The organism is Parabacteroides sp. D25, from assembly GCF_000307475.1.
Lineage (GTDB): Bacteria > Bacteroidota > Bacteroidia > Bacteroidales > Tannerellaceae > Parabacteroides > Parabacteroides distasonis.
In genome coordinates, this window is the sequence record NZ_JH976502.1 from 57,672 (window position 1) to 173,014 (window position 115,343).

The 115,343-nt window shown below is 43.7% G+C and carries 102 protein-coding genes, 1 tRNA gene and 1 pseudogene (2 of these 104 cut by a window edge); 78 read left to right on the top strand and 26 right to left on the bottom strand.

The features are described 5' to 3' along the window. On the bottom strand, positions 1-416 hold the 5' portion of the coding sequence (locus tag HMPREF0999_RS07075) for an MlaE family ABC transporter permease (RefSeq protein WP_008773770.1). Its footprint begins 331 nt before the window's first position; the window shows 416 of its 747 coding nt (coding positions 1-416); the start codon lies at positions 414-416; its stop codon lies beyond the left edge, outside the window. 175 nt (positions 417-591) lie between these two features. On the opposite strand from HMPREF0999_RS07075, the gene HMPREF0999_RS07080 reads away from it, so the two are divergent. Both HMPREF0999_RS07080 and lptB read left to right on the top strand, forming a co-directional pair. Then, complete coding sequence (locus HMPREF0999_RS07080) at positions 592-1,707, top strand: glycoside hydrolase family 43 protein (protein ID WP_008779930.1); 1,116 nt, start codon at positions 592-594, stop codon at positions 1,705-1,707. 84 nt (positions 1,708-1,791) lie between these two features. Beyond that, entirely contained in the window at positions 1,792-2,544 is a 753-nt protein-coding gene (lptB, locus tag HMPREF0999_RS07085; RefSeq protein WP_008779931.1) for an LPS export ABC transporter ATP-binding protein, read from the top strand. Here the strand turns inward: lptB and HMPREF0999_RS07090 are convergent. After that, on the bottom strand, positions 2,539-3,426 hold the full coding sequence (locus tag HMPREF0999_RS07090; RefSeq protein ID WP_009275560.1) for a CPBP family intramembrane glutamic endopeptidase: 888 nt from the start codon (positions 3,424-3,426) through the stop codon (positions 2,539-2,541). The genes lptB and HMPREF0999_RS07090 overlap by 6 nt on opposite strands. A 143-nt stretch (positions 3,427-3,569) precedes the next feature. Between HMPREF0999_RS07090 and tig the strand changes: the two genes are divergently transcribed. The 11 genes from tig (at position 3,570) to mutL (ending at position 18,661) form a co-directional block, all read left to right on the top strand. Then, a complete protein-coding gene (gene tig / locus HMPREF0999_RS07095) occupies positions 3,570-4,922 on the top strand; it encodes a trigger factor (protein ID WP_005853929.1) in 1,353 nt (450 codons plus the stop codon). Between the two features lie 189 nt (positions 4,923-5,111). After that, the gene (gene clpP / locus HMPREF0999_RS07100; protein WP_005853931.1) at positions 5,112-5,774 is read left to right on the top strand and encodes an ATP-dependent Clp endopeptidase proteolytic subunit ClpP; all 663 of its coding nucleotides are present in this window, start codon (positions 5,112-5,114) and stop codon (positions 5,772-5,774) included. 21 nt (positions 5,775-5,795) lie between these two features. After that, complete coding sequence (clpX, locus tag HMPREF0999_RS07105; RefSeq protein ID WP_008779933.1) at positions 5,796-7,028, top strand: ATP-dependent Clp protease ATP-binding subunit ClpX; 1,233 nt, start codon at positions 5,796-5,798, stop codon at positions 7,026-7,028. 32 nt (positions 7,029-7,060) lie between these two features. After that, entirely contained in the window at positions 7,061-9,241 is a 2,181-nt protein-coding gene (recQ, locus tag HMPREF0999_RS07110; protein WP_005853936.1) for a DNA helicase RecQ, read from the top strand. Between the two features lie 214 nt (positions 9,242-9,455). After that, the gene (gene guaB / locus HMPREF0999_RS07115; RefSeq protein WP_005853938.1) at positions 9,456-10,931 is read left to right on the top strand and encodes an IMP dehydrogenase; all 1,476 of its coding nucleotides are present in this window, start codon (positions 9,456-9,458) and stop codon (positions 10,929-10,931) included. Positions 10,932-11,039: 108 nt separating this feature from the next. Continuing rightward, positions 11,040-12,626: a peptidylprolyl isomerase gene (locus tag HMPREF0999_RS23215; protein ID WP_009275561.1), complete on the top strand. Its 1,587-nt coding sequence runs from the start codon at positions 11,040-11,042 to the stop codon at positions 12,624-12,626. Between the two features lie 13 nt (positions 12,627-12,639). Continuing rightward, positions 12,640-13,494 (top strand): hypothetical protein, encoded by an 855-nt coding sequence (locus HMPREF0999_RS07125; protein WP_009275562.1) that lies wholly within the window; start codon positions 12,640-12,642, stop codon positions 13,492-13,494. 25 nt (positions 13,495-13,519) lie between these two features. Next, complete coding sequence (locus tag HMPREF0999_RS07130) at positions 13,520-14,884, top strand: peptidylprolyl isomerase (RefSeq protein WP_010184197.1); 1,365 nt, start codon at positions 13,520-13,522, stop codon at positions 14,882-14,884. Further along, positions 14,881-16,482 carry an OstA-like protein gene (locus HMPREF0999_RS07135; protein ID WP_005867109.1) on the top strand — a complete coding sequence of 534 codons (1,602 nt, stop codon included), beginning with the start codon at positions 14,881-14,883 and terminating at the stop codon, positions 16,480-16,482. The genes HMPREF0999_RS07130 and HMPREF0999_RS07135 overlap by 4 nt, the downstream gene beginning before the upstream one ends. 29 nt (positions 16,483-16,511) lie before the next feature. Then, a complete protein-coding gene (locus HMPREF0999_RS07140; RefSeq protein WP_005853948.1) occupies positions 16,512-16,814 on the top strand; it encodes a hypothetical protein in 303 nt (100 codons plus the stop codon). Next, positions 16,814-18,661, top strand: coding sequence for a DNA mismatch repair endonuclease MutL (mutL, locus tag HMPREF0999_RS07145; RefSeq protein ID WP_009275564.1), 1,848 nt, complete (start codon positions 16,814-16,816; stop codon positions 18,659-18,661). Before HMPREF0999_RS07140 ends, mutL begins: the two co-directional genes overlap by 1 nt. Positions 18,662-18,829: 168 nt before the next feature. Here the strand turns inward: mutL and HMPREF0999_RS23150 are convergent. Together HMPREF0999_RS23150 and HMPREF0999_RS23155 are read right to left on the bottom strand one after the other, a co-directional pair. Further along, positions 18,830-18,937: pseudogene (locus HMPREF0999_RS23150) on the bottom strand (hypothetical protein); the annotation flags it as partial. Then, positions 18,891-19,781 carry a VapE domain-containing protein gene (locus tag HMPREF0999_RS23155; RefSeq protein WP_009275565.1) on the bottom strand — a complete coding sequence of 297 codons (891 nt, stop codon included), beginning with the start codon at positions 19,779-19,781 and terminating at the stop codon, positions 18,891-18,893. The pseudogene HMPREF0999_RS23150 and the gene HMPREF0999_RS23155, both read right to left, overlap by 47 nt. Before the next feature lie 314 nt (positions 19,782-20,095). On the opposite strand from HMPREF0999_RS23155, the gene HMPREF0999_RS07155 reads away from it, so the two are divergent. The 34 genes from HMPREF0999_RS07155 to rplQ all read left to right on the top strand — a co-directional run bounded on the left by HMPREF0999_RS07155 (position 20,096) and on the right by rplQ (position 38,907). Continuing rightward, positions 20,096-20,692 (top strand): HU family DNA-binding protein, encoded by a 597-nt coding sequence (locus HMPREF0999_RS07155; RefSeq protein WP_008779936.1) that lies wholly within the window; start codon positions 20,096-20,098, stop codon positions 20,690-20,692. Positions 20,693-20,911: 219 nt separating this feature from the next. Beyond that, positions 20,912-21,322, top strand: coding sequence for a 30S ribosomal protein S12 (gene rpsL / locus HMPREF0999_RS07160; RefSeq protein ID WP_005853956.1), 411 nt, complete (start codon positions 20,912-20,914; stop codon positions 21,320-21,322). A 153-nt stretch (positions 21,323-21,475) separates the two neighbouring features. Further along, positions 21,476-21,952 carry a 30S ribosomal protein S7 gene (gene rpsG / locus HMPREF0999_RS07165; RefSeq protein WP_005853957.1) on the top strand — a complete coding sequence of 159 codons (477 nt, stop codon included), beginning with the start codon at positions 21,476-21,478 and terminating at the stop codon, positions 21,950-21,952. A gap of 22 nt (positions 21,953-21,974) precedes the next feature. Continuing rightward, positions 21,975-24,101: an elongation factor G gene (gene fusA, locus HMPREF0999_RS07170; RefSeq protein WP_005853959.1), complete on the top strand. Its 2,127-nt coding sequence runs from the start codon at positions 21,975-21,977 to the stop codon at positions 24,099-24,101. Between the two features lie 22 nt (positions 24,102-24,123). Next, positions 24,124-24,429, top strand: a complete 306-nt coding sequence (gene rpsJ / locus HMPREF0999_RS07175; protein ID WP_005853961.1) for a 30S ribosomal protein S10 — start codon at positions 24,124-24,126, stop codon at positions 24,427-24,429. Positions 24,430-24,448: 19 nt separating this feature from the next. After that, positions 24,449-25,066: a 50S ribosomal protein L3 gene (gene rplC / locus HMPREF0999_RS07180; RefSeq protein ID WP_005853963.1), complete on the top strand. Its 618-nt coding sequence runs from the start codon at positions 24,449-24,451 to the stop codon at positions 25,064-25,066. After that, complete coding sequence (rplD, locus tag HMPREF0999_RS07185; protein WP_005853966.1) at positions 25,066-25,695, top strand: 50S ribosomal protein L4; 630 nt, start codon at positions 25,066-25,068, stop codon at positions 25,693-25,695. The genes rplC and rplD overlap by 1 nt, the downstream gene beginning before the upstream one ends. An 11-nt stretch (positions 25,696-25,706) precedes the next feature. Further along, a complete protein-coding gene (gene rplW / locus HMPREF0999_RS07190) occupies positions 25,707-26,000 on the top strand; it encodes a 50S ribosomal protein L23 (RefSeq protein ID WP_005853968.1) in 294 nt (97 codons plus the stop codon). Positions 26,001-26,008: 8 nt separating this feature from the next. Then, complete coding sequence (rplB, locus tag HMPREF0999_RS07195; RefSeq protein WP_005853970.1) at positions 26,009-26,833, top strand: 50S ribosomal protein L2; 825 nt, start codon at positions 26,009-26,011, stop codon at positions 26,831-26,833. 20 nt (positions 26,834-26,853) lie between these two features. Then, positions 26,854-27,123, top strand: a complete 270-nt coding sequence (gene rpsS, locus HMPREF0999_RS07200) for a 30S ribosomal protein S19 (protein WP_005634738.1) — start codon at positions 26,854-26,856, stop codon at positions 27,121-27,123. Positions 27,124-27,175: 52 nt separating this feature from the next. After that, complete coding sequence (gene rplV, locus HMPREF0999_RS07205; protein ID WP_005853972.1) at positions 27,176-27,586, top strand: 50S ribosomal protein L22; 411 nt, start codon at positions 27,176-27,178, stop codon at positions 27,584-27,586. Positions 27,587-27,593: 7 nt separating this feature from the next. Continuing rightward, the gene (gene rpsC / locus HMPREF0999_RS07210) at positions 27,594-28,328 is read left to right on the top strand and encodes a 30S ribosomal protein S3 (RefSeq protein ID WP_005853974.1); all 735 of its coding nucleotides are present in this window, start codon (positions 27,594-27,596) and stop codon (positions 28,326-28,328) included. A 20-nt stretch (positions 28,329-28,348) separates the two neighbouring features. Continuing rightward, positions 28,349-28,783: a 50S ribosomal protein L16 gene (gene rplP / locus HMPREF0999_RS07215; RefSeq protein ID WP_005853976.1), complete on the top strand. Its 435-nt coding sequence runs from the start codon at positions 28,349-28,351 to the stop codon at positions 28,781-28,783. Between the two features lie 5 nt (positions 28,784-28,788). After that, positions 28,789-28,986, top strand: a complete 198-nt coding sequence (gene rpmC / locus HMPREF0999_RS07220; RefSeq protein WP_005853979.1) for a 50S ribosomal protein L29 — start codon at positions 28,789-28,791, stop codon at positions 28,984-28,986. 9 nt (positions 28,987-28,995) lie between these two features. Further along, a complete protein-coding gene (gene rpsQ / locus HMPREF0999_RS07225; RefSeq protein ID WP_005853980.1) occupies positions 28,996-29,253 on the top strand; it encodes a 30S ribosomal protein S17 in 258 nt (85 codons plus the stop codon). A gap of 1 nt (position 29,254) precedes the next feature. Beyond that, the gene (gene rplN, locus HMPREF0999_RS07230) at positions 29,255-29,620 is read left to right on the top strand and encodes a 50S ribosomal protein L14 (protein ID WP_005853982.1); all 366 of its coding nucleotides are present in this window, start codon (positions 29,255-29,257) and stop codon (positions 29,618-29,620) included. Between the two features lie 19 nt (positions 29,621-29,639). After that, on the top strand, positions 29,640-29,960 hold the full coding sequence (gene rplX / locus HMPREF0999_RS07235; protein ID WP_005853984.1) for a 50S ribosomal protein L24: 321 nt from the start codon (positions 29,640-29,642) through the stop codon (positions 29,958-29,960). Then, on the top strand, positions 29,960-30,517 hold the full coding sequence (gene rplE / locus HMPREF0999_RS07240) for a 50S ribosomal protein L5 (protein ID WP_005853986.1): 558 nt from the start codon (positions 29,960-29,962) through the stop codon (positions 30,515-30,517). The genes rplX and rplE overlap by 1 nt, the downstream gene beginning before the upstream one ends. 6 nt (positions 30,518-30,523) lie before the next feature. Next, positions 30,524-30,793, top strand: coding sequence for a 30S ribosomal protein S14 (gene rpsN / locus HMPREF0999_RS07245; protein ID WP_005853988.1), 270 nt, complete (start codon positions 30,524-30,526; stop codon positions 30,791-30,793). A 58-nt stretch (positions 30,794-30,851) separates the two neighbouring features. Beyond that, the gene (rpsH, locus tag HMPREF0999_RS07250; RefSeq protein WP_005634758.1) at positions 30,852-31,247 is read left to right on the top strand and encodes a 30S ribosomal protein S8; all 396 of its coding nucleotides are present in this window, start codon (positions 30,852-30,854) and stop codon (positions 31,245-31,247) included. A gap of 16 nt (positions 31,248-31,263) precedes the next feature. Next, positions 31,264-31,815 carry a 50S ribosomal protein L6 gene (gene rplF, locus HMPREF0999_RS07255; protein ID WP_005853990.1) on the top strand — a complete coding sequence of 184 codons (552 nt, stop codon included), beginning with the start codon at positions 31,264-31,266 and terminating at the stop codon, positions 31,813-31,815. 21 nt (positions 31,816-31,836) lie between these two features. Then, the gene (gene rplR, locus HMPREF0999_RS07260; RefSeq protein ID WP_005853992.1) at positions 31,837-32,181 is read left to right on the top strand and encodes a 50S ribosomal protein L18; all 345 of its coding nucleotides are present in this window, start codon (positions 31,837-31,839) and stop codon (positions 32,179-32,181) included. Then, a complete protein-coding gene (rpsE, locus tag HMPREF0999_RS07265) occupies positions 32,181-32,699 on the top strand; it encodes a 30S ribosomal protein S5 (protein ID WP_008773758.1) in 519 nt (172 codons plus the stop codon). The genes rplR and rpsE overlap by 1 nt, the downstream gene beginning before the upstream one ends. An 18-nt stretch (positions 32,700-32,717) precedes the next feature. After that, positions 32,718-32,894, top strand: a complete 177-nt coding sequence (gene rpmD / locus HMPREF0999_RS07270; protein ID WP_005853996.1) for a 50S ribosomal protein L30 — start codon at positions 32,718-32,720, stop codon at positions 32,892-32,894. Positions 32,895-32,923: 29 nt separating this feature from the next. Continuing rightward, positions 32,924-33,370: a 50S ribosomal protein L15 gene (rplO, locus tag HMPREF0999_RS07275; RefSeq protein ID WP_005853999.1), complete on the top strand. Its 447-nt coding sequence runs from the start codon at positions 32,924-32,926 to the stop codon at positions 33,368-33,370. Positions 33,371-33,373: 3 nt separating this feature from the next. Next, positions 33,374-34,714 carry a preprotein translocase subunit SecY gene (gene secY, locus HMPREF0999_RS07280; protein ID WP_005854004.1) on the top strand — a complete coding sequence of 447 codons (1,341 nt, stop codon included), beginning with the start codon at positions 33,374-33,376 and terminating at the stop codon, positions 34,712-34,714. 4 nt (positions 34,715-34,718) lie between these two features. Next, the gene (gene map, locus HMPREF0999_RS07285; protein WP_005867121.1) at positions 34,719-35,504 is read left to right on the top strand and encodes a type I methionyl aminopeptidase; all 786 of its coding nucleotides are present in this window, start codon (positions 34,719-34,721) and stop codon (positions 35,502-35,504) included. 10 nt (positions 35,505-35,514) lie between these two features. Then, a complete protein-coding gene (gene infA, locus HMPREF0999_RS07290; protein WP_005854007.1) occupies positions 35,515-35,733 on the top strand; it encodes a translation initiation factor IF-1 in 219 nt (72 codons plus the stop codon). 13 nt (positions 35,734-35,746) lie between these two features. Beyond that, complete coding sequence (gene ykgO, locus HMPREF0999_RS21795) at positions 35,747-35,863, top strand: type B 50S ribosomal protein L36 (RefSeq protein ID WP_005645768.1); 117 nt, start codon at positions 35,747-35,749, stop codon at positions 35,861-35,863. 35 nt (positions 35,864-35,898) lie between these two features. Beyond that, positions 35,899-36,279: a 30S ribosomal protein S13 gene (gene rpsM / locus HMPREF0999_RS07295; protein WP_008779937.1), complete on the top strand. Its 381-nt coding sequence runs from the start codon at positions 35,899-35,901 to the stop codon at positions 36,277-36,279. 11 nt (positions 36,280-36,290) lie between these two features. Next, complete coding sequence (gene rpsK, locus HMPREF0999_RS07300) at positions 36,291-36,680, top strand: 30S ribosomal protein S11 (protein WP_005634781.1); 390 nt, start codon at positions 36,291-36,293, stop codon at positions 36,678-36,680. A gap of 123 nt (positions 36,681-36,803) precedes the next feature. Beyond that, positions 36,804-37,409, top strand: a complete 606-nt coding sequence (rpsD, locus tag HMPREF0999_RS07305; protein ID WP_005854012.1) for a 30S ribosomal protein S4 — start codon at positions 36,804-36,806, stop codon at positions 37,407-37,409. Positions 37,410-37,421: 12 nt separating this feature from the next. Further along, positions 37,422-38,414, top strand: coding sequence for a DNA-directed RNA polymerase subunit alpha (locus HMPREF0999_RS07310; protein ID WP_005854014.1), 993 nt, complete (start codon positions 37,422-37,424; stop codon positions 38,412-38,414). 7 nt (positions 38,415-38,421) lie between these two features. After that, positions 38,422-38,907, top strand: coding sequence for a 50S ribosomal protein L17 (gene rplQ / locus HMPREF0999_RS07315; RefSeq protein WP_005854016.1), 486 nt, complete (start codon positions 38,422-38,424; stop codon positions 38,905-38,907). A gap of 166 nt (positions 38,908-39,073) precedes the next feature. Here rplQ and HMPREF0999_RS07320 read toward each other — a convergent pair whose 3' ends face one another. After that, positions 39,074-39,556, bottom strand: coding sequence for a hypothetical protein (locus tag HMPREF0999_RS07320; protein WP_009275566.1), 483 nt, complete (start codon positions 39,554-39,556; stop codon positions 39,074-39,076). A gap of 215 nt (positions 39,557-39,771) precedes the next feature. Here HMPREF0999_RS07320 and eno point away from each other — a divergent pair, with 215 nt between their 5' ends. Beyond that, entirely contained in the window at positions 39,772-41,055 is a 1,284-nt protein-coding gene (gene eno, locus HMPREF0999_RS07325; protein WP_009275567.1) for a phosphopyruvate hydratase, read from the top strand. Between the two features lie 132 nt (positions 41,056-41,187). Here the strand turns inward: eno and HMPREF0999_RS07330 are convergent, their stop codons facing one another. Further along, the gene (locus HMPREF0999_RS07330; RefSeq protein WP_008779938.1) at positions 41,188-41,541 is read right to left on the bottom strand and encodes a DUF4907 domain-containing protein; all 354 of its coding nucleotides are present in this window, start codon (positions 41,539-41,541) and stop codon (positions 41,188-41,190) included. Next, a complete protein-coding gene (locus HMPREF0999_RS07335; RefSeq protein ID WP_005854023.1) occupies positions 41,528-42,529 on the bottom strand; it encodes a Kelch repeat-containing protein in 1,002 nt (333 codons plus the stop codon). The genes HMPREF0999_RS07330 and HMPREF0999_RS07335 overlap by 14 nt, the downstream gene beginning before the upstream one ends. Before the next feature lie 271 nt (positions 42,530-42,800). Here HMPREF0999_RS07335 and HMPREF0999_RS07340 point away from each other — a divergent pair, with 271 nt between their 5' ends. Continuing rightward, positions 42,801-44,117, top strand: a complete 1,317-nt coding sequence (locus HMPREF0999_RS07340; protein ID WP_009017973.1) for a DUF4270 family protein — start codon at positions 42,801-42,803, stop codon at positions 44,115-44,117. Further along, complete coding sequence (locus HMPREF0999_RS07345) at positions 44,104-45,309, top strand: hypothetical protein (protein WP_009275568.1); 1,206 nt, start codon at positions 44,104-44,106, stop codon at positions 45,307-45,309. The genes HMPREF0999_RS07340 and HMPREF0999_RS07345 overlap by 14 nt, the downstream gene beginning before the upstream one ends. An 89-nt stretch (positions 45,310-45,398) precedes the next feature. On the opposite strand, the gene HMPREF0999_RS07350 is transcribed toward HMPREF0999_RS07345, so the two are convergent. The 3 genes from HMPREF0999_RS07350 to HMPREF0999_RS07360 all read right to left on the bottom strand — a co-directional run bounded on the left by HMPREF0999_RS07350 (position 45,399) and on the right by HMPREF0999_RS07360 (position 47,899). Next, on the bottom strand, positions 45,399-45,836 hold the full coding sequence (locus HMPREF0999_RS07350; RefSeq protein ID WP_005854029.1) for a LytR/AlgR family response regulator transcription factor: 438 nt from the start codon (positions 45,834-45,836) through the stop codon (positions 45,399-45,401). A gap of 123 nt (positions 45,837-45,959) precedes the next feature. Continuing rightward, a complete protein-coding gene (locus HMPREF0999_RS07355; RefSeq protein ID WP_005854031.1) occupies positions 45,960-46,721 on the bottom strand; it encodes a LytR/AlgR family response regulator transcription factor in 762 nt (253 codons plus the stop codon). After that, on the bottom strand, positions 46,718-47,899 hold the full coding sequence (locus HMPREF0999_RS07360) for a sensor histidine kinase (RefSeq protein ID WP_009275569.1): 1,182 nt from the start codon (positions 47,897-47,899) through the stop codon (positions 46,718-46,720). Before HMPREF0999_RS07360 ends, HMPREF0999_RS07355 begins: the two co-directional genes overlap by 4 nt. A 117-nt stretch (positions 47,900-48,016) precedes the next feature. Here HMPREF0999_RS07360 and HMPREF0999_RS07365 point away from each other — a divergent pair, with 117 nt between their 5' ends. Both HMPREF0999_RS07365 and HMPREF0999_RS07370 read left to right on the top strand, forming a co-directional pair. Then, a complete protein-coding gene (locus HMPREF0999_RS07365) occupies positions 48,017-49,702 on the top strand; it encodes a helix-turn-helix transcriptional regulator (protein ID WP_226769887.1) in 1,686 nt (561 codons plus the stop codon). A gap of 125 nt (positions 49,703-49,827) precedes the next feature. Continuing rightward, positions 49,828-51,897: an outer membrane beta-barrel protein gene (locus HMPREF0999_RS07370; protein WP_009275571.1), complete on the top strand. Its 2,070-nt coding sequence runs from the start codon at positions 49,828-49,830 to the stop codon at positions 51,895-51,897. Here the strand turns inward: HMPREF0999_RS07370 and HMPREF0999_RS21800 are convergent. The 4 genes from HMPREF0999_RS21800 to HMPREF0999_RS07385 form a co-directional block, all read right to left on the bottom strand. After that, positions 51,804-52,163: a DUF3791 domain-containing protein gene (locus HMPREF0999_RS21800; RefSeq protein ID WP_310592744.1), complete on the bottom strand. Its 360-nt coding sequence runs from the start codon at positions 52,161-52,163 to the stop codon at positions 51,804-51,806. The two genes, HMPREF0999_RS07370 and HMPREF0999_RS21800, sit on opposite strands and share 94 nt — an antisense overlap. A 385-nt stretch (positions 52,164-52,548) precedes the next feature. Continuing rightward, entirely contained in the window at positions 52,549-52,896 is a 348-nt protein-coding gene (gene rplS, locus HMPREF0999_RS07375; RefSeq protein ID WP_005854040.1) for a 50S ribosomal protein L19, read from the bottom strand. A 137-nt stretch (positions 52,897-53,033) separates the two neighbouring features. Beyond that, the gene (locus tag HMPREF0999_RS07380) at positions 53,034-54,050 is read right to left on the bottom strand and encodes a DUF4249 domain-containing protein (RefSeq protein WP_009275572.1); all 1,017 of its coding nucleotides are present in this window, start codon (positions 54,048-54,050) and stop codon (positions 53,034-53,036) included. Between the two features lie 5 nt (positions 54,051-54,055). Further along, on the bottom strand, positions 54,056-56,692 hold the full coding sequence (locus HMPREF0999_RS07385; protein ID WP_009275573.1) for a TonB-dependent receptor domain-containing protein: 2,637 nt from the start codon (positions 56,690-56,692) through the stop codon (positions 54,056-54,058). A gap of 114 nt (positions 56,693-56,806) precedes the next feature. On the opposite strand from HMPREF0999_RS07385, the gene HMPREF0999_RS07390 reads away from it, so the two are divergent. After that, positions 56,807-59,806 (top strand): glycoside hydrolase family 3 N-terminal domain-containing protein, encoded by a 3,000-nt coding sequence (locus HMPREF0999_RS07390; protein ID WP_009275574.1) that lies wholly within the window; start codon positions 56,807-56,809, stop codon positions 59,804-59,806. Between the two features lie 46 nt (positions 59,807-59,852). Then, complete coding sequence (locus HMPREF0999_RS07395) at positions 59,853-60,881, top strand: pyridoxal phosphate-dependent aminotransferase (protein ID WP_008779949.1); 1,029 nt, start codon at positions 59,853-59,855, stop codon at positions 60,879-60,881. 51 nt (positions 60,882-60,932) lie between these two features. Here HMPREF0999_RS07395 and HMPREF0999_RS07400 read toward each other — a convergent pair whose 3' ends face one another. Continuing rightward, a complete protein-coding gene (locus HMPREF0999_RS07400; RefSeq protein ID WP_008779950.1) occupies positions 60,933-61,514 on the bottom strand; it encodes an RNA polymerase sigma-70 factor in 582 nt (193 codons plus the stop codon). Positions 61,515-61,750: 236 nt separating this feature from the next. On the opposite strand from HMPREF0999_RS07400, the gene HMPREF0999_RS07405 reads away from it, so the two are divergent. From HMPREF0999_RS07405 to HMPREF0999_RS07420, 4 genes are all read left to right on the top strand, one after another. Continuing rightward, the gene (locus HMPREF0999_RS07405) at positions 61,751-62,698 is read left to right on the top strand and encodes a FecR family protein (RefSeq protein WP_005854048.1); all 948 of its coding nucleotides are present in this window, start codon (positions 61,751-61,753) and stop codon (positions 62,696-62,698) included. Between the two features lie 42 nt (positions 62,699-62,740). Then, entirely contained in the window at positions 62,741-66,190 is a 3,450-nt protein-coding gene (locus tag HMPREF0999_RS07410) for a TonB-dependent receptor (RefSeq protein ID WP_010184122.1), read from the top strand. Positions 66,191-66,210: 20 nt separating this feature from the next. Next, positions 66,211-67,842, top strand: coding sequence for a RagB/SusD family nutrient uptake outer membrane protein (locus tag HMPREF0999_RS07415; protein WP_008779952.1), 1,632 nt, complete (start codon positions 66,211-66,213; stop codon positions 67,840-67,842). Positions 67,843-67,925: 83 nt separating this feature from the next. After that, positions 67,926-70,685 carry a GH92 family glycosyl hydrolase gene (locus tag HMPREF0999_RS07420; RefSeq protein ID WP_009275577.1) on the top strand — a complete coding sequence of 920 codons (2,760 nt, stop codon included), beginning with the start codon at positions 67,926-67,928 and terminating at the stop codon, positions 70,683-70,685. Positions 70,686-70,789: 104 nt separating this feature from the next. Here HMPREF0999_RS07420 and HMPREF0999_RS22655 read toward each other — a convergent pair whose 3' ends face one another. Beyond that, positions 70,790-70,960 (bottom strand): hypothetical protein, encoded by a 171-nt coding sequence (locus HMPREF0999_RS22655; protein ID WP_005854067.1) that lies wholly within the window; start codon positions 70,958-70,960, stop codon positions 70,790-70,792. 137 nt (positions 70,961-71,097) lie between these two features. Between HMPREF0999_RS22655 and HMPREF0999_RS07425 the strand changes: the two genes are divergently transcribed. After that, entirely contained in the window at positions 71,098-71,835 is a 738-nt protein-coding gene (locus tag HMPREF0999_RS07425) for a lysophospholipid acyltransferase family protein (protein WP_005854069.1), read from the top strand. Between the two features lie 9 nt (positions 71,836-71,844). Here HMPREF0999_RS07425 and HMPREF0999_RS07430 read toward each other — a convergent pair whose 3' ends face one another. Both HMPREF0999_RS07430 and HMPREF0999_RS07435 read right to left on the bottom strand, forming a co-directional pair. Then, entirely contained in the window at positions 71,845-73,332 is a 1,488-nt protein-coding gene (locus HMPREF0999_RS07430) for a capsule assembly Wzi family protein (protein WP_005854071.1), read from the bottom strand. 59 nt (positions 73,333-73,391) lie between these two features. Next, entirely contained in the window at positions 73,392-74,393 is a 1,002-nt protein-coding gene (locus tag HMPREF0999_RS07435) for an alpha/beta hydrolase (protein ID WP_005854073.1), read from the bottom strand. 222 nt (positions 74,394-74,615) lie between these two features. Here HMPREF0999_RS07435 and HMPREF0999_RS07440 point away from each other — a divergent pair, with 222 nt between their 5' ends. Further along, positions 74,616-75,377 (top strand): LytR/AlgR family response regulator transcription factor, encoded by a 762-nt coding sequence (locus HMPREF0999_RS07440; RefSeq protein ID WP_005854075.1) that lies wholly within the window; start codon positions 74,616-74,618, stop codon positions 75,375-75,377. A 253-nt stretch (positions 75,378-75,630) separates the two neighbouring features. Here the strand turns inward: HMPREF0999_RS07440 and HMPREF0999_RS07445 are convergent, their stop codons facing one another. Continuing rightward, entirely contained in the window at positions 75,631-76,770 is a 1,140-nt protein-coding gene (locus tag HMPREF0999_RS07445) for an AAA family ATPase (protein ID WP_005854078.1), read from the bottom strand. A 228-nt stretch (positions 76,771-76,998) separates the two neighbouring features. On the opposite strand from HMPREF0999_RS07445, the gene HMPREF0999_RS07450 reads away from it, so the two are divergent. From HMPREF0999_RS07450 to HMPREF0999_RS07510, 13 genes are all read left to right on the top strand, one after another. After that, a complete protein-coding gene (locus tag HMPREF0999_RS07450) occupies positions 76,999-77,643 on the top strand; it encodes an HD domain-containing protein (RefSeq protein ID WP_005854080.1) in 645 nt (214 codons plus the stop codon). A 9-nt stretch (positions 77,644-77,652) separates the two neighbouring features. Beyond that, positions 77,653-78,246 carry an RNA polymerase sigma factor gene (locus HMPREF0999_RS07455; RefSeq protein WP_005854082.1) on the top strand — a complete coding sequence of 198 codons (594 nt, stop codon included), beginning with the start codon at positions 77,653-77,655 and terminating at the stop codon, positions 78,244-78,246. A gap of 35 nt (positions 78,247-78,281) precedes the next feature. Beyond that, entirely contained in the window at positions 78,282-79,271 is a 990-nt protein-coding gene (locus HMPREF0999_RS07460; RefSeq protein WP_009275578.1) for a FecR family protein, read from the top strand. 213 nt (positions 79,272-79,484) lie between these two features. Then, positions 79,485-82,862 carry a TonB-dependent receptor gene (locus HMPREF0999_RS07465; RefSeq protein ID WP_009275579.1) on the top strand — a complete coding sequence of 1,126 codons (3,378 nt, stop codon included), beginning with the start codon at positions 79,485-79,487 and terminating at the stop codon, positions 82,860-82,862. 4 nt (positions 82,863-82,866) lie between these two features. Continuing rightward, a complete protein-coding gene (locus tag HMPREF0999_RS07470) occupies positions 82,867-84,426 on the top strand; it encodes a RagB/SusD family nutrient uptake outer membrane protein (RefSeq protein WP_009275580.1) in 1,560 nt (519 codons plus the stop codon). A gap of 23 nt (positions 84,427-84,449) precedes the next feature. After that, on the top strand, positions 84,450-85,856 hold the full coding sequence (locus tag HMPREF0999_RS07475) for a sulfatase (RefSeq protein WP_009275581.1): 1,407 nt from the start codon (positions 84,450-84,452) through the stop codon (positions 85,854-85,856). Positions 85,857-85,868: 12 nt separating this feature from the next. After that, positions 85,869-87,248 (top strand): sulfatase, encoded by a 1,380-nt coding sequence (locus tag HMPREF0999_RS07480; protein ID WP_009275582.1) that lies wholly within the window; start codon positions 85,869-85,871, stop codon positions 87,246-87,248. Between the two features lie 26 nt (positions 87,249-87,274). Then, the gene (locus HMPREF0999_RS07485) at positions 87,275-88,633 is read left to right on the top strand and encodes a sulfatase (protein WP_009275583.1); all 1,359 of its coding nucleotides are present in this window, start codon (positions 87,275-87,277) and stop codon (positions 88,631-88,633) included. Between the two features lie 150 nt (positions 88,634-88,783). Next, positions 88,784-89,332 carry an RNA polymerase sigma factor gene (locus HMPREF0999_RS07490; protein WP_034535561.1) on the top strand — a complete coding sequence of 183 codons (549 nt, stop codon included), beginning with the start codon at positions 88,784-88,786 and terminating at the stop codon, positions 89,330-89,332. 265 nt (positions 89,333-89,597) lie between these two features. After that, positions 89,598-90,677, top strand: coding sequence for a FecR family protein (locus tag HMPREF0999_RS07495; RefSeq protein WP_029257215.1), 1,080 nt, complete (start codon positions 89,598-89,600; stop codon positions 90,675-90,677). Between the two features lie 134 nt (positions 90,678-90,811). Beyond that, on the top strand, positions 90,812-94,189 hold the full coding sequence (locus HMPREF0999_RS07500; protein ID WP_009275586.1) for a SusC/RagA family TonB-linked outer membrane protein: 3,378 nt from the start codon (positions 90,812-90,814) through the stop codon (positions 94,187-94,189). 11 nt (positions 94,190-94,200) lie between these two features. Next, positions 94,201-95,733 carry a SusD/RagB family nutrient-binding outer membrane lipoprotein gene (locus HMPREF0999_RS07505; protein WP_009275587.1) on the top strand — a complete coding sequence of 511 codons (1,533 nt, stop codon included), beginning with the start codon at positions 94,201-94,203 and terminating at the stop codon, positions 95,731-95,733. A 90-nt stretch (positions 95,734-95,823) separates the two neighbouring features. Further along, positions 95,824-96,867 (top strand): SPOR domain-containing protein, encoded by a 1,044-nt coding sequence (locus HMPREF0999_RS07510; protein ID WP_009275588.1) that lies wholly within the window; start codon positions 95,824-95,826, stop codon positions 96,865-96,867. 32 nt (positions 96,868-96,899) lie between these two features. Here HMPREF0999_RS07510 and HMPREF0999_RS07515 read toward each other — a convergent pair whose 3' ends face one another. Together HMPREF0999_RS07515 and HMPREF0999_RS07520 are read right to left on the bottom strand one after the other, a co-directional pair. After that, positions 96,900-97,100 carry an Arc family DNA-binding protein gene (locus HMPREF0999_RS07515; protein ID WP_005854106.1) on the bottom strand — a complete coding sequence of 67 codons (201 nt, stop codon included), beginning with the start codon at positions 97,098-97,100 and terminating at the stop codon, positions 96,900-96,902. A gap of 28 nt (positions 97,101-97,128) precedes the next feature. Beyond that, positions 97,129-98,079: an SPFH domain-containing protein gene (locus tag HMPREF0999_RS07520; RefSeq protein ID WP_009275589.1), complete on the bottom strand. Its 951-nt coding sequence runs from the start codon at positions 98,077-98,079 to the stop codon at positions 97,129-97,131. A gap of 135 nt (positions 98,080-98,214) precedes the next feature. Here HMPREF0999_RS07520 and HMPREF0999_RS07525 point away from each other — a divergent pair, with 135 nt between their 5' ends. Continuing rightward, positions 98,215-100,218: a tetratricopeptide repeat protein gene (locus HMPREF0999_RS07525; protein WP_009275590.1), complete on the top strand. Its 2,004-nt coding sequence runs from the start codon at positions 98,215-98,217 to the stop codon at positions 100,216-100,218. A gap of 60 nt (positions 100,219-100,278) precedes the next feature. Here HMPREF0999_RS07525 and HMPREF0999_RS07530 read toward each other — a convergent pair whose 3' ends face one another. Continuing rightward, entirely contained in the window at positions 100,279-103,569 is a 3,291-nt protein-coding gene (locus tag HMPREF0999_RS07530) for a TonB-dependent receptor domain-containing protein (protein ID WP_009275591.1), read from the bottom strand. Between the two features lie 436 nt (positions 103,570-104,005). On the opposite strand from HMPREF0999_RS07530, the gene HMPREF0999_RS07535 reads away from it, so the two are divergent. Then, positions 104,006-107,359 carry a TonB-dependent receptor domain-containing protein gene (locus HMPREF0999_RS07535; protein WP_009275592.1) on the top strand — a complete coding sequence of 1,118 codons (3,354 nt, stop codon included), beginning with the start codon at positions 104,006-104,008 and terminating at the stop codon, positions 107,357-107,359. 81 nt (positions 107,360-107,440) lie between these two features. Then, complete coding sequence (locus HMPREF0999_RS07540; RefSeq protein WP_009018003.1) at positions 107,441-108,646, top strand: ectonucleotide pyrophosphatase/phosphodiesterase; 1,206 nt, start codon at positions 107,441-107,443, stop codon at positions 108,644-108,646. 85 nt (positions 108,647-108,731) lie between these two features. Here HMPREF0999_RS07540 and HMPREF0999_RS07545 read toward each other — a convergent pair whose 3' ends face one another. The 4 genes from HMPREF0999_RS07545 to HMPREF0999_RS07560 all read right to left on the bottom strand — a co-directional run bounded on the left by HMPREF0999_RS07545 (position 108,732) and on the right by HMPREF0999_RS07560 (position 111,687). Further along, positions 108,732-109,580 (bottom strand): sugar phosphate isomerase/epimerase family protein, encoded by an 849-nt coding sequence (locus tag HMPREF0999_RS07545; protein ID WP_009275593.1) that lies wholly within the window; start codon positions 109,578-109,580, stop codon positions 108,732-108,734. Between the two features lie 104 nt (positions 109,581-109,684). Beyond that, positions 109,685-109,900, bottom strand: a complete 216-nt coding sequence (locus tag HMPREF0999_RS07550; RefSeq protein WP_005854120.1) for a winged helix-turn-helix domain-containing protein — start codon at positions 109,898-109,900, stop codon at positions 109,685-109,687. A 126-nt stretch (positions 109,901-110,026) separates the two neighbouring features. Beyond that, complete coding sequence (locus tag HMPREF0999_RS07555; RefSeq protein WP_009275594.1) at positions 110,027-111,520, bottom strand: NAD-dependent epimerase/dehydratase family protein; 1,494 nt, start codon at positions 111,518-111,520, stop codon at positions 110,027-110,029. 95 nt (positions 111,521-111,615) lie between these two features. Continuing rightward, positions 111,616-111,687 (bottom strand) — tRNA-Glu (locus HMPREF0999_RS07560). Between the two features lie 271 nt (positions 111,688-111,958). Here HMPREF0999_RS07560 and mutA point away from each other — a divergent pair. Together mutA and scpA are read left to right on the top strand one after the other, a co-directional pair. Continuing rightward, complete coding sequence (gene mutA, locus HMPREF0999_RS07565) at positions 111,959-113,818, top strand: methylmalonyl-CoA mutase small subunit (RefSeq protein ID WP_009018005.1); 1,860 nt, start codon at positions 111,959-111,961, stop codon at positions 113,816-113,818. Positions 113,819-113,830: 12 nt separating this feature from the next. After that, positions 113,831-115,343, top strand: partial view of a methylmalonyl-CoA mutase gene (scpA, locus tag HMPREF0999_RS07570; RefSeq protein WP_005854126.1) — the 5' portion only. It continues 635 nt past the right edge of the window; 1,513 of the gene's 2,148 nt are visible here — the first part of the coding sequence; its start codon is at positions 113,831-113,833; its stop codon lies beyond the right edge, outside the window.

Genomic DNA, 115,343 nt, shown 5'->3' on the forward strand with positions numbered 1-115,343 from the left:
CCGAGCATTTTCGGAAGGATCAGGAAGTTGGCTGAATTAACACCCATGATTTCCATGGCGTCTATCTGCTCAGTGACTCGCATGGTTCCGATCTCGGAGGCGATATTACTGCCTACTTTACCCGCTAGGATTAGTGCCATGATAGAGGAAGAGAATTCCAGCAAGATAATCTCACGGGTGGTATAGCCGATCGTAAACTTAGGAATCAAGGGGGAACTGATATTCAAGGAGATCTGGATGGCGATAACCGTACCGATAAAGACCGAGATGATTATGACAATCCAAAGAGAATCCACGCCTAGCTTGTATATCTCTTTGATCAATTGCTTAAAGAACATACTCCACCGGTCTGGAAGTGTTATACTCTTCATCATCAGTAGGGTATACTCACCCATTCTGTGTAATGCTTTATTCATTTTTATCTTGATAAATTTCTGATTTCAATTTGCAAAGATAGCGTAAAATCCACTAATAACCATATAACATCTTAGAAACAAGATTGGTTTTATTTGTAAATCCTATGGTATTAAAGTTTGCCACATCCCTCTTTTTTAACTATGTTTGTTTTCTTAAATACTAAAAAATACTTTTATGAAGCGAATTCTTTTAGGAGTGATCGGCTTGCTGTGTTTATGTGTGGCTTGCCTGCGGAAGGATCTTTCTTTTAAGCCGGGGGAAGTTTGGCCGGATGATAAAGGGGTACATATAAACGCTCATGGTGGCGGTATTCTACGGGTTGGGGATACTTATTATTGGTTTGGTGAACATAAAACGGAGGGCTCGGCTGGAAATCTGGCTCAAGTAGGCGTTCATTGCTATTCGTCGAAAGATTTATATAATTGGAAAGACGAGGGAATCGCCTTATCGGTCGTGCCGGATGATACGACGAGCCATATTGTTAAGGGATGCGTGTTGGAGCGTCCGAAAGTGATTTATAATAAAAAGAATGATCAATATGTAATGTGGTTTCATTTAGAGCCGAGAGGTGCTGGCTATTCGGGAGCATTGAGTGGAGTGGCTGTCAGTAAAAACGTGGCGGGGCCTTACTCGTTCGTAAACGCTTTCCGTCCGAATGCCGGTTTTTGGCCGGTTAATGTACAGGAACTACATAAGCAACCTTGTACGCTTTCCGCAGATCTACGTTTTAGCGGTGGAGAGTTACCTGCCCATCCGGATAGCTTGAATTTATTGGGGCGTGACCAAATCTCCGGACAAATGGCTAGGGATATGAACCTTTTCGTGGATGACGATGGCATCGCTTATCATATTTATTCCTCGGAAGAGAATAGTACCTTGCATATATCGCAGCTGACCGATGATTATACGAGTTATTCCGGTAAGTACGCCCGTTTCTTCCCGGGGCGTTTCATGGAAGCTCCAGCCTTGTTCAAACAGAAGGGGAAATATTATTTGATTATGTCCGGCTGTACGGGCTGGGCTCCGAATGCGGGACGATCGGCGGTCGCTTCCTCGATTTGGGGACCTTGGAAGGAATTGGAAAATCCGTTTAGGGGAGAGAACTCGGAGGTGTCGTTTTATTCTCAGAGCACGTACGTATTGCCTGTACCCGGCCATGCGGATCGCTTTATTTATATGGGAGATCGTTGGACTCCGGAGAACGCTATAGACGGACGTTATATCTGGCTTCCTATCCGATTCGAGGGGGAGCAACCCGTGATCGAGTGGCGATCTGAGTGGAGTTATTAAATTCTCTTATCGCTTTTTTGCGAATGTATGTGATGTAGATCTGCGGATTATCACGTACATTCGCGTTAAATTTTTAAGTAGCTTATGTCAGACGAACAACGAATGGTGCTCCGTACGGAGGACTTGGTAAAGAAATATAGGACTCGTACGGTCGTGAATCATGTATCGATTAACGTGAAACAGGGGGAGATCGTTGGTTTGCTTGGTCCGAACGGAGCGGGAAAGACGACCACCTTTTATATGACAGTAGGTTTGGTCACTCCTAACGAGGGTAAGATCTTCTTGAATGACATGGAGATTACGAAATTCCCGGTCTATAAGCGGGCTCGCAACGGCATTGGCTATCTGGCGCAAGAGGCTTCGATTTTCCGGAAAATGACGGTGGAAGATAATATCCGCTCGGTCTTGGAGATGACGGGACGTAGCATTGAGTACCAAAAAGAGAAACTGGAAAGTTTGATTTCAGAGTTCGGTTTGAATAAGGTTCGTAAAAACTTGGGAGACCAGCTTTCGGGTGGAGAGCGGCGTCGTGCGGAGATTGCCCGCTGTCTGGCGATCGATCCGAAGTTCATTATGTTGGATGAGCCTTTCGCCGGTGTAGACCCGATCGCCGTACAAGATATCCAGACAATCGTGGCTCGCTTGAAACATAAGAATATCGGAATCTTGATTACCGACCACAATGTGTACGAGACATTGAGTATTTGTGACCGGGCCTATCTCCTGTTCGAGGGAAAAGTCCTTTTCCAAGGAACCGCCGAACAACTAGCCGAGAACGAGATCGTGCGCGAGAAATATTTGGGAAAAGACTTTGTGCTGCGTAAGAAAGACTTATAGCAGTCGTTTCAATCGCCTGTTTACCTGTATGAACAGCAGGAAAGATAAGGCGGCGATAAGACAAAAGTCCAAAAGATGCTCGGCGGGAATATCGCCTGTGATAAACTCGTTATCCTTGAGACGACTGTCCGACATCCCTATTACGGCGAAAGCATTATTGACAAAGTGGGCGAACACCGGTATCCAGATGCTCTTGCTCCAATAGAGTAGATAGCCGAAATAGGCTCCGAGTATCATCCGGGGCAAGAATCCGTAAAATTGTAAATGGAAGGCGCTAAATAGTATGGCGGCGACCCATATGATCGTATGAGGGTTGGAGGTCCATTTCCCGATCACTCGTTGCAAGGCTCCTCTGAACAGGAACTCCTCGGTTATCCCGGCCGTAACGGCGATAACGATAAGGTTGGCCAGGATTACCCAAACGCTATCGCTGGATAACAGGATCGTCGTCAGTTGTTCGGCGAGGGTTTCTTGCGCCCGCATCCATTCCTCGATAGGAGCCATAAACGCGGGTAACTCCATCTGCTTGTTGAGCAATCCTAGCAAATTGATAACCGGAGAAAATAAGAACACGCAAACTAAGGTGAGAATCCAGATCCTGCCGTCTGTGATTTTCTTGACTGATAGATAATGGCAGGGATTGTCACTACATATCCAAGCCATGGCGATAGATGGTAGCAAAAAGGTACAGATCGCCGAGATGAACTGAATGAGCCTCATTAAATTAGCGTCTTGGGTTATATCAGCCTGTAAACCGTGGGTCGCAAGTAATAAGCCCGTGGATATAATAGATGATAAAATGGCTCCAGCCAATAAGAATAGCAAGAGGATCAAAAGTTGGATTATCGCCGGACGGGTAGCATATATTCCTTTTATTCTCATAATGATTCATTCAAAGGGTAAATAATTGCCGCCAAATATAAACAAAAGAATAAAAACAGATCAAAATTTGCACGATTAAAAGAATAAGTCTAATTTTGCGACCTAAAATTCGATACGACTATTAATTAAATAAATCATTCAGAATGAACGTTTCGCTTAAAAACAATGATGCCGTAAGCGGTATCGTGAAATTAGAAATAGTGAAAGCTGACTATGCTGATCAGGTAGACAAGAGCCTGCGTAGCCTTCGTCAGAAAGCCAATGTACCGGGTTTCCGTAAGGGCATGGTTCCTATGGGCATGGTTAAAAAAATGTACGGAAAGCACGTGCTGGTAGAGGAGATAAACAAATTAGTTTCTGAGAATCTGTTCAAGTATATCCGTGAGAACGATTTGCATATCTTAGGCGAGCCGATGCCTAACGAGACTGAGCAAAAGCCGTTGGATTTCGATAAGGAAGAGGATTTCGAATTCTGTTTTGACGTGGCTTTGGCTCCGGAGATCAATATCGAGTTGAGCAAGAACGATAAACTTCCGTTCTATCAAGTCGCTATCGATGAAGAAATGCTAAATAACCAAGTAAACGCTTATCGCTCAAACTTCGGTTCTTACGACAAGGTAGACGAGGTTGAGGAAAAAGATATGGTAAAAGGTACGGTAGCCGAGCTTGAGAATGGTGCCCCGAAAGAAGGTGGTATCGTTGTTGAGGATGCTGTCTTGATGCCTATGTATATCAAGGATGAGGAAGAAAAAGCTAAATTTATCGGTGCTAAAGTAAATGCCGTAGTGGTATTCAACCCGAATAAGGCTTACGAGGGTGCTGAGGCAGAGATCGCTTCTTTCTTGAAGATCGATAAAGAGAAAGTGGCTGAGACTACAGGCGACTTTAGCTTTGAGATCAAGGAGATCACCCGTCATAAAGACGCAGAGATGAACCAAGAGTTGTTCGACAAGGTATTTGGCGAGAACGTGGTTACCAGCGAGGAAGAATTCAAGAACAAGATCAAGGAAGCTTTGGCAGAGCAATTCGCTCCTCAGAGTGACTTCAAGTTCTTGACGGATACTCGTGATATGTTGGTTGAGAGAGCTGGCGAGTTGAATTTCGCTGACGATTTATTGAAACGTTGGTTGCTTGCCGCTAACGAGAAGAATACGAAAGAGAAGATCGACGAGGACTTCCCTCAGATCCTTCAGGATTTGAAATATCAGTTGATCAAGGAGAACTTGGTTAAGAAGAACGGCTTGAAGGTTGAGGACGCTGACATCGAGAACTTCGCTAAACGTGTGGCTAAGGCTCAGTTCGCTCAATACGGCATGTTGTCTGTACCTGAGGACGTACTTGACAACTACGCTAAAGACATGTTGAAAAATAAGCAAACACTTCAGAACATCATCGACCGTGCGGTTGAGGAGAAATTGGCTGCTTGGTTGAAAGAGCAAGTGGAACTTGATGTTAAGGAGGTAACCGCTGACGAGTTCAACAAACTTTTTGAATAAAAAGATCTTTACTCGGCCTCTTAGGAGGTTGTTTTATATCAAAAAAGGGATTTCTCTCTAAAAATATCTTAGCGGATAGCGAAATAAATTGTTTCTTTCAGAAATTTATTTATAACTTTGTTTTTCCGTTAAGTCACAGAGGGAAATCCCTTTTTACGTCTTCTCGGTAAATAAAAGATAGGAGAAAATATGGAAGATTTTAGAAAGTATGCTACAAAGCATTTAGGTATGAGTGGTACGGCTCTGGATAGTTATATGAACATCTCCAGTAGCTATATCTCCCCGACAATTATAGAGGAACGACAGCTGAATGTCGCTCAAATGGATGTCTTCTCTCGGTTGATGATGGACCGTATTATTTTCTTGGGCACGCAAGTGGATGATTATACCGCTAACGTGATTCAAGCGCAGTTGTTGTATCTGGATTCCAGTGATCCCGGAAAGGATATCTCTATTTATATCAATTCGCCGGGTGGCTCTGTATATGCGGGCTACGGCATTTATGACACGATGCAGTTTATCTCCAGCGACGTATCTACGATTTGTACGGGTATGGCCGCCTCTATGGCGTCTGTCTTATTGGTGGCGGGAACCAAGGGAAAACGTTTCGGCTTGAAGCACTCCCGTGTAATGATCCATCAACCGCTTGGCGGCGTACAAGGACAGGCTTCAGACATCGAGATTACCGCTCGCGAGATCTTGAAGGTTAAGAAAGAACTGTACACCATAATCTCGGATCATTCAGGTAGACCCTATGAGGAGATCGAGCGCGATGGCGACCGTGATTTCTGGATGACCGCGGAGGAAGCGAAAAAGTATGGCATGATCGACGATGTTTTAACACGTAAATAACAAAAACAACAATAAGAAACTATGGCCAAAACAACAGGCGATACATGTACGTTTTGCGGCAGGAGTAGCCGTGATGTTAATTTGCTTATCAATGGGATCTCTGGTTGTATTTGCGATGATTGTGCCCGGCAGGCGTATGAGATCGTAAAGGAGCAGACAGGAGGTAAGAAAACTTCTTTTGGTTTGAAGCAGAAAGATCTGCCTAAACCGGAAGATATCAAGACTTTCTTGGATCAGTACGTGATCGGGCAGGATGACGCGAAGCGTTATCTGTCGGTATCGGTGTACAACCATTACAAGCGTTTACTTCAAAAGGTTACCGCCGATGATGTAGAGATTGAGAAATCTAATATTATCATGGTGGGCGCTACCGGTACGGGCAAGACTTTGTTAGCCCGTACGATCGCTAAGTTATTGCATGTCCCGTTCGCTATCGTGGACGCTACGGTACTTACCGAGGCAGGTTACGTGGGGGAGGATATTGAGAGTATCTTGACCCGGCTATTGCAAGCGGCGGATTATGATGTGGAGGCGGCCCAACGGGGTATCGTCTTCATCGATGAGATCGATAAGATCGCACGTAAGAGCGATAATCCGTCTATCACTCGGGATGTCAGCGGTGAGGGTGTACAGCAAGGTTTGCTGAAACTTCTAGAAGGATCGATCGTGAATGTGCCTCCTCAGGGGGGACGTAAGCATCCGGAGCAAAAGATGATTGCGGTGGATACGAAGAATATCCTGTTCGTTTGCGGTGGTGCTTTCGATGGAATCGAGAAGAAGATCGCTCAACGCTTAAATACCCGTGTGGTCGGTTATTCGGCTAGTTTGGATACGGCTACCGTAGACCGGAATAATTTACTGAAATACATCACCCCGACTGATTTGAAGTCGTTTGGCTTGATCCCGGAGATTATCGGTCGTTTACCTATCCTCACGTATCTGAATCCGCTGGATCGTGATACGCTTCGTAACATCTTGACCGAGCCGAAGAACTCCATTATCAAGCAATACGTCAAATTGTTCGATATGGATGGCATTAAGCTGACGTTCGATGAGAAAGTCTATGAGTTTATCGTGGATAAGGCGCTTGAGTTTAAGCTGGGTGCCCGTGGGTTACGTTCAATCGTAGAAGCCGTGATGATGGACGCTATGTACAGTATGCCATCTCAAAAAGTAAAGGAACTCCATGTAACGTTGGAGTATGCGAAAGAGAAATTTGAAAAATCGGACGTGAACCGTTTACAGGTCGCGTAAACGTAGGCGGTTTACTATAAATAATACGAAGTATGGCAAAGAAGGATCATTTAACAGAAGAGCTAAATCGGCACTTTGGCTTCGGTACCTTTAAGGGGAACCAGAAGGCTATTATTGAGAACGTGCTGGCCGGGAAGGATACTTTTGTATTAATGCCGACGGGGGGAGGTAAATCTCTTTGTTATCAATTACCATCCATACTAATGGAAGGAACCGCGATCGTGATATCTCCGTTGATCGCTTTGATGAAGAATCAGGTGGACGCGATGCGGAATTTCAGTGAGGAAGATGGGGTCGCCCATTTTATCAATTCCTCTTTGAATAAGTCGGCTATCGACCAGGTGAAATCGGATATATTATCAGGACGTACCAAGTTGCTGTATGTAGCACCGGAGTCCTTGACCAAGGAAGAGAACGTGGATTTTCTGCGTCAGGTAAAGATCTCTTTCTATGCGGTGGACGAGGCGCATTGTATCTCGGAATGGGGACATGATTTCCGTCCGGAATATCGAAGAATCCGTCCGATTATCAATGAGATCGGTAAACGTCCGTTAATCGCTCTGACCGCTACCGCTACACCTAAGGTGCAGCACGATATCCAGAAGAATCTGGGTATGATAGACGCTACAGTCTTTAAATCATCCTTCAACCGCTCTAATTTGTATTATGAGGTTCGTCCGAAAGGAACGAATATAGACCGCGAGATCATTAAGTATATTAAAGCCAACGAGGGTAAATCGGGTATCGTATATTGTTTGAGCCGTAAAAAGGTGGAGGAATTTGCCGACATCTTGAAAGCCAACGGGATAAAGGCGTTGCCTTACCATGCGGGAATGGATTCGCAAGTACGTTCCGCCAATCAGGATGCCTTCCTGATGGAACAGGCGGATGTGATCGTGGCTACGATCGCTTTCGGTATGGGTATCGACAAGCCGGATGTCCGTTATGTGATTCATTACGATATCCCGAAGAGCCTAGAAGGTTATTACCAGGAAACCGGTCGTGCCGGTAGGGATGGCGGAGAAGGCCAATGTATCGCTTTCTATGCTTATAAGGACTTGCAAAAATTGGAGAAATTCATGCAAGGAAAGCCCGTGGCCGAACAGGAAATCGGCAAACAGTTGCTTTTAGAGACTGCAGCCTATGCCGAGACTTCCGTCTGCCGGAGAAAAGTGCTATTGCATTATTTCGGTGAGGAATACCTGGAAGATAATTGTGGTAATTGTGATAATTGTTTGAACCCAAAGAAGCAGGTGGAAGCGAAGGAATTGTTAAGCGCGGTACTGGAGGTTATCAGTACGTTGAAAGAAAAGTTTAAGGCAGATTATATCGTAAATATTTTGGTAGGTAACGAAACCTCCGAAATCCAAAATTACAAGCACAATGAATTAGAGGTCTTCGGTTCCGGACAGGACGAGGATGATAAAACTTGGAACGCCGTTATTCGTCAGGCTTTAATCGCTGGCTATTTAGCGAAGGATATTGAGAATTATGGTTTGCTGAAAATCACGGAAAAAGGTAAGGAGTTCATGAAGAAGCCGGTATCGTTCAAGATTACCGAGGACAATGAATTCGAGGAAGAGGAAGAGGAAGTTCCGGTTCGTGGGGGCGCCTCTTGTGCGGTAGACCCGGTTCTTTATTCCATGATGAAGGATTTGCGTAAGAAATTATCCAAGCGGTTGGAAGTTCCGCCTTTCGTGATTTTCCAAGATCCCTCTTTGGAGGCTATGGCTACTACTTATCCGATCACGTTGGACGAGTTGCAGAATATCCCGGGAGTGGGCGCTGGTAAGGCGAAACGTTATGGCAAGGAGTTCATTGAGTTGATCAAGAAACATGTAGAGGAGAACGAGATTGAGCGTCCGGAGGATTTGCGCGTACGTACGGTCGCTAATAAGTCCAAGTTGAAGGTCTCAATCATTCAGCGGATCGACCGTAAGGTGGCGCTGGACGAGATCGCGTTGACTAACGGACTTGAGTTCACCGAGCTTTTGGATGAGATCGAGGCGATCGTATATTCCGGTACACGTATCAATATCGATTATTTCTTGAATGATGTGATGGATGAGGATCATATCGAGGATATTTACGAGTATTTCAAGGATTCGGAGACCGACGGTCTGGAAGACGCCATTGAGGAATTAGGCGGTGACTATACGGAAGAGGAGATTCGCTTGGTCCGTATCAAGTTCTTGTCTGAAATGGCAAACTAATGGGAGGGTGGCCCGGTTCCACTCTAAAGAAAAAACAAATAAAGAAGCTTATTGTTCCTTCCGAAAGAGATTTATTTTTCCTTCGGAAGGAATTTTGTTTTCGTTCGGATGAAAGTTTATTTTCTTCCGAATCGAATTTTTAATTTCTCCCGTATCGATTTATTGCGTGAAAAGTCGTATATTTGCGCGCAATAATTTTTAAAGCATAAGTTCTATGTCATTTATTGCAGACAGGGTAGTTATGGATGGGTTAACGTTTGACGATGTATTGTTAATCCCAGCTTATTCGGAAGTTCTTCCTCGTAATGTCGATCTCACGACAAAGTTTTCACGTAATATCACATTGAATATACCGATGGTGTCGGCCGCTATGGATACGGTTACCGAGGCCAAGTTGGCTATCGCTATCGCCCGTGAGGGAGGTATTGGTGTGATTCATAAAAACATGACGATCGCCGAGCAGGCAAAGCAGGTCCAGACCGTTAAACGTGCGGAGAATGGAATGATCTATGATCCGGTGACTATCACGAAGGGCAAGCGTGTGGCGGATGCCTTGGCAATGATGGCTGAATATAAGATTGGCGGTATTCCCGTGGTGGATGAAGGCGGGTATTTGGTAGGTATCGTGACAAACCGTGACTTGCGTTTCGAGAAGGACATGAACCGTTCTATCGACGAGGTGATGACGAAAGAGAATTTGGTCGTAACCGGACAATCTACGGATATGGAGGCCGCCGCTCAGATCCTTCAGGAACATAAGATCGAGAAGTTACCGGTGGTCGATAGCCATAATAAGTTGATCGGCTTGATTACCTATAAAGATATAACGAAAGCGAAAGATAAACCGAAGGCTTGCAAGGATTCGAAAGGTCGTTTGCGTGTAGCTGCCGGTGTAGGCGTTACGTTCAATACCTTCGAGCGTGTAGCCGCTTTGGTGGATGCCGGGGTGGATGCTTTGGTGATCGACACGGCACATGGTCACTCAAAAGGTGTGGTGGATGTCTTGAAACAGATTAAGGCGCAATATCCGCATATTGATTGTGTGGTCGGTAATATCGCTACGGGCGAGGCCGCTAAATATTTAGTGGAAGCCGGGGCGGACGCCGTGAAGGTAGGTATCGGTCCGGGTTCGATTTGTACGACTCGTGTGATCGCTGGTGTGGGTGTTCCCCAGTTGTCGGCTATTTACGATGTGGCGAAGGCGTTGGAAGGAACTGGTGTGCCTTTGATCGCTGACGGTGGCTTGCGTTACTCCGGTGATATCGTGAAGGCGATCGCCGCTGGTGGATCTTCCGTGATGATGGGATCTCTGTTGGCGGGTGTAGAGGAGTCGCCGGGCGATACGATTATCTTCAATGGCCGTAAGTTTAAGTCTTACCGTGGAATGGGGTCGTTGGAAGCTATGCAAAAGGGGTCCAAGGATCGGTATTTCCAAGATGTGGAGGACGACGTGAAGAAGCTGGTTCCGGAGGGAATCGCTGCCCGTGTTCCGTTTAAGGGTTCTTTGTATGAGGTCATTTACCAAATGGTAGGTGGTTTACGTGCGGGAATGGGTTATTGCGGGGCTCATAATATCGAGGAGTTGCATAAAGCTCGTTTTACTCGAATCACCAACGCAGGTGTGCAAGAGAGCCATCCGCATGACGTAGCGATCACGCAAGAGGCTCCGAATTATAGCCGCGGTGAATAGTAATACAAGTTTTACGTTTTATAAAAAACACTAATTTAATGGGATAGCATACTTTTCTTGTCGGCTCTCCGTTAGATTAGTGTTATTTTTGTAATGTATATTCGTGCTATGGTAAAAGAATTTTTGATGAAAAAGTTACTTATTTCATTAGGGGTATTCGCTTGTGTGACAGTTAACGCTCAAACCGCATCCGATTCGGTCGTTATGACGGTCGCTGGAAAACAAGTGCCTTTATCTGAATTTATTTTTATCGCGGAGAAGAATGGAGAGGTGGATTTATCGAATACAAAGTCCGTCAAAAACTATGTCGAGCTATTTAAAAATTTTAAGCTAAAAGTAGCGGAGGCGGAATCTTTAGGGATCGACCAGACATCCTCATTCAAAAGTGAGCTGGATGGATACCGGGCTCAGTTGATCGATAGCTATATGTCGGATAAGGAGGGTGAGAAAGCGGCTGCCCGTGCGGTATATGACCGTGGGGATCACTCGGTAGAGTTGACCCACATCTTATTCCGTTTGCCGGAGAAGACGGTCTCCAAAGATACGGTAGCTGTATATCAAGAAGCCATGCGAGTATACGAACGTCTCCAGAAAGGAGAGGATATGGAAACAGTCGGAAAAGCTTTGGCCGAGAAGGATAAGGAGCATGTCGCTTGCGAATATGTACGTTGCTTGCTCCCGATGCAATCCCTAAAAGTGTTTGAGGATGCCGCCTATTCCTTGCCGATTGGCGTGGTGTCTGAACCGGTTCGCACGAAATTAGGATTTCATTTGATAAAAGTCCATAGTCGTAAACCCAATCCGGGGCGGGTACATGTCGCTCATATCTTGATCGCCTTCCCGAAAGATTCCGCTATTCAGGACTCATCGGCTTTTCTGGCAAAAGCGCAAGCTATCTATAAGCAAGTACAAGAGGGAGCTGATTTTGGCGAGTTAGCGAAAGAATATTCTGGGGATGCTGCTTCCGCTAAGAAAGAGGGAGTATTACCTTGGTTTGGGGTAGGCGAGATGGTCCAGCCTTTTGAGCAAGCCGCTTTTGCGTTGAGCAAGCCGGGTGATTTATCCGAGGTGGTGGAAACTCGTTTTGGTTACCATATCATTAAGTTGATCGATAAGAAGGGACGCCCTTCGTTTGAGGAAGAGGAAAAAGCTTTGTCGAGACGTATGGGGCAGGGTGAACGTAACTTCGAGTTATATAAAGCTTTCGACGATCGTATGAAAAAAGAATACGGATACGTTTTCTATCCGGAAGCCTATGCGGAGCTGCAAGCGTTATGTAATGATTGTTTCCCCACGGACGAGGCGTTTTATGAGAAAGCGAAGGATATGAACAAGACGCTTATGCAATTGGATGGAAAGGATTTCCCGCAAGCGGAGTTCGCTTATTATATCCAACGTTGTCCGTTCTCGACAAAAACGTATGCGGGTGATTTTATGCAAGAGATCTATGATTTGTTTATCCGCGATATCGTAACGACCGCCGAGCGTAAGAATCTGGAGACAAAACATCCGGAGATCCCTCATTTGATGCAGGAGTACCGGGATGGGATTCTGTTGTTTGAGGTCAGCAACCGGGAGATCTGGAGCAAACCCTCCGCCCAGCAGAAGGTGTTGGAAGCGAAGTGGATTGCGGATTTGAATAAAAAATATCCGGTGACTGTCAACTGGAAATTATTGAAGAAACTAAAGAAATAAAATAAAGATAGATATGAGGATAGTCTTCATGTTCCTAACGTTCGTTGTGTTGTTGGGTGCCTGTAAAGGTTCTCAGCCAGCTGATACTACGGATGTCTTGGTTAGCGTGAAAGGACGTACCCTAAATCGTTCGGAGGTGAATAAGCTAATACCCCGGGGGATTTCCTCCGCAGATAGTCTGTTGCTGGCCGAGGGCTTTACCAAGAAATGGGTAAAGGATGTATTGGTGTACGATGTGGCTTTGCGTAACTTAGGGGATGAGAAAGAGGAGGTCGATAAATTGGTAGAGGAGTACAGGCGTTCCTTGGTTCGTTACCGTTATCAGGAACGATTGGTGGAGGAGAAGCTGAAAACTGATATCCGGGAAAGTGATAAATTAAACTATTACGAGGAAAACCAGAAAAAGTTTATCTTGGATAAAGGCTTGATCAAGGGATTATTCTTGAAAATCCCGGTTGATGCCCCGGGACTTACCGACGTCAAAAAGTGGTACAAATCCACAGATGTGGCCTCTTTAGAAAAAATTGAGAAGTATAGTGTGCAAAATGCCACGATTTATGAGTACTTTTACGACAAATGGGTTGATTTCGATGAGGTAATGGATAATATACCGATCCATGTGTCGAATCCGAATGCGTTTCTGAAGGCGAATAAGTATGTTGAGGTGGCGGATAGCAGTTATTGTTATCTGTTGAATATCAAGGAATATTTACCTTCCGGCAGTGTGGAGCCATATGATTATGCCAGTCCGCACGTCACGGAAATGCTGGTCAACCAACGAAAAGTTGAATTCTTGAAAAAATTTGAAGACGAGTTATATAACGATGCGATCCGGAGCGGTGACGTGGAATTCCATTCCGAGCCGTGATCTCTAATTTTATAAATGGGTAGACATGATGAAAAAGATTTTAAGTGTATTCTTTCTTGCCTGTTGTTCTTGCCTTGTAATGGCGCAAGACAATGTGATCGATGAAATTGTGTGGGTGGTAGGAGATGACGCTATTTTACGTTCGGATATCGAGACGCAACGTTTGTATAATCAAAACGAGGGGGTCCGTTTGGATGGCGACCCGTATTGCGTGATCCCGGAGCAGATGGCGATACAGAAACTATATCTGAATCAAGCTAAGATCGATAGTATTACCGTGAACGAGAACCAAGTGATCCAGAGCGTGGATCAATGGATGAACATGGCTGTGAACCAAATCGGGTCTCGCGAGAAATTGGAGGAATATTTCGGTAAGAAATTTTCCCAGATCAAGGATGAGCGTAAGGAGATGGTGCGGGAGCAGCAGGTAGTGCAACAGATGCAGCATCAATTGATCGGCGAGATCAAGCTGACACCTTCCGAGGTGCGTAAATATTTCAGCCAGTTGTCTCAGGATAGCCTGCCGAACATCCCTACGACAGTAGAGGTGCAAATCGTTACCTTGGAACCGAAGATTCCGTTTGAGGAAACAGACGCTATCAAGGCCCGCTTACGTGATTTCACGGAGCAGGTTAATTCCGGTAAGATGGAATTCTCTACGTTGGCTCGTTTGTACTCGGAAGATCCGGGTTCGGCGTCTCGAGGTGGTGAGCTGGGTTTCATGAGCAAGACACAGCTGTTGCCGGAGTTTGCGAACGTCGCGTTCAACTTGAAAGACCCGAAACGTGTCTCCCAGATCGTACAGACGGAGTATGGTTACCATATCATCCAATTGATCGAGAAGCGTGGAGACCGTATCAACTGCCGCCATATCTTATTGAAACCGAAGGTTTCCGATAAGGAGTTGGCGGATGCTACCACTCGTCTGGATTCATTGTACAATGATTTGCAGGCGAATAAGTTCACGTTTGAGGAAGCCGCTACATTCGTCTCTTATGACAAGGATACACGTAATAATAAGGGTTTGATGGTAAACCAAGATTACGAGAGCAGCAATATGGGAACCCCTAAGTTCGAGATGCAAGAACTTCCGCAGGAAATCGGTAAGGTGGTATATGGCATGAAAGTCGGAGAGATCTCCAAGCCTTTTACCATGTTGACGAACAAGCAGAAAGAGGTAGTAGCTATTGTTAAGCTGAAAGCTCGGACGGAAGGACATAAGGCGAATTTGGCCGATGACTTCCAAGCTTTGAAAGCGATCGTAGAGGCTAAGAAACGTGAGGAATTATTGAACGACTGGATCACGAAGAAACAAAAATCAACCTACGTGCGTATTAGTGACGGTTGGAGGAATTGTGATTTCAAATATCCGGGTTGGATTAAGGAATGAGACTAATTAACAGGTTATTTCTAGCGCTCTTATCGTGTGCTTTATCGGTTGGCGTATTTGCGCAAACGCAAGATAGCACGGTGGTAGCCGCCAAAGATAGTGTCGCTCCCAAGAAGACGAAGGTCTTTTTGGAGCATGCGAATACGCTTTCGTTCGATAAGGAGAGGAACGCCGAGGCTCAAGTACTGAATGGTGATGTTTGTTTTCGCCATGATAGTTCGTATATGTATTGCGATAGCGCATATTTCTTTGAGCAGACCAATTCCTTGGAAGCGTTTAGTAATGTCCGGATGGAACAAGGGGATACCTTGTTCGTGTATGGAAATTACCTGTTTTACGATGGAAATACCCAGATCGCTTATTTGCGGGAGAATGTCCGCATGGAGAATGGGCAGGTTACCTTGTTTACGGATAGCTTGAACTATGAGCGAATCCCGGATATCGGATATTATTTCGACGGAGGTCTGATTGTCGATTCTTTGAATCAGCTCTCTTCTTTTTACGGGCAATATTCGCCTAGTACGAAATTGGCTATCTTCAATGATAGCGTCCGTCTGGAGAATGAGCAATTCACGTTGTATTCCGATACCTTGCATTATAATACGGACTCGAAGATCGCCACGATCCTCGGACCATCCATAATCGTCTCGGATAGCGGCACGATCTATTCTTCCAGAGGTTGGTACGATACCGTGAATAATACCTCTTTGCTATTGGATCGTTCTCAGGTGGTTTCCGGCGACCGTATCTTGACGGGCGACTCTATCGCCTACAACCGGGAACTGGGTTTTGGGGAAGCGTTCGGTAATATGAGTCTGCAAGACACGGCGCAGCATGTCATGCTGGAAGGCCAATATGGCTTTTACAATGAGAAGACCGAGTATGCTTTCGCTACGGATAGCGCCCGTTTCTTGGAATTCAGCCAAGGGGATACATTGTTTCTGCATGGTGATACCTTGAAGATGACTACGGTGGACTCCCTTTACCGGGAAGTAAAAGCTTATTACGGCGTCCGTTTCTATCGGACGGATATGCAAGGTGTTTGCGATTCGATGCAGTTTAATACAAGAGACTCTATATTATATATGTATACGGACCCTATCGTTTGGAATGAACAGTATCAGATCTATGGGGATACGATCTTGATATTTATGAATGATAGCTCGATCGATTTCGCTCACGTGAAGCAATTCGCTTTCGCGATACAGCAAATCGATTCTACCGCATTCAATCAATTAAAGGGAAATGACTTGAAGGCTTATTTCGAGGGACAGGTCGTGAATCAGATCGATGTGTCGGGTAACGCCGAATCGATTTTCTTCCCATTGGAGAAGGACGGTTCGATGGTCGGCATGAACGAGACCAAGAGCGGTTTCCTTACGATCTGGCTAAAAGACAATAAGTTGGATAAACTGAAGATCTGGCCGACTCCAACAGGTACGATGACCCCTATTCCTGATTTGAAGCCCGACCAGAAATACTTGAAAGACTTTTATTGGTTTGATTATATCCGTCCTAAAGACAAGGATGATATTTATCAGGTCGTGAAAAGAAAAGCTCAAGATGCTCCGAAAAGAAGCAATAAATTCGTACATTAGCGTCGTATTCATAATTAATAGGTAAAGCTATGGCACTTTTCTCGTTTTATAACATGCGCAAGCCGCGTCAATTTGATCATAAGCCTATTTATTGGGACCCCCATAAGGAAGCCTTGGAGGAACGTATAAGCAAGGTCAAACGTGAAATGGGTGTAGAGGAGCCGTTGGAGGAATATAAGCCGCATATCAAGGGAACTTTCATTGAAGGTACCTCGCATCTGAAGAAAAGCGTGGGGCGAGGCGAGGATTCCCGGGCTCGTAGGTATAAGAATGTGAAACTGGCGGTGGCCTTGGCGGTCTTGGCTGCTTTCTTTTGGTATTTGTTCTGGTAATGAGCGATATCATTCATTTACTTCCGGACCATATCGCCAATCAAATCGCGGCGGGAGAGGTGATTCAACGTCCGGCCTCTGTCGTTAAAGAGTTGGTCGAGAATGCGGTGGACGCTGGCGCTTCCAATATCCAAGTGAACATTAAGGATGCGGGTAAGACATTGATACAGGTGATCGATGACGGGAAAGGTATGTCCGAGACGGATGCTCGCATGGCTTTTGAGCGGCACGCTACTTCTAAGATTTCTACGGCCGAGGATTTATTCTCTTTGCATACGATGGGTTTCCGAGGTGAGGCATTGGCCTCTATCGCCGCTGTCGCCCATATAGAGTTGCGTACCCGGGCTAGAGGGACCGAGCTTGGCACTTGTCTATCCATCGCGGGTTCCAATTTGGAGAGTATCGAGCCGGAGGCTTGTAACGAGGGAAGTATCTTCTCGGTAAAGAATCTTTTCTTTAATGTTCCCGCCCGCCGGAAATTCTTGAAGTCGAATGAGACGGAATTCCGGAATATCATCAATGAGTTCGAGCGAATCGCCTTGGTGAATCCGCAGGTGGGTATGTCTCTTTATCATAATGACGCGGAGATATTCAATCTGCCCGAGTCGGGGTTACGTCAGCGCATCATTAATATATATGGTAAGAGTTTAAACCAGAAGTTGCTCTCTCTGGATGCCCAAAGTTCCATGGTGACTATTTCCGGTTTCGTGGGGCGTCCGGACTCGGCGAAGAAGCGAGGGGCATTGCAGTTCTTTTTTGTGAATGGTCGTTATATGAAGCATCCTTATTTCCATAAGGCGATCATGCAGGCCTATGAGCAATTGATTCCTGCCGGGGATATGCCGAATTATTTTGTTTATTTCACGTTGGATCCCTCCTCGATCGATGTCAATATCCATCCGACAAAGACGGAGATTAAGTTTGAGAACGAGCAACCGATCTGGCAGATCTTGATGGCCGCTACCCGGGAGGCGTTGGCTAAATCGAGCGCTATCCCTACGATTGATTTCGACGTGGAGGATGCGATCGATATTCCTGTTTACAACCCGGTCAAGAAAAGTGAGCCTAGTACTTATAAGGCCCCGAAAGTGCAAGTGGATTCCAGTTATAATCCGTTTGACACTACTTCCTATAAAAAACCGGAATTCGATTGGTCTAAATTATATCAAGGGTTTGAGAACGATCGAGTGGCTGCCCAACTGGAGTCCGAGAGTTTCGAGGATGCCCCGATCGAGGAATTGCCAGCCGAGGCTTCGAACCCGGAAAACCTGTTTGCGGAGGTAAGCAATCCTTGCTATCAATATAAAGGGCGATATATCGTGACATCCTTGAAATCGGGTCTGGCGATTATTGACCAGCATCGTGCGCATGTGCGTATCTTGTTTGACCAATACCTGTCGAATATCCGTCAGCAACAAGGTGTATCCCAACAAGTCTTATTCCCGGAGATCGTAGAGTTTACCGCTGCCGAGGCGGCTGTACTACCTTCCTTATTGGAGGATTTGTGCTTCGTCGGCTTTGATCTGAGCAATCTGGGAAATGACAATTACGCGATCAATGGCCTGCCCGCCGGTATAGAGAACCTTGATCCGGTAAATTTGGTAAAGGATATCGTGGACCGGGCGATCGAGACCGGATGCGCAGTGCATGAGAAGATCTGCGAGGCCATCGCCTTGTCTTTAGCCAAAGCCGCCGCTATCCGTCCCGGCAAATCCTTATCCTTGGAAGAGATGGATCATCTGATCGCCTCCCTGTTCTCTTGTTCGGACTCGAACCTGACCCCGGATGGAAAGACGATTATCTCCATGCTGACAGATGAGGAGCTGGAGAGAAGATTTAAGTGCTAGGGATGATTTCGATGACATAGGTTTCACGGCTGCATTTACATTTAGGTTTCCCGGACATGCGGCCCGGAAGCAGGCGTGGAACACATCTTCCTCGATCGGACGTTTATAGAAAGCCTCATTCGATCGCATGATCGCCTCCTCCTTTGCGGAGGTGAACCAATGGCGCTCTCCTTTTTGTAACTCGTTTTTCAGCTGGGCGTAGATTTGATCATGCTCGATACCTTCGCAATTAATCTTGCTTTGCACCTCCACGCATAGGAAACGGCGGCTTCCCGTGGGGTCGCTTAATAGGTTCTTCTGGTTCGTAGTGCCAATAAATGAGGCTAGGCGGGGTAGGGGGGGAATGCTTGGCGTGTGCCTTGCGTACGTTCATTCCGGCCATCTGCATCCAATTTTTCAGTAAAGCCATTTTACGGTCGGACAACCGGTCGAACTCATCGAGGTTGATGAGTCCGAACAATCCAAGCTTCTGCTCCATTTGCGTCGAGCCGCTAAGGTCTACGCTATCCGTGTAATAGCGGACTAGCGAAGAAGGCATCAGCGACTTGCAAAAGGTAGACTTCTGACATCCTTGACGCTCGCTGACTAAAATGGGAGCCAAGCTATTTGCGTGCATTCGGTCCGAACCCATCCATTGCGAGGCCAAGGCGAGCATCCAGCGATGAAACCCCTCCACCCATAACGGTTCTGAGGAGACCCGTCGTGCCAGATCGCTTACCCGGTCTTTCCCGTCCCATTCGGGTAACCACTCCATATATTGCCGGAAAGGATGATACTCTTTTACTTCTTTTGAATATACGAAACGATTCACATCCCGATCCCTGCAATCGATCCCCGTCCGTCTTGCCTCCATGCAAATGCTATTTAGGTCACGTTGCGTCACCGGATAGAAGCGATCCGTTTCCAATTGTTTGTATCGATATTCAGTCTCCTCGCTCAACAAGTTGAAGTGGAATTCGATCCGTTCTTGGAGGAAAGTCTCCAGACTCTTTTGAAGGATAGAGTTGCTGTTGCTCGATCGTTTCGCTTTACCTTCGTTTGGGTGTGGTACGGTGATCGACCCGTCCGGTTTTAAGAAGCGAAGCCATAATTGGCCTAAAAAATCCAATACAGTTTTCATGACGCTATGTTTTAGAGGTTGTTTTTACTGTTTCATTTTGCGGATATAAGCTGTTAACTTGCGGTTTTCCAAATGTTTATATTGTCATTTGAAATAAAAGTAATCTGTGCGAAATACTAGGGAAAACTATTGTTTAAGTGGTATGGATGTAGTACCTTTGTTAAGTGCTTATAATCTTTTCACCTATGTGAAAAGAACGTATCACAATCATGAAACGATCGTTTCACATAGGTGAAAAGATCATATCACCCTTGTGAAATGACTAATAGCATACGATGTTTCGATGAATAACCTTTTAATCTCATACTAGATATATGGCAGCAAAATATGACTTTTACAAGACTCCGGTATCGAAGGACAGCACGAAGCGTCCTCGTTTTCACGCACGTATCGTATCATCCGGCACGATCGATACGGATGATCTGGCCAAACGTATCCATGGACGGTGTACCGTCACGCCGGCAGACGTAGCCGCCGTGCTTATCTCTTTAAGCGAGGTGACAGCGGAATATTTGCGTGAAGGAAAACGTGTACATATCGATGGGTTGGGGTATTTGCAAGTCACGTTGCAATGCCCGGCCGTACAATCCACGCACGAGATACGTGCGGAGTCCATCCGTTTCAAGTCCGTGGCTTTCCGTCCCGAGGTAGAGCTGAAAGATAGCTTGAAGACGATGACGCTGGAACGAGCCAAGTACAAATCCCATTCCCGCCAATTGGAGCCTGATCGTATCGACCAATTGCTCGCGAGTTATTTTGCCGAGCATGAATATATGACCCGTGTCGCCTTCCAGCGGCTTTGCGGCCTGACGAGCAGTACGGCCAGCCGCCGCCTGCATCAATTTGTCGAGGCGGGTAAATTGCGTGATATCGGCACCCGCCACCAGTCGCTTTACGTGCCAGTGAGGTAAATAGAGATAGTGAATGTTAAATATTAATAAATATGGCTAGGGCCTACCTTGCCAAACGGGAACAAATATGTACCTTTGCACCGTTTTTAGTGCGGAGTATGCGAAAAAAACAGGCACAACTTATTGATTGTCCGAAAATAATACGTAACTTTGCGGCTCGAAATAGGAAAAGATTAGATAAATAATAATAACACATTCAAAGTTTAAAAAAAGAAAGAAATGCCTACAATTCAGCAATTAGTTAGAAAAGGAAGGGAAACTTTGGTGGAGAAGGGTAAATCACCCGCATTGGACGCTTGTCCTCAAAGACGTGGCGTTTGCGTACGTGTTTACACTACGACTCCGAAGAAACCTAACTCTGCAATGCGTAAAGTAGCGAGAGTACGTTTGACAAATGGTAAGGAAGTTAACTCCTATATTCCGGGAGAAGGACACAACTTGCAAGAGCACTCTATCGTATTGGTACGTGGTGGTCGTGTAAAGGACCTTCCGGGTGTGCGTTATCACATCGTACGTGGTACGTTGGATACAGCGGGTGTTAACGGCCGTACGCAAAGACGTTCCAAATATGGAGCTAAGCGTCCGAAACCGGGTCAAGCAGCAGCTGCCGCAAAAGGTAAGAAGAAGTAATTAATTACATGCCTTCAAACTGAGATTTAAATTTAAGTATTAAAACAGGTTTGAGTTATTTGGATAGGCTATAAGGTTGAGTAAATGGTTCAGCGGAACCGTTGAAGACAAATTAAAGGCAACCAACGACAAGAACAAATTTTTGAAAACAAAATGAGAAAAGCAAAACCAAAGAAAAGACAGATCCTTCCGGATCCTGTTTTCGGTGATGTAAAGGTTACGAGATTCGTTAACCATTTGATGTATGATGGCAAGAAAAATACTGCCTTCGAAATTTTCTATTCCGCTTTGGAAACCGTTAAGGGCAAATTGCCTAACGAGGAAAAGTCCGCTCTCGAAATTTGGAAAGCTGCGCTTGATAACATTACTCCTCAAGTCGAAGTTAAGTCACGCCGTGTAGGTGGTGCTACATTCCAAGTCCCTACTGAAATCCGCCCGGATCGTAAAGAGTCAATTTCTATGAAGAACCTTATTATCTTCGCTCGTAAACGTGGAGGTAAGACTATGGCTGACAAGTTGTCTGCAGAGATTGTAGATGCTTTCAATAACCAAGGTGGCGCATTCAAAAGAAAAGAAGATATGCACCGTATGGCTGAGGCTAACCGTGCGTTCGCTCACTTCAGATTTTAATTTTTAAGGCAATAAAAAGAATATGGCAAACAACGATAAGCAATTGATGTTCACTAGGAACATCGGTATCATGGCTCACATTGACGCTGGTAAGACAACGACTTCTGAACGTATCTTGTTTTACACAGGTTTGACACACAAGATCGGTGAGACTCATGATGGTACTGCTACAATGGACTGGATGGCGCAGGAGCAGGAGCGTGGTATCACGATTACTTCCGCTGCTACGACTACATTCTGGAACTATTTGGGCAACCGTTATAAAATCAACTTGATTGACACTCCGGGACACGTTGACTTCACGGTTGAGGTTGAACGTTCTCTTCGTGTATTGGATGGTGCTGTTGCTACATTCTGTGCCGTAGGTGGTGTTGAGCCCCAGTCTGAGACTGTATGGCGTCAGGCTGATAAATATAATGTACCTCGTATCGGTTACGTTAACAAGATGGACCGCTCGGGTGCTAACTACTATGAGGTAGTACGCCAATTGAAGGACGTATTAGGAGCTAATCCTTGTCCGATCCAGATCCCTATCGGAGCTGAGGAGACTTTCAAGGGTGTTGTCGACTTGATCAAGATGAAGGCTATCTTCTGGCACGATGAGACTATGGGTGCCGAGTATAGCGTAGAGGAGATCCCGGCAGACTTGCAAGCTGAGGCTGAGGAGTGGCGCGACAAGATGCTTGAGGCTTTGGCTGAGTGCGACGACGCTATCATGGAGAAATACTTCGATGATCCTTCTACGATCACGGAAGAGGAGATCATGGTTGCTATCCGCAAGGGTACGTTGGCTATGCAGATCAACCCGATGACTTGTGGTTCTTCTTTCAAGAACAAAGGTGTACAGACTTTATTGGATGCAGTTTGCGCGTTTTTGCCTTCTCCTGAAGATACTCCGGCTATCGAGGGTACGGATCCTTCAGATCCTGATAAAATAATCACTCGTAAACCTTTGTTCGAGGAGCCATTGACGGCGTTGGCATTTAAGATCGCTACCGACCCGTATGTAGGTCGTTTGTGCTTCTTCCGTGTATACGCAGGTTCTATCAACGCTGGTTCTTATGTGTTGAACACTCGTTCCGGAAAGAAAGAGCGTATCTCCCGTTTGTTCCAGATGCACTCTAACAAGCAGAACCCGATGGAGGTGATTGGTTGTGGTGATATCGGAGCAGGTGTTGGTTTCAAGGATATCCGTACAGGTGATACGCTTTGCGACGAAAACCATCCGATCACATTGGAGTCTATGGAATTCCCGGAACCGGTTATCGGTATCGCTGTAGAGCCTAAGACTCAGAAAGACATGGATAAGTTGGGTATGGGCTTGGCTAAGTTGGCCGAGGAGGATCCTACTTTCCGCGTACAGACAAACGAGGAGACAGGTCAGACCGTTATTAGCGGTATGGGTGAGCTTCACTTGGATATCATCATCGACCGTTTGCGTCGTGAGTTCAAGGTTGAATGTAACCAAGGCCGTCCGCAGGTTACTTATAAGGAGGCTATCACGCAGCCGGTTGAGCTTCGCGAGGTTTACAAAAAGCAATCTGGAGGTCGTGGTAAGTTCGCTGATATCATCGTTCGTATGGAGCCGGCTGACGAGAGCTTCGAGGGTACTTTGCAATTCATCGATGAGGTGAAGGGTGGTAACATTCCTAAGGAATTCATCCCGTCCGTACAGAAAGGTTTCGAGAAGGCTATGAAGAACGGTGTGTTGGCAGGTTATCCGCTTGACAAGCTGAAAGTGACTTTGATCGATGGTTCTTTCCACCCGGTAGACTCAGACCAGTTGTCTTTCGAGATCGCCGCTATCCAAGCGTTCAAGAACGCTTCCGCCAAGGCAGGTCCTGTATTGATGGAGCCGATCATGCAGATGGAGGTTGTTACTCCAGAAGAGAGCATGGGTGACGTTATCGGTGACTTGAACAAGCGTCGTGGACAAGTTGAGGGTATGGAGACTAGCCGTACGGGAGCCCGTATCGTGAAGGCTAAGGTTCCATTGGCTGAGACATTCGGTTATGTGACAGCTTTGCGTACGATTACTTCAGGTCGCGCTACATCTTCAATGCAGTTCTCACACTACGCTCAAGTATCCTCTTCTATCGCTAAGCAAGTATTGACAGAGGTGCAAGGTCGCGTTGATTTGATCAAATAATATTTAGAAACATATAATAAATATGAGCCAAAAGATCAGAATTAAATTGAAGTCTTACGATTATTCTCTGGTAGACAAGTCTGCCGAGAAGATCGTAAAGACGGTAAAGGCTACAGGTGCTATCGTTAGCGGTCCTATACCTCTTCCTACGCACAAACGTATCTTTACAGTGAACCGCTCTACTTTCGTTAACAAGAAATCTCGTGAGCAGTTCGAACTCTCTTCTTATAAGAGATTAATCGATATCTATAGCTCAACTGCGAAGACAGTTGACGCTTTGATGAAGCTAGAATTACCTAGCGGTGTAGAAGTAGAAATTAAAGTGTAAGTTTTTAACAATTAGTGAAATGCCAGGATTATTAGGAAAAAAAATCGGAATGACATCCGTTTTCAGTGCCGAGGGAAAAAATCTTCCATGCACTGTTATCGAAGTGGGTCCTTGTGTGGTTACACAGATCAAGACTTTGGAGAAAGATGGCTACGAAGCTGTACAGTTGGGTTTCCAAGAGAAGAAAGAGAAGCACACGACACAGCCTGAGATGGGTCACTTCAAGAAAGCCGGTGTAGCACCTCAAAGACACTTGGCCGAGTTCAAGAATTTCGAAACTGAGTACAAGTTGGGTGACGTGATCACTGTAGATTTCTTGGAAGACGCAGGTTTCGTGGATGTAGTGGGTACATCAAAAGGTAAAGGTTTCCAAGGTGTAGTAAAACGTCATGGTTTTGGTGGTGTAGGTCAGACTACTCACGGTCAGCATAACCGTGCTCGTAAGCCGGGTTCTATCGGTGCTTGTTCTTACCCCGCAAAGGTATTTAAGGGCATGCGAATGGGCGGCCAGATGGGTAACGAACGTGTAACCGTTCAGAATCTTCAAGTGATCAAGGTAATGCCGGAACACAACCTTTTATTGGTAAAGGGATCTGTTCCAGGAGCAAAAGGTTCAATCTTATTAATTGAAAAGTAATGGAACTGAGCGTATTTAATATTAAAGGTGAAGATACCGGAAGAAAGGTAACTTTGAACGATGCGATCTTCGGCATTGAACCCAACGATCATGCTATTTACTTGGACGTAAAGCAGTATTTGGCAAATCAACGTCAGGGAACGCATAAGTCTAAAGAGAGAAGCGAAGTATCTGGTAGTACACGTAAGCTGATCCGTCAGAAAGGTGGTGGTGGCGCACGTCGTGGTGATATCAACTCTCCGGTGTTGGTTGGTGGTGGCCGTGTATTCGGTCCGAAGCCTCGTGATTATGAGTTCAAGCTGAACAAGAAAGTAAAATCTTTGGCTCGTAAGTCAGCATTGAGCTACAAGGCAAAGAACAATGCGATTGTTGTCGTAGAGGATTTCACAATGGAAGCTCCTAAGACTAAAGAATTTATAACAATTGCTAAAAACTTGAAAGTGGCTGATAAAAAGTTACTTATGGTTTTACCGGAGAAGAATAATTTAGTATATTTGTCCGCTCGAAATTTAGAGAAGGCAAGTGTAATAACTGCTTCTGAACTAAATACATACGCTGTGTTAAACGCTGTTAATTTGGTTTTAACGGAAAGTTCAGTCGCTGTTGTTGAACAAAATTTTAAAGCATAAGGAGTAGAATAATGGGAATTATTATTAAGCCTATAGTAACTGAGAAACAAACAGCGATCACAGAGAAATTTCCGAATCGCTATGGTTTTCGTGTTTCTCCTGATGCCAACAAATTGGAGATTAAGAAAGCTGTAGAGGATATGTACAGTGTTACAGTAGTTGATGTTAACACCATCAACTACTCTGGAAAGCGTAAAAGCCGTTATACAAAATCAGGTATCATCAACGGCAAGCAAGCTGCTTTCAAGAAAGCGATCGTAACGTTGAAAGAAGGAGAAACAATTGATTTCTTTAGTAATATCTAAAAAGAGAAATGGGAATACGTAAATTAAAGCCCACGACACCGGGGCAGAGACACAAAGTTATTGGTGCATTTGATAAAATCACTGCAAGTACACCAGAGAAGTCTCTTGTAGTAGGTAAGAAGAGTACAGGTGGACGTAACAACACTGGTAAGATGACAATGCGTTATATCGGTGGCGGTCACAAACAAAAGTACAGAATTATCGATTTCAAGAGAAACAAAGATGGCATTCCTGCGACAGTAAAGTCTATCGAGTATGATCCTAACCGTTCATCTCGTATCGCTTTGTTGTATTATGCGGACGGAGCAAAGAGCTATATCATCGCTCCGAACGGATTGGAAGTTGGCCAAACAGTGGTTTCAGGTAGCGACGCCGCTCCTGAGGTAGGTAATACTTTGCCTATGGCAAATATTCCCGTTGGTACTATTATTCACAATATTGAGCTTCGTCCTGGACAGGGTGCCAAAATGGTACGTTCCGCAGGTGCATTCGCTCAGCTGACTTCAAAGGAAGGCGCTTATGCGATTATTAAGATGCCTTCTGGTGAAACTAGAAAGATTCTTGCGGCTTGTAAGGCTACAATTGGCGCAGTTGGCAATTCAGACCATGCTCTTGAAAAATCAGGTAAGGCCGGTCGCTCTAGATGGTTAGGTCGTCGTCCTCGCAACCGTGGTGTTGTTATGAACCCGGTTGATCACCCAATGGGTGGTGGTGAAGGTCGTTCTTCCGGAGGTCATCCTAGATCCCGTAATGGCTTATATGCTAAGGGCTTGAAGACTAGAGCTCCTAAGAAGCATTCTTCAAAGTATATTATTGAAAGAAGAAAGAAATAATCTGATTAATTAAGTAAACTATGAGTCGTTCGCTAAAAAAAGGCCCGTATATTAATGTAAAGCTTGAGAAGAAAGTTCTGGCAATGAATGAGTCAGGAAAGAAAGCCGTAGTTAAGACATGGGCAAGAGCTTCAATGATTTCGCCTGATTTCGTAGGCCATACTATTGCAGTTCATAATGGAAATAAATTTATTCCTGTTTTCGTAACCGAGAATATGGTAGGCCACAAGTTGGGAGAGTTCTCACCGACACGTACTTTCCGCGGTCACGCCGGTAACAAGAAGAAATAATATCGGTAGTAACAGGAATTCAGGAATCTGAAAATAAAAAGAATCGAATAAAATGGGTGCTAGAAAAAGAATATCAGCTGAAGCAAGAAAAGAAGCCCAAAAGACCATGTATTTCGCGAAGTTGAACAATGTTCCTACCTCTCCTCGTAAGATGCGTTTGGTAGCAGACATGATTCGCGGTATGGAAGTATTCCGTGCGCTTGGTGTTTTGAAGTTTTCTAACAAGGAAGCTGCAGCAAGAGTAGAAAAATTGCTTCGTTCAGCAATCGCAAACTGGGAACAGAAAAATGAACGTAAAGCAGAAGCAGGAGAGTTATGCGTATCTTCAATCAGCGTTGATTGCGCTACTACGTTGAAGAGAATGCGTCCGGCTCCTCAAGGAAGAGGTTACAGAATTCGTAAACGCTCGAACCACGTAACTCTGTTTGTTGATACACTTAGTAAAAACGATAGTCAAAATTAATTTGTAGATGGGACAAAAGGTTAATCCGATTAGTAATCGTTTAGGAATTATCCGTGGTTGGGATTCCAATTGGTATGGCGGTAAGAATTACGGGGATACTTTGCTGGAAGATAGCAAAATCCGTAAATATTTGAATGCCCGTCTTGCAAAAGCTAGTGTATCTCGTATCGTTATTGAACGTACGCTTAAGTTGATCACGATCACTGTTTGTACGTCACGTCCGGGTATCATCATCGGTAAAGGTGGTCAGGAAGTTGATAAGTTGAAGGAAGAGTTGAAGAAGATCACTGATAAAGAAGTGCAGATCAACATCTTCGAGGTGAAGAGACCTGAATTGGACGCTGTTATCGTAGCAAACAACATCGCACGTCAGCTTGAAGGTAAAATCGCATATCGTCGTGCGGTAAAGATGGCTATCGCCTCTACCATGAGAATGGGCGCCGAAGGTATAAAGATTCAAATCTCTGGTCGTTTGAATGGCGCTGAAATGGCTCGTTCGGAAATGTATAAGGAAGGAAGAACTCCGTTGCACACTCTTAGAGCAGATATCGACTATGCTTTGGCTGAGGCCTTGACAAAAGTTGGTTTGCTGGGTGTTAAGGTTTGGATCTGCCGTGGTGAGGTTTATGGCAAGCGCGATCTTGCTCCTTCTTTCACTGCTGCCAAGGAGACAGGCCGTAGAAACGACAATGCCGGTGGCAACAGAGACAAGAACTTCAAGAGAAAAAGAGCTAATCGTTAAACGTTAGAATTTAAGTAGAGATGTTACAACCAAAGAAAACCAAGTTCAGAAGACAGCAGAAAGGTCGCATGAAGGGCGAAGCTCAACGTGGCAACCAGCTGGCCTTCGGTTCTTTTGGAATAAAGTCATTAGAGAATAAATGGATTACCGGTCGTCAGATCGAGGCTGCCCGTATCGCCGTTACACGTTATATGCAACGTCAGGGGCAGGTTTGGGTTCGTATCTTCCCGGATAAGCCAATCACGAAGAAGCCTGCAGAGGTTCGTATGGGTAAAGGTAAAGGTAATCCTGAGGGATTTGTTGCGCCTGTTACTCCGGGTCGTCTGATTTTCGAGATCGAAGGTGTTCCCTTTGATATCGCTAAGGAAGCGTTGCGCCTTGCCGCACAAAAACTTCCGGTTACAACCAAGTTTGTTGTGAGACGTGATTATGACATGCAAAATCAAAATGCGTAATTGTTATGAAGATTGCAGAAATTAGAGAACTAAGCACGAAAGAGTTGCTAGAGAGAGTAGATGCAGAGGTTGCGGCCTATGATCAGAAGAAGATTAACCATAGCATCTCGCCTATGGATAATCCTTCTCAGATTAAACAGCAACGCAGATTGATTGCGCGCATGAAAACAGAATTGCGCCAGAGAGAACTTAACAACAAATAATTGAGCCTGATGGAAACTAGAAATTTAAGAAAAGAAAGAACGGGCGTGGTAACGAGCAACAAGATGGATAAAAGCATCACGGTTGCCATTAAATGGAAGGAAAAACACCCCATTTATGGAAAGTTCGTTAATAAGACGAAGAAATATCATGCTCACGACGAAAATAACGAATGCAACATTGGCGATACCGTAAAGATTATGGAGACTCGTCCTTTGAGCAAGACTAAAAGATGGAGATTAGTTCAAATAATCGAAAGGGCTAAGTAAGATGATACAACAAGAATCAAGACTAGTAGTAGCAGATAACAGTGGAGCTAAGGAAGCTTTGTGTATCCGTGTTTTGGGCGGAACGAGAAAGCGTTATGCCACTGTAGGTGATGTGATCGTAGTAGCAATCAAAAGCGTAATCCCAGCTAGCGACGTTAAGAAGGGTGCTGTTTCTAAGGCTATCATCGTTCGTACTAAGAAAGAGATCCGCCGTCCGGATGGTTCTTATATCCGTTTCGATGATAACGCTTGCGTATTATTGAATGCCGGTGGCGATATCCGTGGTAGCCGTATCTTCGGTCCGGTTGCCAGAGAGCTTCGTGCAACAAACATGAAAATTGTATCACTTGCACCTGAAGTGCTTTAATCTCGTAAAATTTAAAGTAATGAGTAAATTACATATCAAAAAAGGCGATATAGTATTTGTTAATGCCGGCGAGGACAAAGGTAAGACAGGTCGTGTTTTACAGGTACTTGTAAAAGATAATCGTGCGATTGTCGAAGGTATTAATGTGGTATCAAAGCATACCAAGCCTAATGCGAAGAATCCTCAAGGAGGAATCGAAAAGAAGGAAGCTCCTATTCATCTTTCTAACCTTAACGTGGTTGACCCGAAATCTGGTAAAGCTACACGTATCGGCCGTAAGTTGAATGAGAAGGGTGCTTTAGTGCGTTATTCTAAAAAATCAGGGGAGGAAATTAAGTAATGAGCAATACTGCCAGTCTTAAGAAAGAATACCAAGACAGAATTGTTCCTGCCTTAACGAAGGAGTTCGGTTACAAATCCGTGATGCAGGTACCTGTTTTGAAGAAAATCGTGATTAATCAGGGATTAGGTATGGCTACGGCTGACAAGAAGATCATCGATATCGCTATCAGCGAGTTGTCTACGATCACCGGTCAAAAAGCTGTCGCTACCGTATCTAAAAAGGATATCTCTAACTTTAAGTTGCGTAAGAAGATGCCGATCGGTGTGATGGTGACATTACGTCGTGAGCAGATGTACGAGTTCTTGGAGAGACTTGTTCGTGTCGCTCTTCCTCGTATCCGCGACTTCAAGGGAATTGAGAGTAAGTTAGACGGAAGAGGCAATTATACACTCGGTATTCAGGAACAAATCATTTTTCCTGAAATAAATATCGATAATATTACCAAAATATTGGGAATGAATATTACCTTTGTGACCTCTGCGAAAACAGACGAAGAAGGTTATGCTCTTTTGAGAGAATTTGGATTGCCTTTTAAAAACGGAAAAAAAGACTAAGTAGTTATGGCTAAGGAATCAATGAAGGCCCGTGAGGTTAAAAGAGCAAAGCTTGTTGCTAAGTATGCCGCTAAAAGAGCTCAGCTTAAGGCAGAAGGTAACTATGAGGCTTTGCAGGCTTTACCTAAAAATGCTTCTCCTGTACGTTTGCACAACCGTTGCAAGATTACAGGACGTCCGAAAGGGTATGTACGCCAGTTCGGTATTTCTCGTATCCAATTGCGTGAAATGGCATCTAATGGTTTAATCCCGGGTGTAAAGAAAGCAAGTTGGTAAGAGTTTTTTTAGTTTAAATATTGTCCGGGTGGCCGGATCAATTTAATTAATTATTTATATGACAGATCCTATTGCAGATTATTTGACAAGATTGCGTAACGCAATCAAAGCGAAGCACAGAGTTGTTGAGGTGCCGGCGTCAAATTTAAAGAAAGAGATCACTAAGATCCTTTTCGACAAGGGCTACATTCTTAATTTTAAGTTTGTAGAGGATGGTCCTCAAGGTACGATCAAGATCGCCTTGAAGTATGACCTAGTAAACAAAGTTAATGCGATTAAGAAACTTGAGAGAGTTTCTACGCCCGGTTTGCGTAAGTACACTGGTTACAAAGAAATGCCGAGAGTATTGAATGGTTTAGGTATTGCTGTTCTTTCTACTTCTAAAGGTGTGATGACTGACAAAGAGGCCCGCGATCTGAAGATCGGTGGCGAGGTATTATGTTACGTTTATTAATTAGGAGGGAAGAAGAATGTCAAGAATAGGAAAATTACCAATTCATGTACCGGCTGGTGTTACAGTTACAATTAAGGATAATGTAGTAACAGTTAAAGGCCCTAAAGGTGAACTTGTACAGGAAGTGAATCCTGATATTAACGTTACTTTGGAAGACGGAGTTATCCATTTAACAAGACCTACTGATGATAAGAATCATCGTGCGTTACACGGTTTGTATCGTTCTTTGATCAACAACATGGTTGTTGGCTGCTCAGAGGGATATAAGAAGGAGCTTGAGTTAGTAGGTGTTGGTTACCGTGTTTCAAATACAGGTCAGTTATTGGATCTTTCTTTAGGTTATACTCACAATATCTATTTGCAGTTGCCGAAGGAAGTGAAAGTTGAGACGAAGTCTGAGAGAAATAAGAACCCTCTTATTATCCTTGAATCGGCTGACAAACAATTATTAGGTCAGATTTGTGCGAAGATCCGTTCATTCAGAATGCCTGAACCGTATAAAGGTAAGGGTATTAAGTTCGTGGGTGAAGAGATTCGCAGAAAGTCTGGTAAGTCAGCAGGTAAGTAATCTACGTAAACTGAAATTATCATGACAACGAAGCTAGAAAGAAGATTAAAAATAAAAGCAGGCGTACGCGGCAAAATCTCAGGAACTACTGAGCGTCCGCGCCTGACTGTGTTTAGAAGCAACAAGCAAATCTACGCACAGGTGATAGATGATACTACAGGCAAGACTTTAGCCGCTGCTTCATCTTTGAAATTAGATGTTAAGGCTCCGAAAAAGGAGATCGCTGCTAAGGTTGGTGAATTAATCGCTAAAGGCGCTCAGGAAGCTGGCGTTCAGACAGTGGTTTTCGACCGTAATGGTTACCTGTATCACGGGAGAATTAAAGAATTAGCAGATGCTGCACGTAACGGCGGCCTTAAATTTTAATGAAGATGGCAAATAATAGAGTTAAATCGACCAACGACTTAGAGTTGAAGGACAGACTGGTTGCAATCAACCGTGTAACTAAGGTTACAAAAGGTGGACGTACATTCAGTTTTGCTGCTATCGTTGTAGTAGGAAACGAGGATGGTATCGTTGGCTGGGGATTAGGTAAAGCCGGTGAGGTAACGACAGCTATCGCTAAAGGTGTAGAAGCTGCTAAGAAGAACTTGATCAAGGTTCCGGTACACAAAGGTACGATCCCTCACGAACAATTAGCTAAATTCGGTGGTGCTCAAGTGCTGATTAGACCGGCATCTCACGGTACCGGTGTTAAGGCTGGTGGTGCTATGCGTGCCGTATTGGAGAGCGTAGGTATTACAGACGTTTTGGCAAAATCTAAAGGTTCTTCCAACCCTCATAACTTGGTGAAAGCTACTATCGCTGCGCTAGGTGAGTTGAGAAGCCCGTTCGATGTTGCTCAGAACAGAGGTGTTGCTGTTGAAAAAGTATTTAGAGGTTAATTAGGGGGGGATAAGTTTATGGCGACTATTAAAGTAAAGCAAGTTAAAAGTAGAATTAAATGCCCGAAAGACCAAAAGAGAACGCTTGACGCACTAGGGCTGAGAAAGATGAACCAGATTGTAGAGCATGAAGCTAATCCGGCGATCTTAGGTATGGTTGAGAAAGTGAAACATTTGGTTTCTGTAGAAAAGTAATAATTGGTTGAAAAAATAAATTATACGATATGAATTTATCAAATTTAAAACCGGCTGAAGGATCTACCAAGACCAGAAAAAGAATCGGACGTGGTCCGGGTTCAGGATTAGGCGGAACTTCAACAAGAGGTCATAAAGGTGCCAAGTCTAGATCTGGCTACAAGAACAAGATTGGTTTCGAAGGTGGTCAGATGCCTATTCAAAGACGTTTGCCTAAATTCGGTTTCAAGAATATTAACCGTGTAGAATATAAAGCTATTAATATCGATACTTTGCAACAAATGGCAGAGGCTAAGCAATTGACTAAGATTGGTATTAATGAATTGATGGAGGCTGGTTTCATCTCTTCTTCTCAAGTGGTTAAAATTCTTGGTAACGGTAGCTTGACCGCTAAGTTAGAGGTTGAGGCTCACGCTTTCTCTAAGAGCGCAGAGGCAGCTATCCAAGCCGCAGGTGGAACAGTCGTTAAACTCTAAGTCATGAGAGCTGTTGAAACAATCAAGAATATCTGGAAGATTGAGGATCTGAGAAATCGGATCCTCACCACTCTTTTATTGGTGGCTATATACCGTTTTGGTACGTATGTAGTGCTTCCGGGTATCGATCCCAAAGCGTTAACCGCTTTACAGGAGCAGACAAGAGGCGGATTGCTTGCACTGTTGGATATGTTCTCAGGTGGAGCCTTTTCTAACGCATCTATTTTTGCGTTGGGAATCATGCCATATATCTCCGCTTCAATTGTTATGCAGTTGTTAGCCATCGCAGTTCCTTCTTTCCAAAAATTGCAGAGAGAGGGTGAGAGTGGCCGTAGAAAAATCAATCAGTGGACTCGTTACTTGACGATAGCGATCTTGTTATTCCAAGGTCCTACTTACTTGGTGAATTTAAGCGTTCAGCTTAAGGCTGCCGGCGCTGCTTTACCGGGTGGTATTTGGTTCACGATCTCATCTACGATCATCTTGGCTGCGGGAAGTATGTTTATCTTATGGCTAGGTGAAAGAATTACAGATAAAGGTGTTGGAAATGGTATTTCATTTATCATTTTAGTTGGTATTATAGCCCGTCTGCCGCACTCTTTGTTCCAAGAATTCGTTTCTAGAACAAGTGAGAAAACCGGTGGTCTGGTTATGTTCTTATTTGAGATGTTGTTCCTTTTGCTTGTTATCGCTGGTGCGATCTTATTGGTACAAGGTACTCGTAAGGTCCCCGTGCAATATGCGAAAAGAATTATCGGTAATAAACAATATGGTGGCGCGCGTCAGTATATCCCTCTGAAGGTGAATGCCGCTAACGTAATGCCTATCATCTTCGCTCAGGCGATCATGTTTATTCCTATCTCAATTGTAGGTTTCTCTAGTACGGGAGAGCAGAGCGGTTTTTGGGCTGCTTTCATGGATAATACGGGATTTTGGTACAACTTCGTGTTTGCGGTGTTGATTATCCTGTTTACGTATTTCTATACGGCTATTACGATCAATCCGACCCAGATGTCAGATGATTTGAAGAGAAACAATGGTTTTATTCCGGGTGTGAAACCGGGTAAGAATACCAAAGACTATCTGGATACCATTATGGACCGTATTACTTTGCCGGGTGCTTTTTTCCTTGCGTTGGTTGCTATCATGCCCGCTTTCGCTAGAATTGCCGGTGTAAGTATGGAGTTCTCCCAATTCTTTGGTGGTACATCTTTGTTGATTTTGGTTGGTGTGGTGTTGGATACATTGCAGCAAGTTGAAAGTCATTTGCTAATGCGTCATTATGACGGTTTGTTGAAGTCAGGAAGAATTAAAGGCCGTACAGGCTCTGTTGCCGCTTATTAATAGAATGATCTATTTAAAGACAGATGAAGAGATTGAGTTGATGCGTGAGGCTAATCAACTGGTAGGTAAGACACTTGGCGAGGTAGCTAAGCATATTGTCCCCGGAGTCTCCACACTTCAACTTGATAAGATTGCGGAAGAGTTCATTAGAGATAATGGTGCTGTTCCGGCTTTTTTGGGATATGGTGGTTTCCCTAATTCAATATGTGCCTCAGTGAATGATCAGGTGGTGCATGGTATTCCTTCTTCTAAGATGATCTTGAAAGAGGGTGACGTGATCTCTGTGGATTGTGGGACGATATTGAATGGTTTTGTCGGTGACTCCGCTTACACTTTCTGTGTAGGTGAGGTTGCGCCGGAAGTGAAGAAATTGTTGAAAGCGACGAAGGATTCACTTTATTTAGGTATCCAATGTGCTGTTGAAGGTCACCGTTTGGGTGATATCAGTAATGCGATTCAGACTTATTGCGAGTCTCAAGGTTACTCTGTCGTAAGAGAGCTGGTGGGACATGGTATAGGTCGGAAAATGCATGAGGAACCGGAAGTGCCTAATTATGGCAGACGTGGATGCGGACCGTTATTGCGTAACGGAATGTGTATCTGCATCGAGCCGATGATCAACATGGGAAGCAAGAACGTTGCATTTGAGAAAGACGGATGGACGGTTCGCACAAAGGACAGAAAGCCTTCTGCTCATTTCGAGCATTGTATCGCTATACGTCCGGATGGTCCCCAGATCTTATCTTCATTTAAGTTTTTAGAGGAAGTTCTAGGAGAAAACGCAATTTAATTGGATTTATATGGCTAAACAATCAGCAATAGAGAAAGATGGAGTAATTGTAGAAGCATTGTCAAACGCGATGTTTCGTGTAGAATTGGAGAACGGACATGAAATTACCGCTCATATCTCAGGAAAGATGCGTATGCATTACATTAAGATCCTTCCGGGGGATAAGGTAAGAGTAGAAATGTCTCCGTATGATCTATCGAAAGGTAGAATTGCTTTTAGATACAAATAAAATTAAACACGATATGAAAGTAAGAGCATCTTTAAAGAAGCGTACACCTGAGTGCAAGATAGTAAGAAGAAAGGGTCGCTTATACGTAATTAACAAGAAAAATCCTAAGTATAAACAACGTCAAGGATAATTTATTATTTTTGCAAAATAATCTAAGTAAGTAATATGGCTATAAGAATAGTTGGTGTAGACTTGCCACAAAATAAAAGAGGAGAAATCGCTTTGACTTATATCTATGGTATTGGTCGTAGCGCTGCAAAATCCGTATTAGATAAGGCTGGGGTTGATCGTGATATCAAAGTTAAGGATTGGACAGACGATCAAGCCGCAAAAGTTCGTGAAGTCATTGGCGCTGAGTACAAGGTTGAAGGTGACCTTCGTTCAGAAGTTCAGTTGAACATCAAGCGTCTGATGGATATTGGTTGCTACAGAGGTGTTCGTCACCGTGTTGGTCTGCCTTTGAGAGGCCAAAGCACAAAGAACAACGCTCGTACTCGTAAGGGTAAGAAGAAAACTGTTGCAAATAAGAAAAAAGCTACTAAATAATAAGAGTTAATATGGCAAAGAAAACAGTCGCAGCAAAGAAGAGAAACGTAAAAGTTGACGCTTACGGTCAAGCTCATATTCATTCTTCTTTTAACAACATTATTGTGTCTTTAGCGAATAGCGAAGGACAAGTAATCAGCTGGTCTTCCGCTGGTAAGATGGGATTCAGAAGCTCTAAGAAGAATACTCCTTATGCAGCTCAGATGGCAGCACAGGATTGCGCTAAAGTAGCTTATGATCTTGGTTTAAGAAAGGTGAAAGTATTCGTTAAGGGTCCGGGTAACGGTCGTGAGTCCGCTATCAGAACGATCCATGGCGCAGGTATCGAGGTAACAGAAATCGTTGATGTTACACCGCTTCCTCATAACGGGTGTCGTCCTCCGAAAAAGAGAAGAGTATAATTAATTATAGTTTCTTAAACATTGAATCCGGAATTGTGAATAGATTGCATATTGACCTTATCCTCTCTGTAATCGCGGCTGCACGGTTCCAGATTCAAACAGAACATTTAAAAAAATAAAAAAATGGCAAGATATACTGGACCAAGAACAAGAATTGCCCGTAAGTTTGGTGAGGCAATATTCGGTGCGGATAAAGTTCTTTCTAAGAAGAACTATCCTCCTGGACAACATGGTAACTCCAGAAAAAGAAAGACTTCTGAATACGGTATCCAGCTTCGTGAGAAGCAAAAAGCAAAATACACTTATGGCGTATTGGAGAAGCAATTTAGAAACTTATTCGAAAAAGCTTCACGCTCTAAAGGTATTACCGGTGAGGTGCTTCTTCAATTGTTAGAAGGCCGTCTTGACAATGTGGTTTATCGTTTGGGTATAGCCCCGACAAGAGCCGCAGCTCGTCAGTTGGTTTCTCATCGTCACATTACAGTAGACGGAAGTGTTGTAAACATTCCTTCTTACTCTGTAAAACCCGGTCAGGTTATTGGTGTTAGAGAAAAATCTAAATCCATGGAGGTTATTGCCGACGCATTGTCAGGTTTCAATCACAGCAAATATCCTTGGATTGAGTGGGATCAGTCCTCAATGAGCGGAAAATTACTGCATCTGCCGGAAAGAGCTGACATTCCTGAAAACATTAAAGAGCAGTTGATCGTAGAATTGTATTCTAAATAATAATTGATTTCCATGGCGATATTAGCATTTCAAAAACCCGATAAAGTATTAATGTTGGAAGCGGACAATTTCTTCGGAAAGTTTGAATTTCGTCCGTTGGAACCCGGCTATGGTATTACAATAGGTAATGCTTTACGTCGTATTCTCCTGTCGTCACTTGAAGGTTTTGCTATTACATCCATTAAGATCGACGGGGTTGACCATGAATTTGGTACAATCCCGGGTGTTATCGAGGATGTGACAAACATTATCTTGAATCTGAAGCAAGTTCGTTTCAAGCATATCGTAGACGACATCGAGAATGAAAAAGTGAGTATTACTGTTTCGGGTTCGGAAGTGTTCAAAGCCGGTGATATTGGTAAGCAACTGACTGGATTCGAGATATTGAATCCTGATTTGGTTATTTGCCGCTTGGATCCGACCGCAAGTTTCCAGATTGAATTGACTATTAATAAAGGTCGCGGTTATGTACCCGCAGATGAGAACAGAGACCCGAACGCAGATATACATGTGATCGCTATCGACTCTATCTTCACTCCGATACGTAACGTAAAATATTCAATCGAGAACTTCCGTGTTGAACAGAAGACGGACTACGAGAAGTTGGTTCTTGAAATAGCCACAGATGGTTCTATTCATCCGAAGGAAGCGTTGAAGGAAGCAGCGAAGATTCTGATTCATCATTTCATGTTGTTCTCAGATGAAAAGATTGCGATCGAGACAGCGGATACTGAAGGCAATGAAGAGTTCGATGAAGAAGTACTTCATATGCGTCAGTTGCTTAAGAGCAAGCTGGCTGATATGGACCTTTCCGTTCGTGCATTGAATTGCTTAAAGGCCGCAGATGTTGAAACACTAGGTGAGTTGGTTAAGTTCAATAAGAATGATTTGTTGAAATTCCGTAACTTCGGTAAAAAGTCGCTCACTGAACTTGATGAACTGCTTGAGAGCTTGAACCTTTCATTCGGTATGGATATCACAAAATATAAATTAGATAAAGAGTAAGTAAACGATGAGACATAATAAGAAATTCAATCATTTAGGTCGTACAAATACTCACCGTGACGCAATGCTTTCGAATATGGCTTGTTCTTTGATCAAGCATAAGAGAATCTTTACTACGACAGCAAAGGCAAAAGCGCTACGTAAGTATGTAGAACCACTTATCACGAAGTCTAAGGAGGATACAACTCACTCTAGACGTGTGGTATTTAGCAATTTGCAAGACAAATTTGCTGTAACAGAGTTGTTCAAGGAAATTGCTCAGAAGATCGGTGATCGTCCGGGTGGTTATACCAGAATTATCAAGACTGGTAACCGTTTAGGTGACAACGCAGCTATGTGCTTTATTGAGTTAGTAGACTATAACGAAAATATGTTGAAGGATACAGCCGCTAAGAAAGCTCCTAAAACAAGACGTTCTCGTAAAAAAGCAACAGCATCGGTTGCAGAAGCTCCTACAGCTGAAGCAGCTAGCGAGGAAAAAGCAGCTGAATAAGCAAGTTTTTTATAATCATATAAGAAAAGCGATTCGTACACACGGATCGCTTTTTTTGTTGAGGTATAGTGCAAATATAGCAGTGTAAAGAAATATGAAGTTTATAATTGTTTTTATTGTATGCTTTGAAGAGCCTCCTGCGCTACCTTATTAGAAGGATCGATCTCTAAGACCTTATTCCAGTATATTTTTGAATTGTCCAGATCTTTTTGAGGTAATAGAAATAGCCCAGATAACAATAGTATTCGGCTAGTTTCACTGCTTTTGAGAGATTCTCTAAAGATGGTTCATATTGCTGAGTCGCATTTAATAAGCGGTCTTGGTATAAATAATCTTGCCAAATGAACTTTCCATTAGGCGTGTTGAAAAATCCAGAGGTTTGTTGTATGCCATTATCATAATCTTTCGTCTCGAAAGCGTTGTACAAATTCAGACGTTGCGGTAAGAAATTATCCGGTTCAGTGGAAAGCCCTTTTGCGATGACTTCTCCATCCTCTTGATCAAAAGAGTATCCGGTATGGTGATTATCATCAATATGATCTTCACAAGAAGAGCACAGGCAAGCTTTATATTCCGGAGGGACAGATGCGGTATCCGCATAAATGAACTCCCCTTTGCCAAACAGCAGGAATAAATCTAGAAGAGTCAATAGTGGTAAGTACCTTTTTCATCTTAGTATGAGTATATTCTTTCATAAACAACAAAAGCTTTTTTTGAAAGGTTTAGGCAAATAGTAAAAATCATCTATTAAAAGATTGAAAAACTCGATAGGCTTCCGCAAACATTCCTTGCTTGGCTATTGTTATATTTGTGAAAAAGAAAAGTAAGACATCATTGAACAACTAATAAAACAAATATAGTAATATGGAAATTGTAAAAGTAGTAGGTAGAGAGATACTTGATTCACGTGGTAACCCGACAGTAGAAGTAGACGTACATTTGGCTTCCGGCGCATTCGGTCGTGCGGCTGTACCTTCTGGCGCCTCTACCGGTGAGAACGAGGCTATCGAGTTACGCGATGGCGATAAGAATCGCTACGGTGGCAAAGGCGTTCTCCGTGCCGTGGATAATGTAAATAAGGTAATCGCTCCCGCCATTTTAGGAATGAGCGCCTTGAATCAAAGAGAGATAGACCATAAGTTGCTGGATTTGGATGGTACAAAGACAAAATCAAATCTAGGAGCTAACGCTATGTTAGGTGTATCGCTTGCCGTAGCGAAGGCAGCGGCTAATTATCTGGATCTGCCTTTATATCGTTATATCGGTGGAACAAATACCTACGTGTTGCCGGTTCCTATGATGAACATTATCAATGGAGGTTCTCACTCCGACGCTCCGATCGCTTTTCAGGAATTCATGATTCGTCCGGTAGGTGCGAAGAGTTTCCGTGAGGGGCTTCGTATGGGCGCAGAGGTTTTCCATGCGTTGAAGAAAGTATTGCACGATCGTGGCTTGAGCACGGCTGTAGGTGATGAGGGCGGTTTCGCTCCGGCATTGGATGGTACGGAAGATGCCTTGAATTCTATTATGGCCGCTATCAAAGCCGCTGGATATGAGCCGGGCAAGGATGTGACGATAGCCATGGATTGCGCTGCTTCCGAGTTTTATCACGATGGTGTTTATGATTATACGGAATTCGAGGGTGAGAAAGGCGCTAAGCGTAACGCCCAGCAACAAGTCGCTTATCTGAGTGAGTTGGTGAACAAATACCCGATTGATTCTATCGAGGATGGTATGGACGAGAATGACTGGGCCGGTTGGCAAATGCTAACCTCCACGCTAGGCGGAAAATGCCAGTTGGTAGGTGATGACCTATTCGTTACAAACGTAGAGTTCTTGAAGAAAGGTATCGAGAAGGGTTGCGCGAACTCCATCTTGATCAAGGTAAACCAGATCGGTACATTGAGCGAGACATTAGACGCTATCGAGATGGCCCACCGTAATGGCTATACATCCGTGACTTCCCACCGTTCCGGTGAGACAGAGGATGCTACGATCGCCGATATCGCCGTAGCTACCAACAGCGGACAAATCAAGACCGGCTCCTTAAGCCGTTCCGATCGTATGGCGAAATACAACCAGTTGCTTCGTATCGAGGAGGAATTGGGTTCCTTGGCTGTTTATGGTTATAAGACTTATAAGAAGTAATTTTCATTATTTGCTTGAGAAATGGGGGAGTTCACCTATCAAGGTGGACTCCCTTTTTCTTTTTAGTGGAAAAAACGAAGCAAACCTACTAATCAATAGCCAGCCTGCTCCAAACATTTAATGATTATAAATCTATTGCCCTAAATAAGAGAGTGAATGTTGTATCTCTTCTCTAGAGACCGAGAAGTTCCTGTTCCCGGCCAATTTATTTAATACGAGTGTGCCTATGTTTTCTGCGCTTTCCTTATCCGGGAACGCAATTACCGTATCAATAGAGGGAATGGTGGGTTGGTAAATCAACACCTTTCCGTTCATCCTAATCTGGTACCCCCAGCCATCCCCCGATTGAAATGTTTGCAACTCCAGTTGCCGCCCGGGAGAAGACCCCATTTCTTCACCCCGGAAAAAAGATAAATAAAACAGTAATACCGGCAGTACCACTAGGCCCGGTACGAACCAAGCCCGTCCTTTCTTAGTATTCATCATCGTCATATTCATTCGGGTGAAATTCCCAAATATCATCAAATTGAGTGGTACCACTTTTGCCGGATACTACGAATCCTTTCTCGCCAGAGGAGAAAGATGCTGTCGCCGTACGGGCAGTTCCCTTGAATTTAGCTACGTTTTCCCATAGATCGGTGGCCGGATAATATTTCCAAGTGTCGCTACGTAGGCTTCCGCTCTCACCGCAAGTCAGATAAGCGGCTCCATCAATCACGAAAGCAACCCCGTTCGTACGTGTGATCGTATAATCATCGTCATAATCCTCGTCCGAGGAATCCGATATATCCCTAAGTTGGGTCCATGATTCCGTGCTGGGATCGAATTTCCAGAAATCGTCTACATATTCGCCGTTATTTTGTCCGCAACATACATAAGCGATTCCATTTATCACGAAGCTGGTAGCGCCCTGACGCTTTGTCCCGCCGATACTGATCGTTTGCGTCCAGCTATTTGCCACCGGATTAAAGGCATAAAAGTCTTTTAGGTAATTCCCGTCGTATCCGCATCCGATATACGCTTTACCGTTTACCCCGAAGGCCACGGCTCCATATCGGCCCGAGCCGGGGAAATCCGCTTTCTGTGCCCACGTATTGGTGGTCGGGTTAAATTCCCAGAAGTCGTTCAAGTAATTGGTACCGTCGTATCCGGTTCCCAGATATCCCTTTTCATCTACCGCCATAGCTACGGCCGAATTGCGGGCGGTTCCGGGAAAGTCCGCCTTTTGCGTCCAAGTATCTCGTTCCATATCATATTCCCAACAATCCGATAAACGATTTTTTCCGTCGTTTCCGCAAATCAGATATCCTTTGTTACCGATCGTGAAAGAGGAGGCGTAATTTCGCGCCAATCCGTCCATGTCAGAGACACGGTACCACTTACCGATCAAATCATCGTCATCGTCATCACTGCAAGCGCTGATGATGACAGGAAGAAAAGCGATCAAGAATACAAGAATCCTTTTGTGTATCATTCTAACTACGTATTTTGTTTTTATGGAAGCAAAAGAACGAGGGTTTTACGAGACCCACAAATTAAATCGGTAAACATACGGTTTTTATCGGTGAATAAGCCGGATTGATAGGTTAGGGCCTCGAATGGTTTTGAAATCGGTTTCATCTTCAGTATCGGGCCGTTTACAGAGGAAACCGGTGGGTTCATGGGTTTATCTTGCCGGGTTTTGCACTAAATACGTTCTTTGCCATCGGATTGATAAAAGATTATTCGCTTATTAAATAAGAAGTATGGTTAGAACATTCTTTGCTTTGGGGGGCTTGATGCTCTGTCTGGGACTGTTTTCCTGTTATGACGAGAACGGTACGTATGGCAGCGATCTGGTGGACTCCGCTTTCCGTAACGTTCGTATAGATACCAGCACGGTCGTAGTGACCTCGGTATTGATCGACTCGTTGGAGACATCTGGTAAGAACGTCGCTTTGGTAGGCCGGTACAAACATTCATTATGGGGAGTCGTCTCGTCGCATAGCTTTATCGCTTATGAAAGACCTAGCTATGGGACTGATCCGGACGAGACGGTCGTACTGGACTCGCTAGTCCTGTCTCTCGCTTTCGACGGTCGCTTTGTAGGAGACACGACCCTCCAACAAACCCTCTCGATTTATCAGCTAACGGAGAAGATCGTCTTAAACGATAACGGGTATTTATATAATAATAGCAGTGTCTCTTACGCTCCCGAGGCTTTGGCGGTCTGCTCATTTAAACCGAAGCCGAAGGGGGGGGAGAAACTGGAAGTCCGTCTTCCCGATGCGCTAGGGCAAGACCTCTTGTCCCGTTTTCATGCGCAGGATCAAGCGGTGTCCGAGGAGCGCTTTGAGGATTATTTCAAAGGGGTGGCGATCGTGCCGGACTTGGCAGGAAGCGAGTCTCTGCTGACTTTCACGGTAGCCGATTCCTCCGCCGCTTTAGTCCTGCATTATCATTTGTCCGATGAGCTTTCCACAGAGAAGGAATTATGGTTCTTCCCGAATACGGATACCCAGTTCAATCATATTGACCATGACCGTAGTGGAACGGATATGGCAGGATATCCGATGAAAGGAGTGGAGATACCTTCGGCCGAGCTTGGTAACCGGGGCGTATTATTCGGAGGCTTGGGTTGGTATACCCGTCTGGAATTCCCGTATTTGAATAATCTGATGCAACAAGGCACGCAAGTGGAGATTGAGAGCGCTTTACTTAAGATTTATCCCGAGCAAGGCACTTATTCGGATTACAATACCTTGCCGGACAGCCTCTACCTATATATCGCCGATGAGAATAATGTGGTGACGGATGCCGTGACCGATTATCTCGGTTCCGAGGTTCAACGAGGTACGCTATCGGAAGACAATACGTTTAACGAGAACACCTATTATTATTTCGACGTGACTCAATTCATGCAAGAGGAGCTAGGTGCCTTTGGCATGTATAAGCATAATCTTCAGTTGGTTTTTAATAGTGATGATTACACCGGCACGTTCAAGAACTTGACGTTTAACGATCAGGGAGGACGTAACCCGGTCACCCTACAACTCATTTATAAGGTCTATGAAAGTTACTAGATACCTTCTTTACCCTTGCCTCTTGATGGCGGCAAGCGCATCCGCGCAGAATACGATGACTTCCTCGCCTTACTCGATGTTTGGACTGGGTGAGATGGCTTCCGGTTTATATGGTCAAAATACCTCGATGGCGGGTGTCACTGTCGGCATGCGGGAAGGGATGCTGATGAATATAGAGAATCCTGCCGGATTGACAGCGTTGGATAGTTGTAAGTTGTTCGCTGAGGCATCTGCCTTCGTGAAGAATGAACGATACCGCTCAGACGGGAGCTCTAGCAGCGCATTCACCGGGAATTTCTCCGCTTTCTCATTGGGAGGGCGTATCATGCGACGGTGGTATATGTCCGTCGGGGTAACTCCTTATAGTTTCGTTGGGTATTATTTTAAGTCCTCGCAAGAGTTGGAAGGATCTCCCGGAACCTTTGTAACCAGTACGTTTTCGGGGACAGGCGGGCTTTCCAAGGCTTTCCTTTCCCAGGGATTTTTATTGACCAAGCATCTATCAGTCGGTATGAATCTTAATTTTATCTTCGGAAATATGACACTGAATGAGATACAAAGTGCGATGACAGTGTCAAGGGAGATGTCCGGCCGCTCTTTTTACGCCGATTTCGGTTTACAATATCATCGTCCGATCGCCCGGGAAACCTTTCTAACGGTCGGCGCCATTTACGGTTATAAGCAACGGATCTCATTGAAAAATACGGTGACGGTGACGGGAAGCAACACGGAAACCCCCTATAACCAGAAAAGGGTGACACAATATCTACCTCAATATATAGGCATCGGTAGCTCATTGGCGCATAAAAAATGGACGTATGCGTTGGACTATCTATTCCGGCAATACGGGGTATTGAACTCGAGCGATAGCCGGGTAAAGTTCCGGGATTCGCATGAGCTACGCTTGGGCGTATGCTATTTCCCGAATGGATTTAGCTCCAGCAGTTATTGGAAACGGATGTCTTATAAAGCGGGTGTTTCTGTTTCCACGCCTTACCTGCGGTTGAAAGGACAATCCGGCGGGGCGTATCGGGTAAGCGTTGGCTTGGGATTACCCGTCCTGAATGGCCGTATCAATACGGCGTTTTATTACGATCGTCTCCAATTGCAAGGGAATGCGTTGCGAAGAGATATCATGGGCTTTACGGTGACCTATACATTAAGCGAGAAGTTCTACCAAGTGAAGCTTTAGTTTTCTGCCTATGAAACTAAAGTTTCTTCACTAGGAAACAAAAGTTTTGTCACGGAGAAACAAAAGTTTCTTCCGCATGAAACTCTTGGTTACTCTTGGAGAGCCAGATTATTCATCAAGGCGGGCAGGTACGAATCGCTGATAGGGATCAGTTCCTCCCCGATACGTATCCGCTTGCGCTCGATATAATTAATGTGGGAGAGGGATACGATGTAAGAACGATGTACCCGGCAAAAACGATTCCTGTCCAGAAACTCCTCGAACCGCTTCAAGCTGACTTGCGTGAGCAGGGGCTTGCCATTGATACGGTGTACCTTTACATAATCGCCGTATCCCTCGAGGAAAAGGATCTCTTCCCGGCGAAGGCGAATGATCTTGCTGCCCTCCCGGACGAAGATGGGGCGTTCTGTTTGCTCCTTGCTCAGCACTTGGTGGACATCGGCCAAAGCCTTGTCCAGTTTCTCGAGATATCCCATGAGCGTGTTCAGGGTCGAGGCGTCTCCGTCGAAAGTGATACATTTCAGCATAGTGTTTTTACCTTTATTTGTTGTACCGCGAAATAACAGGAAAGTTCGGTAAAGAAAGGTTAAGCGCCGATTAGTGGTATAATCGGGTCGGTGAATCGCCTTACGGGAGGGGGTGAAAAGACATTATTCCTCTTCCCTCAGAATCCATTTCTTGAAGATCGGGGTCTTGGTCTTGCTGATGATGATACGTTCGGGAACCGGCAAGGTGAGGTTGACGGACAGGCGGCTCCCGAACCAAAGATCTATATCCTTGATGGCGTTGCGTGAAATGATGAATTGACGGTTGGCCCGGAAGAAAAGCCTCTCGTCCAGTTGCTCTCCCAACGCGTCGAGGGTACGGTCTACGGGATGTTGCTTCCCGTCGGAGGTATAGGCGGTAACCTTCTCGTTGGCCGTATAGAAATAAAGGATCTCCTCAACCGCCAACGGATAGAATTTATCGGCCAGCATGATCAACAGGCTCTTGATCGTGTGGCGACTCTGGATCGTACGGTTCGTTTGCCGGATATGCGCCAGCCTTTCCTCGGTATCGAACAGCCGTAATTTATTCAAGGCCCTTTCCAGCGAGGCCAGCGTGACAGGCTTCAGTAGATAATCGATACTGCTTACTTGAAAAGCCTGTAACGCATACTCATCGTAGGCGGTCGTGAAGACTACTGGGGCATCTATCTCCACCTGCTCGAATATCTTGAACGCCGATCCGTCCGCTAAATGGATATCCATGAAGATGATATCCGGATGAGGCGATGTCCGGAAGAAATCCACGCTCTCCTCGATACTCTCCAACTCGGCGATCACTTCGATCTGAGTAACCGTATTTTGCGCCAGAATCGCCTTTAGGCTATTAACGGCGGTAGTCTCATCTTCTATAATAACTGCTTTCATGAGTGAATGGGTTTATTAAGTAAAGGAAGCGTGACCTTGAAATATTCCTTGCGGTTGGAGATCTGGATGTCCTTTCCGGTAAGCATCCGGTAGCGCCCCCATAGGTTCTTCAATCCGATACCGCTACCTTTGCTATCTTCCGACTTAGGATGTATTTTATTGGATATGATTAGTTTGTCCTCATGGGTGGTATAGATATCGATCTGTAGCGGGTATTGCTTGCTGATAACGTTGTGCTTTACGGCGTTCTCGATCAAGGGGAGTACGCTCAATATCGGCAGATACCAAAGCAAGTAAGGGGTATCCGCTTGGATGGAGAAGAATAGCTTTCCCTCGTAGCGCACGCTCAGCAGATAGGTGTACGCTTTTACGAATTGAAGTTCTTCCGCCAGCGTAACCAGCTCTTTCTTGTTGCTTTGCAAGATATACCGGAAGACGTTGGATAGCTCATCCAGATAAGCCAGCGTCTGTTGTTTCTCTCCGCTCTGTATCAAGGCGTTCAATCCATTTAAGGAGTTGAAAAAGAAATGTGGGTTGATTTGTCCCATCAAGGCGTTATAGGAATTCTGTAACTTCTCGGTCTTCAATTGCTCATATTCCAGTTTCATTTGCTGCTTGCTGCCCAGCAGCCGGATCAGTATGGAGCTTAGCATGACCGTGAGGAAGACGAAAAGATGCTCCGTCATGAAAGAGTTAGGGACCGTGAAAGGATTGGGCGGTACCGGTATGTCCCGATGCTCGGCAGGCCTGATGGTTTGCGTAGCCATCCTGTCCCGGTTGATGCGGATCATGATATCCCGGGTAGCTGGCTGAGGTCCGTCTTCTCCCAGCCATTCTACAACAATGGCCGTGTACAAAACCGGCGACAGATGAAACATGCCGTAGGCGATGCTGATACAAGTTACGCAAACCACCAATACCCTTTTATACTCTTTCCTGCGGAAAAGCTTGTCCCCGAACTTATACATCAAGCTGTTGACAATAAATAAGATGAAGGAGAACACGAAGAACCAGATTAGCAAATAATACATGGTGCGATCCGGAGGCTGGATACCCATGTTCGGGTTTCCGGTCTCGAACTCATATTTACGCATCAGAAGGGCGAAGTTCACGAAAATACTAAGCAAGACGGATATCGTGAAGCCGATCAATAAGTCGTTTCTTTTTAATTGTAACATAGATAAACCCTTTGTCTGCTTACAAAGATAGGGCTTCCTTATCCGAGCGGGAAAAGGAATCGACGAAACGGATAAAAATATCGGTGAATCGCCCGGGCTTCCGAAAATAATGTACCTTTGCTGGAAATTAGGATCTCTGTTGCTATGACGAAATGGTTTGTCTACATATTTCTGGCCGGTGTCTGCCTGTTGCTTTCCTGTGGCGGTAAATCCGTACGGGAGAAATTTGCGGAAGCGGACCGGTTGGTAAACGAGAATAACTTAGATAGTGCCGCTTGGCTGCTGGAGGAGCAAATAACGCTTTCCGCTCTTTCGGATAGCGATAAGGCAGAGTATGGACGGAGGCTCGCTTGGCTTCATCTCTTGCAGGGGCGCAGCTTGGTGAACGACTCGCTCATCGACTACTCCGTGGATTATTATAAGGAGCATGCCTCGGAGCCTTTACTTTCCGCTTATTTCGTAAAGGCTATTTATATGGGTGATTCCCGGAAGGGGTTGGAACAAAGACGTGCTTTGTACCGAGAGGCGATAGATTCCGCTTATTCCCGTTCGGATTCGACCTACCTTGTACGTTTTTATGACCGATTGACTTCCTTGAGCTTTGGTGAGGGGTTGTATCGGGAAACGATCGCAGACTCGAAGGAATGGGAAGCCTCGCCAAAAGCTGGATTTAAGGAGATGGCCTATTATATGGCCGGGTTGAGTTATAGCCGCTTGCGAATGAGGGACTCGGCGGATTATTATCTTCGTTTGGCTGCGGACTCGGCCTTGGCTAAGAATATCGAATGGTATGCCCATCATTTTGCCCGTAATTATGCGGATTTCTTGTATGATTTTAATCCCAAGGCTTCTATCAGCTATTTACGTTTGTTGGAAGAACGATATCCGGAGCGAGAGACCCCGGGATCCTATGTTATGCCTTGGATCAATCTAGGGGAATTGGATTCTGCCCGGAAGTATATCGAGAAGAATACGTTAGGCTTGGAACTTAGTCACAGTGATGATATAGCCTCGCATGCGCTGAATTATGCCTATCAATTTATATTGGGCGTAAAGGAAAATAAACCGGTGGATATTTCCCGGTTAGGGCAATATTGCGATTCTTTGTATACCGTGAAATCCCAAACGGAGAAGGCTGAGCGGGAACGATTGGTCGATCAAAATCGTTTACGCCGAGAAAATCTTCGCTTGGAGATGAGCCGGCAGCGTACGTTCTCTATCTTGGTGATCGTTTCCTTGCTTTCCATATTGGTAGCTGGTGGAGTTTCCTTATATATCCGTAACCGAAGGAATCGTTTGATTGATATGGAGGAGCGTTTGGAAGCCTTGCGTCAGCTCTTGAACGAGTCCAAGCAATCCGTAGCGGAGGAGAAACCCGATAGTGCCTTTTTCCGTAAGGTCTTGTTGCAGCAATTGGGTGTTATCCGCTTGATGGCGACTACTCCCACGCAACAAAATAAGGAATTGCTCCAGCAAATGACTCGTATCACGAACGAGGATGTCCCGGTAGATACGCTTTTGGTATGGGATGACCTGTATCCGATTATCGACGCGGTCTATGATAATTTCCATACGCATCTGGTCCGATTGTCTGACGGGCGTTTGCTGGAAAAAGAGATCCAGCTTTGTTGCTTGCTATGCGCCGGCTTCTCTACCAAGGAAATCAGTGTAGTCACCCAACAAAGCGTCCGTACGATCTATCAGCGCAAGACGGACATCCGCCATAAGCTGGGTATGGACGAGAAAGAGGATATTATCGGCTATATAAGCGCTCAAACGGCCAATATAAACTTTTCTCTCTAAGTAGCTCGGCAATGCTCTGTAAATCAGCGTATGCTGAAAAGGCTTCGCACTTTAGTTTCTAGCCTGTATAAATCGATTATAGCGGTTTCCCTCCTTACATTTGTCTCGAATCAAATTTGAATTTTATGAGAAGACAAGTATTATTTGTGGGATTGATTTGCGTTGCCTTTTTGGTAAACGCGCAAGAGGAGAAAACGATCGATTTGGATGAGGTTACCATTCAAGCCTCTTCGATTATAAGAAAGAAAGACCGTCAACTTATATTCCCCTCTAAAGACCAAGTGCGGCGCTCGATGGATGGCTTGGATTTGACAAGGCGGATGTCTTTACCTCGTCTATGGGTAGATCCGAATACGAAAAGTATCTCTATGGCGAATGGAAACGTTCAGTTGCGTATAAATGGCGTGTTGGCTTCTTCCTTGGAAGTCGCAGCCCTCTCGCCGGAGGATATCAAACGGGTGGAATATCACGATAATCCCGGCTTGCGATATGGGGAAGGAGTCGATATCGTCTTGGATTATATAACGATCAAGCGGACTTCCGGAGGAAATCTCGGCGTGGATTTAAGCCATCAATTAAACACGTTTTGGATGGCAGATTATATATATGGTAAGTATAACCGAGGACGTTCGGAATTCTCTTTATCCAGCTTTGCGAACGGACACCGGTATAAAGAGGCATGGCAAGACCGGACGGAAATCTTTCATACCCCAGATGGTACCTTCCAGCGAACACAGGAAGGAATCCCCGGGAGGGATTATGAGATGTATTGGACTACGACGGCGAATTATAACTACACGAAGGATGATGATTATTTCTTGAACGCTAAGCTGAATTTTTATTATTATGACTATCCGCATAACTATAGCAGTGCCCTTTTAAGGAATAGCGAGAGCAAGATGACGACCGATCTTATCGATAATAATAAATCCTTGAATACCCGTCCCTCGCTCGACTTGTATTATTTCCGGAAATTACCACGTAAACAATCATTGGCTGTCAATGTCGTGGGAACTTATTCGAATACCGATAGCCGTCATACCTACCGGGAAGAACTGGAAAGTATTCCTTTGACAGATATTTATACGAAAGTAGATGGAAAGCGCTATTCGGTAATCGGAGAGGGTATCTACGAGAAAGAGCTAGAGACCGGTCGTATTTCCGCCGGTTTGAAACATACGCAGGCTTATACGGACAACGTATATTCCGGTTCCGGTGATTATACGACCCATATGACGGAATCTGAATCGTATATGTATGCGCAATACGTAGGAACTTGGAAGAAGTTGGTTTATAACGTAGGTTTGGGCGCCTCCCGTAATTATCTATCGCAAGAAAACTCGGGCTCTTATAATCGGTGGTATTTCCGCCCGCAGGTAACACTTACTTATACTATCAATGAGGTATTATCCGCTCGTTATCGGTATACCCTGCGCAATGTAAACCCATCCTTGTCTGAGTTGAGTAACGTGGAGCAATGGATTGATTCCTTACAGGTTCGTAGAGGTAATCCGGGTCTATCCCCTTTCTTATATCATAACAACGCCGTGGAATTTCATGTGAATACGGCAAAGGTCAAGGCCGGCTTTACTTTCTCTTACCAATACCAGCCCCGCATAGTCATGGAAGAGACCCTGTATGACGCTAGCCGGGGACTTTTTATCCGTACCTACGATAACCAACGGAGTTTCCATCGTTTTACGCCGGAACTGTATTTGAATTATTCACCCTTCGGCGATTATCTGCGCATGAATATCTCCGGAGGCTTGAACCATTTCCAATCGAATGGAAATAGCTATTCGCATACATACACGGATCCCTTCTATGTGATCTCTTTGAATAGCGATGTGAAGAACTTTAATTTTAACCTGTTGATTTATAAGAGAAGCTATAGTTTTTCGGGTGAGACCAGTCGTGAGGCCGATCGTTTTAATAGGTTGGGTATCGGTTATAGGATCGGGAAGGTCCAGTTAAGCGCTTCTTTCTCTACCCAATTTACCTCATCCGCCCGTTACCGGAGTAAGAACCATTCAGCGATCGCTCCCTATGTGACCGATCAGCGTTTTGGTGATATTTATCCGGGCTTCGAGATTGGATTCTCTTACCACTTAGATTTCGGTCGCAAATACAAATCCGTGGATCGTAAGTTATATAATTCAGATAATGAATCGGGTATATTGAATAGTCGGAAGTAAGTTACATCTATATTGTCGATTACGTGTTCGCGGCTTTCAGTATGCAATATATCATAATTGGGTAGGATATAGTTCTCTATCATTCCTACCCGTTTCATGCGTGCGAACACCTCTTGATAAGGCTGCCCCAATTTGCGTGCGGTTCCTTCTATACAAAAGGAAGCGAACGCTAGCTCTATTTCTGTTTGCGATAGTTCGATTTGTTTATCCATTTTTCCATGTCGCTTAGGTGAATTTGCTTCAAATGTACGTAAAAAGTGGCTCATGCGATAAAATCCGTGGATGAAATTATCTATAAATGGGAATTCCGTAGAGGTAGTACTTACTTTACCGATGAAGTATATCTCCTGTGGAACTTGAAGTATATCTCTTATAGGGAAGGGAGTGGTATCTCGTGAAAATGACTTTTGATGAACCCTTGTTTTAGAGCATATCAAAATTATCTGTCAGCGATATTTATTCATGAATCGTGGGCGACTTGGATATATGATTTCTTTCAATGCCCATTCTAAGGTTCTTATAATGCCCATCGTAAGCTCCTTTGAATGGGCATTGTTAGATGCTTACGATGGGCATTGTAAGAAACGATAAACAAAAAGCCATCCGGCATTCCGCTGGATGGCTTTTCGTATGGCAATAGAATCGGAGAGATTACACTCTCTTTTCTTTGATTCTTGCTTTCTTACCGGTAAGGGCACGCAAGTAGTACAATTTAGCACGACGTACTTTACCGACTTTGTTAACCGTGATGCTTTCGATAAACGGAGATTCGATCGGGAAAATTCTCTCTACACCTACGTTCTCAGACATCTTACGAACTGTGAAACGTTTTTTGTCGCCGTGACCGGAGATACGGATAACAACACCGCGATACTGCTGGATACGCTCTTTGTTACCCTCTTTGATACGGTAAGCTACCGTGATCGTATCACCACTCTTGAATGAAGGAAGTTCCTTCTTCGTAGCGAACGCTTCTTCTGCAATCTTAATTAAATCCATTGTTTATAGCTTTTTAATTGTAATTTATAATGAAACGCAATTTAACGGGCTACATTTCCCGACAGAGATTACGTAAAGCGGGTGCAAAGTAACGAAATAAATATTTGATTCGCAATAGATAGATGCTTTTTTGCTCGCTATTTGATTAAATCTTTTATGTCTACCAAGGATTCAAACCATTGACATCCACCAGCGATTCCCGTTCCTCCTTCCACATTGCTGTAGATTCGGACAGGCTCGGCCAGACCTACATTCGTAAGTCCGCCCATGATACCTTCATTCTTGATGTTTTGTAAAGATAGCAGATATTGGTAATAGGGTTCGGACAGGGAATATAAACGAATATGGCGTTTGGTATAATATTTAGTATCGGACCTAAGTTGTTCTTTTACTTGCAACGTGTATTCCTTCCCGTCGAACAGCTCGTCGGAAAATACCCGTCCCCGCCAATTTACCATCGAGGAGCCGAAAACCTCATCCAAGATACCTTGTTGCTGCGTGAATACGGGATCTACGGAGAAGTCCAACAGGACACCAAGATGGTCGTCATCTCCCCATATCTGTAGAGAATAGTAATTTGATTTACCCGGGGTATCTTGGAAAGTGATTTGATAGATAAGCACATCGTTTTCTTCTATGTAGGAGATATTCCCATCTCCATCGACAAGGGTACCGCCGTTGCCGGTAGCTTCTTTACGGGGAATTATGCGCAGGCCTTTGATTTCGGTCTTGGAAGGAATCTTATCTTCCGCCGAGGCTGTTCCATATTCCGGGGTGGAAGCTACAATCTTTACGGTTTGTCCGGGCTGTGGAACCGTATTCGATATATAAAGCGTATCTGTTACCCATCCACCTCGATCCTCTCCGAGCCAACGAGAAGATTTCCAATAGGAATATTCTTTCCAAGGCATCTCCTCCTTGAAGATCCCGTCTATGTATAATTCCACCTTGGCGTTTCGAATCGTTACGTCCGGCTTGCTCTCTGAGTGAAACCATGTGCGGGATATGCTGGCCATTACGACTGTATCTGGCGAGAAGGCCGAGTTGATCACCATTTTTGGTGTAGTACGATATTCCTCTAGGTCAAACTTCCTGTAACAGGAGGTTAGGAGCATGCTGGATAATAAGATTGATAAATAGAATATAGGTTTCATGTTCTTTAGAATTTATAAGTATATGATATAGACGGAATGATCGGTAAGAGCGATAACGTCTCGAAATAATGGCTATAGTTTATCCAAGACCGCTTATGGATAGTTATCGGGTTCATCTGGCAATAAGCGTTATATACGCTGATATTCCAGATACCGAGATGGCCGTTCTTTTTAGGTCGATAAATATTAATCCCCAGATCTAAGCGGTGGTAAGCGGGGAGACGTACGTTATTACGCTCCGTGAAATAGTCCAAGCCTCCTTCCGGTAAGAGCGGAGGGACAGGAGTGAGGCCCAAATCCTCGTAATTCTCGAATGCCACCGTAACCCGGTTTCCGGTCATGAAAGTCCAGCTTCCTGTTAGTTCCAATTTCTCGTTGATCTTCCAGTTTGCGACGATATTCAGCTTATGGCGGTTATCGTATTTCGCGGGGAAACGTTTGCCATTATTAATCTCGTCGAACTGCCGGTCGCTCCACATTAGTCCGTATCCGATCCATCCTGTTATACGCCCCGTCTCTTTCCGGGCGATAAACTCCGCTCCATAGGCCCACCCCTTACCGGCGGCCAGTTTCTCCTCCCAACCGACGAACGAGGGTAAGAAGTTGTAACCATCTTTATAATCCAGTAGGTGATTCATCCATTTATGATAACCTTCCACCGAGAAGGAATAGTTCTTGTGCAGATTGTAATAAGCGCCAACGGATACTTGATCACTCACCAATGGTTTTAATTTCTTGCTGACCGGCATCCACATATCGGTAGGGAGACTCATATAACTTTCGCTAATCTGATGTACGTATTGATTCATCCGGGCGTATGAGGCCTTAAGGCTTAGATCCCTCGTGAGCAGGAAGCGTACGGATAAACGAGGGTCTAAGGAGACATATGTCTTCTTTTGTATATTGTATATGTTCAGGCGTAATCCGGCGTTAGCCCGGACAATGGGAGATATCGCCCAGTCATCTTCGGCGAAAACAGCCAACTCATTCGCTGAAAGGCGCTCGTCTCCGGTAGTTCGTTTGGTCGGAGACAAATTCTCGGAGGTCTTTTCCTCGATATATTCCGGGCTGAAACGATGGTAAAGATAGTCGGTACCATAACGGATATGATGTGCCAAGGTAGGAATATAGTCGAAGTTCGCATGGACTCCGAAATCATTGATACCGTTTCGGGTTGAGGTCTCGATAAACCGTGAAGAATAATCTTTGTCACCCTCGGTTCCGTAGTATTGTGAAGTCTCTTGTTTTAGTTTGGATTGATAATGGGAATAAGCCAAGGTGACGGTACCGAACATCTTGTTGTTAAACACATACGACCAGCCGGAAGATAATGCGATGTTACCCCAGCGCATCTTTCCAAAGTCCTTGTTCTCGAAAGGGGTTATATCATCACCTACGGAGAACTCAGAACTTCCTCCTTTTAGGAAATCCTGTCCGAAATAGAAATTAACGTAAGCTTGGCTCCGGTCATTGATATGGTGGTTCACTTTTAGGTTCAGATCGGTAAAAGCATAGCGTGCGCTGAATTTCTCCCCCTTCTTTTTCTGAATTTTATTGTAGATCGCCAAACCCGGTGCGGATAAGGCATCCAGCCAAGAGCGACGGAAGGAGGCGTTGAACGAAGTCCGGTCTTTAATGATCGGCCCTTCGAAATTTAAGTTACCGGAGGTCAATCCTAGCATAGCGCTACCATGGTACTCTTTCATATTGCCATCTTTAGTATGCACATCCACTACGCTGGAAAGCCTTCCCCCATAGCGGGCGGGGAAAGCGGATTTATAAAAATCCACATCTTTCAAAGCCTCGGCGTTGAAAGCGGAGAAAAGTCCTCCGAGATGATTGACCTGATACAGTTGGATTCCGTCTATCATATACAGGTTCTCGTCTCCATTCCCCCCACGGACATACATCCCGGCTAATCCTTCCGTTCCGGCTGATACGCCGGGTTGGGTTTGCAGGGCTTTGATCACATCAGCCTCACCGAATAAGGTCGGGATGGTCTTGATCATCTTCCGGGTTATTTTAATCGTTCCCATCTGAGGGGCTTGTATCGGGTTTTGTGTGTCATTACTACCGGTAACGACAACTTCGGCCAATGCCTCACCGCTTTCCAGCAGAATTTCCATCACGGTATCCCGTTCGAGCGGTTGGAATGTATGTGAGAAACGTCCGTATCCGATGTAGGAAGTCTCCAGACGGACTACCCCGACCGGTAAGGTTAGACTGAAGAAACCGTGGTTATTGGTAGCTGTGCCCCTTTGTGTGCGAGAGTCATAAACGGAGGCCCCGATTAGATATTCTGTAGTCGCTTTATCCCGTACGAATCCGCTGATGGTTACTGAGCGGGGGAGTTTCTTCAAGATGATGTGGGTACCGTTTATCTGATAAGACAGAGGGAGCTTTTGGAATAGCCGGGTAAGGCATTCCGATATGGATTGGTTATCAGATTTGAATGTAATCCGGGAAATACCTTTGAGAATAGAAGGATCGTAGGAGAATGTCATGCCTGTTTGATGCTCTATTTTTTTCATGATTTCTTGGATCGGTTCTTGTTTAGCCTCGATACTGAGAGTCGGCGCCTGTCCCCAAGCGCTTGATTGAAAGCCGAAGATAATCAAGATTATGAGTAGTATTAGCTTCATGAAGTACTTCCTTTTTTATTACGAGACAGGAAAGATAGTAAAAACCCCTATCACAATTCACGTTACTATTGCGATATTTTCTTATTTTTGGAGAGTAATAATGATAATGTTGTGATGAGACAGATTGGTATCTTGCTTTTGTGTTGTATTTCCCTTTTATCGAGTGGGGCGCAAACAGTCCCGAACCTTTATCGTGCGGTGGATCAGGAAAAGATGAATCATTGGGTTGATTCCGTGTTTGACGCTATGAGTTATGATGAACGGATCGGGCAGTTATTTATGGTTATAGCGAATCCTAAATCCGATAACCGGAATATGCAACGGCTCATGCGTTACGTGAACGATATCAAGATCGGGGGCATCTTATTCCATAAAGGGGATCCGGTGACGCAGGCGGAGGTGACCAATCGTTTGCAAAAGGCTTCCCGGATTCCGATGTTGGTCTCTTTGGATGGGGAGTGGGGACTTTCCATGCGATTAAGTGGAACCACCCGTTTCCCGAAAAACATGATGCTAGGCGCTATCGAGGACAATGCCTTGATCGAGGAATATGGAAAAGAGGTGGGACGGCAGTGCCGGGAAATGGGAATTCATATAAATTTCGCTCCGGATATGGACGTGAATAGCAATGTGGATAATCCCGTGATCGGCCTGCGTTCGTTTGGCGAGAATCCGGAGGCTGTGTCGGAGAAAGGTATTGCTTACGCAAGAGGATTGGAAAATACGGGCATCTTGTCTGTCTCCAAACATTTCCCCGGACATGGAGATACTTCCGAGGACTCGCACGAGACATTACCCGTTGTGCGCCATAACCGGGCCCGCTTGGATAGCGTGGAACTTCTTCCTTTTAAACGTTATATATATGATGGGTTCGGCGGGATAATGACGGGACATCTTTACGTTCCAGCTTTGGATAAAAGTCATAAGCCGGCTTCTTTCTCCAAGGCGGTAGTGACGGATCTATTACAGAAAGAACTCGGTTTTCAAGGTCTGTGCTTTACGGATGCTTTAGCGATGAAAGGGGCTTCCACAAAGAAAACGGATAATCCTTCGGTGAAGGCTTTGCTTGCGGGGAATGATATCTTGCTCGCTCCGGCCGCTCCAATCAATGATTTTAAGGCCGTGAAAGAGGCTATTGAAGAAGGGGTATTGGATCTGGAAGCGATCGAGGCCAAGTGCTTGAAAATATTAAGGTACAAATATATCGCTGGATTGAATGCCTATAAGCCGGTCGAAACAAAAGGCTTATCGAAACGTTTGAACTCTCCGCATGCGGCATGGATGGCGGCGAAGTTGAATTCGGAGGCTATTACCGTTTTGAAGAATGAGGATACGATCTTACCTCTTAAACAGTTGAATAAGAAAAAGATCGCGGCGCTCTCGATTGGAGACGGGGTTGGTAATGAATTCCAGAAAATGCTGGGCGAATATGATTCGATCGCTTGCTTTAGCATCGGACGGCGTTCTACGGCTGCCCAAGTCCAGCAGGTTTATAATAAATTGCAAAAATACGACGTGATCATTTGTGGCGTACATACGATTCGCATTCCCGAGAGTTTAGCGTTGAGGCAGTTGGCCGCGAAGAAAGAGTTGGTCTATGCTTTCTTTACCTTGCCATATGCTTGTAAGGAATATAAGAAGTCGATCGAGAAGGCGAAGGCGGTCGTGTTGGCTTACGAGGGCACTCCCTTAGCGCAGGAATATGCGGCCCAAGTGATATTCGGTGGTATTGCGGCGAAAGGGAAACTTCCGGTTTCGATTCCGGGATTGTATTATGCGGGTACCGGTGTTTTTACGGAGAAGACTCGTTTGGGGTATCACCAGCCGGAAGAGGTAGGAGCGAACCCGGACCGTTTGGATGTAATTGAGTCGATCGTTAAAGAGGGATTGGATGAGAAGGCTTATCCCGGATGCCAAGTGTTGGTTGCGAAGGACGGCATGATTATCTATAATAAATCGTTTGGTTATTTTGATTACGAAAGTAGGCAGCCGGTCACGGAGGCGTCAGTTTATGACTTGGCTTCGGCATCGAAGGCGGCGGGGACTTTATTGGCAGTCATGAAAGCGTATGATGAGAAGAAATTCACCTTGAACAATAAGATCTCCGATTTTATACCGGAGTTGAAAGAGTCTAATAAAAAGGATTTATCGATAAAAGAGTTACTATATCATCAATCGGGAGTGACTCCAACTATTAATTTCTATCTGGATGCTATTGATAAGGATAGTTATAAAGGCAGTTTATATAGTTCGGCGAAGAACGCCACGCACCCGGTTCGTTTTGACGCTAAAACGTATGTCCGGAATGATTTTAAATATCTTCCGGATATAGTATCAGATACACGGAAACCCGGATTTACGACTGAGGTAGCCCGTAATTTCTATGTGAGTGATTCCTTTAAAGATACGATCCTTCAAGATATCAAGAAATCCCGTTTGGGTACGAGAGGTAGGTACGTATATAGTTGCGTGAATTTCATTATGCTGAAAATGATGGTGGAAAATCTGATGAAATCTCCGATGGACCAGCTTCTTCGGGATGATTTCTACAGCGGGTTAGGGGCTTGGCATACCACTTATAATCCGTTGAAGCGAATGGATACCTTGCAAATTGTACCTACGGAACAAGATGGATTTGTCCGCCGCCAATTGCTTCGCGGATATGTACATGATGAGGCAGCCGCTTTTCAAGGGGGTGTTTCTGGAAACGCCGGATTATTTTCGAATGCGAATGATTTGGCGAAGGTGCTCCAATTGATGCTAAACCAAGGGACTTATGGCGGCGAGCGCTATCTTTCTTTGGAAACCAGCCGTTTGTTTACACAAAGCAAGAGCCCGACTTGCCGTAGAGGGTTAGGCTTTGATAAGCCGGTGATTGGTAATCCGAAAGCCTCGCCTTGTGGGGCTTTGGCTCCCGCCTCAGTCTATGGACATACAGGATTTACGGGTACTTGTTTTTGGGTAGATCCGGATAACCAGCTTATTTATATATTTTTGAGTAACCGGGTGAATCCTAGCCGGGCAAATAATAAACTGGGATCGCTTGATATACGTACTCGCATACAGGATGCGATCTATAAGGCGATTGATAGGAAAAGCCAAAAAGATTCGTAATTTTGTGACAGTTTTAACAGATAGGTATTAATTAAAAAGCAGGTATATGTTATACGGACACGGTGATGATTTTTATAACGCAAAGAACGAGGTAAAGATAAACTTTAGCTCGAATGTGTGGCACGGAGCTAATTTAGATAAACTGAAGGAACATTTGATCGAGCATTTTGATAAGCTGACTCGTTATCCGGAGCCGGACGCCGCTACTTTGAAAAGATTGTTGGCCCGCCGGTATGAGATCAAGGAAGAGAATATTGTAGTGACGAATGGCTCGATCACGGCTTTTTATTTGTTAGCGCAAGCTTGGCGAGGTGCGAAATCCATGATCGCTATTCCTTCTTTCTCTGAATATGAGGACGCTTGCCGTTTGCATGAGCATGAGATCTCTTTCTTCCCGACATCGGACGATTTATCAGAGTTATCCTTGGAGGGACAGGATTTCTGTTGGATTTGTAATCCGAATAATCCGGATGGAAAGCTGATCCACCGTACGGAGCTTCTCCGTTTGATCTCGGCGAATCCGCAGACTACCTTCATTATTGATCAGGCATACGTGGCTTTTACGACGGAAGACATGCTAAAGCCGAGTGACGTGAAAACGCATAAGAACTTAATCCTTGTCCAGTCTATCTCGAAGGCTTATAATATCCCCGGCTTGCGTATCGGTTATCTGGTCGCTTCTCCGGAGATCGCGGAGAAAGTGAACAAGTATATCATACCTTGGTCGGTAAATGCTATCGCTATCGAGGCAAGTAAATATATCTTGATCCATCCGGCGCAATTTACGTTGCCGATCCGTAAATGGCAGCGTGAGACTGCGGATTTTATTTATCAATTAAGTAAATTGGATGGCTTGGAGGTAATTCCGACCTCTACGACTTTCTTCCTTGTCCGTTTGAAGAAGGGCACGGCCGCTGATTTAAAGCAATTCCTTTTAGATAATTACGGAATCTTGATCCGTGACGCTTCGAATTTCCGGGGCTTGGATGAGACTTATCTACGGCTCTCTACCCAGAAGTCTGATGAGAACCAGATCTTACTTGAAGGGGTGAAGGTTTGGTTGGAGCAACAATAAATTGAGGACGAGAAACTTCCGGAGGTATGTGGGTATTTCCGGAAGTTTTTGTTAAAATAGCCAACCAATGAACAGGGGCAAGTAGTCTTTCAACTCTGTCTTTAATATTTCAATCGCCTTATTTTTATATCTTTCTACTGTCCGTATGGATATTTGCATATCCTCCGCGATCTCGCCGTAACTCTTATTCTCAAAGCGATTCTTCTCGAATACATATCGATAGTTTTCAGGTAATTTAGCAAGTGCCTCTCGAAGTAGGGTTTGTAATTCTTCCCAAGTATAAAGCTCCTCGCCACTTTCCGCATAGATAGGGATTTGCTCTTGAGAGAACTGGTCTACATATTCTTCGTGATTGCGTTGCAGATAGTTGAGACTGTGGTTCTTGGTAGCTGTGATGAGATAATTGCGCGCGGAAGTTCTTATTACGATGCGTTTACGATTTTCCCAGATGGAGGAAAAAACTTCCTGTACGATATCTTCTCTCGTTTCCCGGTCAGAGATAAAACGTTTGGTATATATGCAAAGAGCCGGATAATATAACTCAAATAAACGTTGGAAGGAGAGCTTATTATCCTCGGTCGTGATTTGCCGTAAAAGGAAATCGATATCAGTCATTGTTGGATTTCTTTCCATAATGGGACAAATGTATATATTTTTAGAATATATTCCCCTTTGTTTCACAAGCTAAAATCCTTGCTTTTTGTGCAATTGGTGAGGAGGGCCCACACATATATACGTGTTGGGCAATACCTGCTTAGGTGATTTCCTTGCTTTATTGTGGGGTACAAGAGGAAGAAAAATATAAAAAAAGTCGTTTTGCTGTCGTGTTTTTGTTTTGACTGTGTCTATATAGAAAAAGACAATCATATATGCGAGAAAGCGGAGACGAAAAAAGTACATTACGGCAGATTGAGAAGATTAAAGCTCTGTCTGAGGATATGCTAGAATACCAAGCGATAGATGTGCATAAGGCTTGGCAAAGCATGGAACGTCGTGCTAAGCGGAAAGCCTCTATGAGGATGTTTTCGTTGTTTTTTACCCGTGCCGCAGCTATTCTTGTAGTACCGTTGCTCATATCCTCGTTATTTTTTTCTTATTTATATTATACCACAGGTAGGAATGTTAAGACGGGGGCATCTGTGGTTTTTGCGGAGATTAGTTCCATGCCTGGTACAATTACCCGTTTGGTGTTACCTGATCAATCTGTTGTTTGGTTGAATGCCGGCAGCCGCTTGGTTTATCCATCGGTCTTTGATGAGAAAGAACGTAAAGTTCAGCTCTTTGGTGAGGGCTATTTTGAAGTTGAAGCCGATCCGGAACATCCTTTTAGTGTGTCTACCTCTGAGGGATTGCGGGTAATAGCGTATGGAACGAAGTTCAATGTGAATGCCTATGACGATGAACCTTTTATCGAGGCTGTGCTGGAAAAAGGAAAGATCGATGTTATCCGGAACGATGAACGGATCCGCTTGGAACCGAACAAACAGGTCGTGCTTAATAAGGAAAGCGGTGTGTTCCGTGTTTCTGCTGTCAATTTGGATGAGAAGATGGATTGGAGAAAGGGGCGGATGGTATTTCGAAATACTCCTTTAGAGAAGGTACTAAAGCGACTGGAAAAACGATATAATGTGGAGATCGTACTGCATAAGAACTCGAATGCGGAGTATAAATACCGTGCGACTTTCACAAATGAGACCTTGGAGCAAATATTGGATTATCTAAAACAGACTGCCCCTATTGAATGGTCTGCCCGACAACTTTCCTCTCATTCGGATTCCACGTTTGTCCGGCAGAGGATAGATGTTTATCAACGATAAAAAATCATTTCAAAATAAATTTTGTGTAATCACTAAATCTACATGCTTATGAGTGCATTTCATTTACGTAAGAGGAATCTTACTCGGTATTTACCTCAATCGAATCGTATCTTAAATCTTGGTACGGCATTTACATTCTTGACTGCCTTCCAGTTATATGCAGGTACCTCTTATTCACAGACAACAACACTTTCCTTGTCGTTGAAAAACGCTACGTTGGAGCAAGCGATCGATCGGATAGAGGAGGAAACGGGTTATTCATTCTTGTATGCGGATCATGTTTTGGATGTGAGCCGTGTTGTTAATTTAGAGGCCAATAATAAGGATATTAATTTGGTTTTATCCCGGGTCTTCGATAACATGAATGTCGATTACAAGATTGTGGATAAGCAGATTATCTTATCGCATAAATTAGAATCTATTCCTTTGGCGCAGCAACAAGGACATACGGTACAAGGAGTCGTATTGGATTCGAACCAAGAACCGGTAATTGGCGCAAATGTATTGGTGAAAGGAACGACTGTTGGTACGATTACAGATATTGATGGGCGTTTCACGCTGGAAGTTCCGGATAATGCTGTATTGGTTGTTTCTTATATTGGTTATTTATCAAAGGAATTAGTACCCGGATCAAAGACAGATTTGACTATTTCGTTGAAAGAGGACTCACAAAACTTGGATGAGGTTGTGGTCGTAGGTTATGGTGTATCCCGTAAAAAAGATCTTACAGGCGCGGTTTCGGTCTTGAAGATCGATGATTTGAAAGATACACCGGTTTCTAGCGTAGACCAAATGATGCAGGGCAAGCTCTCAGGAGTGAACGTGATGCCGGATAATATGCCGGGTGGAGGAGTTGCGGTGCGTATTCGCGGTTTCAGTACGATCCGTAACAATGATCCGCTTTATATCATTGATGGTATTCCTGTGGATGGTGGTATCAATTTCTTGAATCCAAACGATATCGAATCTATGCAGGTGTTGAAGGATGCTTCCTCTGCCTCTATCTATGGAGCTCGTGCCGCTAATGGTGTCGTTATCATCAATACAAAAAGAGGAAAAGAGGGTGAATTTAATGTCAATTTAGATGCTTACTTTGGTGTACAAAAAGCGGCGAAACAATTGAGGATGTTGAATGCGCAACAGTTTGGCGATATGTTGTGGCAGGCAATGAAAAATGATGGAAAAACTCCTTCGCATGATATCTACGGAAATGGTGATCAGGCAGTTGTTCCTGAATATTTGGATAGTGATCATTTAATCCCTTCTGATGACGTGGATTGGGTCGATGAGATTTTACGTGCGGCCGTAGTACAGTCTTATAATCTCTCTTTTACGAAAGCGGATAAAAAATCTAATCAATTATTCTCGTTGGGATACTATGATCAGCAGGGATTGGTTAAGTTTAGCGATTTTAAGCGTGTGAGTGGTCGTTTTAATTCCGAGTATAAATTGTTTGATGATCATTTCCGTATAGGAGAAAATATCTCTCTTTCTCATTCTTGGGGAACTAGTGTCTCTAACAATGCCGCCTTGGGAGGAACTTTGTATGAGGCTTATAAATTCCAGTCTATCACGCCCGTGAAAAATCTGGAAGATGAGTATGCCGGAAATGTATTCTCGGATATTCCGAATCCTATGGGTAAATTGTATAGGAACAAGGATAATCAAGATAAGAAGAGCCGTTTGGTAGGTAATTTGTATGCCGAGTTGCATTTGTTCGATGGGCTTATGTTTAAGACCTCTTTTGGTGTTGATTACAATAATCTGTATAGACGTTCTTTCAGTCCAAAATATGATGAGTTGAATGCCTCGGAGAAATTAAGTAGTTTATCCAACCGAAATGCTTGGAATTTTAACTGGGTATTCACGAATACCTTGACTTATAATAAGACATTTGGCGACCATACGATCAATGCCTTATTAGGTATGGAGTCTTTGAGAAATAGATATGAGTATTTTACAGCTTCAAGAGACGGTTTTCCGTCAGACGATCCTAACTTCCGTTTTTTAGATGCGGGAGATGTAGGAACCCAGAAGAACTCGGGTGCTGCTACGGAGTATAGTATGGTCTCTTATTTCGGTAAGCTCGATTATAATTATCATGATCGGTATTTGGTGGCGTTTACTTTGCGTCGGGATGGTTCATCTCGTTTAGGTAATAACAAATGGGGTAATTTCCCTGCGGCATCAGTTGGATGGCGCATTAGTAATGAGCCGTTTTTTGATGTTGAGGCAATTAGTAATTTGAAAGTACGCGTTGGTTGGGGACAGAATGGAAACTCGGATGTTCCGTCGTATGCGACGATTGACTCATATAAGAGTAATTCTACGAACTCGAATTACCCGATTGATGGAAATCAAAGTGGTGTAGATCTAGGATTGGTGCAGACTCGAAACGGAAACGTTAATTTGAAATGGGAGACAACCACACAAACGAATGTCGGTGTGGATTTGGGTTTTTTGAATGGTGACTTGAATTTGACTTTGGACTATTTTAATAAAGATACCAAGGACTTATTGTGGCGTAGAGCCTTACCTGCCTCGATCGGGGGAACAAATATGACTGTTTGGGATAATGTAGGTAAGATGAACAACAAAGGTTTTGAGATGGAGATAAATTATCAAAAGCAAATCAATCAGGATTTTGGTTTCTCTGTCGCATATAACTTCTCTGTTATCAAGAATAAAATGACCGAACTGAATGGGGTGGATTATATAGGTCTTTCCAGTAGTGAACTTCACGGACGTAATTTCGATCAAGAGACTTCTCGTTCAGCGGTAGGACAACCGATCGGATCCTTCTTCGTGTATGAGGCTGATGGTCTGTTCCAAAGCGATGCGGAGATCCAAAACTATAAGAATGATAGAGGTGAGTTATTACAACCGAATGCGAAACCGGGTGATATTCGCTTCAAGGATTTGAATGGAGATGGCGTTATCAATAGTGATGACCGCGATTTCAAGGGAAATCCGTTGCCTGATTGTAGCATGGGGTTGACGTTGGGTTTCAATTATAAAAACTTTGATGTTAGTGCCTTCTTCCAAGGTGTATTTGGTAATGAGGTCTATAATTTGACGAATTATTTGGGTGAGTTTTATAACCAGGCTCAATATAATAAAAATTCTACGATCTTGGATGCTTGGCGTCCGGATAATACGGATACGGATATACCTCGTGTCACATTGGATGATCCGAATAATAATATTCGTCCTTCTACCTATTATATCCATAATGCCTCTTTTGTCCGTTTAAAGAACTTAAAGGTGGGGTATACACTACCGGATAAAGTAGCATCTAAGTTGAAGTTGAAACGTACGTATATTTATTTGCAAGGACAGAACTTGTTTACCATAACGGGATATGAAGGTATTGATCCGGAGGTTGGTTTGCAGAGTTATTCTTCTGAGAATCGTAATTTGGATATGGGGGTGGATCGTGGAGTGTATCCATTACCAAGAACATTTACTTTAGGGGTTAACGTTAGTTTTTAACATAAAAAGAGATATATACAATGAAAAAGATATTTTATTTTGCGGCATCAGCGTTGATGATGTGTTCTTGTGCGGACTCATTCCTTTCTGAGGAGCCTGTGGGTGAGTTCTTGCCCGGACAGGTAGAGAGTGAGGAAAATATAGAGGGTATCGTGACCGGTGCATATGCTGTGTTGGATGGGTATTATGCCTCTGATGCGATTAATTCCGGTTGCTCAAACTGGCAGTTCGGGGATGTTGTCTCTGACGATGCGTATAAAGGTGGCGGCGGTACCGGTGACCAGAACCAAATCCATTTGATGGAGATCTTTAATGCGAATCCCACAGGGATTGACTTTGAAGCTCGATGGGCTGCTCTTTATGAGGGAATAAAACGTTGTAACCAAGCGATTCGTTTATTGAATGGTAGTGAGGTTAAAAACAAGGAACAGCGTTTAGCTGAGATGCGCTTTTTGAGGGGGCATTATTATTTCAACTTAAAAATCATTTATAATCAGATTCCTTGGATCGATGAAACGTTGGTGGATCCAAATGAATACAATAAGAAATCGAATATCGAGTTTTCATCCGATCAATTGTGGGAGAAGATTTTAGAAGAGTTCTCTGCTGCTTATAAAGTATTGCCGGAGAGCCAAGCGGATTATGGCCGGCCTACTAAAATGGCAGCTAGAGCTTATATGGCAAAGGTTTATTTATATCAGTCCAAGTGGAAAGAATGTTTGGAAGCTTGTGATGAGGTGATTCAATCTGGAAAATATGAGCTATTCCCTGATTTCCGGAATGTGTTCTTGCCTGAAAATGATAATTGCTCGGAGATTATCTTTGCGATCCAGCTGTCCATTAATGATGGTTCTCCCAATAATGAGAACGGAAGTTATGGCGATCGCTTGTTGCCTCCGGGAGGTCCTTATCCTGTATATGGCTTTTTGCGGCCGACTCAAAATTTGGTAAATGCTTATAAAACGGATGTTAAAGGCTTGCCTTATAATGATGGTAAAGATGTGTCAGAGAATGACTATGTAGATGTTCGTTTGGATCATACATTAGCTAGACCAAATATACCGTTTATGGATGTACAATTGTATGATTGGACTCCTAGAGAGGCTAGTGTGTATGGCCCGTATAGCCCGAAGAAGCGTTTGGTTTCATTGAATTCTACTTATTATTCGCCGATATGGCCTTATGTGAATGCTTTGAATTTCTATGTGATTCGTTATGCGGATTTGTTATTGTGGAGAGCTGAGGCTGCTATTGAGACAGGTGATTTAGAGACTGGGCGTAAGTATATCAATATGATTAGAGAGCGTGCGAAAAATACTCAGCATGTCAAGACAATGGATCAATCACAAGATGCTGCTAATTATAAGGTAGGGGTTTATGATGAGCCTTTTAAATCAAAAAATGAAGCCGTGCAAGCGTTACGTATGGAGAGACGTTTGGAGATGGCGCATGAGGGAATTCGTTTCTTTGATTTGGTGCGTTGGGGTGTCGCGGATGAAGTTATCAACGCTTATATCGCCAAAGAGAAAGTGTTCCGTTCCCACTTGCAAAATGCTCATTTCGTAAAAGGTAAGCATGAGTATTTCCCGATACCTCAGTCTATGATTGATATTTGTGGTACGGAAGTAATGAAACAGAATCCGGGTTATTGATAAATTAAATGAAAGAAAAGGCGGTGTGTCAAATAGTTTAATATCCATTTGATGCACCGCTTTTTCACGATGTAATAAAAAATATGAAGCAGCTAGGAGTTATTTTATATCTATTGTGTTTGACTACCTGTTATGAGTTATGGGCAACCCCTCATAATGTCGCTTATCAAGCTAAAGTTTCCTGTTCGTCTGCCTTGAGCCAAGAGCAGGAAGGTAAGTATGTGATAGATCAGGTGATTCGTATTTCCGGAAAGGGAGAATGGGTAGCCAAGACAAAATTGGATGCGCGTGGTCGGGTGTATCCGTATCCTTGGATACAATTAGATTGGGATCATGCGATTTATACGAATAAGGTTATTTTATACGATCGGGTGGATGAGCGAAGCCATTGTGCTGCGGGTACCTTGTTCTTTAGTGACGGTAGTTCGGTAACGGTTAATTTGATTCCCAATGATGGAGCGCCAAGGGTGGTTGAATTTGATACTCGGAAGACGGAATGGATTCGTTTTCAAATGACGGATGGAGAAGGACAAGATTTAGGGCTGTCTGAGATAGAGGTGTATCCTGCTCCTGAGTCTTATCCGGATTATATCTCTTGGGTGAATCCTTATGTCGAGACCGCTAAAGGTCGATATTTTTTCTTTGTGACCGGAAGTTTGCCTTTCGGTATGATAAGTTCCGCTCCATTAACCCGCAATATCAATCAAGGAGGAGGAGGTTATAATTATAATTCTACTAAGGTTTTAGGCTTCCCTCAAATTCATAATTGGATGATTTCAGGATTGTCTTTGATGCCGGTGAAAGATGAGGTAGATGTTTGCAGAGGAGATAAGGTTTGGCGTTCTTCTTTTTCTCATGATGATGAGATTGTCCAACCTGGTTATCACCGTTTGTTCTTGGATACTTATAAAATATGGGTAGAACAGACGGTTACGGATAGGGTAGGACTTTATCGTTTTACGTATACGCAAGATGGTTTGGCGAAGGTCTTGGTAAATCTGGGAGGTCATATAGCTACTTCTACTTTGTTGAACGCTCATGTGACAAAGGTGAATGATACAGAGATCTCCGGATATTTTGATACGGCTGGTCGTGTATGGGGAGGTGTCGATGTGGCTAAAGTTTATTTTGTTGTTCAATTTGATAAACCTATGGATGCTTTGAACGGTTGGGTTGGAGATAGAAAGGAAACGGATATCAATAGTTTGATAGGTTCTCCAGAATTAATTACCGTGCCTAAGTCTTCTTTTAAACAATCTCCTTCTTCTGGCGTAGAAGCTTGTTTTGGATCTTTTAAGGCTGGTGATGAGCTGTTGTTGAAGACCGCTATCTCTTATGTGAGTGAGGAAAATGCCCGTGAGAATATAGAGCGGGAATGTAAACATTGGGATTTTGATCAAGTTAAGAGTGCGTCCGAGCGTATTTGGAATGAGTGGTTGGGAAAAATTGATGTGCAAGGTGGTTCTTTTCAGCAAAAGACCAAGTTTTATACCGATTTGTGGCACGTATTGTTGGGGCGTCATAAGATAGATGATAGCAATGGCGAGTATCCGGATTATTTGTCCGGAGGAGAACGTATTGGAAAACAAACAAGGATACATACGATTGCTCCTAAATTCCAAGTACGGACTTTGCCTAAAGATAAAACAGGAAAATCAAGGTTTCATATGTATAATTCAGATGCTATATGGTTGACACAGTGGAATTTAAACACGTTGTGGGGACTGGCGTATCCTTCTGTTTTAGACGAGTTTTCCGCTTCTTTTATCGAATATGACAAGAATGGAGGTCTATTACCTCGTGGGCCGTCCATAGGGTCTTATACTTATATTATGACGGGCTGTCCGGCTACCTCCTTGATTACTTCCGCTTATCAGCGGGGGGTGTTTCATAAATGGTTGCCCAAGGAGGGATATGCGGCTATGAAAAGGAATCATGAGAAAGGTGGTATGCTTGCCTTTGATATGGATAAAGAGTTGGAGTTCTATATTAAACATGGATATTGCCCAGAAGAGGCTGGCTTGACTATTCAATGGGCCTTTGAGGATTGGGCTTTGGGAGAAATGGCGAAAGCTATGGGAAAACTCAAGGATTATAATTATTATAGAAATCGTTCCTTGGGCTGGCCTGCGTCTTGGCATCCGGATTTGAGGTTGATGATGCCTAGAAAAGAAACAGGAGAGTGGGTCCATTTGGATCCTTTGTCCGAGCGTGGGTTTGTACAAGCCAATGCTTGGCAGGCTACTTTTGGATTATCTCATGACATTGAAACATTGGCTCGTTTGATGGGAGGTAATGACAGCTTAGCTACTCAATTGAATTATGTGTTTGAGATGTCGAAAAATGCAAGATTCCTGTCTAGTTATGTTAGTTATGCCACTCAACCTGGTTGCTCGAATGCGCACGTTTTCTCACATGTAGGAAAGCCTTGGCTGACTCAATATTGGGTGCGTCAGGTCGCTAAACAGACCTATGGTGATATTACGCCAGAGCGAGGCTACGGCGAAAATGATGAAGATCAAGGACAGATGGCTGGAATAAGTGCACTGATGGCTATGGGATTATTCAGTTTGGATGGAGGCTCTGCCTATAATCCGATGTATGATATTACAAGCCCTGTTTTCAATGAGATTACGATTCGATTGGATTCTCGGTATTATAAAGGGAACGAGTTTAAGATTAAAGTACATGATAACTCCCCAGAGAATTGTTATATCCAGAAAGCTTCTTTGAACGGAGAGATGTATCATAAATATCAATTGCCGCATACCGTATTTGAGCAAGGTGGCCTTTTGGAATTATGGCTTGGCGATAAACCAAACAAGGAATGGGGAACTCAATAACGATTTGGGCATATCTCTCAATTTGTGTGATGATTCAAAAAAAGGATGTGCGTAACAATGAGGCACATCCTTTTTCATTTCCTTTTAAATCTAAGTAGCGTGTATTATTCTACTCGTTTGTTGATTACGATATGACCAAAATAGCCAAGGAGAACCAATCCCAGACCTGTAAGTAGAATACTATTTGTCATACCTCCGGTGAAAAACGGTACAGCCAAAACTGCCGCACCAATAATGAGTACGATCACTCCTAGATTTTTAATTAACTCATTCATGGTTATAGATATTTTATAATTATTTTCTTTTCTACCGCAAATAAAGCAATAATAACCCGATCGTGAAAATATTTTCGGAGAAAAATAATGAAACGATTGAAATTAGCTTCTATATTTGTGTTATAATATAGTTACGTATGGGAAGAATACTTTACATAGTTTATTTGTGGCTGTTTTTTGTACCTGTATTTCTGGTACTGACTATACTTACGGCTGTGACGGTTATCATCGGTTGTCTATTGGGGGGAGAGAAAATCTTCGCTTATTATCCGGGTATGATCTGGTCTCGATTGACTTGCTATCTGGCGCTTTGTCCGGTGACGGTAAAAGGGCGTGAGCATATAGACCGGAAACAATCGTATGTTTTCGTAGCTAATCATCAAGGCGCGTTTGATATTTTCTTGATATATGGTTTCTTAGGCGTTCCCATTAAGTGGGTGATGAAGGCGGGTATCGCTAAGATTCCGTTTGTCGGGGCTGCTTGCCGTGCCGCCGGTTTTATCTTTGTCGATAATTCTACGCCGAAGGCCGCCGCTCGTAGTGTTTTGGAGGCGGAGCGTTGTCTTCGAAACGGGGCTTCCGTGGTTGTTTTTCCGGAAGGTTCGCGTACGTATGACGGGAAAATGATCCGTTTCAAGAAAGGGGCTTATCAAATGGCTCTGGATCAGCATTTGCCTATTATTCCGATCACCTTAAACGGGCCGTTTGATGTCTTGCCGATCGGGTCGTTGAATGTCCATCGTCATCGGATGGAGATGGTGATCCATCCGGCGGTTTCTACCGAGAATATAGACACTTCCCACAAAGGAATGCAAGCGTTCGCTGATCAGACTCAAGAAATCATAGCATCTGCCTTGTGGGAAGAATATAAATAATTTAGGTTATTATTTCCAGCTTTTCAAGATGCCACGTTTCGCTACTTTCAGGCTGAATCCGAAGTTATCGCCGAACATGGAACCGGCATCAGCTGCCAAAGACCCTGTAAATTCCCATCCCGATAAACGGGGATGTTGATAAGAGATATCTAAAAGTCCGGAAGCTCCTCTTTTCTTGCTAAGGAAAGGGGTGGCATGTCTACCCCAACTATTCATCACGGTGACTAATACCCGATAAGATACTTGTGAGGAGATAGAGCCTTCCGCACCGAAATGCCAGTCACGAACACGGTTGTTCTTGAATCCTAATGAACCGTTCTCGTTATACTCCGGACTTGGGATCAGAGGAGAACCTATCGCCCGGTTAAAATAAGAGGCTCCGGTAGTGTATTCTCCGTTGTTATAATAATCATCACCACCGCCACCTACGCCGGGATGTAGGTCGTGATCAAAATCGATGAAGTGGAACTGTCCGCTTTGGTCTCTTGTAACCAGATACTCCACGACCACCTTACGCAACCACGGGAATTTTGGTAAATCCAATTGCCCTCCCCATAATCCGTCGGTATTGTTTACGAATATCATACCGGATTTATCCTCGAAGAAATGTTGGTAATAGGCGGATACTTGCCAGTTAGGTTGTGTAAAAGCCAATTTGAAATCGTAAGAGCCATAATGATTACCCAGTACGTTGATTTGATCGGAGACTGTTGCGTCGCCACCCCCTTCGCTGCCGCAAATAACCCGGATAAGGTCCTTGATGGATTGAGGCTGCTTTCCGATCTTAGGATTGGTTGAGGTTCCTCCCCATTGTGCCCAATGCTGTACTCCGATTACACCGGATAACGGGAAGTCATTGCGTGTATCCTTAATCTGTACAAATAATGATTTATGATGCCATAAAACGTTATCTACATAAGTCTGCTTATTGTTTGTGAAGTTAGCCAGATAATCCTTGTCGAAAGAACGACCGACGGCAAAGTCTCCTTTGACTTGCATCCAGCCTTTCGTTAAAGGAACGACGGTAAATTCCGGAATGCTGATGTTCACTTCCGGTATCGGGCGGGCATTGGCGGATTGCACGATATCGCCCGAGCTAAGCCAACGATCCCAAAGTGAATTATAGCGTTCCTTGCTTCCTACACTCAATAGCAAGCATTTGTAACCTAACTCGGCATATATTTGTTGGATAAAGAAATTGCGATGACGAGGAACTGCGGCCACTACGTCTAATCCGGCTCCCCAGCGAAAACCTTTGCCAAAAGTTTGATTATGGAATACTCCCGCATTCAAATATCCGTTATTCGCTTCCAAAGGAACAATTCCGTATCGATTGCTAACCATCCAGAAAGGGGTATTGTCGCCACTAGCTACCGATCCGAATATTTCGGCCTTGTAGGTAGTCGCTTCCGGAGTTGTCTCTTCTTCTTGAGCGAAACTAGCCGTTGCCATCCCCAGACAAGTCAGACCTATAAAAATTGATCGCACTGATTTCATGTATATATAAATGTTTTGTCTGGGCGCAAAGGTAAGGATTTATATGTTTGGTGCAACCATTATTGTTTCTTTAACCACTCGAATATAGTTTGATAGGCATCGTTCCGATAGGGCTTTTGAGATAGGATCAGATCGTGGATGCCGTTTGGAATGGTATCTCTCGTGACTTTGTCTCCTAGTTTCTCCCCGTATTTTTGAATGTCTTGAACATCCAAGACGATGTCGGAGGTCATGTATTCCTCATGCCATGTCTCTGTTTCCGGAAAAGATTTGTTGGAAGACATCACTAGTATCGGACAATCCAGTTTTAACCCTTTTTGTACCGTCTGTTGCGCTTCTTGTATGGCTTTGATCCATCCGGCTTTTTTCGGATGCCCGAATATCATTTTCCAGTTCGTATCAAATTCCCATTCTCCTTTATACTGCTTAAGCAGGCTATAAGCGTAATTCGGATCACCCAAACCTTGTACGGTAAGATTCGGAAATAGCCTCCCGACAAACGCAACGGTTGGCAGTACGACTTTCTCCATTAACCATCCGAAATTCCAATCTAGAAAAGGGCTGTTCAGAATAAGCCCGTCTACCGGTAACTCTCCTTTTTTACTATTCAAATAATAAGGTGTGATCAATCCGCCTGTAGAATGCGCCATTAATAATATCCGCTCGTTGCCTTCAGACCGGATGGTGGCCAAAGCGGTATCGATATCAGCGAAATACTCTTTTAGGCTCTTGCAAAAGAACGGGTTTTGATTGGGTAATATCGAACGTCCGTATTTCCGCAAGTCCATCGCATAGAAATTATATCCGTGAGCGTTTACGCTATCCCCTAATTGTTTCTGGAAAAAATAGTCATTATAGCCATGGATATACAGCACGGCCTGTTTTACGCTATCCAGTTGAGGTTTCTTGACCAGTGTGCAAACTACCTTCCCCTCATAATCATCCGGCATCTGGAAGGTACGGCGTAAATAACCATCTCCCAATACATCGGGTACGTATTGGGCATATACCTCGCATAAAATGAAACAGAGGAATATAATAAGATTTATTTTTCGAGACATAAATATATTGTTTCTATTTTATAACTGTATTTGCAAAGATAGGGTTTATCAATCAATGGTAATTAACCAAGATCATAAAATAAAAAATGACAGATAAGCATGAAAAACGATAGGATAAACGTGAATATTGCAACTTATACGTAAAAAGCACTATTTATGGTAAGCCGTTAATTTTTTATCTTAACAATAAATATTTTACTTTGTTGGAAAATGGAAGCGTGTATGGAACCGGAAATAACAGTAATAATCATAGATGATGACCTTGGATCGATCCAGAAATTGCAAAACGATCTATTGGCCTTCTCGGAGGTAAGGATATTAGATACAGCGACAACGGCGGAATTAGGCAAGAGGCATATCCTTAAGTATCAACCGGATTTGGTGTTTTTGGATGTGGAACTTCCGGACATGTCTGGCTTTGATTTGCTGGATGATATACGGGATGATATTCTTCCGAACTTGAGAGTCGTTTTCTATACGGTATACGATAAATATATATTGGATGCCCTACGTGCCTCTGCGTTTGATTATTTGTTAAAACCTTATTTAATTGATGAGTTAGCGGCACTCATCGAACGTTTTCATACGACAGAACCTGCGGATGTTGCCTGCATGGAGAGATCCTTGCGGAAAATATTGAATCGGGATAGTCGATTTGCGATCCAAACCGTTTCGGGTCTTTTGCTAGTCCGTTGTGAGGAGATATTCCTGTTTCAGTTCTTGGGAGATCAGCGTTGCTGGCAGATTGTCTTGACTTCCCGTACTACTCATAAACTAAAAATGGGCACGACAGCGAAAGATTTGTTGTCTATCAATAATACGTTTGTTCAAATAAGCCAAGATTGCATTGTGAACTTGACTTATTTGATGTTCATCGAGAATAAGACCTTACGATGCGAGTTCTATCCCCCCTTCCAAGAGGAGGAGAGGATCGCCTCGCATCGCTATTTTAAACAACTGAGAGAACGGCTGGATATTATTTGATGGTTCCTCTTCTTTTCTCCCTAATTTTATCTGTTTTGCAGGGTGTAATAGGCTTCTGAAGTGAATAACTAACGGCTTGGGAAGTGAATAACTAATCACTTGAGAAGCCTTTTGCAAGCGATTAAGTATGTTGTCTAAATAATTCATTTTCACCGCATAAGGAATTTACATTTCAAGTCGTAAATTATTTACTTCAGTAACGGATAGTGCCTACTAAGATTTGCTTATTTTCTGACATTTACATACAAGAGAGTCAATATATTCTAGCCATCCAATCCGCGAAAAAGTAGTCATATACCCTATAAAAGCCATCTTCCTGTGTTATCAAATCATTTTTCAACAGAGGTTTGACCGCAGATTGTACAGAACTGGCTGAGGGTAGCTTGTATTTTTTGATAAATGCTGATGACGTGAGACCTTCTGCTCTGCCCTCTTTGGCGATAGCTTGTAAAACAAGTTTTTGTTTGGGAGCAAGATTGGCAAGTAGATCCTTGTAACTACTTTCTTGTGTTAGAATCACATTCTTGCGGGCTATTTCTATCTTATCCATACTACAACGCTCACCCTCTTCGGTCAATGCGAAAAGTTCGTTCATTATCATTTGCACAAACCAAGTATAGCCATCGAACATCCGATAAACTTCTTCTATTACGGATTTGTCGATAAGCTTTCCCCTTTGCTCAAAAAGCCGGTTGGCGAACTCCACATAGATATGAATGGGTATTGGCTTAAGTCCTATACTAATAGCGCTTTGATAAAAAGGCTTGGAAGAGGAATTAAACATATTACTCATCAAATGGCGTTTACTGCCGGAGAAGATAAACATAGTCTGCTTGCATTGTTGAATCTTGGTTCGCAACAACGCTTCTACATTTTTCTCCTCATAGCCGCCAATTTGTTGGAACTCATCGATCGCCACGATACATGGTTTATCTGCGGTCTCTAGATAAGCGAAGATCTCATCAAGTGTTGTTTGTGGTGCTTGAATGTCTCCTAGCCCAATATCAAAACAAGGTTCTCCGGTTACCATATCCAGTTTAAAACCCGCACGCAATGAGGTTATGATTTGAAAGAACCGTTCCGTCCAAACCGTTTTCTTTGGCTTCAATTCGTCATAGATGGCTTTTCCTAATAGATATACGAACTCTGTTAATGAAGTAGTGGCATAAATATCCACAAAGAACGCATGATAATTTTTTTCTATCGATTCTTGATGAAAAAGATGTTGGATCAATCCGGTCTTACCCAAACGGCGTGGAGAAATCAATGCGACATTACGTCCGTTCTCAATCTGTTTAATCAAGAAGCTTGTCTCTCCCTCACGGTCACAAAAATATTTGTCTGATACATATCTACCCACGACAAAAGGATTCATCATTGCGATTGTCTCCATAATATAAATGCATTTTATTGCAAATATAATAATTATATCCATAATAAAGAAAGGAAACGGTATGTTTCACTTGCACGTGTGGGAGTCCGTATTAAATAATTTGATATAGAGTGATTTAATTCGATTATTTATATATCTTCGCATTGTAGAAACCGCCGTTTCGGAAACAGCGGTTTCGGAACTGTGTATTATTGCCATGCGTAAAGATTAATCTTTAGTATAGAAAGAATGGAAAAACAATCATTTATCGCTCTAGTAAAGCGTTATTATCCTTGGATCTGCAGTATGGAGAAGGCTGCTTTTCGTATACATGATGATGTGAATCAGAAATATGATCATGTGTTGCCTTATGGATTTCATCTGAAAATGACGGTATCGTATGTCTCTCGCTACGGATATCTGGTAGCTGAGACCGAGGCGGATATACTGATTTTGTATGCCTCTGCTTTTCTGCATGATACGATAGAAGATGCACGGATGACCTATAATGATGTCGTGAAATTCCTGAAAGAGTTCAAGGGGGGAGGCTTTGTCTTGCCGGAAGGCGTGAGACAGCACTTGGAAGACCAAGTTCCGGAAATCGTATACGCCTTAACGAATGAAAAAGGACGAAACCGGGGAGAACGGGCGAATGACCTGTATTATCAAGGAATACGGCAGACTAAATTCGCTTCTTTTATAAAAATGTGTGATCGGCTGGCGAATATCCAATATACGATGATGTTTGTTTTTGCGAACCGGATGTTGGATGTTTACCGTAAAGAGTATCCGGAATTTATCCGATCGATCAGTGAAGGTGCGGTTACACAGGTGCCGGATGCCATGAAGGAGGAAGCGGAACGTCTGTTAAATAGCGAATCGTATATTATATAGTCTTCTCGAATGTCTTTTTTTCAGAAATCCATACGGAGCGATGAAGATCTGCTCACCTCATTGAGGCAGGGGAGCGAGGATGCGTTTACTGTTATTTATGAGCGGTATCATAAATTATTGTATGTGTTGGCCTATAAATATTTGAAAAGTACATATTCTTCGGAAGATGCCGTACAGCAAGTTTTTCTGAAATTGTGGGAGGCACGTTCCCTACTGATGGTGAACGTGAATTTAAGGAACTATCTCTATACAATGCTAAAGAATCACGTATTAAATGAGATCCGGAATAATAATAGCGCCGTAGAGAAAAATTATGAGATCGTACAATCAGCGCCGGAATATGAGGATGAACTGCTTATAAAGATAGAGGAACAAGATATGATGTCTCATTTTTACCAAGCGATCGATCACTTGCCGGAGCAGAAACGCCAAGTCTGTCTGTATAAGCTGAAAGGGAATCTTTCTAATCAAGAAATCGCCGATAAGATGAATATCTCGGTCCCCACGGTAAAAACACATTATGCGCAAGCGATAAAAATACTGCGGGCACATTTCGAGAGACTATTTTTATTTCTTTTATATTTGTGGAACTCATCCTATTGATGGCTTTGCGTGTCAATTGATAAAAGAAAATGAATATGAAAATACCCGATCTATCGATCATAGAGAAAACGCTAAATAATGAGGCTACTTCCGAGGAGTCTTGTGAGGTTGTTCGTTGGTTTAAGACCCCGGAAGGACAGGCATGGCTTGCTGAGCGTATCGATCAGGATGAGAAAACGATTCATATGGGGGAGGAAGAGGCATGGATCGACCATCCGATACCCTCAGCCGTAATGTATCAGAATATTATGCGGCAACTCCGCCGACAAAAAATACGCCGTTTTATAGCGTATGCGGCTGCGGTCTTTATACCGATTGCTTTAATTATAGGACTTTTCATACGCATAAACTCACAAGTGGATTTGTTGGCGGATGGTGGGTATGACGAGGTGTACGTACCTAATGGGGAACGCATGCAGCTGCTTTTTCAAGATGGAAGTAAGGTCCATTTGAATTCGGGAAGCCGTATTCGTTATCCGAAAAAATTCGGTCTCTCCGAACGTAAGGTTTATTTGGAAGGAGAGGCTTGGTTCGAGGTCGCCAAGAACAAGAATCGGCCTTTTATCGTGGATCTTTCTTATATGGATATAAAAGTGTTGGGTACTACCTTTGATGTGAAAGCCTATCCGGAGGAAGAAGCTATATTCGTCGCTTTAGAGACAGGATCTATCGAGTTGAAATCAAGATCCTTCAAATCTTATCAATTACGCCCGGGAGAAAAAGCGATTTATAACAAGGCTTCCGGACGTTGTGAGGTACTCCGTTCCCACGATGTCAAGATGTATTCGGCATGGAGACGTAATGTGCTCGTATTTAAGAGCGCCCCTTTATCGGACGTAATGAAAACATTGGCTCGAACTTATGATATATCCTTTGACGTGAAGGATTCTGCCGCTTTGCGATATACGTATACGATAACGACCGATAGCGTCAATTTGACCACGGTATTAAAAGAATTGGAAAAAATCACGCCTGTACTATTCGAGGAAAAAGGGGGCAAGATAGAAGTCCGGATGAAAAAATAAAAAAATTAGCTATAACGACTCATCCTTTTAGATTTGTCGTGTGTCTATTTGATAGGAGAGCAGGAAACAGAGTGTTAACCTTAAAATAGATATGCGTATGGATTCCTCATAAATAGATAACATAAGAACAGCCGAAAAGCTCCTACCCTTTTCGGCTGCCGGTCGTATTAAAAATAAATTTCTAATACCAACTATTAAAATCAATACAAATATATGAAAGAAAAGCAAGAAAGCCCTCGGCGTAGGTGCCTTTTAATATTAATTGAGAAAATACCGAATGCCATGAAGTTAACCTTTCTATTTTTAGTCATATCCTTGCTGAGTTTCACGGCTACCGCCTCGGCTCAGCGGGTTTCTATTGTGCTGGACAATGCGAAAGTGGAGAAAGTTTTAGCTACCATCACCCACCAAACCGGGTTGAGTGTTGCGTATAGCAAACAAATCGTAGATTTGAATCGGAGAGTGAGCGTTAATTTTACGAATGCAGAATTGACAAATGTATTGGATAAAATAACGGAGGGCACGTCATTAAGTTATGAAGTTAAAAATGGAAAGATCTACTTATTTGAAAAACCTCTAGCGAATGCGGTCACCCAGCAAGCCAAAAAAATAACGGGTGTTGTTGTCGATTCAAAAGGGGAACCTATCATTGGAGCGAATGTTGTGGAGAAAGGTACTACAAATGGTACGATAACAGACTTTGATGGTAAATTTATTTTGGAGGTATCGGATAACGCGACACTTCAATTTTCTTATATCGGCTTTATGCCAACAACTGTCGCTATTGCGGGACAGACTTCATTGAATGTACGTTTAAGGGAGGATACACAGGCTTTGGATGAGGTCGTAGTTGTAGGTTATGGAACCCAGAAGAAAGTAAATTTGACAGGTTCTGTTTCTTCCGTGAAGTTTGATGAGGAATTGGCGAACCGTCCGATCACTGATGCTTCTCAAGCACTTTCCGGAAAGGTTTCCGGCGTGTGGATCAGCCAGAATTCGGGTAAGCCGGGAGATGATGGAGCGCAATTGAGAATTCGTGGCTGGGGTACATTGAATAATTCGGACCCGTTGGTGATTATTGACGGAGTAGAAGGGGTATTCAGCCAAGTAAATCCGAGTGACATCGAAAGTATCACAGTCTTGAAGGATGCGGCTAGTGCGGCTATTTACGGATCAAAGGCCGCTAACGGTGTCGTTTTGGTTACGACGAAGATGGGAAAGAATAATGAGAAAACCCAAGTAGAGTTGAACTCTTACGTCGGAATGCAGCAGATCGGACGTCATTTTGATTTAGTGACGAATAGCGCCGAGCATATGACTATGGCGAATCAAGCTTTGGTGAATGGGGGAGAGAACCCTCTTTTCTCGGAAACATTGATCTCTAATTTCGCTAATGGAACAGATCCTTATAAATACCCGAATACGGATTGGTATGACTCTCTTTATCGGAATGCTTTAATAACAGGGCATAATTTATCCATTCGCGGTGGATCGGAGAAACTATCTTCCTTCTTGTCTTTGAACTATTTGAGTCAGGAAGGTATTTTGATGAACTCTAAGGCGGAGCGGTTCGGTATCCGGGCAAATGTGGAGTATAAAGTGAATTCATGGTTGAGAGTTGGCGCTCGTTTGAATTATACTCGTAGGAATTCCCAAGAGCCTTTTGATTTGTTCCGTGTATTCGAACAGCAACAAGGTGCGGCTCCTTTCATCGCTCCATATACCCGGGATGGCCGTTTCGGTTCGGTAGAAGCGATTAAGGATGATGGTACTTTATTGTATACGACTTATCAGCCGGTTATAGACGCTTCGAACGGGGCGACTAAAACATCCAAGGATTATATGGCTGTAAATGCTTTCGCTACCGTAGATTTTACGAAAGACTTGAACTTACAAGTAACATGGGCCTCTAATGGCAATTGGAAAATGGTTGATAAATATAATGAGACCCTTTATGGATATACGGATTCTGGCATAGAGACGATACCGAAAAATTACAATCGTGATGGTATTGTGTTGAGTAGAGAGCAAGTATCGACTATGCGTAATAATTTCCAAGCGACATTAAACTATAGCAAGCGATTTGCGGATAAGCATTATGTTGCCGCTATCCTTGGTACCCAATTGGAGAATTACAGTATAAAGAACGTATTTGCCCGAAGAACCAACCCACCCAAAGAAGGATTAACCCAAGTGGATGCGGGAACGGAAGGTATCAAGGGAGAGGGAAATTTTGAAGGTCTACGCATGGCATCTTATTTTGGTCGATTGAATTATGCCTTTGCGGATAAATATTTATTTGAGATGAATCTCCGTGCCGATGCCTCCTCTCGTTTTAAACGGGGAAATCGCTGGGGTGTTTTTCCGGGTTTCTCTGCAGGATGGCGTTTGAGTGAAGAGGCGTTTATTAAGAACCTGAATCTGTTTTCTAATTTGAAACTACGTGCGTCGTGGGGACAATTAGGCAATCAAACCATTGAAGGATATTGGCCTTATTTAACAGTGATCTCCCAAAATTATGACTTGAGTTATAATTATGGAGGCTCATTGGCTCCGGGTGCTGCCGTAACCGCTTTGGTGGATGAGGATATTACTTGGGAAACTACCTCTTCCTTGGATATTGGCGTGGATTTGGGCTTCTTAGGTAATAAGTTGAATATAGAAGCTGATTACTTCAATAAAAAAACAACCGATATTATCGTTCAATTGCCAATACCAAACGTATTAGGGGATAAGACCGCACCGTTTGAGAATGTGGGCGAGATGAAAAATAATGGTTTTGAGTTAGTCGTGAATTATGATAATCTTGAGACGAGCAGAGATCGCCTTGGATTTAACGTAGGACTAAACTTTACGTATATCGATAATAAAGTAACGAAATTTCAAGGAGGAAACTCTCCGGACCAGCTTTATTTGATTCGTGAGGGATATCCGTATAAGGCTTTGTATGGCTATAAAGCGGTTGGCATCTATCAATCGGACGAAGAAGCCGCTCAACATATGCATAGCAATGGGCTTAAGCCGGAAATGGGAAATCTGAAATACGAGGATGTTAATAACGATGGAAAATTAGACTATCAAGATAAACAAGTACTTGGTAATACGATTCCTAAAATTACGTATGGACTTACTGCCGGCTTACGCTATAAAGGGTTTGACTTAAATATCTTATTCCAAGGTTTGGGACAGGCGAATGCGTTTACGAAGAGCGGCATGACCCGTATGCAATACGAATGGCTGACTATTTCTGATAAATGGCGGGATGCGTGGAGCCCAGAGAATCCGGACTCAAATATACCGATGCTTCGGTTTGACTCTTCATGGGACACGTATGACTCCTCATTTTGGGTACATCGTATCGATTTCTTGAAATTGAAGAACTTACAATTAGGTTATGCGTTCCCTGAATGGATTACCTCAAAGCTAAAAATGCAACGGTTGTATGTATATGCGAATGCCCAGAACCTGTTTACGATTATGTGGAAAAAAGGGTATGAAGGATATGATCCGGAAAGAAATACGTTTGATTCGGGTACCAATTATTACCCGACTCCGAGAATATTTACATTTGGTATAAATCTTAATTTCTAAAAGTATGAAACAGTTATTAGCATATTGCTTATCAATTATACTATGTGTCTCTTTCACGGGATGTATGGAGAATTATTTGGATTTGTATCCTGAGGATAAGATTACTTCGGCGAGTTTCCCGGAAAATGAATCGGATATCAAACTCCTTTTAAATGGTGTCTATGCTCAATTGAGGGAAAAAGAGGTTTATAATCAAGGCTTGTTTGGCTTTGGCATAACGGATGGAGCTACCCCTAACGCATTTAACTGGGGAACGGATGAGGTTTTTAATAAGCTGGGTGCCGGGCGATTGAGCTCTAGTGACGGAGGAGTCGTAACGTATCGTTGGAAAAGATGTTACGAGATAATCTCCCGGGCAAACTATTTGTTGGCCTGTATGGATTTAGTGGATTTATCGGAAGAAGCGAAAGCCAAATATTCAGGTGAGACTCATTTTCTACGGGGACTGGCTTATTCCGTGCTAGCGGAAACCTATGGTGGGGTACCTATTATATTGACGAACATTTCCACGGAAGAAGCTCGTAGCTTGAAGCGGGCGAGTTTGGAGGAGACTTGGCAACAGGCGTTGGATGATTATGAGGTTGCGATCACCAATTTGGGAGTGGATGCTCCCGAGCCGGGGCGTGCTACCAAGGGGGCGGCTTTAGGTATGAAAATGCGAGCCTACTTATACCAAGGTAAATACAAGGAGGTTCTGGCTTGTGTCGAGCAAATTGATGCGTTGAAGAAATATGGTCTATTCCATAGTTATGAGGGCTTGTTTGATCCGGCTAATGAGAACAATAAGGAAGTATTGTTTGATATCCAATATATTGAAGGCGAGAATTCGCAAGGTTCCTATATTGACCAGTATTGCGGAACGGGTACCGGAAGTTGGACCCGTGGAAGCCGTTATGTCCCTACGGATGATTTGGTAGCGGCTTATGAGACGATCGACGGCTCTCCTGTAGATCCCGAGAATCCTTATGAGAACCGGGATCCTCGTTTAGGTTTCACGGCTGTACTTCCGGGTTCTTATTTCTTGGGCTATCGTTTCCCTAATTACCTGTATCCGGGAGGTGCGTTTAATCATGCCGGTAATCGGTTGAAACATTTAAGTACCCGTAAATATCGGATTCAGGATGAGTCAAAGCTTCCTCCTTCCGGGCAGTCTTATATCAATGATATCATACTGAGATATGCGGATGTCTTATTGTCAAAAGCGGAGGCGATTATTGAGACGAATGGAAATGTAGCGGATGCGATCGCTATCCTCAACCGGATCCGTACGGAAAGGGATGACGTTAAGATCTCTTTGCTGCCGACATCTATGAGTCGTGAGGAGGCTCGTGAGAAAGTAAGACATGAGAGACGGATTGAGTTAGCGTTGGAAGGCCGTTATTGGTCAGACGTGAAACGTTGGAAAATCGGGAAGACGCTTTATCCTATGATTATAAAAGATCATGAAGGAAGCGTGATCGAGACGAAGTTCCCGAATGGATATCTGGAATATTACGATTTACTGCCTATTCCTGATAGCGAGCGCTCTTTGAATCCGAATTTGGATCAGAACCCGGGTTGGTAATGTTCAACTAAAAGAAGGATGAAATGAAATTTATATCTAAATTGATACCGGTATTAGCCCTTTCCGGAGCGGCCGTGGCTACTCAAGCGGCGGAAAGGCCAAATGTGATAATCGTATTTATCGATGATTTCGGATATGGGGATTTAGGTTGTTACGGGAGTACGAAGCATCGTACTCCCCATATCGACCAGATGGCTAAAGAGGGAATACGACTGACCGATTTTTATGTGGGTTCGAGCGTGAGCACACCTTCCAGATCGGCTTTATTGACAGGGTGTTATCCAAGGCGAGTCTCCATGCATGTAAATGCGGACCCTACACCTTTGATGTCCAAAGGGAGGCAAGTGCTATTTCCAGCTTCGCATAAAGGCTTGAATCCCGGTGAGATAACGATCGCCGAGTTGATGAAGGAGCAGGGGTATGCGACGGCTTGTATCGGGAAATGGCATCTAGGGGATCAATTGCCATTTCTTCCTACCCGGCAGGGTTTCGACTATTATTATGGTATTCCTTATAGTAACGATATGGATCGTCCGTATTGTCCGTTACCCTTGATGGAACAGGAGGAGGTAATAGTGGCTCCAGTCGGTCATGATTCCTTGACGATTCGTTATACTAATAAGACTGTGGAGTTTATAAAGTCTCATAAGGAATCTCCGTTCTTTATTTATTTGTGCCATAATATGACTCATAATCCGTTAGCGGCTTCTCCCGCTTTCAAGGGAAAGTCTCAGAACGGACTCTATGGGGATGCGACCGAGGAATTGGATTGGTCGATGGGAGTCTTGCTTGAGACTTTAAAGGAGGAAGGATTGGATCAAAATACCTTGGTTATCTTTACTTCCGATAATGGTGCGGATGAACACTTCGGCGGTACGAACCGTCCGTTGAGAGGCCAAAAGGGTACGACGTATGAAGGTGGGTTCAGGGTGCCTTGTATAATGAGATGGCCCGCTAAAATACCGGCGGGACAGGAGACTGATAATCTGGTGACTTCGATGGATTTCTTACCGACATTGGCGCATTATTGCGGTTATGCGGTTCCTTCCGACCGGGTGATAGATGGGCATAATGTGTCTGGAATCTTGGAGGGAGAATCGATGGCATCGCCCACGGAGACTTTCTATTATTACCAGAAACAACAATTACAGGCGGTACGTTGGGGAAACTGGAAGTATCATTTACCTTTGAAGGAACGTATCAAAGGCCCTCACTTCCCGGATACGGAAGTCGGTGAAGCTCGTTTATATAATTTGGCGAATGATTTGTCGGAAACAACCAATGTCATCGATAAACATCCCGAAGTAGTGACGAAGATGAATCAATGGATCGAACAGGTTCGTAGTGATATGGGAGATTGGGGATGTGAAGGCCGGAACCAGCGTCCTGCCGGTATCATAGATGAACCTTTTCCCCGTTTACTTAAATAAAAAGATACGTATATGAAAACACTGAAATCATTGTCTGTTTTAACAGCGGCGGTATTATCGAACAGCTTGAGCTTGAACGCTGCCTCGGATGCGGCCAATAAGCCTAATTTTGTAATCATATTCTGTGACGATATGGGATATGGGGATTTGAGTTGCTATGGGAATCCCACGATCCGCACACCGAATATAGACCGTATGGCTTGTGAAGGAATGAAGCTGACCCAGTTTTATGTGGGGGCCGGAGTTTCTACACCAAGTCGGGCCGCGTTAATGACCGGACGTTTGCCGGTTCGAAATGGATTGTATGGAGATCGGGTAGCCGTACTTTTCCCTAACTCAAAGGCTGGGTTAGGACAAGATGAGGTCACGATCGCCAAAGTTTTACAACAAAACGGGTATGCGACCGGCTGTGTAGGCAAATGGCATTTAGGTGCGTTTTCTCCCTATTTACCGACGGATCATGGTTTTGATACCTATTTCGGCATACCTTATTCCAATGATATGAGCCCTGTTCAGAATAAAGGCGCGCATGCCCGGAATTTTCCATCGACTCCATTGATATTGGATGGTAAGCAAATCGAATCGGAACCGGATCAGGGAGAATTAACCCGTCGCTATACGGAGAAAGCGGTATCGTTCATCAAGGATCATTCAAAGGAACCTTTCTTCCTTTATTTCGCTCATACCTTCCCGCATATCCCATTGTACACGAATGCCCGTTTCGAGGGAACGAGCAAACGAGGCCTGTACGGAGATGTGGTTGAGGAAATAGACTGGAGCGTTGGGGAGGTGTTGAAGGCTCTGCGTGAAAATGGCTTGGACGAGAATACGTTTGTTATTTTTACCAGCGATAACGGCCCTTGGCTGACGGAGCATGAGAATGGTGGTTCCGCAGGTCCGTTGAAGGATGGCAAGGGTACTTGGTGGGAAGGTGGCTTCCGGGTTCCGGCCATTTGTTGGATGCCGGGAAAAATCAATCCGGCGATCAACGATGAGATTATGACCTCGATGGATTTATATCCGACTTTCCTCTCGATGGCGGGTATCGAGCAACCGAAAGATCTTGTATTGGATGGCGTGAATCAAACCGGATTATTGTTTGAGGAAAAGCATTCCGCCCGTGATGAAGTTTATTATTGGTGGGGAAGCGAGTTGATGGCGATCCGTAAAGGGGAGTGGAAGTATTATTTTAAGACGATCAAGGACCAATATCTGCGAACCTGTAAGATCGAGACTCCGGCAGAACCCTTGTTGTATAACGTGGAGACAGATATCTCGGAGAGGTTCAATCAGGCGGAGAAGCATCCGGAGATCGTGAAATTACTGATCGAGGCCGGTGAGAAACATAAGAAAGGAATGAAGATCAAGCCTTCCGTATGTGATATGATGTAATGGGACATTTAAAAACACTAGATTAGATGAATAAATATATACTAACAGCGGCTTGCGGATTGGCTTTTTCCGCAGCTTCCGCACAAACAAAGGCTTTGCCGGATAGCCCGAATATCCTGCTGATTTTGGTGGATGATTTGGGATATGGCGATTTGTCCTGTCAAGGAGCCGCCAAGGACATTCAAACTCCACATATCGATAAATTATTAAATGAAGGAGTTCGTTTCACGAATTTCCATGCGAACTGTCCGGTCTCCTCTCCTAGTAGAGCCTCGTTATTAACCGGTCGTTATCCGGATATGGTAGGCGTACCGGGAGTTATTCGTACGCATAAAGAGGATAGCTGGGGGTATCTGTCGGAGGATGCCGTATTATTACCCCAGATGTTGAAGAAAAGAGGCTATCATAATGCGATGGTTGGAAAATGGAATCTAGGATTGGAGTCTCCGAATACCCCTACGGAAAGGGGCTTCGATTTCTACCGGGGATTTTTAGGGGATATGATGGATGATTATTATACCCATCGTCGTTTCGGAAATAATTATATGCGTGAGAACTTGAAAGAGATCGATCCACAAGGACATGCTACAGAGATTTTCTCTGATTGGGCGATCCGTTACCTGTCGGATATGAAGCAAAAGCAAGAGCCTTTCTTCTTGTATCTAGCTTATAATGCCCCACATACCCCGATACAACCTCCTCAGGAATGGCTGGAAAAGGTGAAAAAGCGTGAACCGTCACTTCCAGAGAAGCGTGCTAAGATTGTCGCCTTGATTGAGCATTTGGATTATAACGTCGGACGTGTGTATGAGGCCTTGGAACAGAATGGCCAGTTGGAGAATACGATCATTATATTTACCTCTGATAATGGAGGGCAGGACGATGCGGGTGCGAATAACGGCCCGTTCAGAGGCGCGAAGCAGGATATGTATGAGGGAGGGATCCGGGTAGCCGGAGGTATTTATTGGAAGAACCAGATCCGTCCGGCGGTACGTGATAATTTCGTCATGCTTTCGGATATGTTCCCGACCTTATGCGATCTGACAGCCGTGCCTGTATCACATGAGATCGACGGTATCAGTATCTTGCCTCTTTTACGGGGTGAGGAACAAGATACCGGAGATCGAATGGTGCATTGGGTGCGAAGGGAAGGTAATTCCCGATATGGAGGTCAGGCATATTACGCATCTCAATACCGGGATTTCAAGATTTTACAAAATACTCCTTGGGAGCCTATCCAATTCTTTAATATAAAGGAAGATCCGAAGGAACAAAGTCCGATCGGGGAACGATCTTCAGATACGTATAAAAACTTGTTCAATGGCTTGATGGAGCATATCCGTCAGACGGGTATGGTACCGTGGCAAGGCAAACGGTATAAGTGATTTTCCCATGTGATTTTTTAGAAGCACGTACATCGTTATTCATGGTGGTGTACGTGCTTTTTTGTAATTTTTTATTGCTCTTAACTGAATTTGAATGTTTTTTTGTATGTTTGCGCCAAATCTGTGGGAGTTATTGTCTACATGATCTATATGGAAATATCCGATGAGAAGCTATGGGAATCGTGTCTGAAGGGAGATAAGGAAGCTTTCCGTGAGCTTTATTGCCGATTTTACGCATTGCTGCGCAATTATGGAATCAAGTTACTTCCCGACAAGAACTTGGTGGAAGATTGCGTACAGGATATTTTTATCAATTTGATTCAAAACCATACTTCCCTCTCTCCGACGGCGAATGTCAGAGGATATCTGCTTAAGGCTTTAAGACATAAGCTGTATGATACGATCGAGAAAAACAGGAAAATGGAGGATGTCTCCTTATATGAGGACGTGTTTCAAGTGGATGAGTTATTCTCCCGTATCGCATTGGATACGACAGATACGGACGATCGGGTTAAACTTTTGATGAAAGCCTTGACAAAACTTTCTCCCCATCAGCGAGAGATCATTTATCTTTATTATGTAAATGAATTGGGGCATAATGAGATAGCTAGTATTTTAGGCATAAATTACCAATCCAGTAAAAATTTATTGTCTAGAACACTCCGTAAGTTAAGGCGGTGGTTCTCGTTGGAGCTTTAATGTATTCTTGGACTCTTTTTATGTCGCAGTATATCAAAGATATATTGTGCCAATAATTTTCGCCTTGATGGCACAGTCGTGCCATCCAAGTGGCAAAGCTGTGCCATCGGTGTGGCATAGTTGTGCCATCAAGGTGGCACAGCCGTGCCCTAGGGATGGCAAAAGAGGTTGTAAGAATGAAAAAAATGGCGGATTCGCTATTTTTCCCGGTAAAAAGTGAGTACCAAAACGAATTCCATCCGTAATAAGAGTAAACAGGTATCTCGTGAATAAGAAACAGGACATGGTTGAGAAGGATTCATTTCGGCAAGCCGGAGAAGATTTGTTGCGTAAAGTTCGTGAAGAGGAGCGAGCGGATTTGCGACTGGCACTTTCTTCTTGGCAGAAGTTGGAGGAACGTTTGAATGCTCCCCGTAAGACCTCTGTTTTACGTATACGCTATCTTGTTTCTTCCGTAGCGGCCGCCGTCATGTTGCTTCTTGCCGTGGGATGTTATTTTTGGATGATGGGACATGATAAATCTTCATTGCCTTTGGCCTTGTTGGAGGAAAAGAATGTTGGCGCCTTGCCGGGGGATGAGATTGTCTTGGTGAAGGATCAAGGTTGGGTTCAACTGAAAGATGAAGCTACGGTAATTTATGATACGGTAGGCAAATCAAATGTAGAGGAACACCAAATAGAAAAGAATGAGCAAGAAACTAAAATTGATGAGCCGGATCAAATAATAGTACCGAAAGGACGGCGTGCGAATATCGTATTTTCAGATGGTACTAAAATGTATATCAATGCAGAGACCCGGGTGATTTTTCCTACGGTTTTTGCTAAAGATAAGCGGGAGATATTAGTGGATGGAGAGGTCTATTTGGAAGTTGCTGCGGACCCTTCTCGCCCTTTTATTGTTAAAACGAGTACGATCGAGGTAAAAGTGCTTGGCACTCGATTCAATGTGTGTGCTTATCGGGATGAACCTGCGGCTTCCGTTGTATTAGTGGAAGGACAGGTCGAGGTGAAAAATGGCGATAATGGTAAGAATGTGCTGAGCCCTGATGATATGCTTGAGTTAAAGGGTAAAGAGATATCGATCAAAAAGGTAGATGTCTTTGAACATATTTGTTGGAAAGATAACTTGATGCTGTTAAATGATCGTAAGGTTGGAGAGGTCTTAAATCGGTTGTCTCGTTATTATGGCCGGACTATTTTATTTGGCAAAGAGATAGGTGAAATACCTATTTCAGGAAAATTGGAGCTGAGAGAGAACTTGGAGGAAGTTGTTGAGATTATTTGTCAATCTCTTTTTCTACGCCAAGAGAGAGACGGGGAGAATAATATAATTTTATTAAAATAATTTGCCTATGGGAAAGGAATGATCTGTAAGCGTGTTTGCATTTACAAGAGAGCCAGAAGATACTGCCATATCTTCCGGCTCAGGAGCTTTGTTTAATCAATAATTACGTACTAAAGAAAAAACATTACAAAGGTATGAAGAAAAAAGAAGATTTCTGCCGAGAATCAAATCATTTTCTCAAAAGTCTTGGTTTAGCCTTATGTCTGGTAAGTTTTGGAGGATCTGCGATATATGCGTCTTCCCTATATGCGCAGCGGACTATGCTAAGCATTCAAATGAATGATCGTACGGTAGAAGATGTATTTGAATACATTGAGAAAAACAGTGAGTTTATTTTTGTGTATCATGGTTCTAACATTGATTTGCATAGGAAAGTTAATCTGGATATTCGGGATCAGTCTGTAGAGATAATATTAGATAAATTATTCAGCGGAACGGATATTGAGTATATTATTAATAATCGTCAAATAATCGTACGCCGAGACACGAAAAAAGAGGATTTACCGATTGCTAGTCAACAGACGAAAAAGGTAAAAATAACAGGTGTCGTGAAAGATGCTCACGGGGATCCCGTGATTGGTGCGAATGTAGTAGAAAAAGGAACGACTAACGGCACTATTAGTGATCTGGACGGAAACTTTTCCTTGGATGTTTCCGCTGGGAATGTGCTAATGGTATCTTATGTCGGTTTTCAAGAAAAAGAGGTTCCTGTTGGGGATAAAAAAGTTCTCCAAATAGTGCTTGATGAAGATTCAAAAGCCTTGGAGGAAGTTGTCGTTACCGCTTTGGGTATTACTCGTTCAGAGAAAGCGTTAGGTTATGCTACTCAAAAGTTCAAGGGGGATGAATTGGAGAAAGTTAAGGGCGTGAATATCGCGACGAGTTTAAGTGGTAGGATCTCGGGCATGCGAGTGTATAATTCTACGGAATTTGGGGTCGCTCCTAAGATAAAATTACGTGGAGAGGAGCCTTTGGTTGTCGTAGATGGCGTTCCTACAAATCAAGCGTTTAGTGATTTCAACCAGGATGTGATTGAGAACATCACTGTGTTGAAAGGGGCTACGGCCTCTGCGTTGTATGGTTCCCGAGGTGGTAATGGAGCGATCATGATTACCACCAAGAAAGGGGGTGATAAGGGCTTTTCTATAGAGGTAAATACCAGTAATATGTTTAATGCCGGACAGTTAAAAATACCGGAGGTGCAGACGGCTTATAGCGCCGGGTCTGGAGGTAAATTTGATAATATAGATTATGTCTGGGGCGATAAGTTGGATATTGGTCGTGTTTATACGCAATGGGATCCTATTAAGAAAGAGTATCGGGAAATGGAGTTGACTTCGAGGGGTAAGAATAATTTTAAGAATTTCTTGGAGTTTAGTATGATCAGTAATACTACGGTCAGTGTATCATCTTCTGGTAAGAATGGAAGCATCCGCACTTCTTTGTCTTATTTGTATGATAAGAATCAATATCCGAATTCACGTAAGAATAAATTCTGGTATAATATTGGTGGAGAGCTGAAACTAGGCAATAAGGCGAGCGTGGAAGGTAGTATGAACTTTACGCAGGAATCTGCGCCGAATACGGCTGGGTATGGATATGGTACCGGATATATGTACAATATTTTATTATGGACAGGTCCGGAGTATGATCTGCGGGATTACAAGGATTATTGGCTTGTCCCAAATGAAAAGCAGAATTGGCATTATACGGATTGGTATGATAATCCTTATTTTGAGGCTTATGAGAAGATTAAGTCGATAAATAATTTTACGACGAATGGTTCATTGTCTTTTAAGTACGAGATACTCCCTTGGATGAAATTGCAATTGCGTGCGGGAGGAGTCGCTTATGCGAATAACAATGTGACTCGTTCTTCGGTGGGAACGATCTCTAAAGGCCGTGGTGGCTGGGAAGACGGAGCGCTGGGTTATTATAAAGAGGGCAAGAAGACTGGTTTTACCATGAATTATGATTTCTTCTTGCTGTTTAACAAGAAGCTGAGTGATTTTAGTGTTGACGGTTTATTGGGAGGTTCTCTTTATTATACGAAAACAAAGAATCTGGAAGCTTCCACGAAGAATGGCTTGTCTGTTCCCGGTTTTTATTCGATAAAAGCTTCCGTAGAAAGTCCGATCGTGGATGCGGAGACTAAGACGAAAAAAGTGAATAGTCTGTTCGGTACGTTGACATTGGGGTATAAGGATACTTATTATCTGGAGGCTACAGGGCGTAATGACTGGTCTTCTACTTTGCCTTCAAATGATAAATCATATTTTTATCCTTCCGTGGGAGTGAGTATTATTCCTTCTAATATAATAAGCTTGCCGGATTGGATACCCTTCTGGAAATTGAGAGGATCGTGGACAGTCTCTAAAACTGATTTAGCTATTTATGATTTAGATCGGGCCTATACGATTAAACAGAATGTTTGGGATGGCTTGAATACGGCTAGTTATCCGGATTATTTGCGTGGCGACGTGAAGCCTATCACGAATCGTACATGGGAAATAGGTACGGGTATTCATTTCTTGCAAGGACATCGCTTGAAATTAGATGTGAGTTATTTCAATAAGTTGACTTATAATAATACGATCAGCCAAAGGATATCTTCCGCTACGGGATATAAATCGAGATTGATGAATATTGACGAAGAATATGTTCGTCGGGGAGTGGAGATTTCTATTGACGCTACTCCGGTACAAGTCCGTGATTTCTCATGGGATGTGTCGTTGAATCTTTCGACGAGCAAGAGGTATTACGCTAAATTGGATGAGAGCTTCAGCCCGGATAACTTGTGGACATACGTGGGCGCTCGTACGGATTCTTATTCATATAAAGGCTATGACAAAGATCCGGATGGTAATTATATTATTAATACGAATGGCTTGATGTCTAGGAGCCAATATAGCTCTTTGATTGGTTATACGGATCCGGATTTAGAGTATGGTCTAGCGAATGTATTCAAGTATAAGAACTTTACGCTGACACTCAATTTTGATGGCCGTATTGGTGGAAAATCATGGTCGAATACGGAATTCCACATGTTGGAAACCGGCGCTCATCCGGATACGGACAATCAATGGAGATATGATGAGGTGGTGAATGGCAAGAAAAATTATGTGGGTGAAGGTGTCAAGATTGTATCAGGCGAGGTCAAATATGATCAATATGGCAGGATTACATCAGATACGCGGGTATTCGCTCCGAATGATATCGAGACTTCTTATGAGGATTTTGTAAGAAGCAGCCATAATAATCCAGATAAATTAGTTCAGAAAAAGACGTTCTTGAAATTGAGGGAAATGTCAATCGGATATAATTTGCCGACGAAGTTTATTAGTAAGTTAAGTATGAATAGCTGTTATGTAGGCTTTATCGGACAGAATTTATTTGTGTTGACCAAAGATTTTAGATTCTCGGATCCGGATGGCTTTGAGGATATTGAGGGCGAGGATATATCTTCTCCGTCTATAAGGTATGTAGGTGTAAACTTGAAAGTTGAATTTTAAAAGCTAAACGTATGAAAATTAAAAATATATTGATATGCGGACTGGTTTTGTTGGGTATGGTTGGATGTGATGATTTCGAAAGCGTAAATACAAATCCCGACTCAACTAACAAAGTAACATCTGCGATGTTGGCAACAGAACTGTTACGTGATATTACCACTTATAAAAATGGGAATGGAAAGGATTTTATCCGGGATGAATTGTTAGCTAAGTATTTGTCGTGGACAGAGGCTAATGATATAGATCTGGCATTCAATTTGTTGGGTGGAGCAAATTATGATGCTTTGAGAGATTTGCGGAATGCCTCGAAGATGATTGATTTTGCGACGAATGATGAGTTGAAAAACTCCTATACGGCATTGTCTCATTTCGTACGGGTTTTCTTTTTCTTCAATTTGACAATGCAAGTGGGGGACATACCTTATTCTGAAGCTTTAAGAGCTGAGGATGAAGAGGTGTATTTCCCGAAATATGACTCTCAAAAAGATGTTTTTCTCGGGTTATTGAATGAATTGGATGAGGCGGACCGTCTCTTTAGTGCTGGTACTAATTTTGAGGGTGATTATATTTATGGAGGGGATGTGACGAAATGGCGTAAGGCTGTGAATGTTATGCAATTGAAGTTGCTTCTTAATTTGTATAAAAAGGTCGATGATCCGGATTTAAAGGTTCGGGAAAGAATCAATGAGATTATCAATAACAGACCTGTTTTTGAGTCGATTGCGGATAATTTCCAAGTTGTGTACTCTAATAAGGCTGGACAGAAATATCCTTATTTTAAGGAAATTAATAGTTTTGTGAATAATGACAGGATGACTGATCTTTTTGTTGATAAATTGAAAGCCTTGAAAGATTATCGTTTATTTTATTATGCGAAACCGACACCGAGCTCAGAAGAAGCCAAGTTGGATCCCTCGGAATGGGATGCTTATGGTGGAGTAGACCCGACCTTACCGGAGTCTGAGATCTTGACTTTTGTGAGTGGGGGAACTGTTTCTCAAATAAATGATCGCTACGAGGAACTGCCGGAGGGCGAGCCTGTATTTTTCTTGAGTTATCAAGAACAAAATTTTATACTGGCTGAGATGGCTCTGAGAGGTTTTATCTCAAAAAGTCCCAATGAGTATTATGAGGAAGGCGTTCGTTCTTCAATGCGGTTTGTGGCGGATAATACCCCCGATGATGTTATGTTCCATCATAATCGAAAAATAACAGATGCCTATATTCAAGAATATCTCGGAAACCAAGGCGTTAAGTTCGCTAGTGATTTTCAAGAACAGTTGAGTCAGATTATTTGGCAAAAGTACATATTGACCTTTCTTCAAACACCTTACAATGCTTTCTTTGAATATCGTAGGACAGGTGTACCGAATATTCCGATAAATCCGAAATCGAATAGGAATATACCTTCTGATAAAATGCCGTTAAGATGGATGTATCCATCGGAAGAGTTGGATTACAATATGGATAATGTCTCAAAATCAATTAGCGACCAGTATGGAGGGTCGGATGACTATATGGGTGTCATGTGGATTTTGAAATGAGAATGTCATGCATATAATTTTCCGGGTCATTTCAAAGGAAAAAAGAGCTCTTTTTTTGTTATTTCTATAAAGATATTTACCTTTGTCTCTATGTTAAGGATAATAACACATATTGAACGCTTATTGCTGACGCATGATTGTGTGATCTTGCCGAAGTTTGGTGGTTTCGTGCTGCAAATCTTGCCGGCGACGTATGAGGAAGAGGAACATTCGTTTCGGCCGATGCGTAAAGAGGTTATGTTCAATGTAACGCTACAGCATACAGACGGCTTGCTTTCCGAGTCGTATATGCAGACGTATGGCGTTGATTACCGGAAAGCTCAATTGATGTTGGAAGAGGATATCGAGGCTTTGAATGTTTCTTTGGAACAAGACAAGCGGATAACATTGGGGCGAATCGGGACTTTCTCTATAGGAGAGGAAGGGCAGACCATTTTTACGCCGGGCGATTCTGGGGTATTTAATGCGGATTCGTATGGTTTATCATCGTTTCATTTTCCGGTTTTGCGATCGTTGGAGGAAGAGCGGGAAGAGGTTGCCTTACTTACTGGTAAGAAAAAGAAAGATGTGTTCTATATCCCGGTTAGTCGTAAGTTGATCCGGGGTGTTGCGGCGTCAGCTGCTGCTGTCGCATTATTCTTTGTGGTTTCGACTCCGGTGAAAGAAGTAAACCTGTCCGCTTATACAGCTAGTTTTGTTCCTACGGAGATGATAAATTATAGGTTTGAGGAACCGATTTCTCAGCTGGAGGAAATTCAAGTATCCCAAGAGGACGAGATGGTAGCGGAGGTAACTCCCAAAATAGAAGCAACTAAGGAGACAGAGATTGCCAAAGCGGCTTCTGCTCCTGAGGTAAAGAAAGAGCTTGTTGCTCCCGCTCCGAAAGTGAAATCCGTGGCACCGAAGAAGATGTATCATATCGTGATAGCGAGTTTCCCGACAGAGGAGCAGGCGAATGAGTATATATCCGGTGTAGACCGTGCGCAATGTAAAAATGTAAGCAAGGTGGTTCGTGATGGTAAATATCGTATTTATGCGGATAAGTTTAATAACCGGGCGGATGCCGAGAGCTACATGGCGACACTTCGAAAAATAGAAAAGTATAAAGATGCTTGGCTGTTCATTAGCCGTTAATAAAAAAGCCTGATCGAAAGATCAGGCTTTTTTTATGACTTGTCGTCGTTTTGTGGCCGGGGCAGTCTTTTCTTCTTCAACCGTCCTGCCTTTCGTAAGGCTTGGTCCAGAATGTACTGGATTTGGCCATTGGTGCTGCGAAATTCGTCCGCAGCCCAAGCTTCGATAGCTTCCATCATATCAGCGTCCACCCGCAGGATGAAGCTTTTGACAGTATTATCTTTTTTGGCCATATACTAGTATTAATATTAAATTCTTACATTAATGATGTAGAGTCCCGGTATTTACGACAGGTTGCGCTGCCTCGTCAGCACAAAGGACAACCAACAGATTACTGACCATTGCGGCCTTTCGTTCCTCATCCAGTTCCACAATATTGTCTTTATCCAGTTTGTTCAAGGCGAGTTGAACCATGCTAACCGCTCCTTCCACGATCCGTTCTCTGGCGGCGATAATTGCTTCCGCTTGCTGGCGGCGTAACATGACTCCGGCGATCTCGGAAGCATACGCTAAGTAATTGATACGGGCTTCCAATACCTCAATGCCTGCTATCGCCAAACGGCTGTTTAATTCCTCCTCCAGTTTTTGAGCGACCTCCCCGTCATCGGATCGTAAGGTGACGGGATCTTTGCTCTCGTTATAATCATAGGCATACATGCCAGCTATCTTACGGATGGCGGCGTCACTTTGTATCTGCACGAAATTCTCATAATTCTGCATTCGTTGGGATAATTCAGAGGATTCTCCCAGTGATATGAATGATTTATTCGAGGAGATACTAATGGACGAAGAATCGATGTCGAACATCGCTTTATAAGTATCCTTGACTTTCCATACCATCACGGCCCCGATCATAACCGGATTGCCGACCTTATCGTTAACCTTGATAGGAGGGACATCTAAGTTACGGGCACGTAACGTGATTTTCTTTTTGCTGTAAAGTGGATTGACCCAGAAAAATCCGTTATCAGTAATTGTCCCTTTATATTTTCCGAAAAAGAGCATTACTCGGGCATTGTTGGGCTCGATTTCCATGAATCCCAATAAACAAACCACTAACAGGCAGAGTCCGACGATGCCGGTGATTACGCTCCAAGTCTCATTTATGCCTGCGATTAAATAGCAGCTAAGACCCGATAGAGCCAGTATGAGAAAAAGGGCAAGAAACCCAGAGATTCTCAGTCCGTTGAATGTCTTTTCAGTTGCTTTCATGATGATTTATATTTGATATTAATTTGATATCACAAAATAAGTGATTTTTATGGAGACTGCCAAATATTTTGAGGGATATTATTAGAGTGATCTGTAAATATTTTCATAGCTTTGTCTCATCTAAAAATTACATGCTTGGACTTTCAGTTAGACACGAACAATAAGGAGTTTCAGGATGCCTTGCAACTGATCACTCACACTCGCCAGTCCGTTTTCCTTACAGGGAAAGCCGGGACAGGCAAGTCTACCTTTTTGAAGTATATCTGTAATCATACGAAGAAAAAGTATGTGGTGCTGGCTCCTACCGGAATCGCAGCCATAAATGCAGGTGGCGTTACCTTGCATTCTTTTTTCAAGCTTCCTTTCCGGCCGATGTTGCCGGATGATCCGGATTTAAGTTTGTCGCATGGTCGTATCTTTGAGTTTTTCAAGTATCCGAAGGAGAAACGGAAGATTATAGCGGAGGTCGATTTGATTATCATTGATGAGATATCGATGGTGAGGGCGGATATTATTGATTGTGTAGATCGTATCTTGAGAGTTTACTCCGGCAATATGCGATTACCTTTCGGTGGAAAGCAGTTATTGTTTGTAGGAGATGTCTTCCAGTTGGAGCCGGTTGTTCCGTCGGATCAAAAAGAGATCTTAAGTTTGTTCTATGCGAGCCCTTTCTTTTTCTCGGCTCGTGTGTTCAAGGATATCAATTTAGTACCGATCGAGTTGCAAAAGGTGTATCGCCAGACCGATCCTGTTTTTATCAATGTATTGGATCGGATTCGTAATAATGCCGCTAGAAAACAGGAGTTGGATACGTTGAACGGTCGTTATTTTCCGTCTTTCGAACCGCAAAATGAGGATATGTATATTACGCTGGCCACTCGCCGGGATCAGGTTGATTTTATCAATGAGAAGAAGTTGGCCGAACTTCCCGGAGAAGAATATGTCTCCGTGGGAAAGATCGAGGGGGATTTTCCGGAATCCTCATTACCTACCCAGCTGAATTTATCCATCAAGGAACAGGCGCAGGTTATTTTTATCGATAATGATTATGAGCGTCGTTGGGTAAACGGAACGATTGGTATGGTATCGGGTATCGATGAGAATGGAAATGTTTATGTCTTGCTGGAGAGCGGTGTGGAACATTTGGTGGAACCTACCTCATGGCGAAATTATAAATACAAATATAACGAGAAAGAGAGACGGATCGAGGAGGAGATTGTCGGTACGTTCGAACAATTGCCGATTCGTTTGGCTTGGGCGATCACGGTGCATAAGAGTCAAGGCTTGACTTTTAGCCGGGTGGTAGTTGATTTGACCGGGGGTGTATTCGCCGGGGGACAAACCTATGTGGCGTTGAGCCGTTGTACCTCATTGGAGGGATTGGTGCTAAAAAGCAAGATCTCTTCCCGGGATATCTTTATCCGGAAAGAGATCGTGGAATTCAGCCAAATATTCAACAACCAAGCGTTAATAGAGAAAAGCCTCAAGGAAAGTGAGGCGGAACTACAATATGGTCGGGCGGCTCAGGGATTTCGGCTAGGTAATATGCAAGAGGCGGTCGAGGCTTTTGCCGCCGCTGTATCTAAACGGAATGAATTGGATAATCCGATGGTACAACGGCTGCTTCGTTTGAAATTGCAAGCGTTGAATAGTCAAAAGGCACAGATTAAGGCTTTGCGGGAAGAGTTGCATTCGCTTCGTGAGACCCAGAAAGAGTATGCGCATGAATATTACTTGATGGGCAACGAGTGCATAACGAAGGCCCATGACGCGAATGCCGCTATCCGTTGTTTTGATAAGGCCTTGAATTTGAATCCGAATTATGTGGAAGCTTGGGTACGCAAAGGGGTTACTTTATTGGATATAGGTGAGGACTATGACGCTCAGGTTTGTTTAAACAAGGCGGTAAAATTAAGCCCGAAGTCTTTTAAGGCTCGCTATAACCGTGGAAAATGCCTATTGAAACTCAAATATTACGATGAAGCTATTCTGGATTTCCAGCAGGCGATAAGCATCAAACCTAAACATGCGGCTTCCCACGAATATCTAGCGGAAGGGTTCCGGGCGATAGGAGAGGACGAATTAGCCCAGCAGCATCAAGATATTGCGGATGCCTTGCGAGGGGGAGAGGATATATGATGAAATAGAAAAGGCGAGAAAATTTATTTCCCGCCTTTTTTATGGAGTTATATCTCTTGATTAATTAAAGATGTAACGGATACCAACCTGCATTTTCCAGCATTCAGTATAGATACGGTTATAAGAATAAGTCTCAGTCGGATATTCACCATTGATCTTATACATGGAGAAAATTGGAGTCTTGTTATCATCCATGCCTTCATATTTCAAGATACGGCAACCGTTGGAAGAAGATGCGTTCTTCATTACACCCCATTTCGAGTTGATCATATTACCGATATTCATGAAATCAAGGCTCAATTGGAAATGATGTTCGGTTTTACCTGCCTTGAATGAGAAATCTTCCGTAATACGAAGGTCGAAACGATGTACCCAAGGTGCACGTGCGGCATAAGCCTCAGCGTATTCTCCCTTGTGATTCTTTAAATAAGAATCTTGGTCTACGAAGTTCCAGAAAGCGGTTCTATCTGCTTCATTCTTGAATTTGATTTCACTGTCATCTTTCGGGATATACATCATATCATTATTGATACCGTCGCCATTCATATCATTCGTATAAGCGAAGCTATATCCGGAAGCGGAATAACCGGAATAGAACAGATTTAAGCTTGTTTTTCTGAGCAGACCTTTATGGCGGAAGGGTAGATTATAATTGATCGCTGCGATTACCTTGTCGGGCACTACATACCGTGAACGTTGTACGGTTGCGAAATTCGGTCCGTCTATCGTTAACATTCCCTGCCATGTAGATACAGGGTCGCTACCCGGAAGACCGGAAATTTCTTTGGATTCCGTGTGCGTATAAGCCAACATCATGTTCAAATCCTCTACGGGTTGAGCGTTAACCGTAACATTGGCGGTATAACCATGTCCTTTGGATGTGTTAGTTAATACAACCGCATTCTTACCGGATACATACGTATAATCAGATGGATAAATCAAACGGTTATCCGCTCCGTTAAAATGTTCCCAATTTGACGGGTCCTTGATGTTGATATTCTCAAGGGTTACGGCATTGATGTTCTTGTTATAGATGAACTCGCCGGTTACGGATAATGGGAAGGAAGTAGGGAGCTGATAATCTACAGCCAAGGAGGTTTTCCATATTTGTGGCATCTTGAAGTTGTCCTTTACGCCAGAGATCTTAGAACCGGCAACCGGATTCTCTATCGTGGTAGGAAGGCCGAATTTCTTGATCGCATCGTCTACATTCGTAATCATGCCGCCAGCCAATTGATCCAGACGGGAATCATGACTTACCGCAATTCCATTCTCATATTTTGTACCGAATACTACGGCATTTTGTACCATATTCGAGTTTGTCGGCATATTCGTAAAGAATACCAAGGGTAAACGTCCGGTAAATATACCTGTACCACCACGTACTTTTAAGGAATTATCCTTGAACACATCCCAAACGAAACCTACACGAGGGGATATTTGCATTCTAGACTTAGGCCATTTGCCGGTGTCGATATGTTTGCCTCCGAAATCAAGATCGTAGATTGCGTCGTTTCTTTGAAGATCACTATTGTCGAAAATTAAATCATCGAAACGTATACCATAAGTTAACTTCACGTTCGGACGAATGTTCCACTCATCCTGTGCGTAGAATCCGATCTGGTTAAAAGTAACCTGAGCTTTCGGGTCGGAAACACCGTTGTAACCGTATGTCCATGCGAACGTTTCAGGAGCGGCACCGTTCAAGAAATCATCTAAGCTGCTGTAACGATAATATCCCGTACCGTTGCGCATATAAGCATTGCTAGCAAGTTGGTGCTCGAAACTGATACCAGCTGTGATCTTATGGTCGCCGGCAAAGTAAGTGAAGTTATCGATAATACTTGTGATCTTGTTCTTCACGCCGTTGTTGTAAGTAAATAATTCATATCCGGCACTCATATAAGGCTCCATGATTTGGTTACCTTCCGCATCTTTACCTGCCAAGATATCAATGAAGGGAAAAGGGGAAGAGTTGGTTCCGCGCATATCCTCGATATCCGTATAAGTGAAAAGTAACTGATTGGAAATCTTATCAGAGAAGCGACTGTTCAAATCAGCGGATACGGAAGACACTTTATTGTCTTGGGAATACATGCTGTTGGCAAAAGACATGGATTGGTAACCTACACGGCTTGTATTATACAGACGAGAGCCGGAACCACCATCCATAGAGTTAGCGTTGGGAGCGTTCCATGCGGTATTCTTTGTATAGTTGTACCGTACGCTCAATTTATGGCCATTCGTGATATTCCAGTCGATACGACCTAACAATTTCAAATTCTTTTCGTCTGCGGGGAAGTTCGTGGCTGATCCTGTATCATAACCATATTTATCTCTTAAGAAATCGGATACCTTTTGCATGTCGGAGAGTGTAGTGCGAGATATGTAGTTATTCTCGTCCGGTTGCTCTCCTTCGGTACGAGCTCTCCATTTGATCACTTGTTGCGGTTGTTTTTCCACCTCTACATTGGCGAAGAAGAATAATTTATTCTTGATGATCGGACCGCCGAACGTAGCTCCGTAAATCGTTTTGGATTCCTTAGCACGTGCGCCCAAGTCTTCTCCATCGATTGAGTTTCCTCGCATATTCTGGTTCTGGAAGTAAGTGTAAGCGGAACCTTTGAATGTGTTTGTACCGGATTTGGTGATAGCGTTGATACCGCCACCAATGAAGTTTGTCTGGCGGACATCGAACGGGGCGATTACCACTTGTACTTCCTCGATAGCGTCCATAGAGATCGGGTTACCGCCTCCGGGAAGATTATCCGAAAGGCCGAAGTTGTTATTAAAGTTCGCTCCATCTACCGTAAAGTTCGTGGAACGGCCATCGCCACCGGCAAAACTCATGTCGGAGGCATAAGGAGAAAGGCGTGCGATATCGGAGATACTACGGTTAATGGTGGGTAAAGAGGTGATCTGTGACGAGGAGATATTGGTTGTCGCACCCGTCTTTTCCGTATTGAACTTCGTTTTCGCCGCTGTGATTACGATCTCGTCCAAGGTCTCAGAAGATTCTTTCAACTTAACATTCAAGTTGTAGTTCTCTCCCAATTGCAGGGTAATGCCGGAATAAACGGCAGATTGATAACCAACGTAAGAGATCGTAACTTTGTATGGACCTCCTGTACGCATACCTTGTAAGGAAAAGCGTCCGTCAACGTTTGTGATCGTACCATAATTTGTCCCAGAAGGTTCGTGAACCGCCAAAACGGTCGCACCAATAACGGGTTCATCTTGAAACATAACTGTTCCACTCATACTGGCTGTTGTTACCTGTGCTTGTGTCGGGATGACAAACAAGAAACTCAGTACAGCTAAAAGGAATAGCGTCTGTAAATGTCTGCTCATAATTTAAAATAGTTAATGTAATAAAAACTTTCGCAAAGTTATGGGTTATTTTTTAATATCATTGTATGTTTCTTATTTAATACTTGTTTCATATTCATGAAGTTGCTGTGACGGGGCGGAATTGAGTAATGTCCTTATTCGGAGATGGATGGCTTGTATTGGCAAAACAAGAGGGTTCTTTATGAAATTTTTAATTTGATGATTCTTAACTAACATTCCCTGTTGGGCGGTGATTTAAAAGAATTATAGACGCTTTTCCTGCATATTGTTGGATTATGGATGTGATTGGTTGAGAATAATAATCTGGAGATCTGTGTGAGGAATGTTAATGCTATGAATATTATATATAGTTTGTGACAAAAAGAGATATCTAATCCCTATCTTTGCGGCGATATACAAAAATGTTATAATTATTTTAAATATAAATACTTCTTGTATGAGGAAAACTTATCTACTTTTAACGTTACTTTTGTTGTGCGTGGGAATATCCATACATGCTCAGGTGACGACGGCGAGTATGAGTGGTAAAGTCACGGATACATCATCGGAAGCGATGATCGGAGTGAATATCAAGGCTACGCATACGCCAACGGGTACCGAATACTACACGATTACCCAGCCGAATGGTTCTTATTCTTTTAACAACCTTCGTATCGGAGGCCCTTATGTGGTAGAGTTCTCTTATATTGGATACAATACGGAGAGCCGGACAGGAATAAACTTGGTTTTGGGTGAGGATCTGAAACTGAATGTAGTAATGCGGGAAGATACCCAAGCTCTCGATGAGGTAGTCGTGGTTGCGGATAAGAACCCCATTATTTCAGGAAGCCGTACAGGTGCGCAGGAAATCATCACTCGTGAGAAGATGGATAAGCTGCCTACGATTAACCGTTCTTTGGATGATTTCGTGAAATTAACCCCGATGAGTAGCGGAAAGAATTTTGGCGGTGTCTCTTACCGTTTTAATAATGTAACGGTGGACGGTGCCTCCTTTAATAACTCGTTTGGTCTGGCTTCTGCTCTTGGAGCTTCCGGTACGGAACCGATTTCTTTGGAGGCACTCGAGCAGGTACAGGTGATGATCGCTCCTTTTGATGTTCGAAATGGAGGATTCACGGGTGCGGGTATTAACTCCGTAACGAAATCCGGTTCGAATGAGTTTCATGCTTCTGTATATATGTACACGAAGAGTCCGTCTATGATGGGATATCGTGTGAAGGATGAGACGATTGGTGTTTCAGAGTTCTCTAATCACCAATACGGTATCAGTTTATCCGGTCCGATCATTAAGAATAAGTTATTCTTCTTCATCAATGGTGAGATGGATCGTCAGGAGGAACCGATTTCTTATACGACCGCTAATTCTGCGGCGGATGCGACAGTCTTGCAGGGTTTATCTGATTTCTTAGGTGATGAGCTTGGGTATAATCCGGGTAAATTCGACGTGAATAAGACAAATACTCAAGCGGATCGAATCACGGCTCGTTTAGACTGGAATATCAACTCAAATAATGTGTTGAGCTTAAAATATTATTATTTGAAATCGTTTAATACGAATAACCCTTCTACTTCCGGTGCGCCGAATAACGGACGTGGACCGAATGCGTTCGCTATTCCGTTCTCTTCTTCTTTCTACCGGACGAATAATAACTTCAATATTTGGATGGCCGACTTGAATACGACCATTAATGACCGTATGTCTAATTATTTGAAGATCGGTTATTCCCGTTTGCGTGATTATCGCGATATGGATGGTGGTTACTTCCCGCAAGTGGATATCTTGGATGGTGATAACAATGCTTATACGACTTTCGGAACCGAGGCAAACTCCTATAATAACCAGTTGAACAGTGATATCTGGCAGATACAGGATAACTTCTTGATGAATTTTGGCAAACATCAGATTACGGTTGGAACGCAAAGTGACTATCGCGCCTTTAAGAATGGTTTCGCTCAAAACTATCCGGGTTCTTGGGTATTTAACTCTGTCGATGATTTCAAGTTCAACGTATTGGCTACAAAACAATACATGGCCGCTCATAACGGAAGTGTACAAGGATTTGATATCCGTGAGTTTAATCCGAAAGATTTTGGATTTGGTTCCAATGTGACAGGTATTACGAATTCTTCTTCTACGGGGTACCAGTACTATGCGCAAAGATATTCGATGACGGATGATTTTCCATTCGCCGAGATAAATGTATTCCAGTTAGGTTTGTATGCCCAAGATAAGTGGACGGTAAGTGATAAATTGAACTTGACGTTAGGTTTACGTATTGATGTTCCGTTCTTTATGACTGATTTGCAGTCGAATGATAAAGTCGCCGCCGAGACCTATCGGGATGGCATCAAGATCGATGTTTCTAAATATCCGAACGCCAAACCTCAGTTCTCTCCTCGATTTGGTTTTAACTACAAACCGTTTGACGATGAGAATGGAAGTTTGCAGATCCGTGGTGGTACGGGACTCTTCACGGGTACTCCTCCTTATGTATGGATCAGTAATCAAGCCGGCAACAATGGCGTTTTGTTTGGTGACTTGAATGTCCGGGCGGTAAAGGACAAGAATGACAATATCATTAGCGATGGCAGACCTTCGCTAGGTTTTACCGGAAATATGGATACTTATAAACCGGCTGAAGGTAGCGCTACCCGTTCGGATATAGCGATTACGGATCCGGACTTTAAATATCCGAGCTTATGGAAAAGTAATATCGCTGCCGATTATAAGTTTGGTGATGGCTGGGTAGCTACCGTAGAGTTGCTGTACTCAAAAGACATTAACGCTATTTATCATGACAATATCGGATTGTATCGGACCGAGCAATTTGTAAATGACGGTGGAGCGGGTAACGCACGTCCATATTATAATGGCTATTATAGCGATAGGGAAGGAAATCAAAAGGCCGCGAATCATGTCGTGATGCTGCGTAATACCAGCAAAGGACATTCGCTTTATACGACCTTCCAGTTGCAGAAAAACTTTGTTGATGGAATCTTGAAGGGATTGTATTTGAATGGATCTTACTCTTTCGGGCAGTCTAGAGGTGTAACAGACGGAACATCGTCTGTGGCGACTTCCGCTTGGAAGTACCGTGCGGCCTTGGACGGAAATGCGGAAGAAGTAGGTTATACGGCAGGTTCTTTTGATGGTCGTTTGTTATTGTCCGCTTCTTATACGGCTAACTGGAGTAAATATGCGGCAACAAGTTTTGGTTTGATCTATCAGCGTTATCGTCCGTTCCGTTATTCTTATTGTTATAATGGTGACGCGAATGGCGATTCTCAGTTCTCCAACGACTTGATGTATATCCCTGCGAACTTTGACGAGGTAAAAGATCATTTGTTACCGGGCGATTTCGATAGCCAAGAAGATGCATGGAAAGCGATGAATGCCTTTATCGAGCAAGATCCTTATTTGAGCAAGCATAGAGGTGAGTATGCCGAACGTAACGGTGCTGTCGCTCCGTTCGCAAATCAATTGGATTTGAGCGTTTCTCATGATATAAAGATTTACCAGAAGAATGGTCGCTCACATACCTTGCGCTTTAGTTTCAATATCGCCAACTTCTTGAATTTGTTGAATCGTAACTGGGGTGTGGTACAAACAACCGTTTTGGGTAATCAGCAATATCAGTTCTTGACGATCCCGAAAGGACAAGGCCCGAGTGCGGCGAACAACTATACGTTGAAGTATACGATGGCGAAAGATTTGGATGAGACCTTCAAGGATAATTTGAACGATGTGTCTCGTTGGCAGATGCAATTCGGTATCAAGTATATCTTCTAAAAGAAAAATCTTTCATTAGATAAAATTTAATAATTAGAGGAGGTTCACTATCTTTGTGGACCTCTTTTTTAATTTAATGATATGTGGAATAATCGTATTGAGTTCTTACTCGTTAGTTTCTTTTGTATTTGTTCATTGGCTTTTACCGGTTGCCAAACGAAAAAACGATCGGATCGTTATGTCGTAGTTTTATCAATGGACGGTTTCCGCTCTGATTATCCCTCACGTGCTCATACTCCGACGTTGGATTCTTTGGCGAATGTAGGGGTTCGCTCCACGTTTCGCCCATGTTATCCCAGCGTGACTTTCCCGAATCATTATAGCATGGCTACCGGATTGCATCCGGATCACCATGGTTTGGTAAATAATTTCTTTTATGACGCGGAGCTTGATAGTTCATACCGGATGGGAAACCTGGATCCGCGATTTTATGGTGGAGAACCTATTTGGAATACGGCGGAACGCCAAGGGGTTCGTACCGCTTCCTTCTATTGGGTCGGTAGCGAGGTGCCTTTGGCGAGTGGCCAGCCTTCAATATGGAAGCCGTTTGATAAATCGGTTTCTTTTTCAGATCGTGCTGATTCCGTGATCTCTTGGCTGAAGTTGCCGGAAGATATACGTCCTCATTTGATTATGTGGTATATGGAAGAGCCGGATGCGATAGGTCATTCCGCTACCCCGGATTCCTCGGCAACCTTGGATGTGGTAGAGAACTTGGATAAAGTCTTGAATCATTTCTTCACGGAAGCCCGTAAGCTGGATATTTTCGATAAGATCGATTTTATCGTTCTCTCGGATCATGGAATGGCCACCTATTATCCCGAGAGATATGTGAACTTGAATGATTATCTACCCCGGGATAGTTTCGATTATGTCTTTGATGGTGTTCCTACATTATTATATCCGAAGAAAACCTATGTGGATACTGCCTATGCGATTTTACAGAAAGTGCCGAATATAACCGTATGGAAGAAAAACGAGATCCCTGAGAAATTGGTTTACGGAAAGAATCCTCGAGTTAGTGATCTGGTTGTTTCTCCACATATTGGAACGTATGTGCAATTCCGCGAGAAATCATCTCCCCGTTATGCGGCGACACATGGTTACGATAATTTTACACCGGAGATGGAGGCTATATTCTATGCGGCAGGTCCCTCGTTCAAGAAACACGTAGAGGTTCCGCAAATGGCGAACGTGAACCTCTATTTGATGATCGCACGCTTATTGAATATACAGCCCGCCCCGAATGATGGAGATAGCGCTGTCGTTCAGCGGTTATTTAAATGATAGGACTTCGCGCTACTTTCTAAATGGAGATTTACTGCACGGGCCTTGCAGTACTACTGTAAAGCCGGTTGCAGTAATTGATGCCTTATTGATGTTCGCATGTCATCTTACGCATGAAAGCGAGACTGCCTTTAGCTAGCTCATCTGCGTTGTATTTAGATGGACGCCAAAGAGATACGACTTCCGCCATGCCGGGAACGGAATTGGAGAAATTCTCCAGAACTAAGTTCCCATTGAAATCGATTTCCTGTAGTCCCCGGAACAAATCATCCCAGCGTACGTTTCCCTCACCTAGCATTCCCCGGTCGCTTTCAGTCATGTGAATATGGCGAAGTCGGCTGCCTGCGGCGATAACCGGTTCATAGAAACTAGTCTCTTCTATATTCATATGGAAAGTATCCAGATGCAAAGATAAATTCGGAGCGTCTATGCGTTTGATAAAGCGCAAGACTTCCTCCGCGGAGGTACACATATAGCTTTCATAGCGATTGATCGGCTCTATACCGATCGTGATTCCGGATCGGCCGGCGTATTCGGCAACCTCCGCCCATACCTCACAAAGCGTATTCTCTTCTTCCCGTGTTCGCTGTTTGCCGGAGAAGACCCCGATGCCGGAATGTAAGACACCTCCCAAGTAATCAACCTCCAGTTCGCTCGCTTTATCCAGCGCCGCCTTGATCAGGCGAGTCGCTTCCTTGGGATAAAAAGGAATATGCGCTTCTTGGGGAAGGTTGAGAGAACAAGTCGCCTTCAATCCGTGTTGTTTCAATTGTCGCTTTACGGTTGGAGCGTCGAACTCCATGGAAGGAGGCAATAAGATTTCCAGTAAATCAAAACCGGCGACAGATGCTTGCTGGATGGCGAAAAGACCGCCTTCTGGTGTCCACATAGGTGGTATCCAAGAAAGGATGGAAGCTCCGAAAGTAGGATTCATAATCGTATTGTTTTTATTCGTTAGGGTTACAAAGTAAGTACTTTTTTGAAGATTTCATTGCGAAGAAAGTGAAATCCTTCGCAATGAAATATCATAAATGTCATTTAAAAATAAAAGTTGGTACCCGGACAGAAGATAGGGTGGCTGCTGGTGTTATCAATTTCAATCTTATTTTCTCTAGCGAGCCAACCGATAGCGGACCATAGATCCGCATCTGTTAGAGCGGATTTTGCTCTCAACGCCTCAAAACTCCAATGTTGGCCATCTGAAAGCAAATTCCAGATAGCTCCTGCATTTAATCCGATCGATCCTTTTGTCATGATAAAATCTGTTTTTATGTTTATGGTATATAGTGCTTATATTGTTATAACAGATAATATCCGGTAAAAGTATGTTGCGTTGAGATAAATAATCTAAAAAACAAAAATCTCTTGATGCGTTGAATTTTATTCCTTGAAGTCAGCGAATATGGATTCATCGTATACATTGTGTTCCTTTTTATCGTGGAATGGATACCATACTTGGGCAAAGAACGGATTTCCTTTAGCGATCTCGTCGTAATTCCAAGGGAGCGGTAAACATTCCGGGCACCAATGGCCTCCTAATAATACTAATGTGGGAGAGGCCTTAAAACGGTGACCGAATTGGCATTCCCAATCGAGCGGAGTCGATAAGTCTCCTTTTGTCATGGCCGGGGACAAGCATTTTCCTCCCCTGAATTCTGCGGCTTTACGCATATCCTCGATATCCCATTCCGACTTCGGCTTACTTTCATCATAACCATGATCCAGAAAGACGGGTGTTTCGGAGGGGCGTTTTGTCCGGATCTTATCCCAACCCGGGATTGCTTGCCAATCCTCATACGAGCCAAAATAGGCGGATATACGATCTTGGTGTCTGTTCTTGATCCAGTTACGGGTTCCCAGTCCCGGCTTTTTAGCGATGGCTCCCATACCCAGTTTTATGAAGATAGGAGGGACGATCTTTGCTAGGTGGAAATACCAAGGGACTTGGCTGGCCATCCATTTAAAATAATCGTCGCAAGTTTGGTTACTGCGGAAATGCAGATATCCTTCCAATAGGTCTGAATCGGTATACCATTGTCCGTGGAAATTACGGATAGCGAACCAGTTCGGTTCGAATATTTTCTCCGGGGCGGGACAGCCGATCGCTTTTAACAATTTACTCTCAAACTCATAATTCGTCAGGCGGAAAGATGGGCCGCTACTAATGTTATAGAAACGGTTCCAAAACTCATCCGGCACCTCTTCCTCGCATACATTCGCTAGTAAGCGACCGGAATCCTCGGCGGTAGCCCATTCCAGCACGCCGTCTAGCGGTACATGGAATGTGATTGGGTCCGAACCCTTGAATAATAATTCGGGGCATAAGATACCGGTTTGGCGAAGGCACGCCCAATGTCTAATACCCGACTCCACGAAAATACGTTCGGCTATTGTCTTTGAGATGGCATAATGGTCATAAACACTTATATTGATCGGATCTCCCGTACGTCCCCAATGAACCGGTGCGTTACGGTGGCCGGTTTGCGCCACGGAGCCGATATAGACTACCTTGATCTGATCTGCGTTCGGTTGCGCTTTTACGGCATCCACGATGTGTTGAGCGGCGGTCGTGTTTACTTTCAAGGTCTTTTTAGGGAAATAATCCGCCGCCGGCGAAACCATTCCACCTACGTGTAATACGTAGTCCGCTCCTGTTACTCCATTTAGGACATCCTGATAACTCGTCAAGTCTCCCCAAACGATACGGATCCCTGCCACGGCCTCATAGGTGGCCAACTTCTCTTTATTGATTTTGCTCGGACGAGCCAAGAGTGTTATATTAAAACGATCTAGCCGCTTGGACAACTCGACCAATCCGGCATGGCCCATCGTCCCGGTGGCTCCGGTCAGAAAGACGGTCTTTTTACTTTTCATGATATAATTTAAGTGTATAATAAAAATCTTAGGATACTATCGGGTAGCGAAGGTATATAAAAAAAAACTCCCAACCAATAGGTTGAGAGCTTTTGTAGTGGATACGAGAATCGAACTCGTATTACATGCGTGAGAGGCATGTGTCCTAACCGTTAGACGAATCCACCATTTAGATGTCATTGTTTTTGTTTGACGATGCAAAGGTAGATATATTTTTTAATTCTGCAATAGTTGGACTGAGTTTTTTTGAAGAAAAAGTGTGTTTTTTATCAAAATGCCAAGAAAACGGGGAGAATACCACTAAAAGGCGTTAAAAGTAGTTGCGATTTCATTGTTTTTTCATTGTCGGTACTGTTTATTTATTCTACCTTTGCCATCTGTAATTGAACAAAATAGTATTGAACATTACTAATACCAGTTTAATAAACAACTAATATTATGGCAGAACTTAAAGAAAAACTTTTCTCAGAATTCGCACCTGTGTCTACTGAAGAGTGGATGGCGAAGATAACGGCCGACCTGAAAGGGGTACCGTTTGAGAAAAAGCTTGTTTGGAAGACAGGCGAAGGATTTAATGTAAATCCTTTCTATCGTGCAGAAGACATCGAGGGTTTAAAGACTACAGAGTCTCTTCCCGGTGAATTCCCTTATGTTCGTGGAACGAAGAAAGACAACGATTGGAAGGTACGCCAGAACATTGAAGTTTGCTGCTTCAAGGGTGCTAACGAGAAAGCACTTGACCTTTTGACGAAAGGTGTTACTTCTCTTGGGTTCATCATCAAAGGTGATGAGGTGAACGAGGAGAATATAGCTACTTTATTAGAAGGTATTTGTCCGGCTTCCGTAGAATTGAACTTCAACACTTGCAACTGCAAAGCGGAGAAGTTGATCGGTATCTTGGCTGACTACTTCAAAGGCAAGGGTGTCGACGCAGAGAAGTGCTACGGTTCTGTAAACTATGACGCTTTCAAGAAACCTTTAGTAAAAGGTAAAGAAAACAGTGAGTGGGTAGAAGGTGCCGCAGCTGTGCTCAAAGCTGGACAGGCTTTGCCTAACTACCGTGTATTGGCTGTAAATGCGTTCCTTTTCAACAATGCTGGCGCTTACATTTCTCAGGAATTAGGTTACGCCTTGGCTTGGGGTAACGAATTGATGGCAAAACTTACCGAGGCTGGTTTCACCGCTGACGAGGTTGCCAAGAAAATCAAATTCAATTTTGGTATCAGCTCTAACTACTTCATGGAAATCGCTAAGTTCCGTGCGGCTCGTTGGTTGTGGGCCGAGATCGTAGCCGCTTATAAGCCGGCCTGCGAATGCGCTTGCAAGATGGTTGCTCACGCACAGACTTCAGAGTGGAACATGACGGTTTACGATGCTCACGTAAACTTGCTTCGTTCTCAAACTGAGGCTATGTCTGCCGCTCTTGCCGGCGTAGACTCTATCACGGTTCGCCCGTTTGATAAGATTTACCAGACTCCAGACGATTTCTCTGAGCGTATCGCACGTAACCAACAATTATTATTGAAGGAAGAGTGCCACTTGGATAAGGTCGTTGACCCGTCTGCCGGTTCTTATTATGTAGAGGTATTGACGAATTCCTTGGCTGATGTCGCTTGGAAGTTGTTCTTGGAGGTTGAGGAAAAAGGAGGATTCTCCGTTGCCGTGAACGCAGGTGAGATCCAGAATGCCGTTAACGCTTCGAATGTAGCTCGTAAGAAAGCGGTTGCTACCCGTCGTGAGATCCTGTTGGGTTCTAACCAGTATCCTAACTTCACGGAAGTAGCTGCCGATAAGATTCAGGAAAAAGGTTCTTGCTGTTGTGGCGGTGGTCATTGCGGCGAGGCAACGATCCCGGCTCTTGATTTCTCTCGCGGCGCTTCCGAATTCGAGGCTTTGCGTATGGCGACAGAGAAGAGTGGCAAGACTCCGAAGGTATTCATGTTGACGATCGGTAACTTGGCGATGCGTTTGGCTCGTTCACAGTTCTCCGCTAACTTCTTCGCTTGTGCCGGATATAAGATAATTGATAACTTAGGCTTCGATACGGTTGAGGCTGGTGTTGAGGCTGCAGTCAAGGCGGGTGCTGAGATAGTGGTTCTTTGCTCTAGTGATGACGAGTATGCTGAATTCGCTCCTGCTGCTTACAAGGCTTTGGCCGGACGTGCCGAATTCGTTGTAGCCGGAGCTCCTGCTTGCGCGGACGACTTGAAGGCTCAAGGTATCGACCAGTTCGTAAATGTAAAGAGCAATGTGCTTGAGACATTGAAAGCATTCAACGCTAAATTAGGAATCGCTTAAGTATAAACAATTATGAGACCAAATTTTAAAAACATAGATATAAAGAATGCCGGATTCGCAGCTACAAACGCTGCCGAATGGGCAAAAGCCAATGGTATCGAGCCCAATTGGAAAACACCCGAGCATATCGAGGTGAAACCTGTATATACAAAAGAAGACTTGGAGGGTATGGAGCACTTGAACTATGCTTCCGGTCTGCCTCCTTATCTACGTGGCCCGTACAGCGGTATGTACGCTATGCGTCCTTGGACAATCCGTCAGTACGCGGGTTTCTCTACCGCTGAGGAGTCTAACGCTTTCTATCGCCGTAACTTGGCTTCCGGTCAGAAAGGTTTGTCCGTTGCGTTCGACCTTCCGACTCACCGTGGTTACGATGCCGACAACGAACGTGTGGTTGGTGATGTAGGTAAAGCGGGTGTATCTATCTGTTCCTTGGAGAACATGAAAGTGTTGTTCGATGGTATTCCTTTGAACAAGATGTCTGTTTCCATGACCATGAATGGTGGTGTGCTTCCGGTATTGGCATTCTATATCAACGCAGGTTTGGAGCAAGGTGCTAAGTTGGAGGAAATGGCCGGTACGATCCAGAACGATATATTGAAAGAGTTCATGGTACGTAATACCTATATTTACCCGCCTGAGTTCTCCATGAAGATTATCGCTGATATCTTCGAGTATACCTCTCAGAAGATGCCGAAGTTCAACTCTATCTCTATCTCCGGTTATCATATGCAGGAGGCTGGTGCTACGGCTGATATCGAGATGGCTTATACGTTGTGCGACGGTATGGAATATCTTCGTGCCGGTATCAACGCCGGTATCGATGTGGATGCGTTCGCTCCCCGTTTGTCATTCTTCTGGGCTATCGGTGTAAATCACTTCATGGAGATCGCCAAGATGCGTGCGGCTCGTATGTTGTGGGCGAAGATCGTGAAGAGCTTCGGCGCTAAGAACCCGAAATCATTGGCATTGCGTACACATAGCCAGACTTCCGGTTGGTCATTGACCGAGCAAGATCCGTTCAATAACGTAGGACGTACTTGTATCGAGGCTATGGCCGCTACATTAGGACATACACAATCTTTGCATACGAACGCATTGGATGAGGCGATCGCTTTGCCGACCGATTTCTCCGCTCGTATCGCTCGTAATACACAGATTTACATTCAGGAAGAGACTAAGATCTGTAAGGAAATCGACCCGTGGGCTGGTTCTTACTATGTAGAGTCTTTGACGAATGAATTGGTACATAAAGGTTGGGCGTTGATCCAAGAGATCGAGAGCATGGGTGGTATGGCGAAAGCCATCGAGACAGGTCTTCCTAAGATGCGTATCGAGGAAGCGGCCGCTCGTACACAGGCTCGTATCGACTCTGGTGTTCAGACCATCGTTGGTGTTAACAAATATCGTTTGCCGAAGGAAGATCCGATCGATATCCTTGAGATTGATAATACAGCCGTACGTAACGAGCAGATCGCCGCTTTGAAGGAGTTGCGTGCTAACCGTGACGAAGCCGCTGTTCAAA

Excerpts from the sequence above, each read along its gene's own strand:
- HMPREF0999_RS07080 (WP_008779930.1), top strand. The coding sequence starts at position 592 with ATGAAGCGAATTCTTTTAGGAGTGATCGGCTTGCTGTGTTTATGTGTG.
- lptB (WP_008779931.1), top strand. The coding sequence starts at position 1,792 with ATGTCAGACGAACAACGAATGGTGCTCCGTACGGAGGACTTGGTAAAG.
- HMPREF0999_RS07090 (WP_009275560.1), bottom strand. The coding sequence starts at position 3,426 with ATGAGAATAAAAGGAATATATGCTACCCGTCCGGCGATAATCCAACTT.
- tig (WP_005853929.1), top strand. The coding sequence starts at position 3,570 with ATGAACGTTTCGCTTAAAAACAATGATGCCGTAAGCGGTATCGTGAAA.
- clpP (WP_005853931.1), top strand. The coding sequence starts at position 5,112 with ATGGAAGATTTTAGAAAGTATGCTACAAAGCATTTAGGTATGAGTGGT.
- clpX (WP_008779933.1), top strand. The coding sequence starts at position 5,796 with ATGGCCAAAACAACAGGCGATACATGTACGTTTTGCGGCAGGAGTAGC.
- recQ (WP_005853936.1), top strand. The coding sequence starts at position 7,061 with ATGGCAAAGAAGGATCATTTAACAGAAGAGCTAAATCGGCACTTTGGC.
- guaB (WP_005853938.1), top strand. The coding sequence starts at position 9,456 with ATGTCATTTATTGCAGACAGGGTAGTTATGGATGGGTTAACGTTTGAC.
- HMPREF0999_RS23215 (WP_009275561.1), top strand. The coding sequence starts at position 11,040 with ATGGTAAAAGAATTTTTGATGAAAAAGTTACTTATTTCATTAGGGGTA.
- HMPREF0999_RS07125 (WP_009275562.1), top strand. The coding sequence starts at position 12,640 with ATGAGGATAGTCTTCATGTTCCTAACGTTCGTTGTGTTGTTGGGTGCC.
- HMPREF0999_RS07130 (WP_010184197.1), top strand. The coding sequence starts at position 13,520 with ATGATGAAAAAGATTTTAAGTGTATTCTTTCTTGCCTGTTGTTCTTGC.
- HMPREF0999_RS07135 (WP_005867109.1), top strand. The coding sequence starts at position 14,881 with ATGAGACTAATTAACAGGTTATTTCTAGCGCTCTTATCGTGTGCTTTA.
- HMPREF0999_RS07140 (WP_005853948.1), top strand. The coding sequence starts at position 16,512 with ATGGCACTTTTCTCGTTTTATAACATGCGCAAGCCGCGTCAATTTGAT.
- mutL (WP_009275564.1), top strand. The coding sequence starts at position 16,814 with ATGAGCGATATCATTCATTTACTTCCGGACCATATCGCCAATCAAATC.
- HMPREF0999_RS23155 (WP_009275565.1), bottom strand. The coding sequence starts at position 19,781 with ATGAAAACTGTATTGGATTTTTTAGGCCAATTATGGCTTCGCTTCTTA.
- HMPREF0999_RS07155 (WP_008779936.1), top strand. The coding sequence starts at position 20,096 with ATGGCAGCAAAATATGACTTTTACAAGACTCCGGTATCGAAGGACAGC.
- rpsL (WP_005853956.1), top strand. The coding sequence starts at position 20,912 with ATGCCTACAATTCAGCAATTAGTTAGAAAAGGAAGGGAAACTTTGGTG.
- rpsG (WP_005853957.1), top strand. The coding sequence starts at position 21,476 with ATGAGAAAAGCAAAACCAAAGAAAAGACAGATCCTTCCGGATCCTGTT.
- fusA (WP_005853959.1), top strand. The coding sequence starts at position 21,975 with ATGGCAAACAACGATAAGCAATTGATGTTCACTAGGAACATCGGTATC.
- rpsJ (WP_005853961.1), top strand. The coding sequence starts at position 24,124 with ATGAGCCAAAAGATCAGAATTAAATTGAAGTCTTACGATTATTCTCTG.
- rplC (WP_005853963.1), top strand. The coding sequence starts at position 24,449 with ATGCCAGGATTATTAGGAAAAAAAATCGGAATGACATCCGTTTTCAGT.
- rplD (WP_005853966.1), top strand. The coding sequence starts at position 25,066 with ATGGAACTGAGCGTATTTAATATTAAAGGTGAAGATACCGGAAGAAAG.
- rplW (WP_005853968.1), top strand. The coding sequence starts at position 25,707 with ATGGGAATTATTATTAAGCCTATAGTAACTGAGAAACAAACAGCGATC.
- rplB (WP_005853970.1), top strand. The coding sequence starts at position 26,009 with ATGGGAATACGTAAATTAAAGCCCACGACACCGGGGCAGAGACACAAA.
- rpsS (WP_005634738.1), top strand. The coding sequence starts at position 26,854 with ATGAGTCGTTCGCTAAAAAAAGGCCCGTATATTAATGTAAAGCTTGAG.
- rplV (WP_005853972.1), top strand. The coding sequence starts at position 27,176 with ATGGGTGCTAGAAAAAGAATATCAGCTGAAGCAAGAAAAGAAGCCCAA.
- rpsC (WP_005853974.1), top strand. The coding sequence starts at position 27,594 with ATGGGACAAAAGGTTAATCCGATTAGTAATCGTTTAGGAATTATCCGT.
- rplP (WP_005853976.1), top strand. The coding sequence starts at position 28,349 with ATGTTACAACCAAAGAAAACCAAGTTCAGAAGACAGCAGAAAGGTCGC.
- rpmC (WP_005853979.1), top strand. The coding sequence starts at position 28,789 with ATGAAGATTGCAGAAATTAGAGAACTAAGCACGAAAGAGTTGCTAGAG.
- rpsQ (WP_005853980.1), top strand. The coding sequence starts at position 28,996 with ATGGAAACTAGAAATTTAAGAAAAGAAAGAACGGGCGTGGTAACGAGC.
- rplN (WP_005853982.1), top strand. The coding sequence starts at position 29,255 with ATGATACAACAAGAATCAAGACTAGTAGTAGCAGATAACAGTGGAGCT.
- rplX (WP_005853984.1), top strand. The coding sequence starts at position 29,640 with ATGAGTAAATTACATATCAAAAAAGGCGATATAGTATTTGTTAATGCC.
- rplE (WP_005853986.1), top strand. The coding sequence starts at position 29,960 with ATGAGCAATACTGCCAGTCTTAAGAAAGAATACCAAGACAGAATTGTT.
- rpsN (WP_005853988.1), top strand. The coding sequence starts at position 30,524 with ATGGCTAAGGAATCAATGAAGGCCCGTGAGGTTAAAAGAGCAAAGCTT.
- rpsH (WP_005634758.1), top strand. The coding sequence starts at position 30,852 with ATGACAGATCCTATTGCAGATTATTTGACAAGATTGCGTAACGCAATC.
- rplF (WP_005853990.1), top strand. The coding sequence starts at position 31,264 with ATGTCAAGAATAGGAAAATTACCAATTCATGTACCGGCTGGTGTTACA.
- rplR (WP_005853992.1), top strand. The coding sequence starts at position 31,837 with ATGACAACGAAGCTAGAAAGAAGATTAAAAATAAAAGCAGGCGTACGC.
- rpsE (WP_008773758.1), top strand. The coding sequence starts at position 32,181 with ATGAAGATGGCAAATAATAGAGTTAAATCGACCAACGACTTAGAGTTG.
- rpmD (WP_005853996.1), top strand. The coding sequence starts at position 32,718 with ATGGCGACTATTAAAGTAAAGCAAGTTAAAAGTAGAATTAAATGCCCG.
- rplO (WP_005853999.1), top strand. The coding sequence starts at position 32,924 with ATGAATTTATCAAATTTAAAACCGGCTGAAGGATCTACCAAGACCAGA.
- secY (WP_005854004.1), top strand. The coding sequence starts at position 33,374 with ATGAGAGCTGTTGAAACAATCAAGAATATCTGGAAGATTGAGGATCTG.
- map (WP_005867121.1), top strand. The coding sequence starts at position 34,719 with ATGATCTATTTAAAGACAGATGAAGAGATTGAGTTGATGCGTGAGGCT.
- infA (WP_005854007.1), top strand. The coding sequence starts at position 35,515 with ATGGCTAAACAATCAGCAATAGAGAAAGATGGAGTAATTGTAGAAGCA.
- ykgO (WP_005645768.1), top strand. The coding sequence starts at position 35,747 with ATGAAAGTAAGAGCATCTTTAAAGAAGCGTACACCTGAGTGCAAGATA.
- rpsM (WP_008779937.1), top strand. The coding sequence starts at position 35,899 with ATGGCTATAAGAATAGTTGGTGTAGACTTGCCACAAAATAAAAGAGGA.
- rpsK (WP_005634781.1), top strand. The coding sequence starts at position 36,291 with ATGGCAAAGAAAACAGTCGCAGCAAAGAAGAGAAACGTAAAAGTTGAC.
- rpsD (WP_005854012.1), top strand. The coding sequence starts at position 36,804 with ATGGCAAGATATACTGGACCAAGAACAAGAATTGCCCGTAAGTTTGGT.
- HMPREF0999_RS07310 (WP_005854014.1), top strand. The coding sequence starts at position 37,422 with ATGGCGATATTAGCATTTCAAAAACCCGATAAAGTATTAATGTTGGAA.
- rplQ (WP_005854016.1), top strand. The coding sequence starts at position 38,422 with ATGAGACATAATAAGAAATTCAATCATTTAGGTCGTACAAATACTCAC.
- eno (WP_009275567.1), top strand. The coding sequence starts at position 39,772 with ATGGAAATTGTAAAAGTAGTAGGTAGAGAGATACTTGATTCACGTGGT.
- HMPREF0999_RS07330 (WP_008779938.1), bottom strand. The coding sequence starts at position 41,541 with ATGATGAATACTAAGAAAGGACGGGCTTGGTTCGTACCGGGCCTAGTG.
- HMPREF0999_RS07335 (WP_005854023.1), bottom strand. The coding sequence starts at position 42,529 with ATGATACACAAAAGGATTCTTGTATTCTTGATCGCTTTTCTTCCTGTC.
- HMPREF0999_RS07340 (WP_009017973.1), top strand. The coding sequence starts at position 42,801 with ATGGTTAGAACATTCTTTGCTTTGGGGGGCTTGATGCTCTGTCTGGGA.
- HMPREF0999_RS07345 (WP_009275568.1), top strand. The coding sequence starts at position 44,104 with ATGAAAGTTACTAGATACCTTCTTTACCCTTGCCTCTTGATGGCGGCA.
- HMPREF0999_RS07350 (WP_005854029.1), bottom strand. The coding sequence starts at position 45,836 with ATGCTGAAATGTATCACTTTCGACGGAGACGCCTCGACCCTGAACACG.
- HMPREF0999_RS07355 (WP_005854031.1), bottom strand. The coding sequence starts at position 46,721 with ATGAAAGCAGTTATTATAGAAGATGAGACTACCGCCGTTAATAGCCTA.
- HMPREF0999_RS07360 (WP_009275569.1), bottom strand. The coding sequence starts at position 47,899 with ATGTTACAATTAAAAAGAAACGACTTATTGATCGGCTTCACGATATCC.
- HMPREF0999_RS07370 (WP_009275571.1), top strand. The coding sequence starts at position 49,828 with ATGAGAAGACAAGTATTATTTGTGGGATTGATTTGCGTTGCCTTTTTG.
- HMPREF0999_RS21800 (WP_310592744.1), bottom strand. The coding sequence starts at position 52,163 with ATGAGCCACTTTTTACGTACATTTGAAGCAAATTCACCTAAGCGACAT.
- rplS (WP_005854040.1), bottom strand. The coding sequence starts at position 52,896 with ATGGATTTAATTAAGATTGCAGAAGAAGCGTTCGCTACGAAGAAGGAA.
- HMPREF0999_RS07380 (WP_009275572.1), bottom strand. The coding sequence starts at position 54,050 with ATGAAACCTATATTCTATTTATCAATCTTATTATCCAGCATGCTCCTA.
- HMPREF0999_RS07385 (WP_009275573.1), bottom strand. The coding sequence starts at position 56,692 with ATGAAGCTAATACTACTCATAATCTTGATTATCTTCGGCTTTCAATCA.
- HMPREF0999_RS07390 (WP_009275574.1), top strand. The coding sequence starts at position 56,807 with ATGAGACAGATTGGTATCTTGCTTTTGTGTTGTATTTCCCTTTTATCG.
- HMPREF0999_RS07395 (WP_008779949.1), top strand. The coding sequence starts at position 59,853 with ATGTTATACGGACACGGTGATGATTTTTATAACGCAAAGAACGAGGTA.
- HMPREF0999_RS07400 (WP_008779950.1), bottom strand. The coding sequence starts at position 61,514 with ATGGAAAGAAATCCAACAATGACTGATATCGATTTCCTTTTACGGCAA.
- HMPREF0999_RS07405 (WP_005854048.1), top strand. The coding sequence starts at position 61,751 with ATGCGAGAAAGCGGAGACGAAAAAAGTACATTACGGCAGATTGAGAAG.
- HMPREF0999_RS07410 (WP_010184122.1), top strand. The coding sequence starts at position 62,741 with ATGCTTATGAGTGCATTTCATTTACGTAAGAGGAATCTTACTCGGTAT.
- HMPREF0999_RS07415 (WP_008779952.1), top strand. The coding sequence starts at position 66,211 with ATGAAAAAGATATTTTATTTTGCGGCATCAGCGTTGATGATGTGTTCT.
- HMPREF0999_RS07420 (WP_009275577.1), top strand. The coding sequence starts at position 67,926 with ATGAAGCAGCTAGGAGTTATTTTATATCTATTGTGTTTGACTACCTGT.
- HMPREF0999_RS22655 (WP_005854067.1), bottom strand. The coding sequence starts at position 70,960 with ATGAATGAGTTAATTAAAAATCTAGGAGTGATCGTACTCATTATTGGT.
- HMPREF0999_RS07425 (WP_005854069.1), top strand. The coding sequence starts at position 71,098 with ATGGGAAGAATACTTTACATAGTTTATTTGTGGCTGTTTTTTGTACCT.
- HMPREF0999_RS07430 (WP_005854071.1), bottom strand. The coding sequence starts at position 73,332 with ATGAAATCAGTGCGATCAATTTTTATAGGTCTGACTTGTCTGGGGATG.
- HMPREF0999_RS07435 (WP_005854073.1), bottom strand. The coding sequence starts at position 74,393 with ATGTCTCGAAAAATAAATCTTATTATATTCCTCTGTTTCATTTTATGC.
- HMPREF0999_RS07440 (WP_005854075.1), top strand. The coding sequence starts at position 74,616 with ATGGAACCGGAAATAACAGTAATAATCATAGATGATGACCTTGGATCG.
- HMPREF0999_RS07445 (WP_005854078.1), bottom strand. The coding sequence starts at position 76,770 with ATGGAGACAATCGCAATGATGAATCCTTTTGTCGTGGGTAGATATGTA.
- HMPREF0999_RS07450 (WP_005854080.1), top strand. The coding sequence starts at position 76,999 with ATGGAAAAACAATCATTTATCGCTCTAGTAAAGCGTTATTATCCTTGG.
- HMPREF0999_RS07455 (WP_005854082.1), top strand. The coding sequence starts at position 77,653 with ATGTCTTTTTTTCAGAAATCCATACGGAGCGATGAAGATCTGCTCACC.
- HMPREF0999_RS07460 (WP_009275578.1), top strand. The coding sequence starts at position 78,282 with ATGAAAATACCCGATCTATCGATCATAGAGAAAACGCTAAATAATGAG.
- HMPREF0999_RS07465 (WP_009275579.1), top strand. The coding sequence starts at position 79,485 with ATGAAAGAAAAGCAAGAAAGCCCTCGGCGTAGGTGCCTTTTAATATTA.
- HMPREF0999_RS07470 (WP_009275580.1), top strand. The coding sequence starts at position 82,867 with ATGAAACAGTTATTAGCATATTGCTTATCAATTATACTATGTGTCTCT.
- HMPREF0999_RS07475 (WP_009275581.1), top strand. The coding sequence starts at position 84,450 with ATGAAATTTATATCTAAATTGATACCGGTATTAGCCCTTTCCGGAGCG.
- HMPREF0999_RS07480 (WP_009275582.1), top strand. The coding sequence starts at position 85,869 with ATGAAAACACTGAAATCATTGTCTGTTTTAACAGCGGCGGTATTATCG.
- HMPREF0999_RS07485 (WP_009275583.1), top strand. The coding sequence starts at position 87,275 with ATGAATAAATATATACTAACAGCGGCTTGCGGATTGGCTTTTTCCGCA.
- HMPREF0999_RS07490 (WP_034535561.1), top strand. The coding sequence starts at position 88,784 with ATGGAAATATCCGATGAGAAGCTATGGGAATCGTGTCTGAAGGGAGAT.
- HMPREF0999_RS07500 (WP_009275586.1), top strand. The coding sequence starts at position 90,812 with ATGAAGAAAAAAGAAGATTTCTGCCGAGAATCAAATCATTTTCTCAAA.
- HMPREF0999_RS07505 (WP_009275587.1), top strand. The coding sequence starts at position 94,201 with ATGAAAATTAAAAATATATTGATATGCGGACTGGTTTTGTTGGGTATG.
- HMPREF0999_RS07510 (WP_009275588.1), top strand. The coding sequence starts at position 95,824 with ATGTTAAGGATAATAACACATATTGAACGCTTATTGCTGACGCATGAT.
- HMPREF0999_RS07515 (WP_005854106.1), bottom strand. The coding sequence starts at position 97,100 with ATGGCCAAAAAAGATAATACTGTCAAAAGCTTCATCCTGCGGGTGGAC.
- HMPREF0999_RS07520 (WP_009275589.1), bottom strand. The coding sequence starts at position 98,079 with ATGAAAGCAACTGAAAAGACATTCAACGGACTGAGAATCTCTGGGTTT.
- HMPREF0999_RS07530 (WP_009275591.1), bottom strand. The coding sequence starts at position 103,569 with ATGAGCAGACATTTACAGACGCTATTCCTTTTAGCTGTACTGAGTTTC.
- HMPREF0999_RS07535 (WP_009275592.1), top strand. The coding sequence starts at position 104,006 with ATGAGGAAAACTTATCTACTTTTAACGTTACTTTTGTTGTGCGTGGGA.
- HMPREF0999_RS07540 (WP_009018003.1), top strand. The coding sequence starts at position 107,441 with ATGTGGAATAATCGTATTGAGTTCTTACTCGTTAGTTTCTTTTGTATT.
- HMPREF0999_RS07545 (WP_009275593.1), bottom strand. The coding sequence starts at position 109,580 with ATGAATCCTACTTTCGGAGCTTCCATCCTTTCTTGGATACCACCTATG.
- HMPREF0999_RS07550 (WP_005854120.1), bottom strand. The coding sequence starts at position 109,900 with ATGACAAAAGGATCGATCGGATTAAATGCAGGAGCTATCTGGAATTTG.
- HMPREF0999_RS07555 (WP_009275594.1), bottom strand. The coding sequence starts at position 111,520 with ATGAAAAGTAAAAAGACCGTCTTTCTGACCGGAGCCACCGGGACGATG.
- mutA (WP_009018005.1), top strand. The coding sequence starts at position 111,959 with ATGGCAGAACTTAAAGAAAAACTTTTCTCAGAATTCGCACCTGTGTCT.